The following is a 112,154-nucleotide window of genomic DNA, read 5'->3' as shown; positions in this document are numbered from 1 at the left end:
AACGAAAAGCCTGTACTGGGGAATCAAGAGATTGCAGAAATGCTGGATATGAATGTAAGCACGGTCCATCATTTAGTGAAGACACTCTGTGCAGAAGGCTTACTCATACAAGATGCAAAAAAGAAATATCGTCTTGGATGGAAACTTCTGGAGTGGAGTAACCACGTGATGTACCAACAAGATATTTACAATGAAGCGATCCCGCTTGTAGAAGGGTTGATCAACAAGTTTAATGGTACCGTTCATATTGGCATGTTCGATGCTGGTGAGGTCAGGTTTGTTTTGAAAGTGGCAGCGAAAGATTCTGTTCAAGTCCCTACATTTGTGGGTGCAAAAAAGCCTGCATATTGTACAAGTACAGGGAAGATTCTTTTATCCTATAACCCGTCTTACATTCAACCAACGATATCAAAAGGTCTTACCCAACGGGCAGCTAATACCATCACGTGTGTCAAGGAGTTTAAAGAGGAGCTCAAAGAGATACGAAAGCAAGGATACTCCATCAGTAACAACGAAAATGAGTTGGGGTTATACGGAATTGCAGCCCCTATTCAATCATATACCGGTCAAACAGTTGCTGCTTTGAACATGGTAGGACCGATCAGTTACATGGAAGGTCGACATCGTAATGACATTATTCAGAGCGTTAAAGGCACAGCTCAATCGATTTCGAAAGAGCTTGGTTATATTAGCTCAATATGAAAGCGATTACAAAATACGTTTAAAGGTGATTTGACAAAAGCTTATTGTTTGTCAGTCGTCTAAAAAATAGGAGGGTTTTACAATGGATTTAAAATCTAGAGCGTTCAACCTAATGCAAATGGTAGAGGAAAACAAGCACTTACTTAAACCACCTGTAAACAACAAGGTTCTGTGGGAAGACTCAGAATTTATTGCCATGCTTCTCGGTGGTCCGAATCGTAGAAGAGACTTTCATGTTGATCCTTCCGACGAGTTTTTCTATCAAATGAAGGGTGACTGCTATGTGGAGTGCATTAACGATAAGGGGGAGCGAGAAGTCATTACTGTAAAAGAAGGAGAAGTCTTTATGCTTCCTTCAAATGTTCCTCACTCTCCTCATCGTGTAGCGGACACATATGGAATCGTTCTAGAAAGAAAGAGAGCTGAAGGAGAGCTTGAAGACTTCGTTTGGTTCTGTGACAGCTGTAATCATCAAATGCATAAAGCGACTGTTCAACTAACCAACATTGAAACGCAAGTAAAAGGGGCAATCGAAGAATTCAATGGAAGTGAAGAACTTCGCACGTGTGATAAATGTGGCTATGTCATGCCTGAAGAAGTGGATGTGTGGAAATGCGAATAGATGCTCATACCCACGTGATGCCTCCGGACTTACCTGATTTTCAAGAGAAATACGGTCAAGACAGATGGCCGGTTGTGATGAAAACAAGTGATACTGAAGCAGATATTATGGTGTCAGGAAAGCTGTTCAGAAAAGTAACTGATCAAGTTTGGTCACCAGAAAAGATTGTACAAGACATGGATCAAGAAGGCATTGACATGCAAGTGGTTTCGCCGATCCCGGTGACATTCTCTTACTGGGCACCGCTTGATCAAGCGCTCGAAATGATTCAACTTCAAAACAATTTTATTGGGCAGATGGTGAACGATCGGCCGGACCGATTCATCGGTCTGGGAAGTGTTCCCCTTCAAGATGTGGATGCCGCAATAGAAGAGATGGATAGATGTGTACACGAGCTGGGCCTTTCAGGAATTGAAATCGGAACGAATGTAAACGGTCAAAACCTGGACACACCAGAGTTCCTTCCATTTTTTAAAAAAGCAGAAGAATGGGACGTCCTTGTATTCATTCACCCTTGGGAAACGATGGCCAAGGATCGAACACCTCGTCATAATTTCATGTACACAGTTGGCATGCCAAGTGAAACGGCATTGGCTGCAGCCAGTTTAATTTGGGGAGGTGTGATTGAAGAGTGTCCAAATCTTCGTGTTTGGTTTGCACATGGAGCAGGATCGTTCCCATACATCTTGCCTCGCCTGGACCAAGGTTGGCATGTTTGGCCAGATCTTCGGGTTACAGAGCATCCACCGAGCCATTATGTGAAGAACTTCTACTTCGATGCTCTCACGTATGATGAGCAAAACACGGAATATTTAATTGAGAAGTTTGGTGTAGACAAGCTTGTTATGGGGTCTGACTACCCGTTTTTGTTGAAAGAGTCGCCGCCTGGAAAAACCATTAATCAAATGACGAGTCTCTCACCAGACGATCGCGCCAAACTGATGGGGGAGACAGCAGCGAAGCTCTTAAAAGTGAAAGAGAGGCTACATGAAAATGGTTAATCAAACACTTAGCCCGGAAGAAAAAATAAACAGCTTGGGTCTTTCGCTTAAATCTATGAGAAAGCCAGTAGGTAATTATGTACCCTACGTTAAGACCGGCAATTTGATCTACACTTCAGGACAAGGTGTAGACGAATACCATGGGAAATTAGGTAGAGACCTAGATATAGAAGAAGGCTACCTTGCATCAAGGCAATCCATGCTGAACCTCCTTAGTGTGATTAAGCATGAAATCGGTGAATTGAGCAAAGTGAAGAGAATTGTAAAAATGCTCGGTTTTGTGAACTGTACCGAATCCTTTACAGATCAACCCAAAGTCATGAATGGTGCCTCAGATCTGCTGGTCGAAGTCTTTGGTGAAAAAGGCATTCACGCGCGTTCTGCAGTAGGTATGGCTCAATTGCCGAATAATACAGCAATTGAAATCGAACTTGTCGTGGAAGTTGAGGAATAGAGTCAACCTGTGCCGGTTTTTATAACCGGCACATTCTAAAATGAATGAAATTAGATCGAAGGGGCGTATCGATATGCAATCAAAAACGATCGACCATGAAGCACTTAAACACTATAAGCCTATCGATTGCAAACATTTTATTGATGGGGTGTTTGTTGATTCAGATAGCGATCGCGTGATTCAAAATATGAACCCGGCTACGGAAGAAGTAATCGGGTCCATTGCCATTGGAGGAGAGTCTGAAGTCGATCGAGCCGTAAAGGCGGCAAAAAGGGCGTTGACGGGACCTTGGAAAGACCTTTCAGCTTTTGAACGATCGGGGATGCTTCGAAGAATCGGAGATGAAATCCTAAAAAGAAAAGAAGAGCTTGCTTTTATAGAAGCAACTGATACTGGAAAACCATATTCCCTTGCACTGGAGATGGACATAACTAGAGCAGCGCACAACTTTTATTTTTTTGCGGATTATCTTACATCCATGGGCACAGAAAGTTACCAACAAGACCAAAAGGCCCTTCATTATGCAATTCGAAGACCTGTTGGTGTAGTTGGAATGATTAACCCGTGGAATTTGCCTCTCCTCTTGCTCACGTGGAAGCTGGCTCCTTGTTTAGCTGCGGGAAGCACAGCAGTAATGAAGCCATCGGAGTGGACTCCAATGACAGCCACTTTGCTTGCTGAGATTTGTAAAGAAGCAGGTGTGCCGAATGGGGTTGTTAACCTTGTTCACGGCTTTGGGGCGGATTCGGCAGGAGAAGCTATTACGAAGCACCCTGAGGTAGATGCGGTTACCTTTACGGGGGATACAAAAACAGGGACGGCTATTATGAAAGCTGCAGCCCCATCTCTAAAGAAGGTTTCATTTGAACTGGGTGGTAAAAACCCTAACATTATCTTCGCAGACTCCGATCTGGATGAAGTGATTGATACGACCTTAAAATCGAGCTTTCTTAATCAAGGTCAGGTGTGTCTTGCGGGCTCAAGAATCTATGTCGAGAGTACTGTTTACGACACGTTCTTGGAAAAGTTTGTAGCACGAACAGAGGAGCTCAATGTTGGAAATCCTTTCGACCCTGACGCAGACATGGGTTCTCTTGTTAGCAGAGAACATTACGAACACGTCCTTGGGTATATCCACTTAGCAAAAGAGGAAGGTGGAACGATCGTTACTGGTGGGGCAGAACTCCCTTCTTCTGTAGAGAAAGGTTGTTATGTGAAGCCAACGATTATCACTGGTCTTAGTCAAACTGCCCGATGCGTGCAAGAAGAAATTTTTGGACCGGTTGTAACGGTGATCCCATTTGAGACAGAAGATGAAGTGATAGAATACGCCAACGATACGAAATATGGTCTTGGAACGACAATTTGGACTAACGATTTACGGAGAGCTCACCGGGTTGCTCACCAAATAGAGGCGGGCATTATATGGGTGAATACTTGGTACTTAAGAGATTTGCGGACGCCATTTGGCGGGATGAAAGGGAGCGGAGTTGGAAGAGAAGGAGGAGCTCATAGCTTCGATTTCTACAGTGAATTATCTAACGTCACAATCAAACTATGAATCAATGGAGTTGAATCATCTATGAGTTTAACCGTTCAGGATTATTCAAATTATTTGCTCGAAGCAGAAAAAAAGAGAGATGGGATGAAGCCCCTAACGGAATTGAATCCACACCTTACTATTGATGACGCGTACCAGGTACAAAAGGAGACGATTAAACGGAAGTTGGAAAAGGGTAAGAGGATTGTCGGTCATAAGATAGGGTTAACCTCTTTGGCTATGCAACAACTTCTAGGAGTCGATGAGCCCGATTATGGTCATCTCTTGGATGATATGAAGGTTGAAAATAAAGGGGTTGTCTCTTTTAATCAGGTAATGCAACCGAAAGCGGAAGCTGAAATTGCATTTGTTTTAAAAAAAGACCTGACTACTAAATCCATTACTATCGCCGATGTTCTCGAAGCTACAGATTATGTGGTACCAGCGATTGAAGTGGTAGATAGTAGAATTGCTGATTGGAAAATCAAGCTACCTGACACCATTGCAGATAATGCTTCATCTGGGTTGTTCGTTATAGGTGATCAGCGTTTTAAGGTGGAGGATATCGAGCTTGAATCAATCAAAATGAAAGCATATAAAAATGGTGATTTTGTTAATGAAGGTACGGGGAAGGATGTTCTCGGTCATCCAGCGGCATGTGTAGCCTGGCTTGGTGAAAAGCTTGCGGAAGTAGGCGGTTCTCTAAAGGCTGGAGATATTATTCTTTCCGGAGCTTTATCAGCAGCGGTCGATATGAAGCCTGGAGATACATTTCATGCAGACTTTGATCACCTAGGCACCGTCAAAATAACGTTTAGTGAATAGGAGAATTTACATTAAAGATTGGAGTGTACCTGCTTGGAAAAGGTAAAGGTGGGCATCATTGGATCAGGTAATATTGGAACAGATCTACTCATGAAATTAATGCGTTCAAAAACACTAGAGGTCACTACAATGATCGGCATAGACCGTCATTCAGATGGGTTAAAAAGAGCAAAAGCAAATGGGTTAAAAGTGATCGTAAATGGTATTGAAGGTTTCCTAGAGAGGCCGGAACTTGCTGATATTTTATTTGATGCCACATCAGCTAAAGCACACGTAAAACACGTAGAAGCTTTAAAAGGAACAGGGAAGCAACTTATTGATTTGACACCTGCAGCTATTGGACCATCGGTCGTTCCTCCAGTGAACATGACTGACTTAAGTAAAGAATCCGTTGTCAACATGATTACATGTGGTGGACAAGCTACTATACCGATCGTCCATGCGGTCAATCGCGTTAGTTCTGTAAATTATGCAGAAATTGTTGCCACAATTGCGAGTAAAAGTGCCGGTCCAGGAACAAGAGCGAATATTGATGAATTTACGATTACAACTAAAAGTGGGATTGAAACGATTGGTGGGGCAAAAGAAGGGAAAGCCATCATCATTTTGAATCCTGCAGAACCACCGATCATGATGCGAGATACGGTATATTGTGAAGTTGCTGATCGCGAGATGAACGAAGAAGAGGTCAAGCAATCGATTCTAGCCATGGTTAAAGACGTTCAATGCTATGTTCCTGGCTATCGACTAAGAGCTGAGCCTGTTTTTGATGAAAATAAAGTAACCGTATTTGTTGAAGTAGAAGGAGCCGGAGATTACTTGGAAACATACTCTGGCAACCTTGATATTATGACAGCTGCCGCGGTAAAAGTAGCTGAAGATATTGCTTTGGCACAGTACGAGACCGTAAAAGAGAAAGCAGGGAGGCAGTAGGAGTGAACAGAGACGTATACATTACAGAAGTTGCCCTTCGTGACGGAAGTCATGCTATGGCCCATCAATATTCTGTCGATCAGGTCATTCGTATCGCCAAAGGACTCAATGAGGCCAATGTTCCTTATATTGAAGTCGCACATGGTGATGGACTTGGAGGTTCATCATTACAGTACGGAAGATCAAAAACCAATGAACTTGAGCTCATAGAAGCTGCCGCATCAGTATGTGATCATGCGAAAATCGCTGTTCTTTTGTTACCTGGAATTGGTACGGTCCATGAGCTAAAAGAAGCTGCATCAGCCGGGGCGAAAATGGTGCGAGTAGCAACACATGTAACAGAAGCTGACGTTGCAAAGCAACACATTTATATGGGCAAAGACCTTGGGTTAGAAACGGTCGGATTTCTCATGATGGCACATATGGCGCCTGTAGAAGAGCTAGTAAAACAAGCGAGATTAATGGAAAGTTATGGAGCTGATATCGTTTACGTAGTTGACTCTGCAGGGACGTTACTTCCTCATCAAGTAACTGAGAGGATCGTCGCTCTTAAAAACGCTTTACGAATAAACATAGGGTTTCACGGCCATAACAATTTGTCACTTGCGATGGCCAACTCCTTAGCTGCGATGGAAGCAGGAGCAACATACTTGGACGGTAGTGTTCGATGTTTAGGGGCGGGGGCAGGCAACACACAGACTGAAGTGATGGTAGCTGTACTCGATAAGTTAGGTGTGAAAACCGGTGTTGATCCATACAAGATGATGGACCTTGCCGAAGATGTGGTTGCTCCAATCTTACCTAAACCTCAAGAGATCGAGAAAGGGAGCCTTATTCTCGGATACGCAGGTGTGTACTCGAGCTTCTTGCTACATTCCGAGAGGGCTGCCAGAAGATATAACTTAGACATTAGAGACATCTTGGTTGAGCTAGGCAATCGAAAGGTCGTAGGAGGACAAGAGGACATGATTGTCGATGTAGCTTACGAGTTAGCGAAGAAGAAAGAGGCTCATATTTAAGGAGGAGAACGTTATGGATCTTAGAGAGATTGCTAGACACATAGATGAACATCAACAGCAAGGAAAGGAAATGGACAAAGTAACCCTATCCAATCCTTCGTTGAACGTAGAAGACGCCTATCAAATACAAAGAATGTGTATTGAAGAAGCAGAGAACAGAGGCAATAAAGTGATTGGGTGGAAAATGGGACTTACAAGTGTGGCAAAACAAAAAATGGTCGGTGTAGATGAACCGATATACGGCCGTCTAACTTCAGAGATGGAAATGGATACTTCATCTTTGTCCATGGAAGGATTAATTCACCCAAAAGTAGAGCCTGAGCTTGCTTTTATTCTTAAAAAAGATTTAAAAGGTGATCACATCAAACCTCGTGATGTTTGGATGGCAACGGAGTGTGTGTTACCGGCTATTGAAGTCATTGATAGCCGATACCGGAATTTCTCCTTCACATTGGAAGATGTTGTGGCTGACAATGCATCATCAACCAAATTCCTGCTCGGCGATCAAGCTTACTCTCCTTACGAGAAATCATGGGACCAAATGGGTGTGACAATCATTAAAAATGGAGAAGTCCAACATGAAGGCGTAGGATCCGACGTCCTCGGTCACCCTGTTCGCTCAGTGGCTGAATTAGTCAATATGCTCCACAAAGAAGACATTGGTCTCAAAGCAGGAATGGTCGTACTCGCCGGGGGCTTTACTGAAGCTGTCAATGTTGAAGAAGGTGACGAGGTTGTTGTGCATTACGAGGGTCTCTGCAACCTTTCAATGAGCATTACCAAATAGGAGGGGCAACCATTGCCAATTGCGCACATTCATATTTTAGAAGGAAGAACAGTAGAGCAAAAGAGGAACTTAATTAAAGAAATATCAGTATCACTAAGCGAGAACTTGGAAGTTTCAAAAGATAGAGTAAAGGTTCTCCTTCATGAAATGCCTGATGAGAATTGGGGGTCAAATGGGATCTCAAAAGGAGAAGAAAAGGAAAGGGATCAGTTTACTCGGGGGTCTGCATAATGAAAATCTTTGGACAAGCACTTCGGGATAAAACAGGCTGTTTATTGGCGATCGGAGCTTTCGATGGTGTTCATAGAGGCCATCAAGAAATCATAAGGCAAACCGTGAGTAAAAGCCTTAACAAGGGTTTGCCTAGTGCCGTGCTGACATTCGATCCACCTCCTAAAGCATATTTTGGAGGGGCACGAGTATTGACTCCTATTGAAGAAAAGGTCAAGCGTATAAAAAGACTTGGAGTAGATATGGTTATTGTTGCTCGTTTTGATAGGGAGTACACACAACGCACCGCTTATGAATTTATGGAAGACTTAAAGCCCTATGCTCCAAAGGAAATCATTGTAGGGTCCGACTTTCGATTTGGAAAAGACAGAGTTGGAGACATCAAAACGTTGCAAGAGCATTACCATGTCAGCATATCAGAGACGATTCACTGTGATAGTGGCACAGTCATTTCATCAACACGAATTCGTCAGTTGATGGAGATCGGCAAAAGAAGAGAGGCGACCTCATTACTGGGGTGGCCTTGATCATAGGCAAAAGATCCAACTATTAAATTGGGGGAATGAATGTGAAACAAGTAAAACGTTCACTAATGGTTATGTTGATGGCTGTGATGGTAGTCTTTTTAGCTGCTTGTGGTGATGACGGTGATGCTGATGCAACAGCAGACGCAAACAACGACAACGATAATGGTGAAGCGACGGGTGAATCATCTGAAACGTATTCGTTCAAACTTGCTCACATTACACCAACTTCTCACATGTGGCATGAGGCTGCTGAAAAATTCGGAGAAGAGCTTGATGAACGTTCAGATGGACGCATGTCCCTGGAAATTTACCCAGCAAGTCAACTCGGAACTGAAGCGGATATGGTGCAACAAATTGAGGCGGGCTCCATTGACTTTGGCTTCATCACGGCTGCCTACCTAAGTTCGAGATCAGATGCATTTGCCGCGTGGTTTACACCTTATGCCTTCGACTCACTAGAAGAAGTACATGAAGCAAGAAAATCCGATATTGCCAAGAAAATTCTCGGAACTCTTGATGAACAAGGGCTGGTAGGTCTTGATTATTTATTCGCAGGACAACGGGTGATGTTATTTAAAGATACGGAAGTTCGGGCTCCGGAAGATATGGAGGGCATGACATTGCGTGTTACTCCTAGTCCCCCAATGCAAGATTTCTACCGTTTTACAGGAGCAGCCTCTGAAGGCCTGCCTCTTCCAGAAGTCTATGCAGCTGTTCAAACAGGGGTTATTGATGGGATGGACATGGACCTTGATGCAACGATTACAAACAACTATCACGAAGTAGTGGAGTATGGTGCCGTTACGAACCATATGGTTTGGCCGGCAGTAGCGCTGGCAAATCAAGATGTCTTTGAAGGAATGCCTGAAGCGGATCAACAAATTATTCGTGAAGCACTTGAAGCGGCGGCTGATCATGCGGTCACGAAACGAGCAAGCCAAGAGGAAGAGTTCAAGCAGGAATTGATGGATCAAGGTATGACAATCTATGAACTTAATGCCGATGTTTTCTCCGAGCAAATTGAACAGTTTGATGAAACTTATGGGCCAAGCAATGAATTAATTCAAGAATTTATCGACACATTCAGATAACAGAAAGAGAAAGGGGAGCTTCAATTGAATTTCCTTAGTGCTGGTCTTGCAAAATTTGAAAAAGGTCTCGCGATTGTCTTGATTTTTTGTATGGCAGTTTTCATGACAACATCGGTACTTTTTAGATACTTTTTGAATGCTCCTTTATCATGGGTTGGGGAAATATCAATCTTTTTATTAATTTGGATCACCTTCATCGGTGGAAGTCTGGGGCTGAAATATAAGTCCCAGGCATCCGTTACAATTTTGTTGGACAATGTGCCTTTTTTTGTAAGGAAAATTCTCCAAGTAGTGGGCCATGTGATCATGATTGTTTTTCTCTTGGTGATGCTCTATTACAGTCTCAAATGGATTACATCTTCTGGTGTAAGCTATCAACGAGCAAATTCAATTAATATTCCCATGTGGATTCCTTATACTGTTGTACCTTTGGGATTTGCTTGTGCGTTTGTACATATCACAGCTAACCTAACGACGATTATCAAAGAGGAGGAAGTGAAATGACAATCTTACTAATCTTTCTTTTCTTTGTGTTTCTATTAATAGGAATTCCCATTTCATTGGTTTTAGGAATAACCACGGTTTTGTATTTCATTATGGCTGGAAACCCTGTCTTGCTTGAATCGACACCAATGAGGTTATTCTCAGGGCTTGAGAACTTCGGCCTTCTGGCTATTCCATTGTTTATGTTAGCTGGGGAATTAATGAACGGTGGGGGTATTACGTCACGACTTGTCCGTTTTACTAGGGTGATAATCGGGCACGTAAGAGGAGGACTCGCTTATGTGACCGTTGTTTCGAACATGTTCCTTGCTTCCATTCTCGGATCGGCGAATGCTCAGGCTGCAATGATGAGTAAAGTCATGGTTCCACAAATGGAGAAAGAAGGATATCGAAAGGATTTTTCAGCAGCTTTAACGTTGTCCTCTTCCATCGTAGCGCCAATCATTCCACCGAGTATGATTTTTATCATATACGGTACACTTTCCGGGACATCCATTGGTGGATTATTTATGGCAGGAATTATTCCAGGGATTATGTACGGAGTGGGATTCATTTTTCTTATTGCCGTTCTCGGTTACAAATACAACTTTCCAAAGAGTGAACGTGCACCATTAAAAGAAATGGTTAGAAGTGCGATCAATGTTTTGCCGGCTCTTTTTGTTCCTTTTGTTATCGTATATGGAATTTTAAGTGGCGCGTTTACAGCAACGGAATCAGCTGCTGTTGCCTGCTTTATCGCTTATTTAATTGGTGCGTTTTGGTATAAAGAATTAAAGCTTCGAAAAGCACCATCCATACTATATAGCACAGTTGTAAGCACAGCAACGGTCACGTTTTTAATTGCGATGGCAAATATATTTGGATGGATGATAGCCTTTGAGCAAATTCCACAAATGATTGTAGACGGCATGTTGTCTCTTACAGATAACCCCATTGTCTTTCTATTGCTATTGAATCTGATGCTTCTTTTATTAGGTGCTATATTGGACGGCATTGCAGCTCTCGTTATACTCCTTCCTGTATTAATGCCACTTGTTCTAGCGTTTGGCATTGATCCAATTCACTTTGGTGTTATTATTTGTATTAATTTAACGATCGGGCTGTTGACTCCGCCGGTTGGTACGGGATTATTCATCGTTTCATCAATAGCCGAGGTTCGATTTGAAAGTTTGGTCAAATCCATTCTTCCATTCTTAGCTATGGGTATTTTCATCCTTATGATCATTACGTACTGGGAGGATGCTGTGTTGCTAATCCCTCGAATGATGGGTCACTAAAACAAAAACAGCCCCATTTTAATTGGAGGCTGTTTTTGTTTTAGGAATATAAATACATTTCTTCTTCGCGAACGTGAACGTAAAACTTAAGCAACTTCTTTACTTGTTGAGAGGTCCCGCCCACTCGTCCGATCAAAGATAAACCCGGCTATGAGCATCAATAGAAGCATGCCGCTAATCGAGTAATAAATTGCACCGTCCCCAATCCATTCGATGAAAAATCCGCCGGCTAGCGGTCCTGTCATGCTCCCAAGAGCAAATAGAACAGCCATCATCACGTTCCCTGTCGGAAGAAGGGAAGTAGGAAGCAAATCGGCCATATAGGCGATACCAAGGGAAAAGAGTGAACCAAGGAGCATTCCTGCAATGATAAAGCATACAAGAAGGGCCCACATGTTTTGTTCGACAACACTCATTGACAGAAAAGCAATGAGTCCGAAAAAGATAATCACTTTCAACACCTTGCTTCGGCCCACTCGATCACTAAGAGAGCCCAATGGAATTTGAGTGAACAAACTTCCGAACACGAAGCTGGATAAAAGAACGGCTGCCCATTCAATATCAATGCCGGCGCGAAGAGCGTATACAGGATAATTACCATGAAGAGACGCCTCCAAATAACCGAAACAAAAGCTTGGTAAGAACGCAAACCATGCAAGTTTGACCACTTGTTTATATCGACCCATGGTTCCCATTTGAGCAGCTGTTTCAATCTCATTGTCAGGCCATTCATTTTTTAAGAACAAGATAAAAATCCATGCAATAAAGCTACTTGATGAAGCAATGATAAACGGTAAAAATTCATTCACGCTTAAAAGACTTGTCATTAACGGTCCAAGCCCAAATCCCATTCCAAATGCAAGTCCGTATATGGCCAACTGGCGTCCTCGTTTTTCCTTGGAGCTTGTTGTACTGATCCAGACTTGAGTGGAAAAGTGGATGAGATTATCACCAACTCCAACGATGATCCTAAGAACAAACCAGAACCAAAATGCTTGCCAAAAAGGGAAGAGGATAAGTGAAATGGTTACTAAGATAAGTCCCGAAATGATGACCGGTTTATAACCAAACGTCCGAACAGGACGTTCAATAAACGGGGAAATAAGTAAGATTCCAATATAAAGTGCGGCAGCATTTAATCCGTTTGCAGAAGAGGCTATGCCCGCGTTTTCCAGCATGACAGCAAGAACCGGGAGAAGCATTCCTTGAGAGAAGCCCGCGATCAATACCATCCCTACAAGAACCCAATAACGAAACACGGGGTTGTTTTCTTGATGTGTCATCCTACTGCCTCCTTTCGAATAATCCTTTTCCATTGTAGTCTGTTTATTTCGGTTTGCAAATGATTTTTTGATAAGTGAAGGTAGAGAAGGTTGGACATTGGATTTTTATTCGAGGGAGGAAGTAGAACTTATCAGATATGTTAACATTTGAAAAAAACAAATCCCTCCAACGCAGTTCTTGTCTGCGGGAGGGATTTATCTTGTTTATCCGGCGGGATTATACAGTTTTATCTAAGGTGTCTCGGTTTCAAGATTCTCTTCTTTCCATTTCATAAAGCCACCACCGATATTTTTCACATCGTAACCTTTGTTTAGAAGAATGCTTGTGGCAATGGCCGATCGTTTTCCTGATGCGCAGTGAACGGCAATGGTTTGATCTTTTGGAATTTTGTTTTCTGCTTCCTCTGGCAGGTTACCGAGCATCACGTGAATGGCATCTGGTATCCGTTCTTCATTCCATTCATTTTCAAAACGGACGTCGACGATTTGAATGTTTCCTTCATCTTTCAGTTCCTTCACTTTTGAAGGTGGAATGGTATCGTAAGTTTGTTTTTCTTTTGCCTGATTAACCATTTGGGGCGGGAAGAACCCTTTCACGTTATCGATCCCAATACTGTAGAGAGCTGTAACGATCCCTTTTTGTTCATGTGGTTCAGCAATCAGATAAACATTTTTATTGTAATCCGTGAGCCATCCCATCCACTCAAGAAAGCCATCTGGAAATGGGATATTTATCGTTCCTTCTAAGTGTCCTTGGGCAAAAAGTGAAGAAGGTCGAGAATCAATAACGATGTTTTCTTCCTCACTGGCCAATTCTTTTATTTTTCCTTCGCTAAAAGCGAATTCGACTGGCTGTTCGATACTTGCGACGAGACCGGTGACGCCTTTATTCAATTCTTTCATTTCTTTAAAATAGGCTGGTGGTTCAGGTTGTCCGTCTAAAAGAAACTCAGTAAAAGGTTGTTCGTCATCGAACTGAAGTGCAGGATTGAATTGCTTTTCGTACCCTACAGTCGTTGTAGGAACGGCACCGAGGGCTTTCCCACAAGAGCTTCCTGCGCCGTGACCGGGCCAGACCTGTAAGTAATCATCGAGCTGTTTGAATGCCTTGAGAGATTGAAACATTTGCTTTGCGCCTTCATTGGCAGAGTCTTTTACGCCGACAGCTTTTTCTAGAAGGTCCGGTCGGCCGACGTCACCTACAAAGACAAAATCTCCGGTGAACACACCGATAGGCTTTTCTGGGTTCGCCCCATCTGTGAGCAAAAAGGAGATGTGCTCTGGTGTATGGCCGGGAGTATGAAGAACTTGAAAGACAGTTTTGCCAAGCTCAATAGTATCCTCATGATGGACTGGAGCTGTATTAACGGAAGCAGGAAAGGAATAGCCACCGTTACGGGCTCCTTCAGCTGAATGGTACACGGTGGCGCCTGTTCGATCGGAGAGCTCGATGCTTCCGGAAACAAAGTCGGCATGGATGTGTGTTTCAAGAGCTGCGGTGATGGTAAAGCCCTGCTTCTCCGCTGTTCGAATATAAGGACGAATGTCACGAGCCGGGTCCACAATGGCAGCCTCACCTGTTGCTTGGCAGCCGATCATATAAGAGGCTTGAGCCAGTGATTCATCGTAAAAGTATTTTAAGAACATAAATGATCCCTCCAGTTTATTAGAAAGTGTAAATGGTACAATGTTGACGTGAGTGACAGAGAATAATTGTACCAACATACCCATACCCGTTCAGGAATATCTTCATGCATCATTTAGACGTTTGTTAGATCTACACAGTAGTATTGTTTTAATTTTTGGATGAAAATATAAGTTTCTTCTTAAGTGAAACAGTGTGGATTGCATTAACAACCCCTCTTACGTGACGAAAACCATCTAAAAGGGGTAAAATAAAAAAAGACTTTTGAACAGATAGGATGGGATGAACCAATGAAATATTCAATGACAGAACACGCATTTGAAACCCAAACTGAATACGGGAAACTCACCGTTTCGGGAAACGAAGAGCATGGCTTTCGCCCGTTTCAGCTTATGGTAAGTGCTATTGCGGTATGCAGCGGTGGTGTCCTTCGAAAAGTCATGGAAAAGCAACGTATGACTGTAGAAGACATTCAAATTGAAGCAGATGTAGAAAGAGAGCCTGCTGAGGCAAACCGCCTTACAAAAATCGCCCTTCACTACACGATTAAAGGGGAAGGGTTGAAAGAAGCAAAGGTGGAAAAAGCGATCGAGCTTGCCCGTAAAAATTGTCCGATGGCCCAAACGGTTGAAGGCAAAGTGGAACTAGAAGAAACGTTCACATTGGCATAAAGGTACGATCATGGAAGGGGCGATCCCTTCCATGTTTTGTTCTAGTGTAGGTATTTACATTCTCTATTGCATACGGATACTTTTTTTGTGGATTTCTTTTTCATCTAGCTCAAGCGCCTTGGTCACGAGCTCGAGGTCATTTCATTCCATCAGCTGAAGCCAAAAAGCGGTTTCAGTCTGATGGCCTGAAATGCTTGTCGCTCGTGACCAAGGCGCTTGCACTTTTGTTCATTGGAGGTGAGCCCTTTTGCACGGAGCAAACAAGCAATATGATTTTACAGAAGGCAGCATTATGAAGAAAATGATTTTCTTTTCTGCGCCTATTTTTTTGACAAATATTTTGCAAACGTCCTATCAAATCATTGACAGTCTATGGGTAGGAAACCTTCTTGGAGCCAATGCCCTAGGAGCAATCGCCATTTCAGGGACAGTCGTTTTTACTATTCTTTCGTTCATTATCGGATTGAATACGGCGGCTCTTACGGTGTTATCTCAGCGTAAAGGGGCTGACGATAAGGAAGGCTTAAAGAAGTCGTTAAACGCTTTTGTCGTTGTACTCGGGTCCATGACGATTGTGATGGGCTTGGTAGGTTTCTTCTTGTCCGGTACCATTTTAAGGTGGATGGGTACCCCGGAAGGGATTTTACCGTTGGCGACCACGTATCTGCAAATCAATTTTATCGGAATAGTATTTTTATTTGGCTATAACTTTATTGCTACTGTCTTACGCGCTCTTGGAGATAGTAAGACCCCTGTACGCTTTGTCTTATTGGCGGTCATTTTGAATACCATTTTAACGCCTGTATTTATTTCCGTATTTGATATGGGGATTGCAGGTGCAGCGTATTCCACGATCGTATCTCAAGGAACGGCTTTTTTCTACGGCCTCATCTTTTCGATTGTCAAAGCAGGTGTCCCTTTTACGAAGCCATCCCTTCCTGAATTCAAGTATTTGAAAATGATCTTTAAGCTTGGTCTTCCATCAGGCCTTTCCATGATGGTTATTTCAGGAGGCGTGCTCGCGATTATGACGGTTGTGACCAACTTCGGTGAGGAAGTGGTGGCAGGATTCGGGGCTGCTCAGCGTCTTGATAGCCTGATTATGCTTCCTGCATTTACATTAGGCTCTGCCGTAAACAGTATGGCTGGGCAAAACATCGGAGCAAAGCTGTGGGAGAGAGTATCAGACATAACGAGAAGCGGAATGATGCTTATTTTGCTCGTCTCATTCTCGATTGGTGCCCTCGTCTTCTTTAGTGCAGAATTCCTTGTGGCCTTATTTGTGAACGACCCTGCTACGATCGAATTCGGTGCGACTTACGTCAAAACCGTGGCGTTTTTCTATCCATTTTTAGGAATTAACTTTGTGTTAAATGGGATTGTGCGGGCTTCAGGGGCCATGTTTCAGGTGTTTGTGTTAAACACCATTTCCTTTTGGATCTTGAGGTACCCAATGACGCTCCTTTTCTCTAACCTTTACGGCGAGTCAGGAATTGCGATCGGAATGGCAGTCAGCTTCGTCATCTCAAGTGTGATCGCCATTGGTTATTATAAATTTGGCAAGTGGCGGGAAGTAAACGTTCTTGAAGATAAAGAAGAAAATTAAGTCTGTTTCTATGGTGTTTGGATATTTTTTATTTTTCCAAGAAAAACTACAGGTACGTAGACATTAAAAGGAGGACACCATGAAACGACTACTCTTACTTACTCTAGCCACAATGATTTGCCTACTTAGTATTTCTTCTTACGCTTTTGCTGAAGGTGAGGGAGAAGAGCCGGCTAAGCAGAATGAAAATGCGGTTCCAGGTTCTGCCATGAACATTTCGAAAGAAAACACGTATCCAAACCCAACTCAAGATCTCCCAAGACTTCATCCGAGTGACTTGGCATCTGAACTTCTCAGCACAACAGATATTAAAATCGAAAATCCTGATTTGATTAAAATGTTCAACGAATCTACAATTAAAGGCTCAAAGCTTTCTCTTGGAATGAACGTCTCCATTTTCTTGGGTCAGTGGCCACTTGCGTATGATTCAGACGAGACTACCGTCAACTGGGAGTTTGAGAAAGTAAATACGAACTTCCAAGACAATCGCGGTGGTACAGCTGTCAAACCGATGCAATTTAATCAAGAACAACAAAAGAAAATCAAAGGCGGTTTAACGGCAGATATTCCAAATGCCGACATGGTTCAAAAAATGATGATGCTTGAAGCAGGGGAAAAAACAAAGCTTCCTCTGAGTTTTCATACTGTCATCGGTTATGGAACAAAAGTGGAAAGAACGTACAATATTCCTACACGAAACGTAGGTTACTTATATGCATATGTTCCGGCTGTGAGTGAAAAAGGAAAAGTAACATATGGAGAAGTGTACTTGAGAATGAAGGGTGACAAACGTTGGCTCGAAGTCAAAAACGTTACTCAGCAAGGTATTGGTGCCTGGATTCCGATCCAAGACTACTTGGATTTCAAATTCATAACAGCGAACCAACCGAAATAGTGAAAAAAAGCGGCCTTAGTGAAGGTCGCTTTTTTTCACAATATTATAGATAAGAAAAAGAGTGAACCCCGGAAATTTGCTTTCCGGGGTTCTGTTTATTCTTCTCGAGGCGTCATGTCTCGTTTAACCAGAAGCCAATCTTTAGCAAAATCTACACTGTTTCTTACGTGAAAAAGCTTCGCTGTGGCAGCGCCAACTTTTCCTGTTGTGACAGGTTGGTTTTTTTCAAAGGCAATGCCCAGTTCGATGTACCATTCTTCGTAGTGTTCCACATCTTCAAAAGACGTCCACTTACGTTTTCCGTCTATCATGACAGGAGCTGATGATACGTCCTCTACAGGCTTGTGTAGCATATACTCAGCTAAGTGAAAGGACGTGTTGTTTTCGAAACCGACCCCTAGAAGAAGGACTTTTGCTTCGTGGTCATATAACTTTTGGAGTGGGGAGGTAGGGCCGAGTCCAAAAGATAGGGAATGCTCCTTCATCCAATCCTGTTGTTTTCCCCACGCAGCAAAGGAATGCTGAGGATGATAGCTCCTAATGACGTCGGGGTGAGTGCGAAACACCTCCACAATGCGTCCCATGCTTCTAGTTGGTGTGAGGTGAGGATCAAATGGGGGCATTGTATCACGAATCGTTTGCCACCATTCCCTCGGCACAGCCGGTGCTCCCCAGTGCATCGGGTCGGATAAATCTCCTGATTGTGTAGGCATGACGAGTGTACCTTCGTCTCCAATGGTTTTTATGAGTGCTTCCACAACCGCTTGAGCACCACCGGAGACCCATCCAAGTGAACTTAGAGACGAATGGACAATTAAGATGTCTCCTTTTTTGATACCAAGTGATTGGAAACCATGGATCATTGATTCCACCGTGTTTGGTTCGTGTACCTTTAATATGGTTTGCTTCTCGGAACTCATTGGCGTTTCCTCGTTTCTTATTTACTAAAAGCGATACGTGATTCACGTTTGGTGTAATCTACGTCTTTATAGTAAGCATCTTTAACAAGAAGGTTTGGTCCAAGGCAATTAACAGCTGGACAGTGGCAGTCAATCGATTCTGATAACGAGCTTTCGCGCCACGTGTTATAAGCTTGTTGCAGTGTTGTATTTTGAATGTTGCCAAGAGGCGGGGCATCCGCAAAATCAGTCACATTGATCGTTCCGTCAAAAATATTCATGTTTACACGGGAACGGCCATCCGGATCGTTTCGGACAGTGACATTCTTTTCTTCGTACAAACGCTTTAATAGCGAGATGTCATCGTCACTCTCGTTACACGCGTAAAAGGGTAGCGTTCCAAAGAGCATCCACACATCTTCTTTTTTGTGATCTAAAAGGCGGTGGATGCCTTGTCTGATTTCAGGTAGGGTTGCCACTTCTAAATTTTGAGCAAACGAGCTAGGGTACATGGGGTGAACCTCGTGTCTTTGACAACCCATCTCTACAATCTGATCGTGAATGCTCTCCAAGTGAGGGAGTGTGCGTTTGTTGAGCATCGTTTCAGCCGAAACAATCACCCCGGCACTTGTTAGAGCTATACTGTTTTCAACCATTTGGTGAAAATACCGTTCTCTTTGTTCGCGAGTTGGCTTCTTATCCATCACCGCAAAACCGATATCCACAAAGTCGTCCACACTTCCATAGTTATGAGAAATATGTAGCACATCTAAGTAAGGGGTTATCAAATCATATCGCTTTAACGGAAGGGTCAAGTTGGAGTTAATCTGTGTTCGAACACCTCGCTCGTGAGCATAGCGAAGAAGAGGCACTACGTACTCTTTCACACTCTTCATGTTGAGCATCGGTTCGCCACCAGTAATGCTTAATGTTTTAAGGTGCTCCACTTCGTCCAATCGTTTCAAAAGCAAGTCGAGTGGGAGTGGATTCGGGTCTTTTGGCTGCAACGTATAGCCAACAGCACAGTGCTCACAGCGCATATTGCAGATCGTAGTTGTCGTAAGCTCCACGTTTGTGAGTCGCAACTCACCATATTCATGTATGTCTTGATACGCTTCCCACGGATCGTGAGAAGGGGTAATGGGTTTAAAAATAGTCATTGTTATACGCTCCTTCATTACATAGCATACAGGGTGGGAGCGTGATTGTCAGTAGGTTTGAGGGAGAATTTTGTGGAGGGTGTTTAGGTAGAGGTGGTGGAAGGAGATTTCTCTTTATTAGCGGCCTGTCACTTTGAGCGGTTTATCGATCACTTTTGAAATTTGTTCATCACTTTGTTCGGCTTATCGATCACTTTTGAGATTTGTTCATCACATTTCCTGGCTTATCAATCACTTTCAGAATTTATCAATCACTTTGCCCGATTTATCAATCATCTTAAAACACGCCAATCCAACACAGATTGGCGTGTTCCGACACTTTTTAACTTTTCAAAAACGAATTAGCAAATGATGTACTAGACTCAAAATTATAAAACCCTGTGATCATTTTCGATAGCCGTACAGGGTCACCAAAGAAGAACCGCTCATATAAAGTTTGCCGAGTACCGAATTGGCTCATGCACAAGTCAGAAGCGAGGTTGAATAATGCCAATTTGTCACGTCCGGTCAAATCGTGTCCCCTCATATACCTCTCCAACTCACAACCAATCGAACTATTCAGCTGTTCTTCGTGTGGCAAACAGACCATGCCACTTGCCCCAAGAAGTTCGATAATCTCGGTCATTCTCGGATACAATTCTTGAAATGACGTCACTGCTACATAAAGAGGGGTTCTTGCTGGAACGAGCACGCCTCGTTCATCCGCTTCGGCCTGCACTTCCGATTGTGTAAGGAGAGCCCTGGCACATTCCAACCCTTTGATCATTTCAGCAAGCTTTAATTGCACATGCTCATATTCTGAAATATTAATCGCGTCGACAATTAATTTTGCTACACCGAGAGCAAACTCTGTCTTTACTACTTGCCTTGACACAATTTGGTGCATAGTAAAAGGGGCGAAGTAGCTTTTTATGAAAAAATCATTAGCCACTTTATTGTTATTGTAATAAAATACTCGATCCCACGGGACAACCACATGGTCGAACATGACGACACTATCCATCTCATCAAATCGATTACTTAAAGGAGAATCAAATCGGTTTCCGTTACCAACAAAGGATCGTCGACAAGCAAACGTCAATCCTTTCGTATCGCTCGGAATAGAAAAAGCAAATGCTTGAGATTCATCAATCACACCTGGAGGGGAAAAGACGATGATTTCATCAGTCATGCCTCCCTGTGTAGCAAGAAGCTTTGCACCGTGCACAACCATTCCGTCATCGTTACAGTCAACCACTCGGGCATTTGGCGTTTCATCATCCATAAACACTAGCAAACTGCGATTATTTTGGGGGTTAATGAACGTATGTGTAAAAGAAAGGTCGTGTTTCACAGCCCGATTATAAAGGTTGATGATGTTTTCGGGAAAGCAATTTTCTTCCCCTTCCAAAAGGTGAACGGAAGCAGTGAAAGCGGCCAAGACTGTGTTCATGTAATCAGGACTTCTCCCCATAAGCCCCCCCGTATGCCGAGCCCACACTTGCACCATCTGCCGTCTTTTCTCCAAGTCTTCTTTTGTTTTTGGAATTAAATAAGAAGTACCGAATGTGCGTCCTGCTTCATCTGTATGAACTAAAACGTCACTGTGTTTCTGTTCCCCTTGAAGGTCATAAAGCTCTGCTTGACTTTGGATAGCTCCCTTAAACGCAGGATGCGAAGAAATAGAACCTTCAACCTTTTTTCCTTCAATCCATACGTTCTGTTGCAGCCCGTCGATCCGCTCCTTATACACATCTCCTGAAATAACAGCCACTACATGAACACCTCGATCCGAATTCAAATAATATACAGTTTATGATTGGGCGGGCCAGAGGTTACAGATCGATTGGGGGGGGGGGGGGGGGGGGGACGTTCGGTGCGCGTGGTACTCGTGTGCTTGTCGAATTCTCTTTAAATCGGTGAAAAGTCATTATAAATGAGCCTCATAAAACGTCAAACGTTCATCTCAAACAAGAAGAAAATTTGCATAAACTCCATGAAACGCTTCACAAAAGAAAAATCACAATTTATTCCAAAAAAACATACACACTTTTCCTTTACTATGATAATCTAATTTTATAGATCATCAATCTAAAAAAACAGATCAACAAAGGGTGAACAAGTATGAGTGAAAAGATCAAATCCATTTCCATCTCAACAGCACAAGCAAAACTCCTAGGCAGCGCTCTTCGCGTCAAGATTATAAGCCAGTTAATCGACAAACCAAAAACATCAAAGCAAGTGGCCACCGACATTGGTGAATCTCCTGGAAATGTTCACTATCACATGAAAAAGCTTCATGACGGGGGACTCGTTGAGCTAGTTGAGGAAAAGAAACTTGGAGGCGTAATCGAAAAGTATTACCGTTCCGTAGCCACACGATTTCACTCACCGGAAGATGCGACCGACCCTGTTTTAAGTGACGATTTCAACTCAAAAGAATCTTCTCTCACATCGATTCGTCTTCAACTATCACCTGAGCAAAAGACAGAATTCCACGAAGAAATGATGACCTTTTTAGAAAAGTGGGTAAAACGAACGGCTAACAGCGAGCGCTTAGAAAAAACCGAAGAGTTTAGTATTGGGGTGAAGATGGTCTCTACAATAGAGAAGGGAGAGAAAGGATGACGCTGCTTTTTAACCGGAACTTTGCATTCATGTTCTTTGGCCGCATCATTACGAATATCGGAGACAGCCTTTACGCAGTAGCTGCCATGTGGCTTGTTTACGACTTGGGCGGGTCGACGTTTTATACGGGATTGGCAGGGTTTTTGACGATTGTTCCCCGAATCATTCAACTGTTGGGAGGGCCGTTTATTGATCGGTTACCTGTACGCAAGCTGTTACTGACTACCCAGCTGTTACAGGCGGGGCTTTTACTCACGATTCCCATAGCCTCTTATTTTGGTTACTTAACAGTGGGGCTTGTGCTGGTGATTACGCCACTGCTTGCTACGCTTAACACATTTGTTTATCCAGCTCAGATGGCAGCACTGCCTTCGATTGTAAAAAAAGAAGAGCTCACCAAAGCCAATTCCTATTTTACGGTAGCTTATCAAGGCATTGATATTGCATGTAACGCCGTTGCTGGTGTGCTCATCGTTGTACTAGGGGCCGTGTCCATTTACTTATTGGATTCACTCATGTTTTTGATTGGAGCGATTCTGTTTTCCTTTCTCAGAATGCCTCGAGTGACTACCCAAGCCAACCAAAAAAAGAAAGATGTAAAGGAGCACATGAGAACTTATGGAAAAGAGTTAAGCGAAGGTGTAGCAGTGTTGTTTAACAAAACCATGTCCCGCCTTTTAATTGGCGTCATTGGCATTAACTTGGTTGGTGGAGCAACGTTTGTTGTGCTTCCTGCGTTTGCCGATCTTAAAGGCGGAGCGGAGATATACGGATTGTTGCTCATGGCTCAAGCGGCTGGTAGTTTAACAGGCGCGCTCCTTACACCATACTTGAAGCTTGAACGCTTCGGATTGGGGCGTATTTACGGCTTGGCGTTTCTATGCAGTGGACTCCTTTGGGCAAGTGCTTTGTTCAGTCCAATCACTTGGATGATGGTTTTGATTTACGGTTTAGCTTGGCTCCCAGGAGGTATCACCAACATCCTGATTATCACATGTCTTCAAAAGGGAATTCCAAAAGCCTATTTGGGTAGAGTCATGTCGGCTGTATATAGCATAAGTGGAATTGCCTTGCCAGTCGGATCTCTAGTAGGAGGGGCATTGGGAGTTTACATTGGAAGCACAGCCATTATCTTTTTCAGCGGCTTGAGTGTTACGCTTATCGGTCTATTTTGGCTCCTTGATCGTAACACACAGGCTCTACCTAAAATCGAGGACATTCATGAACATTCATTTGTAAAAAAACAAGAGTCAGTCGCATAAAACAGGACGAGTTTTATAAAATGGTATATAATGGGTTCGTTGTATCATTCTAATAAGAAAGCAGTGAACCCATTCATGCTAAAGCCTTTACACGAGTTGGAAAGCTTGTATTTATCGTTGGTTTGCTCATTTTTTTAGGTGGCACCTATATATTGATTGAAGGTTATTCGATATCTCCTTTATGGTTTTATGTCGTTGGTGCCTTCACGATCGCTTCCGCCAACTTCCTTAGAAAAAAGAAGGAGGAGCATGCAAGATGATTGAGATTCTTACGATAATGATTGTTACGATCCTTATTGCCGTTGCTCTTTTTCAGTTCCTCTTGGCTCTAGGGCTTCCCTTTGGAGAAGCGGCCATGGGCGGTTATTTTCGAGTGTTACCCTGGTATTTAAGAGTAGTTAGTACCGTAAACGGGCTGATTCTTCTTTTAATGGCAGTGGTCTTTTTGATGTATGGCGGATTTATTTCAGTTGAAGCGAATTTGCCCCTCCTTTGGTTTGTATGGGGAATTGCCATATTCATGGGACTAAACACAGTAGCCAACGCCTTCTCTAAAAGCAAAAAGGAAAAGATGATCATGACACCTGTCTCTGCAATTGCGTTTATATTGTGCTTGTCCGTTGCGCTCATGTAACGATAAAATAGGTACGTACCACATTTACTTCTTGCTTTTACATAATAAAAAAATGAGTATACCTTTTGGTCAGTAAATATTTTCATTTTATGTCAAGTTCCGTGCCCCTTTGTTATGCGTAGCTGAACGCTAGTAGCGACACCCCTGCGGCTGAGGGAGCCAGGAGAGACCCCGCAAGGGCTATGCCCGAGGAGGCTCACCGGCACCGCGGAAAGGGAGCGGATAGCGTGAAGCGGAGCCTTACACACTTACGCAAGGGTATACTAACTATAACAACGGAGGAGAAAGATGTTTTTCTTTTTAATCATTGCACTGATCACGACTGTTGCTTTTTTTAATAGTTGTGTAAAAATAGCCAAGCAAATCAGAAATGGCGAAGACGAAGGGGCGGAGCGTATACTTGCCTCCACTTTACTAGGAATTGCTTTCTTCTGTACCATTTTCTTGTTCAACGGATAGTTTGATAGGTCATGTTCTTACTTGGAGCCCTCTACCTTTGGGGCTCTTTTTGTATCGATAACGTGAGCCTCTTCCTTTTCGTGAGAATAACTCAAGAAAGGGAGGCGTAGAATCATGCCTGAACTGACGAAGAAAGAACAAATACAACTTTACGTGTTACGACCACTCTTCATGAGCGCCGTTGCTTTTGTGGCTATTGCTTTATTTGAAGTAGGCTGGCCTAATTGGTTTTCCTTTCTTGGAATAGCTACTGGCTTCTTTATAGGAAACGGATTGGCAGTTACATTTGGTTCTTCACCAAAGAAGCAGAGCCAAACCAAATCGACAAAAAAACAAAAGGTCGGAAAAGTCATCATTTACGTTTTATTAGTCGCCTTGTTTGGCGTGTTGGTTGTTCGCTTCTTTTTACTATTGGAATAGAGAGAGGGGGGGACGGTTCATTTTATAAAATGGACTAAAGGATGTTTTATAAAAGCTTACGGTTTCTCGTGATCTTTGTTTTCCTTGCAGTAGTTATTGTTGCTGCACAGCAATGGGTAGCCCCTGGCATGAGCATATTAGCAATATGTGTGTGGTTCATATTTATTTTAATGTACATTCGAATGATAAAGACTTAGTAATTGGCACAAAAAAAGAGGACGATCGCTCGTCCTCTTTAACACTAGTTTAGAATTGTTCCGATAGCTCTTCAGCACGGGCTAGTCCTTCTTCGATAATTTGATCGGCTTTGTCAGGGAACTGGTTGTGACCTTCCACAACCACTGTTGAAACGTCCGTTATTCCCCAGAAATTAAGCATGTTTTTCACGTAGTTTACAGCCATTTCGATGGATTGGGCCGGTCCTTCAGAGTATACACCACCGCGTGCGTTTAGAATGACCGCTTTTTTATCTTGAAGAAGGCCAACAGGACCATTTTCTGTATAACTGAACGTTTTACCCGCTTGCGCCAAGTAATCAAGATACGTGTGAAGGGCGGCTGGTACCGTGAAGTTCCAAAGTGGGAAAGCAAAGACAATCTTGTCAGCGTTTAAGAATTGATTCAAGTAATGGCTGACTGTTTCTGTTGCTTCTTTTTCAGAGTCCGTGAGTTCCATTCCTTGTGCGCGCTTAAACATGCCGTTAATTTTATCTAGATCATAGTACGGCAAGTTCTCTTCGAACAAGTCAAGCTCCGTAATGGCGTGATCAGGGTTCGCTTTTTTATAGTTCTCAAGGAACGTGTGGTATAGCTTTACACTTACAGATTCGTCTTGAGAGCGAGGGTTAGCTTTAATAAAAAGAACGTTTGTCATGATGAAATACCTCCATGTTTGTTTTTTTTATGAGTTTGGTTGTTATAGCAACTATTGGATAAAATGAAAAGCAACTCCAATTGGTTGCTGTAGCAACAATTAAGTTTAAAAGAAAGCAACGTCTCTCAGTTGCTATAGCAACTATACAACAAAACGATTTTATTGTCTAGCACAAAGCACATTGCTGTTCATTTTCGTGAGAAGACGCTCTAATTCAAGTAACTCTTCTTTGGAAATTCCTTTACACACGGTCTCGTTGAAGGCTTCTGCTACTGGAATAACTTTGTTTCCTAACTCTTTTCCTTCCTCGGTAAGAAACAGGCGTAACGATCGACGATCACCTTCAACAGGAGCACGTTTTATAAAACCCTTTTTCTCCAAGTTGGAAGCCATCCGAGCGATGTTTGTTTTGTCTTTGTTTAGGTGAATGGCAAGCTGATGCTGCTCAAGGCCATCTTTTTCCCACAGGAGCATCATAATCAAGTTTTGTTCAGGAGCAAGATTAAACTCTTTTAGCTGTTCTTTCACATAGCTTGTAAGGTTTAGGTCGGTTTTGTGTATCTTAATGCTAATATAATCGGTAAATGACAGCTTCAAGGAATCGCCTCCTGGTTCAAATTGCTTACAGTTTCTGAGTATAAAGAACGGAGAAGGCGGTTGTCAATGGGATGGAGCCAATTTGTTGCTATAGCAACTTTTATCTTGTACGATAAATGATAGAGGAGGGATCGTTTTGAAAAGACGTGTAAACGACCATTGGTACGTTTCATATGAAGAAGCTGCATTTCCCTTTATCCAAAAGGGGTGGATCTTGCCTGTAGATAGATGGAAAGAGTTCGATCCATTCATTCTCATGGCAGAGGACTGGTTTAAAAAGGGAGCGTTCTCCGACCATCCCCACCGAGGGTTTCAGACGCTCACGTATGTAGTGGACGGACGTTTGGAGCACACGGATAACGCAGGTGGACGTGGGATTTTGGAACCCGGAGACTTTCAATACATGAACGCCGGATGGACAGCGAGGCACGCAGAAGAAGGGGTGGACGATGACATTGCCCATACGCTTCAACTGTGGATCAATACGCCTGCCAAGCAAAAAAAGTCCGATACATTCTACCAGGATGTTTTGAGCGAACAAGCCCCTGTCGTTTATTTTGAAGGAGGATCAGCGAAAGTGTTTGCAGGTCATATCCATGGGGTTAATGGACCGATGAAAGCTGTGGTTCCTATGACGGTCACGGAAATCTCAATGGAAGAAGGAGCAACGTTCAAACATGAACTGCCCGCAAGCCACAATAGCTTCTTGTATGTACTAGGTGGAGAGATGACGTTTGGTGAAGACGAACCCTTAACATTGGCAAAACACGGAGTGGCAACCTTAACAAGAAAAGACGGAGAACAAGGGATGAGTGAGCTTAAAATAAAAGCGAAAAGCCGCCGCTCAAAAGTACTCGTATACTCCGGTGAACCGATTAAAGAAGACATTGTTCCTTATGGGCCTTTCGTGATGAACTCCATGGATGAAATTAAAGAAGCGTTCCGAGACTTTCATGCCGGAAAGTTCGGACGAGCGATTAAAGATTGAGGGCACTGAAAAAGGTAAAGAGCGAACTTTTTCAGTGCCTTTATCTGAATGGCAATGGCTCCACTCGGTTGCGCGCCTGTTACGAAAAACCCACTCGTATCAGGCTTTCAAAACAGGCAACCGTTACGCTCATTGCCTTAGGGCACTGAAAAAGTTAAAGAGCGAACTTTTTCAGTGCCTTTAAAGAATAGAAGGAGCCCCGAAGATTTTCACATCTTCGGGGCATTATTGTTACTTTTTAAAGCGATAAGAAAATACGATCCATCCAATCAGCAAGAGAGACTCCTCGGCCTCTGTCACGTGCCCAGGTTTCAAGTCGAGTGTCCGAACACCATTGTGCTGAGCAGACACCTGTCCAACGCATTGCTCACCTTTATAAATGCCTATGACTGATGAGGTGGTCTTTGCCCTGAATTCAAACGATTGATCACCGATGAAAAGGTGGTTCGTCTCAAGGCGTTTTACGGCATGTTTTGTTTTGGCAACGGTGACGATTTCTCCTACAACCGTGTTCCCTTCTAAAATGGGGTGACGAGCATCACCTCTCCACGATTCTTTACCTATTACTTTATAGGAACGGCCGTTTTGAAATTGAAAGTGCAGTTCCAAGTGCCAAAGACCAGATCCATTCATCAAATCAGCAGTAGCCATTTGAATGATGTTTTGGTATTCCCGTTTATATGTAGCCACTAATTGATGGTCGTGATAAAGCTTTTTTTCCCCCGTTAACCATCGTTCTTTGATAGATGTGGACCAAGCTCCTGTTGGTGGTTCGGGAATGTAAGAAGTATCTTTGTTCCGTTGAACCCGGTTTATTTGTAAAAAGATAGGGGACACAATGAGAAACGCTGAAGCCAATAATAGCTGATATAATTCAAATTCCCCGACGAATACCCACCTCAATATTATTCCAATTCCTGCTACCAAAAAGAAAGCAATCATCCTTGTCATAAGACCCCTCATTTTCTATGTATTCTCTAAATGTACGTGTGAGTGCTGAGTTGGTTTCAATTTTTTGTAGGTGAAGCGAGGGGAGTGTTGGTTAGTCTGTATCACATCTTCTAAGACCTAGTGCACGCCCACTTAAAGATAATCTAAAATAAGGTAGTGATAAAAGAACGTACGTTCGTATATAATAGGGGTGAGGGGGCGTGTAGCGTGAAGAAAGAAAGCAAGCTAAGGGATCGGGGAACAATCAAATGGACGAGTATGATGTTGCCGGAGCATGTGAGCATGTTGAACGACTGGTTTGAAGGGACAAAAAAGGTGCCACAGCCTGAGCTTGATGAACAGCAATGGGAAGAAATCGGTCGGACGGTTTGCGAAGGGATGGCGTACCATACTGCACTCATTTTCACTTACTGGGATCATGGTTTTTATCATGAGGTCACAGGGTATGCTGAGCACATCAACACTCACCAGCGCCTCATTTATATTCGTAATCACGAGGAGGAGCAACATGTTATTCCCTTGAAAAATATTGTTTATGTAAAGAGCAGCTGATTAACGAACGAAAAAATCCACCTCGAGACTGACGACACAGATCAAAAGTATGAGAAAATAAGTGTAGTAAATGGAGGAGAAGAGAGTATTCTTTCACTAGCACGTTTTTAACAGATGAAACCATGTAAGAGCGAATCTCAATTGGCTAGTGTGCCGTCCGTTCGACAAGTGGACGGCAGGCAACCTACATATTCAATTTCATTTCCATGAAACGAATCAAATAAGCAAAGGGTGAAGCACATGAATCACGAATTAGCGATTGAAACCAAAGGGCTAGTGAAAACGTTTGGCAAACACAGGGCTGTAGATGGCGTGGATCTTTCTATCCCCAAAGGAAAGGTGTACGGATTCCTAGGTCCGAACGGCGCAGGAAAAACAACAACGATCCGCATGCTGGCAACCCTTCTTCAACCAGACGGTGGGGAAGCACACATATTCGGGAAAAATATTGTAACCGAAGCGGCCGAAGTAAGAGAACGGATCAGTTTGACCGGCCAATATGCATCCATCGATGAGGACTTGACGGGCATCGAGAACCTCGTCATGATTTCCAGGCTGATGGGCTATAAGAAAAAAGAAGCGAAAGCTCGTGCAACTGAGCTTCTTGCAGCATTCGGTCTGGAAGAAGCGGCAAAAAAACAAGTGAAAAACTACTCCGGTGGGATGAGACGTCGCATCGACATTGCAGCGAGTATCGTCGTTACACCGGACCTTTTGTTTCTTGATGAACCTACAACTGGGCTTGATCCGAGAAGCCGAAATCAAGTTTGGGATATCGTACGCACCTTAGTGAGTGCGGGCACGACCGTTCTTTTAACCACCCAATACTTGGAGGAAGCCGACCAGTTGGCGGATCGAATTGCCGTCATCAATCAAGGAAAGATCATTGCAGAAGGCACAAGTAGCGAGTTAAAAGCCTCAGTGGGCGCAGGGACGTTGAATGTTCGTCTAGCCGACTCAACGGATCGTGAAAGAGCGATCACCATTTTAAGTGAAAAACTGCAAACGGACATCAAAACATCAGGAGATACAGCCTCTCTATCTGCCCAAGTGGGCGACGCTTCCCTCGTAGCAGAAGCATTAGGTGAACTTGTCCAACACCGCATAAACGTAAGCGACTTTTCACTCGGGCAACCGAGCCTCGATGAAGTGTTCCTTACTCTTACCGGTCAAAAAACAGAGTCAGAGGAGGAGGGCAAACAATGAGTAATCAACTAGATCAAACATCGATGAACGAAGAACGGCTAAGAGACGCAATCGCTTCTCGTACAAGACCGAAAAGGCCGAGTCCGATCAGTTCATCTCTTACCTTTTCATCGAGAGCATTACTTAGAATTAAGCACGTGCCGGAACAGCTTTTTGATGTGACGGTTTTTCCAGTTATCTTTCTACTTATGTTTACGTACCTATTCGGAGGAGCGATTGCTGGCTCCACAGCGGAGTACCTCCAGTTTCTCTTGCCAGGCATATTAGTTATGACTGTTGCGCAAATCACCATGTACACAGGCATTGATTTAAACAACGATATTCGAAAAGGGATTTTTGACCGATTCAGAACGCTACCTATTTGGCTACCATCAGCTCTTGTTGGTGCGTTATTAGTGGATATGGTCCGTTATTCCGGTGCATCGGCGATTATGATCACGCTCGGCTTCATCTTAGGTTTTAGGCCGGATGGAGGGATAATCGGAGTTCTTGGAGCGGTTGGGATGATTCTGATTTTTTGCTTCTGTCTTTCGTGGGTGTGGACGACACTCGGGTTGATTATGCGATCGGAAAAATCGCTCATGATGGTGAGCTTTATGGTTCTTTTTCCACTCACGTTCGTGAGTAACGTCTTCGTTGACCCGTCGACCTTACCAGGCTGGCTTGAGAGCTTTGTGGATGTGAATCCAATTTCTCTTCTTGTGGATGCCGTTCGTGGCTTTATGCACGGAAATGTCACAGGTGAAGCGATCATGTGGGTGTTCGTCGCATCAGGCATCTTCTTTGTGATCTTTGCCCCGCTTACGATGTACTTGTATCGGAATAAGAAGTAATGGTTTTTCTTAGGAAAAAAGCATGATCGAAAGGAAGAGGTTAGCATAGGATTGGAATGAGCTTATTGTGTTTTAAAAATTGAGGAAGGTAGGTTTCAATAAGCCTGTTCTCATTTTATTTACTTTTAAACCCGGCTGGTACTGTACAGCCGGGTTTAAGTATAATACTAGCGTAGAAGGGAATTTCTACGTTTTCACTAATTATTTTAAGCCTACACCTTCATCCCCCTTGCTCCGTTCCCCATGCATGCATCGCTTCAAGTACATGCTTTAACGTAAGCCCTTTTTCAGAAATAGAATATTCCACTTTTGGAGGCATTTCATTGTATTGTGTTCTGATAATCAGCCCGTCCTGTTCAAGTTCTTTCAGCTGTTGGCTGAGCATTTTATGAGTGATACCTGGAAGTAGCCTTCGCATTTCGTTATATCGCTTGGTTCCATCAACCATGACATGCCACAGAATGACCAGCTTCCATTTTCCACCGACTTTATTTAGGGTGTATTCAATCGAACATTTTAGTTTTCCATTTTCATCAACTTGAACCTTTTCGGTCACGAACGACTCCTCCAATACTACCTTTTTGGGTAGTATCTTCCCAAAAAGTGCGCTCTGTTTTCTAGAAGAATACCCCTTTATAATTGGAGTGTCAAACCATTGAAGGAGGTACTTTTCATGACAACATACCCAAGAAACTTTTCTCATATTGGACTTTCAGTAGCAGATCTAGATGAAGCAGTGAAATTTTACACAACAGTATTCGGCTGGTACACAATGATGAAGCCATCACCTGTTTATAACGATGATACACCTATTGGACAAATGTGCCGTGATGTCTTCGGGAACGACTGGAAGGAGTTCCGTATTGCTCACCTTTCAACAGGTGACAAGATCGGGATCGAACTATTCGAGTTCTTTCAAAATGAGCAGCCGGACAACAATTTCGAATATTGGAAAACAGGAATCTTTCACTTCTGTATCCAGGATCCGGACATTGAAGGTCTTGTGGAGAAAATCATTGCGCACGGTGGAAAACAGCGTATGCCCATTCGTGAATACTATCCGAATGATAAGCCTTATAAGATGGTGTATGTAGAAGATCCATTTGGAAACATCTTTGAGATTTATACCCACAGTTATGAGATGACTTATTCTCAAGGAGCTTACTGAAGCTCGGAGTGAACCAGTGACGTAGTTAAATGTTTCAAAGAAGCCAAGCATCCTCCGTGCCCGGTGCAGTATACGTCAGGTAAACATGTGATTCATTTAGACAACTTTTCAAAACGTAAAACACCACCCGGATTTATGGAGTTCCGGGTGGTGTTTTATTTGGTTTGTTTATGAGGGAGTGTAGTGATATGTCCATCACTTTTGGAATTTGTCGATCACATTGAGCGGTTTATCCATCACTTTAAGACATTTCCCCACACCACTACTGGAATTTGACACCAACTAAGGGAATCGTTACAGTAAACCTTTAATCATTCAACATAAAGGAGAAGCAAATATGAAAAAAAGACTCTGGATTATCGTGACCGCATTTATTTTGGCGAATGTCCTATTTGCTTTCATCGACTATAGTAGAGGCGCAAACGTGTCTTGGGGATATAATCTAGCTTTCTCCACATTTATCATAGGGGCTTTAAGCTTACGATATGTAAACCTATCAAAAAAACAAAGAGCCTCTTGATAACTAACAAATCTTCTATTCTACCAAAAACTGAATCTCATCGAACTTCCTACTAAACTTTACAGTCAAGTCTTTATCATCAAAGTACCAAAGGTCCTTTTGTTCAACGCCGTATGTAATGCCGTCTTTTTCAAACGTAGCTCCGGGATCGGTGAGTTTGTCTTTTGTAATTCCTAAAGAAAAGCCCGATTGAACGGAACCGCAGCCACCATACCTGGCGTGAAAACGAATTGTATCTCCTTCTTTTAGATCAAACTCATCTTGAAACCAGCGGAGAGCAGGCTGTGTAATTTTGATATTCATTATGTTCACTTCCTCATTAGCGATCTCGTTCTTTTATCGTACCAAAAAAGAGAAAAGAAAGTAACGGACGCGACTTGCGAACTGAGTAAAGGTCGTTATTGGATGGAGTAGAAGTAGAGGAGAAGGAAGATTTGAACCATTACACAAGGGCAGTAAAAAAAGACAGACGGTTAGCTCTGTCTTTTTTTAATATATTAATAAGGGGATACTAAAATCGTACATGGGATAACGGCTTGAGTAAACACGGCAATTGAACCATTCTATTTACTCGTAAAACAGGATGTTAGTATGGGATTGAAGTGGAAAGCGTTATAGAAGGATAGTACTTCTATGTAGAAAAAGGATCAATACTGTCGTTTGAGGACGAAACGTTGGATAAAGAAGCCGGTTAACTGGGACTATCCATGTACGACCTATACATAAAGAGTAAAACGAGCAGGAAGACCTGCTCGTAAATGGATTACGTTCTTTCTACAATTATTCTTTGGGCCGTAGGTAGGGCTTGTTCAACGGCGTTTAAGGTGTTTTGGGAATTTTGAAAAGCACCAACTTGGACACCGTCTACGAAGACTCGGAACACTTGTGAAACAGGCGTCAAATCAAAGATACGGGCAATTCCATCGGCATGCCCTTTTGCAACGGTTTGCAGCCAGTTGGGATCGCGTATGAGAGCGGCGTCCTGAGCATTGTCAATAAAGCCGTTCTCTGTTAGAATCGCAGGCATTCTTGTTTCACGCAATACGTGAAAGTTGGCTGACTTTTTTCCACGGTTAATCATGTTGTTTACTTTGATAATTTCTTCATGCATCACGTTACGCATTTGGGAGGTTCTGGAGCTAGGAGTTAACGAGTCATGAATGAAATCTTCATACCCTCTTGCGGTTCCGTTAAATGCATTAATATGAATGGATACGAAGTAGTCGGCACCCCATGCATTAGCTTCATTCGTACGTTGTGATAATGTTTTTGTCACATCAGTCGTTCGGCTCATTTTAACCTCAACACCTCGATAATCATTGAGGAGAATGTTTCGCAAACGAAGAGCAAGATCCAAGTTCACATTTTTTTCTTGAAGACCATTTCCAACAGCTCCCGGATCGGTACCACCGTGACCCGGATCAATATAAATCTTGACCATAATGATCACCTCCTACTCTATAAGTATGTTAATAGAAACGTTTTTGGGGAGGTCAGACAAACATTTAAATAGGTGAATGGAAAGAAAGGTACTAGAGTTAAGAGAGTAGAAGTTTCAATGATCATGAATGTGAAAGCAGGGGGAAGAATGTTCAAAGAATTGCCTTTAGGTGACTATCACAAGTGCAGAAATCTAGTATCCGATCATAAACAATTGGAAGCAATAGGTGTCATTGAAGGGATCAATACGGGTCGAGTGTTTGTAGATAACAAAGATGATCCACGTTGCGGTTTTGTATGGCTTGGAAATCATGATGGAATGATGTTTTTTGGTGATGAGCGTGCCTCGTCTGTAAACCAACTCCCGTCTTTTATAGACGACCAACTTTCGTTCTTGTTAAAAAAAGAAGGAATCTCTTATTTTGAAGGTGTTAGTCCAAGCCTAAGGTGGGATCGCACAATGGAGCAGCTGTTTCACGATCGTATTGAGGGGAGGTGGACACAGCGCATCTATCGCTTGGATTCATCTGATTTTAAACAGAAAAGTGAGCCGAAAATCGACGAGTCTTATCAGTTGGTAAACGTGGAAACCTGCCTACAAGAAAAGACAGGTTCTACTACGTCCTCGATCGAGAAAAAAATCTTGGAAACTTGGCATTCGACGGAAGAATTCTTACGATACGGCCATGGATATGGCATCCTGATTAATGGTCAAATCGTTAGTTTATGCTATACGGGGTTTATGGCACACGGTCTTCGTGCCATTCATGTTGAAACGCACCAGGACCATCGAGGAAAGCAACTAGCTCAAGCAGTGGTACACCGGTTTATCACTCATTGTTTAGAAGAGAATGAAGAGCCTTACTGGGATTGTACAGAAACCAATGCCCCCTCCATAAAAGTGGCTGAGCGCTTGGGATTCCATCAGAGCAGCACGTACCAGGTTTACGGGTTCTCACTATAATAAAAGCTCATTAAAAAAACAAAAAAGGTTCCAAGTGATCATGAATCACTTGGAACCTTTGTAATATCAACTTTCTTTTTTGGCATGAATTTGTGCAACAACTTCCTTGTATTCGTCTTCCGTGAATTTATAGAAGTACATAATGATCAAGCGAATAAGAGAACCGAGGGCCGGTAGTAAGGCGATGACAAAGAACAAGCCTTGCAATGTGACCGGACTCTGCGCCTGATTAGGCACATAATTAATGACTGTCAAGATGACACCTGTAGCACCACCTGCAATGGCAACAGAGAGTTTTCCTGTGAATGTCTGACCGGAAAACGTAACCGCTTCAGAGCGTTGCCCCGTTCTTAGCTCGGTAAATTCAATCGTTTCAGCAAGCATCGTAGAGATGAGAGGACCCGTAGCCGTATAGAGAACCATTGTAACCGTCAAGAATCCCAGAACGACCATTGTGTTCGAGTAGCCTGACATGAAGAAGCCAATTCGGACTACGATGTCGATAACCAAAATGGTCATGAGAATATGCTTTTTATAAAAATGCTTCGTTAACATTGGAATAAAGAAGAATCCTACACAACTGACCAAACTAATAATCCCGAACACAGCCATGAGTGAAGCGTTTTCAAGATTGTATGTGAAAAAGTAAATGTTCAATGCTAGTGTGATGTTCACGAAAATGTTACAGAAAAACGTTGCTAGAATCATAAACATCGGCTTATTGCCTTTGATAACTTTAATGGCATCGCGAATGCGCACTTTCACTTTCGGAGGTTCGACTCTTTCTTTTGTTTTACGGAAGCCATTGATCATAAACGGCAAACCTAACAAGGAGAGAATCACAACAGCATAAAAGAATCCATCATCCATATTTCCGCCACCTAAAAACTCAGCAAGCGGTGTAAAAAGAAGGGTAGGAATCCCGATTCCAACGAAAACCCCAAGATTGGCAAAGGTAACAAGCTTCGTGCGCTGTTGCGGATCTTGACTCATCACCGCTGACATGGACCAAAACGGGACGTCCGAAACGGTGTAAATCATTCCCCATAAAATGTAGGTGGTACCTGCAAAAAGAATACTGGCAGTTGGCCCCAAGTCAAGAGGAGCAAAGGCAAGTATCGTAATCAACGTAATGAGTAACGGTGAGTACAATAAATATTGCCTGAATTTGCCGTGCTTTGAGCGTAACGTATCCATGATCGACGCCATGAACGGATCGTTCACAGCATCGAAGGTACGTGCAACCAGGAAAATGGTACTGGCAGCGAGTGCAGAAATCCCTAGAATATCGGTGTAAAAATAGAGAATGAATGTCCCTACCAGACCAAAGCTGATGCATTGCCCCATCCCGTATCCGAAGTAAGAAAAGACTTCTTTGTTACTGATTTGCTCTTTTGGTGGTAGTGTTTGTTTGGTATGATTCGTTGCTTCACTCATCGTCGTTCCCCCTTATTCAAATGTAAATCCGCCCGTTTGAAGTGAGTCTAGGATACGTTTAATCTCATTAGGATCGAATTTATAATTGTGGTTGTGATCTAAAAGTCCATTTACTTCTTGCTCCACGTCTGACACTTGCGTATAGCAAAATCCGCAAAACACATCATTTTTCATCACAGCGTGAACCAATTCTTCAAATCGCTTAAGCGCTTCTTCCTTTGATTTTGGACGGTCGCCATAGCCCCAACTTTCAGCCAATTCTTCTTTCTCCGTATAAGCAATGCCGCCGAATTCACTCATCATGATCGGTTGACCTTGATAGGAATATCCTTCTGCGAAATTATATTTTCTGCTTGTCACAGAGGGAGCACCGTTCCATGTTTCTTCATCGTGTTTATACTTTTCAGTGATGTTTTGGTCGGACTGGGAATAATCGTGAATAGTTAAGACATCTGTAAGCGTGTGTTCCCATCCGTCATTTCCAATCACGAGTCTTGTCTGATCGAGAGATTTCGTTAAATAGTATAAGGAATTCACAAAGCTTTGCTGTTGCTTGTTGGAATGAATTTCATTGACTCCCCATGATTCGTTCATTGGGGTATAGGCAATCACACTCGGGTGGTTGTAATGTTTTTTAATGATTTTTCGGTATTCGTAGGTCGTATTTTCAATCGCTTCATCCCCAAACTCAAATGAACTTGGCATTTCAGCCCACATCACAAGGCCCAGTTTGTCGCACAAGTACATGTAGCGGTTATCAGCAACGGTTTGGTGTCTTCTTACACCGTTAAAGCCCATGCGCTTGATCTTTAAAAGGTCACTTTCAATCGTTTCAATTGAATCGGGTGTCATGAGACCGCTACCATAATAGCCTTGATCGAGGATCAGCTTTTGGTAACAACGCTCGTTGTTTAAGAGAATATCTTGATCTCTTATGCTCACTTTTCTCATTCCGAAGTAGCTGTCAACTTTATCTACGATTTTTTCACCATCTCTAAGTGAAAAGGTAACGTCATACAGATTCGGTTCATCCGGTGTCCAATAGGCGAGTCTGAAATCAGGAGACGTAGAGCTTACATTTAAGCGCATCGTTACTTTGTTGTATGTCACCATGGCAGAGGCTCGTTGAATCGTTTTGCCAAACAACGAAATGTTCACGTCGAGTAGGGCATTTTCTCCTGCATCCTCCGTAAAGCCTTCAATAAACACTTCAGCAGTATCGATATCCGGTGTCATCTTAACTTCTTTCAAAAAGGAATCGCTTACATATTCAAGCCAAACGGACTGCCAAATCCCTGTTGTTTTGGTGTACCAGCATAAAAAATTGTCTTCTTTCCATGATTGCTTTCCGATCGGCTGGCTACAACTGGTTTTGTCTTCCACTCGGAGTGTAATCGTGAAGTGGTCTTCTACCATCTCACTTGGGAGTGTAAAGGAGAAGGGAACATGTCCACCTTTATGGTCACCTACAAATTCTCCATTTACCCATACCATCGTATAGTAATCAACAGCTTCAAAATGAAGGATGACCTTTCCATCTTTCGTTGGTTGTTCAACATGCTTCACTTGTTTTTTGTACCAAACGACTTCTGACGGTAGGCTGTTCTCTTCAACACCTGAGAGAGTACTTTGGTAGCAAAAAGGGACTTGGATTGAATCAGTAAATGCCTTGTCTTTATACCACTTTTCTTTTAATCCTTTGTTGTCATAGTCAAAGTTAAATTCCCATGTTCCATTTAAGTCCATCCATTTGTTTCGCTTAAATTGCGGACGAGGGTAGGACAAATCTAATGCCGTGCGGAGGGTTTCTTCTTGTTGTAACACGATTAGCACAACCTTCCTTAAATTACTGATTTATTTGTTTTGTTACTACTTTATTAGTTGCAATAGGTAAAAAAAATAAATGTCTATGAGGTTATGGAATTATTGTAAGCGCTTTTATAGTAATAATCAACCTTTTTTCGTAATAAAAAGAATAGTAGATCGTGAGGTTTTTAGACACTCCCTCGTCTATGGACCGACTGGGAAAATGAGGAACGGGTAGGATTCGCTTATAACAGAGCCTCAGCTCAGCCGCGTTTAACGAAAAAAAGACTGCAGATATAGCAGCCTTTACATGGTTTAATCTAGCGCAATTGTCATTTGAATGCCTTGGTCATAATTACCGAATTTGCTGCCGAACAGGTTGAACCCACCTTTATTTACAGCATCTTCTTTTATTCCTATTTTTAAAGAAATAAAAGGATAATCTTTGATGCCAAGACTGTCGACGGTCACGTGTTTGTTCAGTGGAGTCCCATCTAAATAACAGCCATTCTCCGTGGCTTTAAATCGCTTTAACATCCCATATTGAGTATAATTCGTGAGCCACCATTGCGGCGTTAAAAATCCACGCTTCCCGCCAAAGTCGCTAGGGGAGGTCCATGTTCCAACTTCAATGTTGTTAATCCAAACAGTAATGTCAGAAGGCCAATCCATCTTATGGTTGGGTGCTTCTGAACAAAGCTCTGCAGAAACTTCAATTTCTTTTACATTCGTTCCATAAGGCACTTTATTTTGGAATCGGTACTCAACGTACCCGTCTCTCATAAAGAGAAGTTGGGCGTGTTTTCTAGAAGGTTCATAAAAAGAGCGGGGGTCGTCTTGAAGACCAATATAATCATCTTGGCCAACTAATCCGCAGTTTGGCTGCACGAAGCAATCAAAGTACTCTCCAATGGGCATATCCATCGTTATTCGTTGATCACTTTCTTCATGATGCTCGTGTTCGAAAAGATCAATGATAATGCGATCGAGGTTTTTCGCATTTACTTTTTGAGTCCCTCTGCCAGGTACAAGCTCTGTAGAGATAAGATTCACTTCTTCAAGCTTCTTAACGTTAGTGGCTGTCGTTGAAAAAGGTAAATTTAATTTTTCGGCCAATTCGTTCACATTGTGGGGCTGTACACTTAAAATCCGTAATATTTCAAGTCTATGTTTATTGGCAATGGCTTTATAAACGGCTAATGACGATTCGTCAAAACCTAAATGTAAGGACTTCAAACTCATCACCTCAGAAGTTATTAACGTTTTTATCGTAACAAAACAAGTATAAGTGAAAGGTGGAATTTTTTCCAATATGGAAGATGAAGAGGCGGGCAAAGATGTCGAAATTCCTCACAAAGTATTGAGTTTACATATAAGGCTTTGTTACAATTAGGTACTGTTAGGACAACGGTTTTTATTTGAAAGGAGATCCGTAATTTATGGGCGGAGCAATTAACGATAGACAAGAACAAATGAAATATCTACATCAGCGTATCGAACTTCTGATGACCATGCTTGATGGCATTGACCCAGAAGAGGCGGGCGTTGAAGATATCGACCGCATTATCGAAATGCTTGATGAACTTGAAAACAAAGCAAAACAATATCGTAAGAGCTGGGATGGACAATGATTCTTTACCTCGTTCGGCACGGACAATCCGAAGCCAATTTAAAGGGCATCATTCAAGGCCACGCAGAATTTCCCTTATCTGATCTTGGAAAAGAACAGGCGAAACTCGTAGGTGAAGCTTTTCAAGAGGAACACCTCGATGCCATTTTCACAAGTGATCTAGGACGTGCAAGAAAAACGGCCGATGCCATTGCGAAGCATCATCCTTTGGATGTTCACACGTGGGATAAAGTACGAGAGGTTGGACTTGGCCCATTGGAAGGAAAAACCCGTGACGAAATGAAAGCGGCATTTCCTGGTCTTGAAACGAAGTCCCTGTTAACTTCAGGTATTGAAGGATCTGAAACAGTTGAAGATATTACAGCCCGTTGCGAGTATGTTGTAGAACAACTTCGCGCAGGATACGATAACAAAAAAGTCGCGGTTGTGTCTCATGGCGGTCTTATCAGTATTTTTCTGATGTACTTAATTGCCGGACCAAAATGGCAAGAGTTGACCCGTCCGTTCATGATTGGAAATACGGGAATTACAAAAATTGAATGGCGCTCAGGTGAACAGGTGAAGTTTCATTATGTAAACAAAACGGATCACTTAGAGAGAAATAAAGATTTAAAAAGTACAACTGTTCTTTACTAAAAACGGACCTTTTATATGGTCCGTTTTTTTGTTTTCTCATCAATGGATATATAATTAATTATTTTCACAAAAAATTTACATTACCCAGTAGGCTTGTTACTAACGCCAAAAATTCAGTTAAAACAAACATATCTACAGATTAACCAATTATAAAATCACAAAATGATAAGCTAGGGTGATTAAATTAAAGTATTAATTGGATTTCTTTAATGAAACCAGAGAAAACGATCATATTTGATCAAATATGAATCTTTACAAACCTTATTCCGAGGAGTAATCTATGCTCAATCAATTGAATAAACCAATCGCTTAATTTCCGTTAATCACGGAAAGCGGGGGACCCACTTAAGATGGAGACTTGTCTCCTTGGGGTGAATCGGTAGACAATGCCGTAGGGCGACTCTTGCGCCCGAATCCGACAGCTAACTCCGTAAGCGTTGAAGAGACAGGATTTATTTCCAATGCCTGCTGCTCGTTTTAAATAAATGAGAGGCAGTGCTTATTTACTTGTGGAAAAAACCGGACGAAGTCTCTTTCGTTCGGTTTTTTTCGTCAAATGGGCCGATTTGATGAAGCATGATATTTATGAATAATGATGGGGAAATTACCCTTAGCGTACATTACTGAGAGGATGAAAGCAGATGTCAAAAAAGAAGAAGCAATTCGCCGTAATCGGACTTGGACGGTTCGGCGGCAGTGTATGTAAAGAACTATATGAAATGGGTCATGAAGTATTAGCCATCGATATGCTAGAGGAGAAAGTAAATGAATATGCAAAATATGCGACACATGCCGTTCAGCTTGATAGTACAGACGAAAAAGCATTACAGAGCGTAGGCATTGGGAACTTTGAACATGTGGTGGTTGCTATAGGTGACAACATTCAATCAAGTATTTTAACAACGCTTGTTTTAAAGGAAATGGGTGTTTTGAAAGTATGGGTAAAAGCTCAAAACCACTACCATCAAAAAGTTCTCGATAAAATCGGAGCTGATCTTGTTGTTCACCCTGAATATGATATGGGCAAGCGAATTGCACATAATATATCATCCGAAAAAATCATTGATTTTATTGACCTTTCTGATGATTACAGTATTGTGGAGCTCCTGGCTACGAAGAAAGTAGATGGAAAATCGTTAGTTGATTTGAATGTGCGTGCGAGGTATGGGGTGACCATTTTGGCGTTTAAAAGAGGGGAAGCCCTTAATATTTCCCCTTTACCTGACGACGAAATCCACGAAAATGACATCTTGATTGTGATGGGGCATAAAAATGATTTGGATCGTTTTGAAGATGAGGGGTTATAGATGAAGCATCTTCGAACAAAAGTTGCCGATTTAACACCACCTCAATTTCTTGCATGCGGATTTTTAGGGGCGATCCTAGTCGGAACACTCCTGTTATTGTTGCCTATATCTACAATCACAGGAATTAGTTTTATTGATGCCCTGTTTACCGCAACGTCAGCAACAACCGTAACAGGATTAGTTGTGTTGGATACAGGTTCTGACTTTACGGTTTTCGGTCAGACTGTCATTATGGTTTTAATTAAAATCGGTGGTCTTGGGTTGATGACATTTGCGATTCTTATCGTACTCGCTTTAGGAAAAAAGATTGGTCTAAGAGAGAGGATTTTAATATCAGAATCTTTTAACCAACCTACATTTGGCGGAATGATCAAACTTGTTAAAATGCTTTTAATCTTTGCTTTTTCAATGGAGTTAATCGCAACCGTGCTCCTAGCGATACGTTGGGTTCCTGAATATGGCTGGTCTTTTGGATTGTTTACAAGTTTGTTTCACTCCATTTCAGCCTTTAATAACGCGGGATTCTCCCTTTGGTCTGATAGCTTGTCTCAGTATGTTGGGGATCCTTCTGTTAATTTGATTATCACTCTATTGTTTATAACGGGAGGAATTGGATTTACCGTTGTATACGATATGATCGTCACGAAAAGATTTCGCGAGTTGTCTCTTCATTCGAAAATCATGATCGTGGGTACATTGGTAGTCAATATGATCGCTATGCTTGTCATTTTTGCTTTGGAGTATGCAAACCCTGATACTCTTGGCCAACTCTTATGGTATGAAAGAATTTGGGCATCCTATTTCCAAGCCGTAACACCAAGAACGGCAGGGTTCAACACCATTGAGATCGGCGATATGCAAGCAAGTACCATTACGTTTATCTTGCTGCTTATGTTTATTGGAGCGGGGAGTGCATCAACAGGAAGTGGAATTAAGCTTACGACGTTCTTGGTTATCGTACTTGCCGTTTTTTCTTATCTTAAGGGTCAAAAAGAAAGCGTCGTTTTTGAAAGAACCATTCAAAGTCATATTGTCATGCGAGCCCTAGCCATTGTGGTTATAAGCTTACTGGCCGTTTTCACAAGTATATTCATTTTATCCATAACGGAAAGTGCTCCTTATATTTTAATTGTATTCGAAGCTTTTTCGGCTTTTGGGACTGTGGGCTTATCAATGGGATTAACAGGAGAGCTATCGCCAATTGGTAAACAAGTCATTATTGTACTTATGATCATAGGCCGAATTGGACCTATTACACTGGCATTTGCGCTTGCTAGATCGAAACCAAGTAATGTTAGATACCCAAAAGGAGATATTTTTACAGGGTGATTTTTGACCGCTTTCCAATGGAAGGCGGTCTTTTTAGGAAGGGAATATTAGGTTTGACCTCTAGCGCTGATATGTAAGATTCACCAGCACCTCTTTTGCTTGTTCCGTGTAGATTCGGATATCGTAGGATGACTCTTCCCCGACAAATTCAATGAAGCCTTCTGAAGCACCGATGATGTCTTCTTCCCACACAATCTCATCGGCCCTTTCAACGACTAGCGTGAAGCTTCCATCCCCAACTGAAGCTTGGTAAGGGATCACCACAGCCCCTTCTTGAATAATGCTTGGATCGTCCACAAGATATTCCCCTTTAAGAGAACCGATAGATACCTCAAGATTACCTTGGTAAACCGTTTTGCTCACATTTACTGCCAGATTTTCAGCAAATAAAAAGGTTGCTCCGATGACCCCGAAGGTGAACACGACAAAAGCACCTGTTATCATAACTATGCCCTTTTTTGTCATTCGTTTTAAAATCACCGTCTTAAAGTAATACACCACTCTGAAAAGAAGCGGAGCTGTGATCGCGAAAATCACTACGGGAATCCAGTAACCAGACAACATCCCAATCACTAAGGCAAAGGAGAGGAAAAGAAAATAGAATGAGACAAAAAACCAATAGCCAATAAACAGAAACTTATTTTCACGGACAGGACTTCCAAATACCATTTCAATGACTCTTTTCAGCTTCTTCACCCCCGATTGCTGACTCCAACACTAGATCAATGACGGAAACAGACTGTAAATGATATTATTTTCTTCTAATATATCCCTTTTATTTTTCCTTCTGAAACGTGGTTTTAAAGAAGGCACTGAAAAAGTTCGATCCTTAACTTTTTCAGTGCCTTCGAAGCAATGAGCGAAACGGTTGCCTGTTTTGAAAGCCTGATACGAGTGGGTTTCTCGTATCAGGCGCGCAACCGAGTGGAGCCATTGCCATTCAAATAAAGGCAGTGAAAAAGTTGGGCTGTACTTTTTCAGTGGCTTCGGTTTTAAAAGGGGGGTATACCTTTTTTACAATCAGTCAAAGACGTCCATCACTTGTCCATATTTTACACGTGTCAATTATGGTAAAATGAAGGAAAATAAGATGCTGATTATAGGTGTGATGATGATGAAGAAGATTGCAATCATTGGTGGAGGCATAACAGGCTTGACTGCCATGCACTATTTAAACAAGTTTCAAACGGATGTTGAGCTGGTGTTGATTGAAGCAAACGATCACCTTGGGGGCAAAATACATACGATTAAACGAGATGGATTCATTATGGAGACCGGAGCTGATTCAATTGTAGCCCGTCATGAGAGCGTGATGCCCTTAATTGAAGATCTCGGATTGAAAGATGACGTCGTTTACAACTCGTCAGGTGTGTCTTTTATTTATACAAATAATACGTTGTATCCGATTCCGGTGGATACAATCTTTGGTATTCCTACAAGCATGGACTCTCTTTTTGAGAGCACCCTCGTGTCGGAAGAAGGAAAGAAGGCAGCGTTAAAGGACTTGGAAACATCAAATGACCAGTTCACGAAAGAAAGTTCGGTGGGAGAATTCCTCACGTATTTTTTAGGCGAAGAATTGGTTGAAAAGCAGGTTGCTCCTGTTTTATCAGGTGTATTCTCAGGGACCCTCGATAAGCTTACTGTTGGGGCTACGCTTCCATTTTTGATTGATTATAAAGAGAAGTATGGTTCCATCATTAAAGGGCTCGAAGCACATAAAGAGACGTTTAAAGCTGGCTCGAGTAAAAAATTCCTTTCTTTTAAAGGGGGACTATCGACGATCATTGATCGAATGGAAGAGAAGCTGACCCATCATTCAATCCTAAAAGGCGTACACGTGAATAAAATCGAGAAACAACAAGACGAATACCTTCTCGAATTGGCAAATGGAGAGAAGCTTGTTGTGGACGGAATGGTCCTTAGCACTCCTCATGACGTGACGCAGCGATTGCTTGGAAATTCTGAAGTTGATCTGGATTTTGATCGTCTTAAAAATTCATCTATCAAAACCGTCTACCTCGGCTTTGACATTTCTGTAGACAGGCTTCCCGCTGATGGGACGGGATTTATCGTTTCAGGAGAAAATGACATTCAGTGTGATGCATGCACGTGGACGAGTAAAAAATGGGCACACACCTCAAAAGAGGGGAAACTATTAGTAAGGTTGTTTTATAAAAGCACCAACCGTGTTTACCCTGAACTTATGGAGATGGATAATGAAGCGTTTATTCGTTTTGCTTTAAACGATATTAAAAAGAGTTTGGGGATTAATGAGGACCCAACAGTTGTAGAAGTGACCGATTGGGATCAAAAAATGCCAAATTATCATACTGCCCACACAGAGTCAGTGACGGCTTTGGAAGAAAAAATGGCTACGCTGTTTCCAAACATCACCCTCGCTGGTTGTTCCTACTACGGTGTAGGAATCGGAGCGTGTATTAAAAACGGGAAAGAGACAGCAGAAGCCATTGTCAAGGCAATGGAATAAGCAAACACCCCTTGGGCTGATGAGAAAGGTCCAAGGGGTGTTTGTTTAATTTTAAGAATCGTTATCGTCGTTCGCTCCTTTATAATGAAAGATTTGGTGGATATAATGAAAATCTACTTGTTTATAATGAATTTTCTAGATATATAATGAATTTTCGCGCATAAATAATGAATTCTCACCGTTTATAATGAATCTCTTCAATCTACCAAACAAAAGTAAACCTAACGAACCACGTCCCCGTTCCACGCAAGCATACCGCCTTTCACATTGATCAAGTTTTCATACCCCTCTGCCTCCAACTTTCGAATCGCTTGCATACTTCGATTACCAGAACGACAAATAATCACAGCCGTTTGATTCTTTGGAATTTGATCCATATTTCCATTAAGTGTACTTAAAGGAACGTTTGGTACTCCGTCGATATGCCCTTCGTTATACTCATGGGTTTCCCTTACGTCCACCACATAGTATTGGTCATCATTCAGAAGGATTTCAAACTCGTCAGTGTCAACTTGGCTTACTCCCAAGTTTGCGAAAAATTGATTATATAAAAGATACCCGACAATGAGGGCTATAACGGAATAAAAAATAATATTTGTATTCATCATCGTCCTCCTTAGTGAAATCTACATTTATTATATACCCGTATGGGTATGTGGTCAATGGATACAAAACGATAGAATAAAAGGAGACGATAAAGAATGGAGAGATAACATGGACGATTTAAAAAGAGAAATCATGCTTTTATGTGAGAGCTTGACCGGAGATGTGTCTTTACATATACGCATAGGAGATGAAGAGATCGGTTATCAGTCTAACGTTCCTCTTATTGCGGCCAGTTTGATTAAAGTCCCTTGTGCCTACGCTTTGTTAATGCTCAGTCAAGAAGGAGATGTGGACCTTGATGAATTGATAGTGGTAACGGACCGCGAAAAAATCGGAGGAACAGGCGTCCTTGTTCATATGCCGGGCGATGTTCACCTTACGTATCGACAACTCGTTTCCCTTATGATTACAGTGTCTGATAATACAGCAACAAATGTAATCATTGATCAAGTAGGCATTCCTTATATACAAGAGGTGGTTGATCGATCGGGCTGCGAAGGGACGAAGATTCAACGGAAGATCATGCATACAAATCCGAACGAACAACCTTTAAAAAACGTCATGTCTGCCAAAGATATGAATCGGTTTTTGATGTTGATCGACCAAGGAACAGAATTGGAAGAGGGGAACAAAGCCTTTCTCCTTTCATGTTTAACAGGTCAGCAGTTGATTCATAAACTTCCGTATTTGTTCTCAGACGGACTTCCCCCAACGGCGTTTGTTGCTCATAAAACAGGAGATGACATAAAAATGGAGCACAATGGCGGCATAATCAAGATAAATAATAAAACGGCTTACGTGACTGTGATGACAGACCAGCTCGAGCGAAACATCGATGGACAGGCATTGATTCAACAAGTGGGTAAGCAAGTATATGATTACTTAAACGCTCCTTAATTATGTTAAACTTTTACCAGAATATTCCTTAAGTCAAGAACAAAGAGCCCCTTATATGACCGAAAAAGGTTGGATCTTCATTAGTTACTTTTGTCTCTTCATTGGCATTATATCTTGGGTACCAACCGTAGTATTTCAAGAGAGTAGTGGTTTTTGGTTACTCACGTTTATTGTGAATCCACTAGGCCTACTCTTTGGCTACTTAGGAAAAACAAAAATTGGGATGATCGGGAATGCCTTGTTAACAGCAAGTTTTTATATTCTTATGGTGTTAGGGTATATCATTGCAACGTTGTTTGGTGGAAAACCCTAAGTCTATTGAAGGGAGAGGTGTGTGTATGAGAATGGTTGTAGGTGTGATCGCTACAGTCGCATTCATCGGCGCCCATTACTTTTGGGGAAAAACGATCAGAAAGGATTCATGAGATGCCAATTAGATTAAACAGAGAAGAATACAAACAAATAGACGAAACCCTTGATCCGAAGAAAGTCAATATTCAGGTTTTGATTTGGAGTATTTTTCTCCTTTTCGGTTTGTTCCTGGCTTATGGATTTGTGTGGGGAATAGGAAGTATAACCGGAACTCTATATCTAATACTCCTACCTACTTTTCTCGTCTTGATTACGATCCACGAACTCATTCACGCCCTCGGCTACGTTTATGTAGGAAAAGCTAGGTGGACGGATGTAAAGTTCGGTATATTGTGGAAACAACTCATGCCTTACGCTCACTGTAAAGTTCCGATGCGAATCGAGCACTACCGAATTGCGGTACTCGCGCCCATTGTTTTAGGCGTTGCTCCTTTAGGGTATGCGTTTCTATTTGGGAATTACTTATTCTTCATGGTTGGAACCATTATGACCCTCACTTCGTTGGGAGACGTACTCATTATTCGATCCCTCAGAACGTACCAAAAAGGTGTCTATGTACAAGATCATGAAAGTCAAATCGGGTGTATGATCTACGTGAGGAAGGTGCAACGATGAAAACTTTAAACAAGATCATCTTACTGAGCGTGGTCGTATCGATTTGTGTGTATGCCCTTCTCCTGAGCGCATACCTTTTGGAGTGGATAAACGGGTTTGTGCTAATCGGGAGCTTCCTAGTGCTGATGATTTTAGCAGCTGGCTCTGTCGTTATATTCAGAAGGGAGCGTCGAAAGAAGTCCTTTTTTGTGGCGACTTTGATCTTATTATCTCTTTTCATGCTTTTTGAGATCCGACTGTTAAACTATGAAAGTCATACATATGAAATAAGTGGATACCTTGAACCTGAAGATCTGCTTGGGAATTCTAACATCTATCTTTTATCTGTCAACCTTCATCACGTCCAATATATCCAAGACGAAGAGATGCTAGAGTGGTATATAGAAGGACAGGATCAGAAGGTTTATGACGTTTACCCAATCACAAATCGCATGCGATACAGAGGGAAATCAAGTGAACTAGTAGGATGGATCGGTTTAGTAACCACCGATTTCGAGCGATTTCGGAATAATGCCGAAGCCTACTTGGGGGAGGACGTTGCCTTTGCCTACAATTATTTCAATCGCGATGACCTAGTAGGTAACAGCGCAGGATTAGCGATTGGATTGAAAGCTCTTATCAACGCTGGTCACTTGGAAAACAGCATCCCGATCGGTGTTACAGGAACGATGGAGGCAGACGGTCATGTGAGAGAGGTTGGCATGATTCGGGAGAAATTGCTTATTTCCGAGGAAAACCAATTTCCATACATGATCGTTCCAAACAGCAACTTGAAAGAGGCCGAGGAGATTATAAAAGAAGAAAAACTGAGTATGACTGTTATTGGTGTTGCTTCAGTTGAAGAGGCGAAAAAGGCGGTAGAAAACATAAATGATCGTTAATGTTGGAGAGGATATGTTTTACAGGCTTTAAAGTCGACCTTATATTTAGCAGAAAAGAAAAGAGGAAAACAGATGATTTTATCCATACTACTAGGCGTTATCATTTATATTTCCATTGGGATGCTCTACTATTCCCCCCTGCTTTTTGGAAACAAGTGGGTAGAAGTTTTGAACATAAAAGAAGCAAACCCACCAAACTATGGCCTTGTGAGTTTAGTAACGCTAGTGATTACTGTTGTATTGTACTTGCTTTTACAAGTAGCCGGAGCACAAACAATCATAGATGGGTTTCTAGTAGGACTATTAACTGGTGTTATTGTTACACTAGCCTATGGAAAAGACTTTCTTTTTGGGCTAGGAGCACATACGAAAAATGAACAACTCACTTTTGTACTGGCAGCGGGTTATCACCTGCTCGCTTTAACAATCATTGGTGCAGTGATGGTAGTCGTATAAGATCGTTCACAAAAAACAGGTGGCTTGCTGCCTGTTTTTTTATTTTGTGAAACCTGGATTTCTACTAAAGGTCTATTAAAGTGTAAAAAAATACATATTTTCCACAACTCACCTCCTTATGAAAGAAAAAACAGAATAGTTCAAAAGTATAATTCTCCCAAAACTAAAACAGAATTTCAGAAAATTGTTTTATATTATTAAATATAGTTTTAATAATATTGGGGGGTTAGGGAAATGAGAGTTAAATCAATCATGAACATGTTTATCATTTTTCTTCTTGTAAGCGCTATCTTTTTGCCGGGCACAGTAAGTCATGCCGAAACACAGGGAGAGCCAGACGTTCGAATCGGGGTTGTTCCAACGGCTGAAACGATCACTATTGGTAGTGAAGGAGATTTCACCATCGAAACAAAAGAGTCGGGAGAAACGATTTATGAAGGATCAAACGAAGATGCAACCGTTACTCTTGAAAGCACGGCTGATATTGAGACATTATTTAGATTGCAGGCAGGATCCACAACAAGCCAAGCGGCGATTGACGAGTGGGTTGCGTTAGCAGAAGCAGAAGGGTATCCTACTTACCTGGAACCTTATTTGGAATTCACACGGTTGTTGATTGGAGAATTCTCTCTTGATGCCACTTGGGGTGAAAGAGAAGTGTTTAGACAAGAAGTCATCTCCAAGGGTCTTGCAGGGGGAGATTCTTTTTGGAGACAAATTACGACCGTTGACGGGGAAACGACAATCAAAGTAAGCGGGGCTAATGGAGAAGTGATCTCTGAAGAGGCAGTCGTGATTACCTCGTCTACTAATCTTGTAAAGATGAACGGAAGTAATTATCGAGGCATCGGAGAAGTTGGATTTAACAGCAGTGGTACGTTAGCTGGGATTAACGAAGTGAACATCGATGATTATGTGCAAGGAGTTGTTCCTCACGAGCTACCACCTGAGCCATTTGGTGGACTAGATGCAGTAGAAGCTCAAAAGGCACAAGCAATTGCCGCACGTACCTACGCGTTGAACAACCTAGGGAAGCGCAGTTCGGATGGTTACGACCTTCTACCAACGACAGCCGATCAAGTTTATGGTGGATACGATAACGAGCACCCGATTTCAACAGGAGCTGTTCAAGATACAAAAGCTGTGGTTGCCACGTATGATGGGGAATTGATCACAACCGTTTACCACTCCACAAGCGGCGGGTTCACGGCGAATAACGAAGACATATGGAACTCGCCAGCAGTTCCTTATCTACGAGGAGTGCCTGTTTCAGAAAGAGGCAGAGCTCTTGAAAATGTACCAACGTTGGAAATGTTTAAAAATCATGCAAATTCCCGGTCCCTCCGAGCGAAAAAAGAGAGCTTTGAAGCGGACTGGTCACGATATTACAGATGGAATTTTGAGTGGACACCAGAAGAAATTAGCCTCGTTTTGAGTGAGAGGTTTAACACAGACGTAGGAGAAGTGTTAGAGATTAATGTCCTTGAACGATCCGATTCCGGTCGTGTGTATGAAATTGAATTTGTAACGGAAAACGGTACGTTTTATGAGCAGAAAGATCAAATTCGTTGGGCACTTCAATACATTAATGCTAGCGGAAATCCGAGCCCCCTTCTTAGCACGTTATTTTTTATTGAACCAATGAAAGAAGGAAACGACGTAACTGGATTTAAAGTGTACGGTGGAGGCTGGGGCCATGGGATTGGCATGTCTCAAGTAGGTGCGGTTGGTATGGCTGTAAAAGGATGGTCATACGAAGAGATCTTGAAACATTTCTACCAAGGCATTGAACTAGAGTTGTATTATTAAAGGGAAGGTTACACGGAGCGGCTCACGAGTCACTCCGTGTTTTTTATAGCATAAAAAGGAGAACAATTCCGGTGACGAAGCTAAGGAGAGCCGGCGGACCATAAATAAACATCACTCTATATACACCATCAACAAGACCTTCAACTGCCTTTCCACCAATATATAGCGTAACAATGAAAAAGAAAGCGGGAACAAGGAAGACGTCAGGTAATAGCGCGATATCGGTGATCATGACCAAAAGAAACAGAGCAAACAGAACATAAGAAAGATAGTCGAGAATCCGAAAAACCATGTGGCGATCTTTTTCCTTTTTTGCCCCCAAGAACTTGGCATAAGCATTCATTGGTCTCACTCCTTCTCTATATTCTCCTCTTCCCATAAGGATGAAAATGCAAAACGGAAATCCCCGTTTTCCCTTACATAGATTGGAATAGATTGCCAGAATAGACAGGGAAACGGAGGAGGCGTTAGCATGAAACGAATAGCGATGTTGTTTGTATTTAGTGCCATTCCATACGGTATAGGCACTTACTTCGTTTATGGTGCTCTATTACCTACTGTAATTGGCTCAGTTATTTTCGCTACAATCATGACCATTACATTAGGATTGTTGCATTACTTAGGTACAAAAGAAGAAGGGTCTTTTAACAGTCCTATTAAACAAGAGGCCAAAGTTGCCATAACCTTCTCACGCGAAGATGCAGTTAAACGATGTGAAAATGCAATCAATTCTTTAGGTGGGGCATCAGTGAAAGACGTTGAAATGGAGAAAGGAATTGTTCGTGGGAGAACGGGAATGTCTTTTCGCTCATGGGGCGAAAAGCTGTCCTGTATTGTAGAAGAAACGGACGCTGAAAAAACCGTAGTGACGATTGAAAGTAGACCGATTATTCCGATTACGTTAGTAGACTATGGTGTGAATAAGAAGAATGTAAATAAGATGAAAGAGTATATTGAAATGTGATGTCCGTTCCGTTAAGGTCTCACACATTTACTCACGTTTAAAAGCTTTAAATGGTAAAAGGAGAGAACGAAGATGAATAACCGAAGAATACCACAAGCGTTATTTACAGGCGGTTTTGTTGGAGGTGCGGTATTCGTGGTTGAACTGACCATACCGGAAAGCCCCATGCTACTCATCGTCATGATTGCAGTCATCGCAGCCATTTTAGGCAGTGTAGTAGGCAGAATCGTACTTGGTAAAGTGTTAAAAGAGGAGTCTTAATGAAACATTGGTTATTGCAAGGGATGACTGTTTTAGTTATTGGTCTTCTCTTATTTGCTTTAGAATACATAGGAAGTCAACGAACAGTGGAGTCTGTAGCAAGCGAGTGTAGTGTCATTCACTCCGGAACGATGACTTTTATGATTGTAAGTGTCATTGTAGTCGGTTTTTATGTGCTTTTTACCCTTGAAGGGAAGAAATCGAACAATCTACTGAATCGCTCGTTTTGGACCCAAATGCCTTTTGTATCAGGTTTGGTCGGAATCGTATCTGCTGTTTTGTTTTTAGCTGGTGGCGTGTTTGGTCCTTTGATGGAGTGGACAACTGTGTGGCCTACTCTTTTTATATGTTTCTCGTCTATTCTTTGTTTATCGTTTACTTGTTTATTTTCTCAGTTGAACAGTGTAGAAAAAAAGAGGAGAACAATCATCCGCAGACGGCCCAAGTCTCTTTCATTTGGACCGTAGCATTATTTTCTCTAATTTTTATCAAGACGGTTACGATCATCATGAAAAAGCCCAAGATTGCCGCCCAACGAATCCCTTTCATTCTATGGGACACCATGGTATCAATGAATTTCGTCTCTTCTTTTGCTTGATCAATCTTTTCTCGATTGTATTCCATTGTTTTTCCTCCTTAATGAATTGGGGTTAGGTGTGTATACGAGCGAAACAAGAAGAAGTTCCCAATAACCCAATAACCTGTAAAGAGAGGTACGAAACCGATGCGACCAGAACAAGACATGTTTGATCTGATTATAGGTGTAGCAAAGAAAGATTCACGAATTCGTGCTGTTTATATGAACGGTTCACGAACGAACCCTCAAGTACCAAAAGATCTCTTTCAAGACTACGATATTGTTTATGTGGTGGAGGAAACAGCGTCTTTTCTTACAGAGGAGGGCTGGATTGGCGTGTTCGGGAATCTCCTTATGATGCAAGAGCCAGATAGAAATGATGCTCTTCTTGGTAGACAGGTAGATGTGTTTCGTTCTTATGCCTATTTAATGCTTTTTGATGACGGTAATCGGATCGATTTACGCATACAAACGATTGAGGCAATGAAAGAAGAATACGGTCAAGATTCATTGACTGTCCCTCTTCTGGATAAAGACGGGCTTTTTCCTTCTATCCCTAAAACGAATGACTCGGATTATCATATTAAAAAGCCAAGCAAGGCTGAATTTGAGGGTAGCTGCAATGAGTTTTGGTGGTGCATGCAAAATGTAGCAAAAGGATTGTGGCGAGAAGAGCTCCCATACGCAAAGGGGATGTTTGATCAGATTGTAAGAAAGCCATTGGATGAGATGGTCTCTTGGTGGATTGCCATGAAGCACGACTTTAAAATGTCACCGGGAAAAATGGGGAAGTATTTTAGTACTTACTTGCCAGAAGCACATTGGGAGATGTACGAGAGAACGTATGCAGGAGCCGATGTGGAGGAGAACTGGAGAGCGGTGTTCACAGCTAGTGAGCTATTCCGTACATTGGGGAAAGAGGTAGCGGAAGAGCTATCATATCATTATCCGGATATTGATGATCAGAATATGACGAAGTATCTTGAGCGTGTCAGGGGATTGCCACGGGATGCGAAAGGAATGTTTAGAGGGTGACGTTTGGGTCAGGAACAGGAGAATTTTGGCTAACTCCGCTAAGGTGAGAATAAGTGGGTTAATTACATATGTATCTCCGCCAATTGAAAAATAAGTGGATCATACGGGTGTCGAAACACCTCTACCCCTCCGTCCCTTAACCTGAGCCCAGCGTTCAGGTTCTTTTTTTGATCAAAACGACTCTTTTTTCCAAAAACATAAAACCATTTCCAAGGGAAGTTCGTTACTATTAGTAGAGGTGGTGAAAAGGGTGCCGGCCTGAAAGTCGCAAAACCTATGAAAAGCCGTGGACCGAATTGAATGATACCAACAGACGAAGAGTTGATTTCAGAAATAAAAAGTGGAAGTCAGGCCGCGATGGAAGTGCTCGTCAAGAAGCATTACAAAACAGTGTTTGCCTACATATATCGAAAAATCGGAGACTACCATCTCGCATACGACCTTACACAGGACGTATTTGTCAAAGTGATTAAAGGTCTTGATCAGTATAAAAACGACGGAAAGTTTGCTCATTGGCTCCTACGAATTGCAGTGAATCATTGTAGGGACTACTTCAGGAGCGGGGCTTTTAAACAATCAAACATGCAAGATGAGCTTCATCCAACGATACCTGACCAAAACGAAAACGTGTGGGACATGCTCAGTAAAAAAGAGGATAGTGAAAACATTAAGGAGGCAATCAAAACGCTTCCGCTTATTCAGCGAGAAGCCATTGTTCTTAAGTATTATCATGAGCTGAAAATTAAGGAAATAGCAGAGGTAACGGAAGCGAAAGAGGCGACTGTTAAATCGAGACTCAAGCAAGGAGTCGACAAGCTAAAAGCGATGCTGAAAGGAGGGAACAAGGATGAAAAAAGACGTGAAGGGTAACGAATTTGGGGAACAGTGGAACGAAGACAATGGTGAGATTGAAGCTGAGCTTGAGCGCTTTTTGGTGAAGTATCCTGACGAAAGAGAGATTGAGGCTACGATACATACACTCCGTCAATATGTACCGGAAAAGGAGAAAGGAAATGCTCAACAAACGCCGTACTCACAACGTCTTGTGACCATTCTTAAACGCGCAACGAAAGAAGTCTCGATGATCAGTCCCTCTTATTGGGTGATTAGCATGCTGCTCTTTGCCTTTGGATATGTAATCACCAGCTCGTTTACAGAGAATCCGTTCATGATGTTCGTTGTTCTTGGGACACTGCCTTTTATTCTCGGAGTAACTGAAGTTGTAAAGGGCAGAGACCAAGGGATGATGGAACTGGAGATGAGTTGCAAGCACTCAGCGCAGGAAGTCATGCTATCCCGTCTCGTAGTGATCGGAAGTTACAATGTTTTGTTAAATAGCATTCTCATGATTGGGTTTGTTCCTATTGACTCACGTGTGACTCAGTGGGAGATGATTCTTGTATCTTTGACCGCACTTACGATTTTTGCATCGGTGTCGTTAGCAATTGTGATGAGAATGAGAGGAATTACAGGGACGTTGACCGTCATTTCGGCATGGGTTGTGACACTTGTGGTCTTGGGAAGCAATTACCCATGGATAGAGAAGTTCGTCCACGGTAGCTTTCTAATTCAGCTGGCTGTTCTTATTACAGCACTTTGCTTGCTTTTACTTCAAGTCAAACATATGATGGATCGTTTTTCTACAGTTAAGGGGGAAGAATACAATGAATTTGACCGTTGATCAGGTTTCAAAGACATATAGAGATAAAACAGCCGTGGATCGCTTTTCCGTAGAACTAAATGAAGGCGTGTATGCGTTACTTGGTCCAAATGGTTCAGGAAAGTCCACGCTTATGCGGATGCTTGCTTCCGTTTTAAAGCCGAGTTCTGGGAGGATTCTCCTTAATAATCGAGACATTGATACACTCGGTGAGGAATATCGTGACGTGCTCGGCTATATGCCTCAAGAGTTCGGTGTATATAACAGCTTTACGGCAGAGCGGTTCCTTCGTTATTTTGCCAGCTTGAAAGGGTTAGGTAAAAAAGAGGCAGAGGAGAAGGTCGATAAATTGCTAACGTTAGTGAATCTTCAAGAAGATAGAAAGCGAAAGGCAGGGAAATTCTCAGGTGGGATGAAACGAAGGCTAGGCATTGCCCAAGCCCTACTGAACGATCCGAAAATCTTAATTGTTGATGAGCCTACGGCGGGCCTAGATCCGAAAGAGCGTATACGCTTTAGAAACCTCTTGTCTGATATTTCGAAGGACCGGATTGTCCTGCTCTCTACTCATATTGTGTCGGATATCGAATTGGTTGCAAAAGAAGTATTACTTATGAAAGACGGGTTCCTTGTGAAGAAGAGTTCGGTTGATGAACTACTCAATGAGATGAAAGGGATGGTATGGCGAGTGTTCGTTGATGATGGAGAAGCCAAGAGCTTAACAGGTCGGCATCAAGTGAGCAATGTTCAACGAACTGGGGCAGGGACGACCCTAAGGGTGATTAGTGAAGAAAAGCCTCACACCCATGCGGAAAATGTGGATCCGATTTTGGAGGACGTGTATGTTCATTTCTTCGATGAGGGAGTAGAAGCGGATGTATAAACACGAATGTTTTAAGATCTTTTCCAAACCGAGTATTTATATTGTGTTTGCGCTTGTGGTTGGGTTTCTGGTGTGGGGAGAGCAAAATATGCGGCAGGAAGTGGTTTTCGACGATTCATACAACGACATGATGGAAGAGTGGGGAGGCTTCGTAACGGAAGAAAAACACGACCTTGCCCGGGAAAAAATGAGGCTTTCCGATGGGGGAGAAACAGTTGACTCTCTTCATCCCCTTGAAGGCAACGCTCACTTTTCCATTGCCGCAGCTTGGGGAAACAAAGTCGCTATGAAGGATCGCATTGCCACTCTTGAGGAAAAAAGAGAAGGACTTTCTCCTTCCAGCTATGAGTACCGATCGGCAGCAAAAGAAGAGAGTATGTTAGAGAAAGTTGGGGAAGTTCACGGTTTGTTTGTTGTCGACGGATGGAGAGGGATGTTTGACTTTCTTGAGCCGTTCTTCAGTGTGGTGCTTCTCACGATTTTTATTCTTGTCGGGCTTTCACCCGTGTTTGCCGATGAATATAGCAAAAGGACGACCGGACTGATCTTTGCAACAAAGCATGGAAGAAAAAAGCTTGTTACTGCGAAGCTATTGGCTGGTGCTACCTACATCTTAGCCATCTTTGTTTTATTGCATGGCATCAATACGTTTATTCATGTTGTGAACCTTGGCGGCCTTCAAGGGTGGAATGTGCCGATGCAGAGCCTGTGGAGTACTTTTGCTGACTGGTACAGTCCCTATGGTCAGTCGCCATTTTCGTGGAATGTACTAGAGTTTTGGTCAGCAACATTGACGGTGCAGTTCTTTGGAAGTCTTGTGTTTGGCGTGTTGGTACTTGTGATGTCTCAGCTAACGCGAAACGGGATGGTCGCCTTTTTTGTAAGTGGAACGGTTCTGGCTATTCCTTTTGTGATCAGACAACTTAACTTAGAGCGTGGTGTGATGGAATACGTGACAACATTCAGCTACATGGAACTGATCCGAACCGAACGCCTTTTTCAGACATTTGAAGCCTTTAACGTGTTCGGTTTTCCGGTTTTATATCATACCGCTCTAATCGTAGTCTTCTGCGTTATAACCGTCGTCATTTTAGTCCTTCTATATTGGAGTCATAGGCGCACGCAGGTAGCCGGATAAAAAGCTAAAGAAACCTCCCGGCGTATGTCGAAGGCAGTGAAAAAGTTAAAGATCAAACTTTTTCACTGCCTTCTATGTTCGGGAGGTTTTCGCTGTGGATATGAAGAATAGATAGTTGTGAAGAATTGGATGTCACACTTTACTATATTCAGCTAGCTTTGCTTTTTCGTAGGGTTATAGTTGCTCGATTCCTTCATTTCATTTCGAAGTTCCGAATCATGCATAATTCGAAGTACTGGGCGGCTAGCGAGCAGCAAACTTCCGCATAGGTAAAGAATCATTCCGACGATTTCCACCGAAGAGAAAAAGTTTAATATACTTCCGGTGACAAAGAAAAAACCAATCAACAAATCGTTGACCGTTGTAATGAGTTGATACCTTTTTCTAAAATACAACCTGAACCGGCCTGCTTTAATATCAAGATAGTCTTTTTTATCGGAAATATCAGGCATTGGTTACTCTCCTCTCCATAAGCATTCCTATTTTTTATCTTCCACAACGTTATAGGAAAGAAACGTCCTTTCCACAAAAAAAATCGAGATGAGGCGGGAATCAGATTGAAACGTTTCGGAGTCATGCTCGTGATGGTGAGTTTGTTAGGAACGGCGTGTAGTAAAGAAGCCCTATTAAGTGAACATGTGATAACGGCACGACATCACCTAGAAGAGATGGGGTTTGATGTTGAATCCATTTACGAAGAAGGCACTTACCAGGTTACGAAAGAGGATTGGGAATCCATTCATAGAGCTGTGCCACACGAAGAGATTTGGTCCGTGCAAGAAGGTGATGTAGACGATTACATGGGTAAAGTGCTTGCAACGGTGTCTGTAAGAGTGAAGAACCATCCCCTTGATGATGCCTACAACATAGGGCATACACGGGTAACGGTTTTATTGGATGAAGGACAGGTGATTGGGGGCTGGACCGTGCCTGTTTCTAAAGATCGTGATGTGATCGGAGGGGTATTTTCACTGAGTGGAAAATAAGTGATCTTGTAAAAGGGGACTTCCTTAGTCATGTAAGGAAATCCTCTTTTTGACTTTACCAATTGTGTTAAAATATAGAAAAACAGAAAAGGACCTCATCAATGTTTGACTCACAGATTGCATTTTTCGGATTTTGCGGCTTGATCATCTTTATTATTTTTGACTTGATTAAAAACAAGAAGCATAACGTTATTAGAAGAGTGATTATGTATAGTTTCATTGTTTACGTGTTAAAGGTGTTAGATGTGACGATTGGAATGATCTCCATACCTCCTCACGATTACGTCGGACACTATGGGTATTACCTGCAGCTCGTCCCTTTTTACTTTGTTGCAGATATCCTCGCGTATGAAACGGGAAGCTTTTTATTTTGGAATACGATAAGGCTGTCTTTTTTCAACTTTTTGTTATTAATTCCTCTAGGGGTGTACTTAGCTGTACTTTTTCGTGTCAACGGTCTAAAGCAAGCTACGACCATTGTCTTTATGAGCACATTATCGATTGAAATGGTGCAATTTTTCTTTTCCATCACCGGAATCAGCACGTATGGAAGAACATTTAATGTGGATGACTTGATTCTCAATACGATTGGGGGCGTTGTTGGATTTGTAGTTGCACGTTCACTAATCACCTTGTGGATGAGGAGGAACGCATGATGAACATATCTCGAGTTGGAACGGGACTTGTTGCTGGTGTGATCATTCTCTTAGCGGGGTTATTTCTAAACGCCGTACTTTTAACAGACATGGTACTGGTACTCTTTTTGACGAGTATTTTAGCAGTATTCGTAGCTAATAAGCTAGGTAAAAACGCCTTTATAGGTATTCTTGCGTACTTGATTTTCTATGTTGCTGTCGTCACCTATACTCGAAGCTTCGGAGACCCAGAAGAGCTACTGAAAATTGTAGAATTGTTGATTTATCAAGGGCTTGCAACCATTTTGACAACGTTTGTCCTTGCCATACTCATCAAGTAGGGAGGAAAAAGTGTGCGTTGGTATTGGTCTTTGGTTTCACTTGGCATCTTTTGTTTGACCTTTCTTCTCCTTTGGCTTGTACCGATGAGAGGAGATGTAGGTACCGGTTTTTTGGCCGTAGGTTTATCCTTGTCTTTTATTTTAGCTCTAGCTAGTGAGCGAGGACCGTTAAAGCTCCTAGCGCTCACGGTGGTGTTGAGTGTAGCGATGATTTACGGTGTGGTAGCTTTTTCTTTCATGTTTGGCTTGATCTAAACGATCGATGGGTGCAGGCAGCCTATCGATCTTTTTTTGGAAAGTGGACGCATCCGATCGAACTCGTGTGCGTCTATACGTATGAAGAGAAGGCACCGAACTTTTCAGTGCCTTCTGAAAAAAGGAGGTGGCTTAATGACGGACCAAGACTTGATAAACAACATCCTATCAGGGGATGAAGAAGCTATTGAAATTCTTCATGAACGATATGTGGATCGTATTTATACATACATAAAAGCACAAACGAACAACCACCATGATGCGGAAGAATTACTCCAGGATGTGTTCTTTAAAGTGGCAAAGCAGCTCGATCGATTTGAAGGCCGTGCTTCTTTTAAAACATGGTTACTTACCATTACGCGAAAAGCGGAGCCTTGCACTCTCCTGACGAAAGGATATACTCATTGTTTATCTACATTATTTAAAGTGGTACGAAAAGGTGTAGATGTTTTGAACATTCGACCATACGAAACTAAAGACGAAACGGGTTGGCTTAGATGCAGAGTGCTATCCTTTTTAGACAATGCATGCTTTGGCAATGTCCTAACAAACAAACGTCCCGGACAATTCCGTCCAGGGCGTGCTTTTATCTTAACGAGAGGTGTCTAAATCGGATCGATTCTGCCAGTGTGGGCTTGATTGAAACATGTCCAAAAGACAATCCAAGTTTTACTGTGGCTTGGGCAATTTCCGGGCGCAAACCAGAGAGTGTAGTCGTTACACCGACCAGCTTTAAAGCATCGATCAAGTCCATTAACTCACTTGCAACGACTTCATCAATGGTGACAACACCTGATAAATCCATTAACAGATGGTTGACTCCTTGACTTGCGCACTGCTGGAGGGTTTTCTCCATAATGATTTTTGAGCGGGAAGAGTCGATATCCCCTACAAGAGGCAACAAGGCAACTTCTTCATTCAGTGTAATTACAGGAGAACTTAACTCACTTATGACCTTCTTTTGACTCTCGATTTGTTCTTGCTCGTATTTCGTATGCTCGGCAACGAACCAAACCGTGATTTTACTGAACATTCGATCCAAGACTCTGAACCATTTTACAACTTCTTGAATTGTATATTCTTCGTTCGTCTCGCTTACGAATTCCTCAATCAGTCGGCTGTATTGTTCTTGTGTTCGATTGAACTCTCCGAGAATCAAGTGAATCGGAGTTCTCAAATGTTCTTCATCTTGAGCGATTTCAAGGATCCAATCTTCTAAACTATTAAGGAAGCTCTGTTCATCCTGCTTAAAAACCTCGAAAAAACGCTTATGAAAGTCATTGTTTTGCCTTTTTATTGTATTCACAACATCCGGATTGTTGGATGCGTATACTCCATCCGTACTGTTTTTGTGGGCTATTTCAAACCATTCGTCAGTAAGGCGCTGTACATTGCTTAGTAAAAAGTCGTATAATTCACTGTCTTTATGCATAATGGCCTCCTTCTATAAAACCCTTTCCATCTATAGACAATTTTACTTCACTAAAGAGGGTTTGTCGATTTTTAAATTACTTTCATTTCTTTGCCCATGTTGGGGACTGATAAAACATTGACTACGTTTACTATTGTGAGCATTTGGATAAATAAACCAATTTGTTAGGTCCTTTTATCATGAGTGAATGTTTCAAGTTCCCACAATTGTACAATGGTTCATTTTATCTAGTACAATAGATATACAAGAAGTATGAAGAAATGTGGAGTGTGAACATGACCAAACGTAAAAATACGATCATGCTAGGATTTTCACTGTTTGTAGCTGTTTTGTCGTTGATTGTCCATTATTTACATCGAGAAGTAGGGTTGGTGGATTCATACGTATTTATGTTGAATGGTGGAGCCGTGCAGACTCAATCCCTTTTAGCATTAAACCTCTTATTCTTTTTACCCATCGTCCTATTACTTGCATTGTTTATTGTTTTTCAAATAAATCGAACACACCAAGCCATTCCCTACTTGGTTATGCTTGTGCTCACGTATTCAAGTATTTCCATTATTGCGGGAGGACAAGGATTGGTTGAATATCACTTCTCGATCTTTATGGTGTTGGCTAGTCTTGCTTACTATGAAAATATCAAAATTATACTCATTAGTACAATGATCTTCGCTTTTCAACATATCGTTGGATATCTGGCCTTTCCGGAACTTCTCTGTGGCACAAGCAGTTATCCTTTTGCATTATTTATGGTCCATGTGGTGTTTTTGCTCGCAACAAGCGGTGTCATCTTGGTACAAATTGTTGCTCGTACAAAAACGAATCGTGAATTCCAACAAGCTTCAGCTAAGCAAATGGCCTTACTTGACCAAATAACGGCACGTGTCTCCGAGAGTTCGTCTTATGTGCTCACAAATATTACGGAACTTGCTCATGGGGCAAAAGAATCTACAGCTGCGACGGAACACATTGCCTCATCTGTACAAGAACTAGTTGGCGGTGCAGAAAGTCAGCTTGCTGAATCGAGAAGAGGTAACCAATTAATTGATCATGTTTCAGATGCGGTCGCTAAAATCATTGATCAATCCAAAGCAGTCACACAAGCCTCGAAGGAAACCGTCGATTATGTAAAAGAAGGAACCGATCGAATGAATGAGACGGAAAGGCAGATGGCCGTCATTGCCACTGAGTTCGATACTATGAAAAAAGGTACAGCGGACATGCTGAAGCAAACGGATGCCATTCAAGAGACGGTTTCCCTTATTACTTCGATCTCGGATCAAACCAATTTACTCGCACTTAACGCAGCCATTGAAGCAGCTAGAGCAGGAGAAGCAGGTCGTGGGTTTGCCGTTGTGGCAAACGAAGTACGAAAGCTTGCCGATCAATCGAAGACATATGCAGAAACCATTAGGAATGTGCTGTCGGATTTAACGACCCATACAAAGAACATATCCCATATGATGGAAAACGGGAACGCTCAAGTTTCAAAAGGAATCTCCTTTGTAAGTGAAACAAAATACGTCTTCAAAGACATTTCAACGGAAATTTCAAGCGTGAACGGACGAGCGATAGAGACGTTCTCCTCAGCAAAAGGGATAGGAGAGAAAATGGAGGAAATCAATCGATCTCTCACCTCAATGATTGCGATTACCGAGGCAAATAAAGAAAATACGAACGCCATGTCTCAAACATCCGAAGAACAACTGGCGATGATGTCTCAGTTCAGTTACATTGCTGAATCAGTAAAAGACATGACCGATGAGTTGAACGTCCAAATCGAATCCCTCTCAACAAGCAGGAAATAAACCAACGGAAGGCGAAGCAATCCTCAAATAAACACAGGAATAGGAAATTCTTTGTATAGGAGAGCCTATTCAGAAAAATATATAACAACTATCACTGTTTATTGGGGGAGTGCAGATGCAAGTCAGGTTGGAAATTAGCTATAAAACACCAAAAGGAATTGAAACGACGTTTAGTTCAGCTAATCTTCGTGTAGAAGAGGCTCTTTTACTGGCGGGTGATCTGGAGAGAATAGGAAGAGTGAAATCCATGAGCTTCATTGATCACCGTGAGCAAACGTGGACATTGAAACAGCTGAAAAAGTTGGTCGAAGAAATTGAAACAGAGCCCCATCATATCACGGTTTATTTTGATGGTGGTTTTGATGTTCAAACAAAGTCAAGCGGACTCGGGTGTGCTATTTATTTCGAGAAAAACAAAAAGGCCTTTCGACTAAGAAAAAACAAAGCCGTCACTTCCCTTGAATCTAACAACGAAGCAGAGTATGCAGCGCTTTTTTTAGCAGTCGAGGAGCTTGAAGATCTCGGTGTTCATCATTTACCTGTCACGTTCGTAGGTGATTCTCAAGTTGTCATCAATCAGCTGAGTGGAGAATGGCCGTGTATGGAAAAGGCCCTTAACACGTGGGCGGATCGTATTGAAGAAAAAATGAAGGAGTTAGGCATTGATCCTCACTACGAAGTGGTATCTCGAAAAAAGAATCAAGAGGCCGACCACCTCGCATCGCAGGCACTAAAAGGAGTCGATGTGAGGAGTATGATTGAGTTGGATAAAATATGAAAATCAGAAGAAAAAGTAAAATGAGAAGAGGCTGGGACAGAAGTGTTAACGATGAATGAAAATCCGAACAATGGTGTGCGGTGCTAATACACCGCTACTGAAATATACTTCGCTTTCCGCGGGAAGCGGCTGAGCCTCCTCGGGCTTTGCCCTCCGGGGTCTCATCTTCGCTTTTCATCCCGCAGGAGTCTACGTATATTTCATCCGCTCTACTAGCAAATTCTTCGGATTAAACTCTAAACACTTTCTATATTTCCCAGTCTTTTTTATACGCTGTTTTCGGAAGTATTGTTGCTTTTATATAAGAAAAATTGAAGCAGAAGGGCTCGAGACTCCTGTGGCAGTGCAAGACCCCACAGGGCGCAGCCCGAGGAGGCTTGCTAGCACCGCCACGGAAAGCGAAGGGTCCGTATGCTTCATCAACACTAAGTGATGAAGAAAATAATAAAAAAGCAACAATCTATACGAAAACAGCCTTTTTATAGTAAGTCCTGTGGTCCTGTTAATTCTTCTCTAAATGTCCTTTATCACCTGAATCTTTCGCTCATATTTCCTGTATCGCTTAAAAAAGTGAGGCTTTCCCTTCTTTTCAAAATCCCGATTCCACTTAAACATGCTACGAAAGAGAGCAAACGTTGGTTTATAGTGAGATGTTTCCAAACCGAGTTTTTGTCTCATGTATCGCTTGACGATCCGATACGTCCGAACACGATATGGTGGATCGAGAAAAAGAATCACATCAGCCCGCTCGAAGCTTTCATCTACCCACCGTTGGTAATGCACTCCCTCTACGATCCACAGTTCCCCTTGTACAATTTCCCCTAGACGTTTGACTCGTTCCCCTTCTGAGCGTCTTCGGTCTCCCGATGGATGCCTCTCCCAAACCACATTATCAAGCTCAAAATAGGGAATTCCAGTCTCCTTTGCGAGCCTTCTTGCAAGTGTTGTTTTGCCGCTTCCAACGGAACCGATTATATGGATTTTTTTGTGTCCGGTCTTGATTTGGGCCTTCTTTTCTCTTTTCATGTTCACGGCTCCTTTGAAAGAGTATATCCCATAATATACCACTAACATGTCGATCTTTCTGATTTTTCTCCACAAAATCCGCCAATTGAAAAGGGTTTCATAGTATAATCATGGGTGTATAACAATCGGAATTTTTACAAGTGGACGAGGAGTGTTGACTGTGAAGGAATTCAAAGAGAGCATGTACAACCTGATAGTTGAAACATCAACAAATTTACCACACGATGTGAGACGAGCCATTGACCAGGCAATACAAAAGGAGAATGCCGGGACGAGAGCCGCTCTTTCTTTAGCAACAATCACACAAAATATTGGCATGGCCGATGATCACGTATTGCCAATTTGTCAAGACACGGGGATGCTGACGTTTGAGGTAAAAGTCCCTGTTGGTGCCAACCAAATTGAAATGAAAAAGCATATTCATGAAGCTGTAAAGCAAGCAACGACTGACGGGAAACTCCGTCCGAACTCTGTTGATTCTCTTACAGGTGAAAATAGCGGGGACAACATTGGAGAAGGTACGCCAATCATTCATTTTACTCAATGGGAAAAAGACGAAATTGACGTTCGCCTCATTATGAAAGGTGGCGGATGTGAAAATAAAAACATTCAATACAGTCTTCCGGCGGAAATCGAAGGACTTGGACGCGCCGGTCGTGATCTTGATGGCATCCGAAAATGTATTCTTCATTCTGTCTATCAAGCACAAGGACAAGGGTGTAGCGCGGGCTTTATCGGAGTAGGTATTGGTGGAGACCGTATCTCAAGCTATGCATTGGCAAAAGAACAGTTGTTCAGAAAGGTCGATGACGTAAATCCGAACGAAGACTTGGCGAACCTTGAAGATTATGTGCTTGAAAAAGCGAACACGCTCGGGATCGGCACAATGGGCTTTGGTGGAGAAGCGACGTTGCTTGGCTGTAAAATCGGAGCAGGTAACCGTCTCCCAGCAAGCTTCTTCGTCTCTGTGGCATACAACTGTTGGGCATTCCGTCGTTTAGGTGTGACTCTGGACGCTGAAAATGGTGCCATTCAGAGCTGGTTATACAAAGACGGAGATAAAGTCACGTTTGCAGAAGAGGAAGTGGCGGCCACTTCTGAAGAGACAATCGATGAGGCTCCTCGTGAAGTGGTCCTTGAAGCACCAATAACGGAAGAACAAATTCGCGAGCTTAAAGTAGGGGATGTGGCTGTGATCAACGGTATCATGCATACCGGTCGTGATGCCATTCACCACCACTTGATGGAAAACGACGCTCCGATCGATCTAAATGGACAAGTGATTTATCACTGTGGACCGGTTATGTTAAAAGACGGAGACGGAAATTGGCATGTAAAAGCCGCAGGACCAACGACCAGTATTCGTGAAGAGCCTTACCAAGGAGATATTATGAAAAAGTTTGGCATCCGCGCTGTAATCGGTAAAGGCGGAATGGGGCCAAAAACATTGAATGCGTTAGGAGAACACGGTGGCGTTTACTTAAATGCGATCGGTGGCGCAGCCCAATATTACGCCGATTGTATTAAAGGTGTGGAAGGCGTCGACCTGATGGAATTCGGTATTCCTGAGGCGATGTGGCACCTTCGTGTGGAAGGATTCCGCGCTATTGTTACGATGGATTCTCATGGAAACAGCTTGCACAAAGATGTGGAGAAGACATCGCTTGAGCGTTTGAGCCAGTATAAAGAAAGAGTGTACTAAAAAGAGGTCGGTCGTGTGCCCCAGATAGGGTGGACGGCCGTTTTTTTGTTTTAAACAGGTTAGCGCAGCGCACACTCGCCCCTCCAAACCCCACTTCCACACGAAACACTTACTCATACATAAAACCCTGCCTCCCAACGAAAACTACCGAAAAACAAGTCACAAAAAGGAGGCGGCTACCCATGAACCTGAAAAAGATTCTCATAACCGTCACAACGGCCATTCTCATGATCACTGTTATGGCTACATCCGTGCATGCCTATAGTACCCAGGTCCATCATTGGAATTTCAAGCCTAAAGAAAACAACGAACCGCCATCCACAGAGCCCCATTATGAAGCGCTTCTTGAAAAGTATGGTGGATTTTATATCGGGGATACATCAAAAAAAGAGATTTATCTCACATTTGATAACGGATATGAAAATGGCTACACGAGAAAAGTGCTCGACGTCCTAAAAGAAAAAGAGGTGCCAGCAACCTTTTTCGTAACCGGTCACTACCTAGATACGGAACGTGAGCTCATCAAGCGTATGGTGAACGAAGGCCATATCGTCGGTAACCACTCCTATCATCATCCGAGCTTACCGGAAGTGGACGACGCACGTGTGAAACGAGAGCTGGATAACCTCAAAACACTTTACACTGAGGTAACAGGAGACAGCCGTATGCAATACTTAAGACCACCAAGAGGGACATTTAGCGAGCGATCCCTCGCTCTCTCCCAACAGTTGGGCTACACAAATGTCTTTTGGTCATTCGCCTATGTAGACTGGGAAGTAAACAAGCAAAAAGGATGGAAATACGCGTATGATTCAATCATGAGGCGCATCCATCCAGGTGCAATCATGCTTCTCCACTCCGTATCCAGTGACAATGCCGAAGCTTTGCCAAAAGTGATTGACGACCTTCGCGCTCAAGGGTACGAATTCAAAAGCCTTGACGACTACGCTGGAAAAGCCCAAGTTACACCGTTTAAAGCGGACTAAGATGTCCAAAATACTAGCCTTGAGTATCGCAAGGACAAATGAAGACAACACGAAAAAAACCTGCTGTGGTCCCTCCACAACAGGTTTTTCATATTCTGTTTAGTTTGAAAATCCGACCTCCGCTAAGCCGGTAGCGATCTCTTCAAGAGTGGAGACGTCCGTTACATCAAAGCAAATCGCCTCTTTGCTTCGCACAATCAAGACCCCAAGAATGTTTTCGTTCGCATCTTTTATAGGGAACTTCAATTCCGCATTGGACTCCCAACTCAAATCGCGACCTTCTTCCGACGCCGCCATCAAACGGGCATCTTCTTCGCCTTCTACGCAATAAACGCCGGCCCAGTCAATGTACGACACGTTTTCTACTAGCGTATCCACTGTTTTTTTCAGGATCGCATCCAGGCTTTTCTTTTTGTAAATATCAGCCATAATTTCTAATGAAGCTACATCTGTTGCAATAGACACTTGTAATCTCTCCCTCTTTTTTATCTACCTCCCGAGTGTATCAAATTATCTCGGCTTTTCGGGGTGGGAAGTTAAGGAAGAGAACGGGTTATGATATGATGAAGAGAACGATGAAAGGCGGTGGATCAATGGATACAACCGTTCAGATTGAAGGCCCTTACAATTTCGACCAAGCATTGAAACGATTGGCATTCGACCCGCTCATTCAAACGGATCGTGAAAAAAGAACGTTAAAATTGCCTATACTAGTTAACGACCAACCTGTTGTTGTCACGCTACAAGCCACAGGGTCAACAGAAAACCCAAGTTTTCACCTTACAACCCACCAAAACGAAGACAAAGATGCTATACTAACGAAGGTTTATGAAATTATGCACTTTCACGTGCCCTTAAAGCAAGTCACAGATCACTACCAGGACACCGATCTTTACCCACTCATGAAAGAGCACGAAGGCACCCCCTTCATCACAGACTTCCAACCATACGGCTGCCTCATGAAAACGATCATCCACCAGCAACTGAACATGAAGTTTGCCACCACACTAACCGAACGCTTCGTCAAAACGTTCGGCTATGAAAAAGAAGGAGCTTGGTTCTATCCAAGTCCCCAAACCGTGAGCAAACTCCACGTGGACGAGCTAAGGCAACTTCAATTTAGCCTAAGAAAAGCGGAGTATGTGATTCAGACATCAGAGAAAATCGCAGCGGGCAACCTCGACCTAGAGCAAATTCGCCTCAAAAGGGAAGACCAAATCGTCGAAGAGCTGATCACCCTTCGTGGCATAGGCCGCTGGACAGCAGAAAACTTCATGATGTTCGGGCTCGGAAGAATGGATTTGTTCCCGGCACAAGATATTGGCGTTCAAAACGCCCTGAAGCAGTTTTATAATCTAGACCAAAAACCTTCCCTTGAATGGATGGGAAAAAAATCATCAGACTGGTCTCCATACCGAAGCTACGCCACCCTTTACTTGTGGAATAGCCTTGAGAACGGGATCATCGTCTAAACGGAGGACTTTGTAGATGCAAAAGCAATACAACAAAAAACAAACAGAATTAAACATGAAAGTGGGACAGCGTTTTCCACTCACAATAAAAAGGCTCGGTATTGACGGCGAGGGTGTTGGCTATTTTAAGCGCCAAGTCGTCTTTGTTCGCGGCGCATTGCCCGGGGAAGAAATTGTGTGCGAAGTCACAAAAGTGCACCGTAAATTCGCGGAAGGACAAATTCGCAAAATCCGAAAACCATCCGAGGATCGAACGAAAGCACCATGTGTCTACTACGACCGCTGCGGTGGCTGTCAGCTTCAGCACCTTACGTACGAAGGACAGCTAAAAGAAAAGAAAGACATCGTTCGTCAAGCGTTTGAACGATATACAAAACTGAATCTCGACAAGCTTTCATTCGGTGACACGGTCGGCATGGAAGACCCTTGGCGTTACCGAAACAAAAGCCAAATGCAAGTGGGAAATGCCGATGCCAGTCTCATCACCGGCCTTTTCCAAACAGACAGTCATCACTTAATCGATATCGAAAAATGTATCGTTCAACATCCCAAAACCGATGAAGTGACTCGTACAGTGAAGACGATTTTAGAAGAACTGAACATTCCTGCTTACAACGAGCGAAAACGAAAGGGCGTTGTACGTACCATCGTCACTCGTGTCGGCTTTGAAACAGGAGAAGTCCAGTTGGTGCTCGTTACAGCAACAAGAGACTTACCAAAAGCGGATTTAATAGTCGAGCGAGTAAATCAGAGGTTACCGTTTATCAAGTCGATCGTCCAAAACGTCAACTCCCGTAAAACGTCCGTCATCTTTGGAGATGAAACGCGCGTTCTTGACGGCAAAGAGAAGATCCGCGAAACGTTAGGTGAACTGAACTTTAACCTGTCTGCACAAGCGTTCTTCCAACTCAATCCCGTTCAAACACGAAAGCTGTACGATTTAGCAAAAGCAGCAGCAGAGCTTACTGGAACTGAGCGCGTCGTCGATGCTTATTGCGGAGTAGGTACGATCGGTCTATGGATGGCCGACAAAGCCAAAGAACTTCGAGGCATGGACATTACCCAAGCGTCCATCGATGATGCAAGGATAAATGCTGAACAACTCGGATACGACAATGCCGAATTTGAAACAGGTAAAGCAGAAGACGTCTTGCCTCGCTGGGCGAAAGAAGGCTGGAAACCAGATGTCCTCCTTGTAGACCCACCAAGAAGCGGTCTAGATGAGAGCCTTTTAAACACGATCGGTCGCGTGAAACCGAAGCGTCTCGTTTACGTCTCTTGTAACCCATCGACATTAGCTAAAAATACGAACGAACTTGTTAATTCCGGTTACAAATTAGAATCCCTTCAACCCGTTGATATGTTCCCTCAAACCGCACAAGTGGAATGTGTAGCGAGGTTTACTTTAAAATAAACGGCACTAGTGACCCAAAAGGCACATGAAAGGCACTGAAAGAAGTTTTGATTGTAACTTTTTCCGTGACTTCCAACTTCCTTTTGGGTCAGGTTATTTTTACTTAAGTTCCACGTGTCTTAAAAGACCAACTAGGGTAAAATGGAAGAAGAAGCTTGTTTTGTACGGAGGAAGATCGAATGTTTGATTTTAAAAAACGAATGATCATCTTTACTGCTGTCGTCTTACTTATTATTGGATGCAGTGACGATCCTGTAACGGAAGAAACAGAAGCACAGTCAGGTGAGCGAATCAACGTACGAATGCTTTATGACGATGAGGTTCGACCAAATGAAGAAACCACTCTTCGTGTGCAAGTGCAGCAAGCGGGCGAACAAGTAGATGATGCAGAAGAAGTCATTTTTGAAATCTGGCCTCACGGTAGGAGCTATGAGAGTGTTGAGCTAGAAGCCGAGCATGCGGGAGAAGGCATCTATGAGAGTGAACACACGTTTGATGAAGAAAACTTATTCTACGTCCAACCACGAGTATCGGCTAGAAACCGTCAATCCATGACCTTAAGCGAGCTCATCGTTGGAGACTTCTTGATTCGGTCAGAAAACATGGAATTAGAGGAAGGCGAAGGCGAAGGTGAACTGCCTGAAGATTTTATAGCCTTTTTCGGTGTAGATAGGGACCTCGTAGCAGGAGAGCCGTCCATATTAACCGTTCAAGCCAACTATGAAAAAGAACCGTGGACAGACGGGGAAGTCCTTATTGATATCAAAAAAGATGATGGATCACCGGAAACGTTTGAAACCGTCGAAAGTGAGCCAGGGGTCTACCAATTGGAACATATCTTTAACGATGGTGGAGCTTACGACATTGTGATCCACTTTCACGACGATGACCAAGAGCTAGATGCGCAAATAAAAGACAAGCTCGAGGTCTATGAAGACGAAGACGACTAAAAGGCACCTCCAAAAGCGGAGGTGCCTTCTTTTTACATGTCAGCTATTGAGCTCACAACTGAGCAAAGGGTCAGACCCCACGTTTAGTGCTTCACAAAAAAGGGGTGTTGGTAGGGTTGATCTTCTTGTATATACAAGTTATACTTTTACGGAGAATCCTCATAAAAAGCGGCGTTTGAATGCGGTTTCAAATGAGCGTGATTTGGGGAACATGTAAGAGACCGACTTGATGGAGGAGTGCATTGATTATGCCTAAAAATGAATGGTGGAGAAAGTCCGTCGTTTATCAGATTTATCCGAAGAGCTTCAACGATACAATGGGTAACGGTGTTGGCGACTTGGAAGGAATCATTGAAAAACTCGATTACTTAAAAGACCTTGGGGTAGACGTGATTTGGCTCACGCCGATCTACAAGTCACCTCAAAAAGATAACGGTTATGACATTGCCGATTATTTCAGCATCCACGAAGAGTACGGCACAATGGAAGACTTTGACCGCCTCTTAGCTGAAGCACATAAACGAGACCTGAAAATCATTATGGACATCGTGGTGAATCACACGTCTACAGAGCATGAGTGGTTCAAAGAGTCCGCAGAATCAAAGGACAACCAGTACCGCGACTTCTACATCTGGAAAGATCCAGTTGACGGCGGGGAGCCAACGAACTGGCAATCCAAGTTTGGAGGAAACGCTTGGAAATACGACGAAAAAACAGGGCAATACTACTTGCACTTATTTGACGTAACCCAAGCTGACTTGAATTGGGAGAACGAAGAAGTTCGTAAAAAAGTGTACGACATGATGTGTTATTGGTTTGACAAAGGCGTTGATGGGTTCCGTCTTGACGTTATTAATCTCATCTCAAAAGACCAGTCGTTTCCGAACGACGATGGCTCAGTAGCACCAGGAGACGGCCGCAAATTTTACACAGATGGCCCTCGCGTACATGAATACATGCAGGAAATGAACAAAGAAGTATTTTCTAAGTACGATGTTCTCACAGTAGGGGAGATGAGCTCCACAACGATCGACAACTGTATTAAATACACTCGTCCCGATCGCAACGAGCTATCCATGACATTCAACTTTCACCACTTGAAAGTGGATTATCCAAACGGAGAGAAGTGGACGGCGGCTGACTTCGATTTTATCCAGCTAAAGGAGATTCTTAGCGAGTGGCAAGAAGCTATGCACGAAGGTGGAGGATGGAACGCCTTGTTCTGGTGCAACCACGACCAGCCGCGTGTGGTCAGTCGATTCGGTGACGACGGGGAATACCACAATGAATCAGCGAAAATGCTTGCGACGACCGTTCACATGATGCAAGGAACGCCTTATATTTATCAAGGCGAGGAGTTTGGTATGACCAATCCGAAGTTTGACGACATCAACGAGTACCGTGATGTTGAGACCTTGAACATCTATGATATCAAGCGTCAAGAAGGAATGAGTGAGGATGAGCTCATGGCAGCAATCAAGCAAAAATCCCGTGACAATTCCCGTACACCGGTACAGTGGAACGACTCTGAAAACGCAGGCTTTACAACAGGTACACCATGGATCGCTGTCCCTGAAAACTACAAGCAAATCAACGCAGAAGTCGCGGTTGCTAATCCAAATAGCGTTTACCATCACTACCGCAAGCTGATCGAACTTCGCAAAACACATGACATTATCACTCACGGAAGCTACAAGCTCCTTCTTGAAAATGATGAGCAAATCTTTGCATATGTTCGTGAATACGAAGATGAGCTTCTACTTGTGGTGAACAACTTTTATGAAAAAGAAGCGACGTTTAACTCTCCGGTTGATACGGAAGGATACACATCCAACGTGCTTATTTCCAACTACGACGATGCAGAAAGAAATCCTGCCTCTGTCACACTCAGACCATACGAGTCTGTCGTTTATCATTTGAAAAAAGCATGATACACTTAAGGTAACTCCCAAAAAGTTCCGGTGCAGCAGCGTCTTCACCGGACTTTTTGCTAACTTGTTAAAGCGGTGATAACGATGCAAAACAAATTCATTAAAATCTATCATGATATTGCGGATAAAATCCGAGACGGACACTACGCCCCTCAAGACAAACTTCCTTCTGAACATGATCTGATGAGTCAGTTTGATACTTCACGAGAAACGATCCGTAAAGCCTTGAACATGCTTGCTCAAAACGGCTTCATTCAAAAGGTTCAAGGAAAAGGCTCTATCGTCCTTGATGCTCGCAAGTTTGACTTTCCGATCAGTGGTCTTGTGAGTTTCAAAGAGTTGGCAAAAAAAATGGGCGACAACCATCATACGTATGTAAAAAAAATAGACTTGATCAAGCCGGGCTCATTTATTCAAGAGCAACTTAAAGTAAGAGAGGATGCGAAGGTTTGGGAAGTGCATCGCGTTCGTGAAATTGACGGCGAGTGCGTCATACTCGACAAGGACTTCTTCAATAGAACCTACGTGGATTTTCTCACTGAAGAGATATGCCAAAATTCTATTTACGAATATATTGAAAGCGATCTCAAAATGACGATTAGCTTTGCCAAAAAAGAGATCACTGTCGTAGAACCAACCGAAGAAGACCGAAAGCTCCTCGATCTTGACGGCTTCTCCAACATCGTAGTTGTAAAAAACTACGTCTACTTCGACGACGCTAGCCTGTTTCAATACACCGAATCCCGTCACCGACCGGACAAGTTTCGGTTCGTGGACTTCGCAAGACGAACACACGGGTAACAGGGGAACGCTTCCTTTTCGTGGGGAGCGTTTTTCACTTTGCATAGTGGGTGAAGTAGTCATGGGAGGGCTAACTCCGCCAATTTGAAAATAAGTCAGCCAATTCATAAATAACTCCGCCAATTCATAAATAACTCCGCCAATTCATAAATAACTCCGCCAATTCGAAAATAAGTCAGCCAATCCCACAATTAACTCCGCTAAATCCGAAATAAGAGCTTCTTCCGAAAACCGAAACATCCGCCCACCACGCCCACTACCACCCATCCTCCGCTCGCAACCAACGACCTCCCTTCCCATAAAACAAAAAAACAGCCGACTACTCGGCTGCTTGAATCCTAAACCATTATCCTATTTTCTTACTTTTCAACGCTGCAACAATCGAGTGGCGGATGTCTTTGTCGTGTACTGTTTTGTTCAGCCAAGCTTTCGGAGTGGCTGAAGAATCTTGTTTTACTCGCTTGAATAAGATGCTCAGGACCATTTTAAGCACATTGGAGTAGTGAATATGATCAATCTTTTGTGCCAAGTGCAAGATATCTTCGATTAAAGCCGAGTCGTCAAGAGGCACACGCTCACATGTGTTTACGAGGAGTTGCCTGACGATTTTGGTTTCATTGTATTCGAGATAGTAATCAGCAATCTGAGCGAGAAGGTTAGGGTATTTTTCCATAATGAACCCTAGTTGAGGTACATACTGATCGTAGCGGTGGGAAACAAGAAACGGAAACGACTTGTTTGCGTTTGCTTGGTTAAGCGCCTCTACCAGTGCTTCGTTAATAAGTGAGTTTTCGGACTTTCCATCGGTCTTCTGTAAGGTGAGTAACCTTGAAGGCCATTGGTGTTTGATGTCTTCCAAATGCTCATCAACGAGGTATTTCATAATGTTTTCGTTTTTCATCTTCGCTTCGGACTTCGGTTTTAGGGCGTCACGAAGGTCGTCTTGGGTAACACGGTGTTGTTTTTTACGCTGTACAATCTCTTGGTAGGTTTCAACGGCGGTTGTGGATGCCTCGTTGGACTTTTTAGAGAGGTAAAAGGAGTCGAGAAACGCGCCATCATCAGATAAAACAGCGAAAATTACTGGAGTGTCTTGATCGAAGAGGAGTACGCTGGTTTTTTTCTTGCCAACATGCTCTTCGTAACGGACGACGTAATACTTTCCGTCTGGACCGTCCATAAATACTTTCTTTCCTAAATAACTCGGTGGCAGGTTTTTCATAAAGGCTCACCTTCCCTTTCTTTTTATCCGGACAGATGCCGGGGAGTAGCGGTGTAAAGGTGTTCCTGAACGCTGCGTTTTCAATTAATCTCTACGTATAATCAAGTATACAATCAATCCTGCAATCGGAAAGAAGAGTGTAGCAAGTAATACGAGCAAGCTGTATTCTTTGCTTTTTCCGTTCCTTATAGCGTCACGGTATGCCCAAATACTCGTCATGATGTTTAAAATGAAGAGGATGAGCAATCCGAGGATGGGAAGTAATAAAAAAGAGAAATCTCCTGTTTGAGACATGATAAAACAGCCTCCTATAAACGGCGTCTACCTCTATTGTACATCTAATTTGACTTAAAGGATAGGGAGGCATAAAAAAGAAGATGACTCGTGATGAATCATCTCCTTGTTTATTAAGACCAGTTATATAGTACAAAACACTTTTCACTTTGCCTTTTCATTGGTGACATGGCTCCACTTCGCTCAATTTAGAGCCTGTTACTCCCATATAATGGCAAGCATTTCGCTCAAGGCCTTTGTTCACTATTTATTCTTGGATTCGTTTCTTTGATCCGCTTGAGCTGCTCGTTCCATGGCTTCTTTATCCTCAGCATCAGCAAGCTCTTCAGAATACTCCACGATTTCATTGTCTTGGGATTGCCTTGCCATTTCTTCCATTTCTGCTTGTTGTTGCTTGTTTTTACGTTGATCTTGTTCCATGTTGTGTAGGCCTCCTGAATATTTTGGGTTATTTTGCGTTACGGTCACGGAGCGCTGCGCGATCAGCTGCTTTAAATTCACTTGTAAAAGACATTCGCTGTGCTTTGCTCATCGTACTGCGCTCTTCTTTTGCCTGGCGCTTTTTACTATCCATATGCAATCACCTCACGTTCACTTTTCGTTCCTAGTGTGAACGAGGGAAACCCAAAATATACACGTTTAAGATTAATTTTCCAGCTCTATTTGAGGAGGTCTTCCAGTGCAGGCTTTAGCTCTTTATATTCAAACGAATACTCATGGCGTTCGAGTTTTTCAGGAAGTACTTTTTGTCCTTCAAGAACCAACACACTCATATCCCCAAGTAACGTTTTTAAAGCGATACTCGGTGCAGGAAGCCAATACGGCCGGTTCAATACGTCAGCGAGGGTCTTACCGAAATCTTTCATTTGAACTGGAGTAGGGGCTGTCACATTAACAGGACCAGACACTTCTCTATTCTCAATGGCGAACACAATCGAGCCAACAACATCATCAATGTGTACCCAGCTCATCCACTGTTTTCCGGTTCCAAGTGGGCCTCCTGCAAACAGTTTGAAAGGCGTGAGCATCTTTTGCAATGCCCCTTCTTCCTCATCGAGTACAACACCAAAACGCATGTAAGCGACGCGGACGCTTTCCTTTTGGGCATGGCTTGCTTCTTCTTCCCAGCGCTTAACGACTTCGGCTAAAAAGTCATCGCCGCTTTCAATATGTTTTTCTGTAAAGGTTTCTGTAAATGACGTCCCGTAGTACCCGACTGCCGACGCATTAACAAGAACCTCAGGCTTTTGGTCAACTTTTTTAATCACATCCATAACGGAACGTGTCGCTTCGATTCGGCTGTCCATGATTTGCTTCTTTTTTTCATCGGTCCAACGACCGCTGTTCAAATTCTCACCAGCAAGATTGACAAACGCATCGGTGCCATCGAGCTCTTGTTCAGGATGAGTGCCGTCCTTTAACCATTCTACAAACGTCACACCGTTCTTTTCAGGCTTGTTGCTTTTATCTCTAGTCAAAATAAACACGGAATGGCCCTCACTCACAAGCCTGTCCGTAAGTGCTGTTCCGATAAACCCTGACCCACCTGCAATCGCTATTTTCATGGCTACGCATCCTCTCTGTAACATGTATAGTGTTATCATAATTCCTTCATTGATAGGTGTCTAAACATTTGTGTGGTACGATTAAGAGAAGGCACTGATTAGAACGTATATCCTTATTCAGTGGCCTCTACTAAAGAGGTGAGATCGTTGGCAGTTGTATCGAAAATCACATTACATAAAAAACGGAAAGACCGCTACCATATTTATCTTCAGCAAGATGGCAAAGAACAATACGCCTTCACCGTAAACGAAGACGTCCTCGTTAAGCACGGGATTCAAAAGGGACTCGAACTAACCGACGAGCAAATTGCCGCTGTTAAAAAAGACGAAGAAAAGAGTAAAGCATACAACCGCGCACTCTATTACTTGTCTTTTCGCATGCGTACGGTCAAAGAAATGAACGATTACTTGGCTGAACAAGAAATCACCGACGAAGAAAAAGACGAGATACTAGTCAAACTGATCGGCATGAACCTTCTAGACGACCAAAGCTTTGCCGAAGCTTACGTACGGACGAAAAAAAACACACAGAAAAAGGGGCCGATGAAAATTAAAATGGAGCTAAAAGAAAAGGGCGTCGCCGACACGCACATCGACAAAGCGCTAACCCAATACACCTATGCTGAGCAATACGACCAAGCTTACGAGCTGGCGGAAAAAAAGCAGCGAACGTACAAATCTGATTCGATCCAAAAGATCAAACAAAAACTCACTCAATTTTTGATTCAAAAAGGCTTCTCAGCAAGTCTTGCCTCCGAAGTATTAAAAGAAATAACCTTCACAGACGAACACGAAGAGGTCGAGCGGGAAGCGCTTCAAAAGCACGCTGAAAAAGCGGCACGAAAATACGCCAAATACGATGGCTGGGAACAAGAACGGCGCATTAAACAATACCTTTATGGTAAAGGGTTCCCATTTGAAAAAATCGGTCTATGGCTAGAAGAATGGAAGGCGAGGGAGGAAGACTAACCCTCGCTTTTTTTTTGCTTGGAGGGAAAGGGGAGACAGGAGAGAGATTCGTTAAAAAATAAGGATTTATTATAAGAGGGGAAAATTCATTACAAAAGGAAGAGGATCCATTAGAAGTACAAAAAATTTATTATAAGTTTATGCATGGTGAAGGATCTCCTTCTTAAAATAGCGAATCTTCTAATTAATACAGCTCATAGGCTGTTGAAAATGGTGTTTTGCGAGTAGTTTACCGGGTTAGTGGAGCGAATTCGCGGCTTGATCTTTAAGATTCAACGGTAGGAGAGGTGCATTAACGGCTTTGCTCATTCCATTAACGGGTGACCGAACGTAATTAACGGGTTAGCCCCTCAAACCGGGTTTCACCGTGAAGCAAACGTGAGCCATTAACCAATCCAATCTACAGAGTAGATATTTAACAAAACACCATTACATAAACCTTCACAAAACTTTCCAACTTTCGACAAAATATATTGTGAAATACTGAGCAAGCAAATGGTATAATGAATCTATACTACGTCATATCCCTTGAGGGAGAGGGTTACACATGTTGCAAACAATTGTTGCGTTAACACCTGTTTTAAGCGTTATGATTCTTTTGGTTGTTTTGAAAGTTTCAGCTGTAAAAGCGATGACGATCAGCCTTTTGGCTACGGCCTTTCTTGCATTTTTTTATTGGCAAGTCCCGATCAGAGTCATCGCTGCTTCAACTCTTGAAGGACTAATGATTGGATTATCCATCCTGTATATTGTGTTTGGTGCGATCCTTCTTTTGAATACGTTAAAAATGACCGGGGCCATTGATACGATTCGTAGAAGCTTTATGAAAATCAGTAAAGACAGACGTGTTCAATTGATCATTATTGCGTGGTTGTTCGGCGCCTTCATTGAAGGGGCGGCTGGATTCGGTACACCGGCTGCCATCGGAGCGCCACTCCTAGTCGTCCTTGGGTTCCCACCACTAGCAGCTGTAGCATTGGCCCTCATTGCGGACAGTAGTCCTGTTTCCTTTGGAGCTGTGGGGACACCAGTGGTAGTCGGAGTGGAACAAGGTCTATATGAAGGAGGCCAACTTGCTCCAGTAGTGGCCCCTTACGTTGAACAAGCGGGGGGAATGGATGCGTTTATTCAGCAAGTGTCCTCCTACGTGATGCAAGTGGATATTTTTACAGGGACCTTGATGCCACTTATTTTAGTTATGCTTATGACGCGCTTTTTTGGTGAAAATCGTTCGTGGAAAGAAGGGCTAAAAGCCTGGAAGTTCGCTCTCTTTGCAGGGCTTAGCTTTACCGTTCCCGCTCTTATCGTGGCAACCTTTCTGGGACCGGAGTTTCCGTCGATTTTCGGTGGACTTATCGGCCTTGCGATTGTTGTGCCGGCAGCGAAGAAAGGGTTTCTTGTGCCAAAAGAGACATGGGATTTTCCGGATCGTAAAGCGTGGCTTCCACACTGGGTGGGCACACTTCTTGCAGAAGGCGAGACTCGTAGAAAGCGCCCAAGCTTAATCAAAGCCTGGATTCCTTATCTTCTGGTTGGGGGCCTTCTCGTTCTTACTCGCCTGGATGCCCTGCCGTTTAAAGCATGGCTTCAAGACGTGACGATTACGTATTCAGATATATTAGGAACCGGGATTTCTGAGAGTTTACAGCCTTTTTATTTACCGGGGTTTGTGTTTATCGTAGTGGTTCTGGCTACGTACTTTTTGTACAACATGAAAATAAGCGAGCTTCAATCAGCAGCATCTCAGTCGGGCAGAGCCCTCATTGGAACAGCGATCACCCTGTTTACAGCTGTGCCGATGGTTCGGATTTTTATCAATTCGGGGACAAATGGTGCGGGGCTTGATAGTATGCCGATGGAGTTAGCGGCCACCGCATCGAGTGCGATCGGTGGAGAATGGCCATTGGTGGCACCGTTTATAGGAGCACTCGGGTCGTTTATTTCAGGCAGCGCCACGTTTAGTAATATGATGTTTTCCCTTTTTCAATTTAGTGTGGCTGATCAAATTCAATTGGACCCAGCCCGTATTGTTGCCCTGCAAATTTTAGGCTCAAACGCAGGAAATATGATTTGCGTATTAAATGTTGTAGCAGCTGCATCCGTAGCCGGTTTGGTTGGAAAAGAAGGGACCATTATTCGCATGACACTACTACCGATGCTTTATTATGCAGGGTTTGCGGGTATTATAGGGTATATCATTTTACTGATCGTCTGATTTGTTCTACTTTTGTATCTATTTGTATAAGAGGTGCACAAGTCTTTTCTTTTATACGTTAATCCCATATAATGATACGTAAACCGCTAGTAAAGGACGTTGTAAACATTGGAACGAAGATATAGTCAAATGACTGAAGTAGAATTGCGTAACGAAATTGCAATGTTGAAAGAAAAAGCACAAAAGGCGGAGCAAATGGGGATGGTGAATGAATACGCTGTTCATGAAAGAAAGATGGCAATGGCGAAAGCCTACCTCATGAACCCCGACGATTTCAAGCCTGGCGAAACCTATGCGTTTGTTAACGAAGCGAGCACGTTCAAGATCACGTATATGAACGGTGTGTTTGCTTGGGGTCACCGAGACGGTGGCAAAGAAGAAGAAGCCGTACCCATTTCGTTATTAGAGCAAAAGAACAAGTAAGCGTGTAACGTTACCTGTTGTATTGTCGACTCATGATCTGGAAAAAAAGAAGAGAAAGGCGAAAAGCCTCTCTCTTTCTGGTCCATTCATGAATGAGCCTAGCTCCGTTTTCTCGTTTGTACTTCGAGAATTTGGTTGTGTTGGCTTTGCTGTGACTCACCATTTACTTGATGAAAAGCGTGTTTAGGATTTGCACGAGGAGATTGAAACGGATCGCTGTACTTTAATCCAAACAATGGTCTCGTTGTTCCTTTGGCCACTACGGGCACCTCCCAATGAATGCTTAATTACTGTTGGTTGTTTGATGAATTCATACGAGCGTTAGGATGATCATTGATCTCACCGTTGGCTCGCTTTGATTGGTGTTCATCGTCAGTTCGGCGTTCTTTGGAAAACCGCATGCGGTTTGGGAAACCTTTTGCTTTATTTCTCAAGGAATGAACCTCCTTTTTTTGACGGGGCAAGGTTAGTTTATGGAGCAGCATTATCATTCATCCTTTGGAAAAAATGTAAAAGGAGGAATCGGATATTATGAACGATTATTTTGACCGTTTAACAAACCGATTATTGGAAAAAAATGATCAAATGACATCTGTTGAAGCACGCAGATGGGTTGAACTTTTGTGGGAAGACTTCGAATCGACGTACGCTAAAGCAGGTAGAAAATACAGAGGAAAAGAAATGACCGAAATGATCCTTCTTCAATGGATCAATCAATACGGTAGCCGCCTGCATGAAGTGATGCTTCAAAACCCTAAATTCAAGCAGCACTTTGAAGATCATGGGAATAGCACTGATTATCAAATCTTTCACTAAGAAGATGGCCTTTAACAGGTCATCTTTTTTTGGTTGGATGGGTGCGTGTAGGAGAGAGGGGGCGGTTTAAACAGGTTCGTGTCGACTTTAAACAGGTTAGCCCGCCTTTTAAACAGGTTACGCTGCGATTTAAACAGGTTAGCCTCATTCCCAGATTGCCCGCTACCCCGCGCCACTCCACCAACCAAAAAAACCGGCTCATCCCCTGAGCCGGCTTCGTCCTACGTTTGGGCTGCAACTTCAAGCTTTCGTTGCAGTGTATTGGTGTTATAAATCCAACCTGTATAGCTTGAGAGGATCGTGTGATCTTCGTCCATCTTTACAATGGCGATAAAAGGATAGTAGCCTTTTGAACGGTAGCGAAGATCGATAAATTTAACCGTATAGCCCCGCTTCTCCCGGTGGATTTCCCAACGATATGTGGGAGAGAAGGAGAGAAAAGCAGCGAGGTTTTTATCTTCCCTGGCCGCATTAATTATCGGATGATCTGGGATTGGCTCAAATGGATACGTCTCAAAATAATTAACGGTCCCATTTTTCATTTGGGCCACATACAGCTTTTTGGCTGTCCGAACAACGATGTGCCACTGACTCCATCGAAAGGTAGGAGATGTGAAGATGTGCGTCGCATCAGGGTGAAGAGACTTCAATTGTTGTCGTACTTTTTGCTGTTCCCTTACTCTCCATACATAATAAAGGGCAATGACGGCAAACATCGTTAAAAAGGTGAAACCAGGATCAAACCCGTAACGCCAAAACAAAAAGGCGACGATGTGAGCAGAAAAGATAAATGGATCGAAAATATTAATAATGCCAAGGGCTAGCCATTTCGGCTTGAATGGCGATAGTGCTTTTGTTCCGTAGGCATTAAATATGTCCACAAACACGTGTAAAAACACGGCTAGAAACGTCCACAGCCAAAGGTTGACAAGAGACACACCGGGGATCATTAGAGCAAGGGCAAAGGTAATGAGCGTTGGCCAGATGAACCAAAAAGGCACGGAATGGGTGACGCCCCGGTGGTGCCGGATATAGGAAGCATTGTTTTTGAATTTGAGCACGGTATCAAAATCGGGAGCTTGTGAGCCAACGATGGCCCCGACCATTACCGCCTGCATCATAGCGGGATTTTGTGAAACGACAGGGTCTAACGTAGCGAGCCCTCCTAATGCAATTCCCATAACGACGTGAGTTCCCGTATCCATTCGTGCACCTCCTTGATGAATCATTTACATTTTGCTGTTACACTAAACTATATAGAAAAGACCGTATGGGTAACGGTATTTTACGCATTTTTAATAAAATGAACACACACTTTTAATAGTCATACCCGAAAATGAAGCATTTAAAAAGGAGAATGGGTAATGAGTGAAAAGTTACAGATTTTTATGGAATATAAAGTGAAAGAAGACATGGTTACTGAGTACGAACAAGTCATGAAAGACATCTTGCCTGCTCTGTCCGAATATGGAGCAGAGGAGGTTGACTGGTACGAGGCAGCTGACCAAAAACACCTTTACGTAGAAATGTTCACGTTACCTACGATGAGCCACTATCATGCAATGAAAAAACGCCGCTGTACAAATGAACATCCTCTTTTTTCAAAGCTAGATTCCCTCGTTGAAGGCGGAGTTAAGAAAGTCCATTGCTGGGCTTTTGTGCAAAAGAAACAAGATTAGATACAAGGATAAAGGAGTCATCTTAGATGGACAACCAATTAGAAACATTTGATATACAAGGGTTTTGTAATGACCTGACACAATGGTACCAAGAAAATAAAAGGGACCTTCCTTGGCGAGAAGACCAAGATCCTTATAAAATTTGGGTCAGTGAGATTATGCTTCAACAAACCCGGGTTGATACGGTTATTCCGTATTTTAACCGATTCATTTCTCTTTTTCCAACCCCTAAAGCCCTAGCGGATGCAAAAGAAGAAACGGTGCTGAAAGCGTGGGAAGGTCTCGGCTATTATTCGAGGGCGAGGAACCTGCAAGCTGCGGTAAAAGAAGTGTCCGAATCTTATGGCGGGATTGTTCCAAATACGAAACAAGAAGTATTGAAGCTTAAAGGTGTTGGTCCATACACAGCTGGAGCGATTACAAGTATCGCCTACAATCGCCCGGAAGCGGCCGTGGATGGAAACGTCATGAGGGTCGTGTCGAGGCTCATGACGATTTACGATGACATTAGTAAAGTGACAACCCGTAAACGGTTTGAAAACATCATTGAAGACATGGTCATACATACAGAGCCATCTGATTTTAATCAAGGGTTGATGGAGCTAGGAGCGTTAATTTGTACGCCGAAATCTCCCTCGTGCTTGATTTGTCCCGTTCAGCAACACTGCAGTGCACGGGAAGAGGGCGTTCAAGATCTTCTACCGGTAAAAGCAAAAAAGAAGCCTCCTAAAACAAAAGCGATGAAAGCTGTTGTTTTACAAAACAGCTCAGGCCAGGTATTAATTGAGCGTCGTCCTGATACCGGGTTACTTGCCAAGCTGTGGCAGTTTCCAAACTGCGAAGACGATTCACCAAAGGGGGAAGAGCTTCAACGTTATTTAGCCGAACGAGAAGTAAGCGCTCCTAAAGCACTTGAGAATGTGCAACACGTAAGGCACGTCTTCTCCCATATCGTATGGGAAATTGATGTGTTTACAGGAGTGGTACCTGAAGAAGGGAAGCTTCCAGAAACGCTAAAGTGGGTAAACAAAGAAGAAGTGGACAAGTATCCGTTCCCAGTGTCCCATCAAAAAATCATCGACTATGTGATCAAGGGGGAAGTATAAATGGACTTAGGTTTAAACGGTAAAAACGTACTTGTAACAGGCGGTTCAAAAGGAATCGGGAAAGGGATTGCAGAGGCATTTGTAAACGAAGGGGCAAAGGTAGGGATTGTTGCCCGCTCTAAAGAGGATTTGGCTAATACCAAAGAGGGGCTCGGTGAAGGGGTAAGAACGTACTCTGCCGATTTAACTGATCAAGATGCCCGTGGCCGTGTTTTCCACCAATTTGTTGAAGATTTCGGGAGTGTGGATGTACTTGTGAACAATGTTGGTGGAAGTAGCGGTGGTAAAACGATGGAAACATCTCTCGATCAGTTCCGCGAAGCATTTGAATTGAACTACATGTCAGCGGTTCACTTCAGCCAACTGGCAGTAACGAACATGCGTGAAAATAAAGCAGGCGCGATCGTGAATATTTCTTCAATTTTCGGACGTGAATCAGGAGGAAAGCCTACCTACAACAGTGCCAAATCAGCGATGATCAGCTTTACAAAATCGTTAGCTGACGAAGTGATTAAAGATGGCATTCGCGTGAACGGTGTGGCTCCAGGGTCCATTTTGCATCCAACAGGCAACTGGCAAAAACGACTTGAAGCAGATCCTGAAAAAATCAATCAATTCGTTGAACAAGAAATCCCTGCTGGACGTTTTGGCCGGGTGGAGGAAGTGGCGGATGTGGCTATCTTTCTAGCTTCAGAACGTGCAAGCTGGGTTGTCGGGGCGACACTCAATGTAGACGGAGGCCAAAGCCGCTCGAACTTTTAACAAAAACGCCACAGAAGTGATGGACTTCTGTGGCGTCTTAACTATCCTAAGTCAGTGGGTTCGAACGTTTTACAGTCTGTTTCTTCTTGTTTGGAAGCATTTTTACCTCTGTGGCTAACCACAAAGATTTCAGAAGCACCGCAACGTTGCCCTTCCATATTGTGTACGCAGTTGTTCACTTCACATAAGATATTTTGTGCCATCTCTGTCACCCCCTCATTGTATAGGGTGGCTAAAAAAGAAAAAGCAATACTGGTGCATCTTTGGAATCGAAGAGGTTTAAATTTATTCGATACACGAAATATGATACGATGGACAAAAAGAGTTTGAGAGGAGTCATTATGATGATTGAATTTGATAGTCAGCATTATCCTTATCCCTCGCAACGAATGGTTACATACGCACAAAATGGAATGGTGGCAACGTCACAGCCCCTGGCAGCTCAAGCAGGTCTTGATATTATGAAAAAAGGAGGTAATGCCATTGATGCCGCCATTGCAACAGCAGCTTGCCTTACGGTTGTGGAACCGACCTCTAACGGAATTGGCGGAGATGCATTTGCCCTTGTTTGGACAAAAGGGGAACTTCACGGGTTGAATGCAAGTGGTCCCGCACCCGCTTCGATCTCCATTGACGAAGTAACGAAAAAAGGTCACAAAGAAATGCCCGCTTTCGGCTTAACACCGGTTACTGTTCCTGGGGCACCAGCATCCTGGGCTGAATTATCGGAAAAGTTCGGCAAATTACCTCTCATGGACGTCCTCGCCCCGGCAGTAAAATATGCACGTGAAGGATTCCCATTAAGCCCAACCCTTGCTTTTTACTGGGAAAAAGCAGAGCAAGCGTTCAGAGAAAAGCTTGACGGTGATGAGTACGCTCATTGGTTTACCACATTTGCCCCAGATGGACGTGCGCCTAGGGCTGGGGAGGTCTGGAAATCGGAAGAACACGCCCGAACGTTGGAATTGATCGGTGAAACGAACGCTGAAGCTTTTTATAAAGGTGAATTGGCTGATAAAATGGATCAATTCTCAAAAGCTCATGGAGGCTATTTACGAAAAGAAGATTTAGCGTCTTATCAGCCTGAATGGGTCAAACCAATCTCCGTTCATTACAAAGGGTATGACGTGTGGGAAATTCCACCGAATGGGCAAGGCATTATCGCATTGATGGCATTAAATATGCTAAAAGATGACGAGTTCTCAGGAAGAGACGACGAACACACCCTTCATCGCCAAATCGAAGCGATGAAACTGGCGTTTATGGATGGAAACAAATATGTGACGGAAGAGAGTCACATGAGTGTGGATACGAGTACCTTGCTTAGTGAGGAGTATGGACGTGCCCGTCGTGAAGTGATTGGTGAGCATGCCATGTATCCTTCAGCAGGTGAACCTCCAAAAGGAGGGACAGTCTATTTGGCTACAGCGGATGGGGAAGGGAACATGGTTTCCTTTATCCAAAGTAACTACATGGGCTTTGGATCAGGCGTTGTGGTCCCTGAAACAGGAATCGCCTTGCAAAATCGCGGGCATAACTTCAGCCTCGATCCTGAACATGAGAACGCCTTGAAGCCTAACAAACGAACCTTCCATACGATCATTCCTGGCTTTTTAACGAAAGGAAATGAAGCGGTTGGTCCGTTTGGAGTGATGGGCGGTTTTATGCAGCCACAAGGTCACATGCAAGTCATTATGAACACGGTCGACTTCTGTCTCAATCCTCAAGCGGCACTCGACGCGCCGAGGTGGCAGTGGATGAAAGACAAAACGGTCATGTTTGAACAAAGTTTCGGAGCACCAGTTGCTCGGGAATTGACAAAACGAGGACATGACATTCAAGTGGCCCATATGAGTGGCGGCTTTGGACGTGGACAAATTATTTGGCGCGATCCGAAAACAGGCGTCCTCGCAGGTGGAACGGAATCGAGAACAGACGGTGCGATTAGCGCCTACTAAAGTGAGGGAACAAGGTTGACGCAACGAGATTTATTTTTAGCCTTTTTTAGAGTGGGGATGCTTGGCTACGGAGGTGGCCCCGCATCCATTCCTCTCATTCATAAAGAAGTGGTAGACAAGTATAAATGGATGAATAGTGACGAGTTTGCCGATGTTCTGGCGATTGGTAACACGTTGCCGGGACCGATTGCTACAAAGATGGCTGGCTATATCGGATACCGAGTAGCCGGTTTAGGTGGGATGATGAATGCTCTCTTGGCATCAATTGTACCGACAATCGTATTGATGATCGTTTTGTTGGTTTCACTGGCTTCCTTTAGGGAGTATCCGTGGGTTCAAGGGATGACAAATGGCGTCATACCCGTTGTGGGCGTCATGCTAGCTGTGTTGACGTGGCAGTTTTTTACGAAATCAAAAGAAGGTCTTGGAACGTGGTATAGTCTCGCTTTAGTGGTGTTAAGTGTGCTGCTGATCAGCTTGCTCGGTCTTCACCCAGCCTTTATCATTGCAGGTCTTTTGTTGTTTGTGTTCCTTAAGAGAGGGGGCAAACAAGCATGATTTATTGGGAGATTTTCTTAGCTTTCTTCATTCCGGGTATTGTTGGTTATGGTGGTGGTCCGGCTACGATTCCCCTGATTGAGTACGAGGTCGTTCATCGGTATAACTGGATGGGCGTGGAAGAATTCGGTGAAGTGTTGGCACTAGGTAATGCTTTGCCCGGACCCATTGCCACAAAGATGGCCGGTTACATCGGGTTTGTTGAAGGGGGCATTCTTGGGGCCGCAGTAGGTGTGTTTGCAACTGTTGCTCCGTCGTTGATCTTGATGATCGCCCTTTTAGGTATCCTTTATAAATTTAAGGACTCACCGAAAGTGAAGCTCCTATCAATGATCGTGAGGCCAACCATCGCCGTACTCCTTGGGATCATGGCGTACCGCTTTTTTGCCACATCGTATTTTGATAATGGAATTGTTCAGACAGGCTTGTTGATTGTAGTGAGCTTTTTGTTGTTGGAAAAATGGAAGGTTCATCCGGCCTATGTGATTTTAGGTTCCCTTGTTTATGGAGCAGTGTTTTTGGCTCCTTAGTGAGTAGGGTGAATGGGGTGGGGAGTGCTAACTGGAGCAAATCCTGGATAAGTGGCTCAAAGATGTAATAAGTGGCTCAAAAATATAATAAGTGGGGCAAACACAAGATAAGTGCCTCAAACCTAAAATAAGTAGATCTTTCAGGATTCGAAAGAAAATTTGATGTTGTAACTACGTAAAACAAAATCGTTAGAGTCTCTTCTTGATGCACAAAAAAGGCGGCCCGCTGAGGCCGCTTTTTGTTATGGAACCAATACGATATTTCCGTCGTGAATTCTGTCTTCAAGGGCTTGGTGAGCTGTTTTAGCTTGATCGAATGTGTACGTTTTTGCCAAATGAGGTTTCACCGTTTTTTTCTCAAGTAAAGAAGCAATGTCTCTTCCGGCTTTAATTAACTCGATTGGCGGTGCGGTAAAAAGAAGAACGCCCATTAATGATGCGTGCTTTTGATTAAGCTCTCGCCATGGAAGTTCAGGCGTGTTGTTTTCAGGAGAACCGATTGTAACGATTCTTCCTCCTACTTTAATCATGGCTAAGTCGTTTTTGATGTTTTCACTGAGACTCATATCCAAGATCACATCAATGCCTTTGTCTCCAGTCAAGTCTTCAATCTTTGAAACAATGTCTTCTTCTGTATAAATGATTACATCGTCCGCTCCTGCTTCACGGCAAATGTCCGCTTTTTCGTTGGAGCTTGCGGTAGCATAGACGGTTGCGCCTTTTTGCTTGGCCAGTTGGATGGCAGCGTGACCGACAGCTCCTGCACCTCCATAAACAAGGACCGTTTCGTGGGGGCGAAGATTGGCGCGGTAGTAAAGAGATAAGTGGGCGGTCATAAACGCCATCGCTACAGCTGCACCTTCTGCTTCAGTAAGGTGCTCCGGAAGTTTGAAGGCTTTATCGGCAGGAACGGAGGCATATTCTTTCGCCGTACCTCCCATGACACTAGTAGCCCAAACACGATCGCCAGGATAAAGATGATTAACACCTGCCCCAACTTCAACAATTGTCCCGGCTAGATCAAAGTGAGGGACAGCGGGAAAAGCGGGTACCTCTCGGACGCCTTTTCTAAAGTATGTATCGACCGGATTGAGTCCGCTAGCTCCGACTTTTACGAGAACATCATTTTCCCCAATCTCCGGTTGATCCATCTCGATCACCGTTAGTACATCAGGTGCTCCATATTCGTGATATGCGACTGCTTTCATGCTCTCACTCTCCTTTAAACATAACGTTACTTTCATTTTATCTAAGCTTTGTACAATCGTCACGTCCTACGTGAGTGGTTCCCCTTTTTTTATATAAAAAAACCGGGGAACGACGATTCCCGGTTTGATGGTATTCAGATTCCATTTTAAATGTGGACCCAATAACTTCAACTGGGGGTCTTACATATGACCTTAATCATAATGAACACGGCTGCCGCTCGTCCAATCGGCTTCTTTTTCCATGCCTCCACGACTCATGATTTCTTTAACGATTTCACGGTGAATGGTAACCCCTTCAGCGTTTAGGTAAGGTGCGATCTGTTGAAGGTTGTGATGAAAAAACGCTAATTCTTTGTCTGTCCAATCCGTCTTTCCCATCATGGATAACTCTGTCATATCGCGGCCTACATACATACTAAAAAAGCCCCCTTATTTTAATCTTGTATTGCTTTTGCCCCCATATCTTAGTGTTTCTAGTCCCTGACGTCCATATGCGATATAATGAAGTGTAAATTTGGACAAAAGCTCTTTGTAAGTCAATAGGAGGAAATAATCAATGAATCAAAAAAAAGTCGCCCTCATTACCGGTAGTAGCCGTGGAATCGGCAAACGCATTGCCATTAAATTAGCAAATCAGGGATACAACATTGTAATCAATTACGCTAGAAGTCGAAAAAAAGCAGAGGAAACGGCAGATGAGCTCCGAGAGCTTGGCGCTGATGTGTTAACAGTAAGAGCAAACATTGCTAAACAAGATAAAGTAGTGGAAATGTTTGAAGCGATCGATGAATACTTTGGTCGACTGGATATATTGGTCAATAACGCAGCGTCCGGCGTGTTGCGTCCTGTAATGGAACTGGAAGAATCCCACTGGGACTGGACAATGAACATCAATAACAAAGGAATGCTATTTTGCTCACAAGAAGCCGCTCGTCGTATGGAAAAGCAAGGCGGAGGAGCAATTGTGAGCTTAAGCTCTCTCGGCGCAGAAAGGTATTTGAAGAACTATACGACTGTCGGAGTATCAAAAGCAGCCGTGGAAGCTTTGACTCGCTATTTGGCTGTAGAGCTCGCTCCTAAGGGGATTCGAGTGAACGCCGTGTCCGGGGGAGCCGTCGATACAGATGCTCTTACGCACTTTCCAAATCGTGACGAGCTTTTAGAAGATGCAAAAAACAGAACACCGGCCGGTCGCATTGTTGAACCGGACGATCTCGCAGATGCTGCCGTCTTTTTACTTGGTGACCAAGCAAAAATGATTTGTGGACAAACAATCATCGTCGACGGAGGCATTTCATTACTCACATAAACAGCTTTTATTCATGTAAAAACATCTAAAGATTTTTTATCAAAAGGGCTTTTTTTTTGAGGATAAAAACAACCCCACGGGACAAGATAATGTACGTGGAGGTGATACTCATGCGTAAGCAAAACCAACAACAGCAGCAAGCACAACAGCAAGCTGCAAAAACGAACGCTCAAAAAGTACAACAGCAAAACGCTCAGAACCAACACAACCAAGAGTTCGCGAGCGAAACTGATGCTCAACACGTACGCCAGCAGAACCAAGCTTCTGCTCAGCGTAAAGGTCAAGCATCTGCACAACAACAGCAACAACAGCAACAAGGACGTCAGCAACAGTAACCCTGTTTGCTAACACATCCTGGCGCGCTGTTTCCTCTTTTAGGAAACAGCGCGTTTTTTTGTGAATAACCAAGGTGCGTACCAAAGCAAAGAGAACCAGCGTGCGAGTTCACTCGCATAAGCTGGTTCTCTTTGCTTTGGTAGTTACGCGCAAGCGGGGGCTTGCTTGCCGTAGAGCGGTGGAGGAGTGTCATTCTCGGAAATGTAGAAAAAATAACTTTTTGTGTAGAATTAATTCCAAAAGGTGGAGAAAAAATAACCCTTTCCGTAGAAAAAATCCACGCCTCCATCGAATGATCTCCATTCACTGTAGATATCCGAAAAAAACCCTAATAAAAAACTTCCACTTCCAATCCTCCTACACCATCCCGACAAACCTTTTGTTTTAAATTAACTGAATGAATAGTATAATAAGAAAAATAGAGGAAAGATAAGGCAAATTGTGAGACCAACCCAGTGAGGAGGAGTCTTATGTGGTTCAAAAGGAAAAAAGGTGGCAACAATCGTAAAGAGAAGCAAAACGTGACCGTGCGCACCATCACCATTGACGAACTACAAAGCGCCATTAACGCATATGCAAACGAAAATCCAGACATTTCATTGCGTACCCTCGTAAAGGACAACCATGAAGTGGACACAGATCTTCTTGTATCCCAACTAAATGGTAGACCTGATCGTCCTTTTTATATGTCAAAAGAAACCTTCGAACTTTTTGAAGACCCTGACTATCCGAAGTGGATTGACCGATGCCAATTAGCATGTGATCAGTACGTATTGGAAACAGACGAAGAACCGATCACACCGGGAGATTCCACAAGAAAAGTCAACTACTTGAAAGTTCAACACTACTTGAAGGAAAAGCCACCTTTTCAGCTCTATTTACATCCTCAAGATCGGATGGTCACTCACAAAGCGCCCGAAAAATAAGGAATTGTGCTTGAATATTAAGAGAAGAGAGTTTGTCCTGTTTTAATGTTCACCACTGAAGAAAGGAGTAGAACATTGAGTTTTCCCATGACCGGCAGCAACATCGAGGTCCACAGCTATAAACATAATGGGCATATTCATCGAATCTGGGAAGAGACCATTGTTCTAAAAGGGACATCCCACGAAATTATCGGCGGTAACGATCGAATTATGGTAAAAGAATCGGACGGACGTCAATGGCGTACACGAGAACCGGCTATATGTTATTTCACCGCACATCATTGGTTTAATTGCATAGGAATGATTCGCAACGACGGGATCTATTATTACTGTAATTTAGGGACCCCTTTTACGTATGATGAAGAAGCATTAAAGTATATCGATTACGATTTGGATATTAAAGTGTATCCGGATATGACCTACAAACTGTTGGACGAAGATGAATACGCGTTGCACAGCCAACGCATGAATTACCCAAAAGAAGTAGATGCCATATTACGCAGAAGCGTGGATGAGTTGGTCCAATGGATCAGCCAACGAAAAGGACCGTTCGAGCCAGGGTTTATCGAATATTGGTACGAGCGTTTCCTGCAGCATCGCTAACCAAATAAAAACAAAGATGCCGGCTCATGTTTAGCCGGTGTTTCTTTTTCTGATTGAATATACCAATAATCAGTAAATTTTATTTTTGTGAAGTGCTGTGTCATTCTGTTATGCGTAGCTGAACACTAGTAGCGACACTCCTGCGGCAGATGGAGCCTGGAGAGACCCCGCAAGGGCTTTCGAAGGCATTGAAAAAGTTAAAAATCGAACTTTTTCAGTGCCTTCAGGGCTTTGCCCGAGGAGGCTCGCCGGCACCGCCGCGGAAAGGGAGCGGATGGTGTGAAGCGGAGCCTTCTGCAATACTCATTTTTTCTGAGTGTCGATCACGGAAAAAAATCCCCTTATTACGGAAAAATGGCGTCCTTTACCAAAGAGTGAATGACCTTACTTAAACAAACAATAAACATAAACACTCACCACAGACCGGACAGGAAGTGAGAGATCTTGGATAGCATTAAACGGTACATGCAATTTGTAAAACCGTACTGGAAACAAATCATCATCACCGTTTTAATCGGTATGCTCAAGTTCGGAATTCCATTAATTATTCCGCTACTTATGAAAATCGTGATCGATGATATCGTTGGGGCGACGGACCTTACGATGAATGAACAATTATCACAACTGTATTGGCTAATGGGAATTGTACTCTTTATTTTTATTTTCCTAAGACCCCCTGTGGAATATTATCGCCAGTATTTTGCTCAATGGACAGGAAGCCGAATTCTATATGATATACGAAATCAGCTATTTACCCACTTGCAAAAATTAAGTCTGCGTTTTTATTCAAACAATAAATCGGGAGAAGTCATTTCCCGTGTGATTCACGACGTTGAACAAACGAAGAATTTTATTATAACGGGGATGATGAACATATGGCTTGATATGTTTACGATTATTGTAGCGATCATCATTATGCTTACAATGGATCCGTTACTCACTCTCGTAGCTGTACTTTTACTTCCTTTTTACGGGTTGTCGATCAAATATTTTTACACCCGGTTGCGAACCCTCACAAGGGATCGTTCACAGGCTCTTGCGGAAGTACAAGGACATTTGCACGAACGTCTTCAAGGGATGAACGTGATTCGAAGCTTTGCCTTGGAGCGTCATGAGGAGAAGCAGTTTGATACGAGAAACGAGAACTTTTTGGAAAAAGCCCTCAATCATACACGGTGGAATGCGAAGACGTTTGCAGTGATTAATACGCTCACGGATGTAGCGCCGATCCTCGTCATCGCCGCAGCGGGAACCCTTGTTATTCAAGGGTCTGTAACAGTCGGTACGATGGTTGCATTTGTGGCTTATATGGACCGTTTGTACAATCCTCTTCGTCGTCTTGTGAATTCGTCAACAACCCTTACTCAATCGATTGCGTCGATGGATCGGATGTTTGAGCTTGCTGATGAATCGTATGATATTGAAGACAAGAAAAATGCGGTTCCCATGAAAAATCCAAGTGGGGATGTGACATTTGATCATGTGTTTTTTGGATACGATAACGAAGAGTTTGTATTGAAAGACCTTCATTTTCACGTGAAGAGCGGAGAGACCATAGCCATTGTAGGGATGAGTGGTGGCGGAAAAAGTACGATCATGAGCTTGATCCCACGGTTTTATGACGTCTCGGACGGTCGCATTTTAATCGACGGAAAAGACGTGAGAGACTACAAAGTCCGCTCGCTCAGAGACCGGATCGGAATGGTGTTGCAAGATAACATCATTTTTAGTGAATCGGTTAAATTCAATATCTTGATGGGACGCCCGGATGCCACAGATGAAGAAGTGTACGCGGCCGCCAAAGCAGCAAATGCTCATGAATTCATTGAAGGTCTACCCGAGGGTTATGACACGAACATTGGGGAAAGAGGAGTGAAACTCTCAGGAGGTCAAAAGCAGCGTGTAGCGATCGCGAGAGTGTTCTTAAAGAGTCCTGAGATCCTCGTGTTTGACGAAGCGACATCGGCCCTTGACCTTGAAAGTGAACAGCTTATCCAACAGTCGTTGTTTGAGCTTGCGAAAAACAGAACGACCTTCATCGTTGCTCACAGGCTGTCCACCATCACCCATGCGGACCGTATTTTTCTCATTGAAAACGGTCGATTGATAGAAGAAGGAAGTCACGCCGAACTAATGGCCAAAGAAGGCTCTTACCACAAGCTGTTCCAAGTACAGCACTTGGACTAAATTCAAAAGCAGTCCTCCTGAAAAAAGGAGGACTGCTTTTTCTTAAATTAGACGTGAAAAAGCCGGTTGAGCAACCAACTCAACCGGTATTTTTTTTATTGAATGTCTAACGTGATCTCTGCCACTCGTCGCTTTCTTGGTATAATTTACCATAAACCAAAGAAAAAATACCGAACCGCAAAAGAGGGTTCGGTATCATCATTAGTCTCTACGTTCCAACACGTTCACTTCATTATCGTCTTTGTGAAACTTGAAGAAGCTATCAACAAGACGGTCCAAGTGTTCAAGTTCTTCACTGTATTCTACAACTAAGGCGACCACGGGGAAGAAGTGGATCCATTCGCTTCGTTCGATATTTTTATCTTCATGTAGATTAAAAAAGGCATCCGTGAGTTGTCGTTTTCCGATATCAACCTCTTCATAGAGGTCCTCCGTTGTGTGAGGCCTTACTTTACCCATGTATTTTAGCATAATACGTTCGTGATAATTGGTCAGGTAGTCCAGTTGGGCGCGCAATAAATCTTGAAGTTCGTCAGGCATCTGTTGCATGCTATTCTCGTGTTTACTTAGACTGCGCAAAATATCGAGACACTTTTTCGTCGAGTAGAGCATCTGCCTAAACAGAACGACTTTTCGCATGCGAGGATATTCATTTTTCTTAAAATACGTTCGCTCATCCTTGTATAAAAGAAAAATGTTGTCCATCTTAATCATCGTGTCTTTTAGCTTTTTCAAGTCTTGCTTAAGAGTGTTGTATTCCGCTTCATGACGAGTCATGAGACGAATCCACTGAATGATTTGTTCGTTCGCAGCGGTTATTTTATGGAACAAATGATTTTCGTGTTTTGGAGGTAAAAAAATCAAGTTCACAATAAAAGAAGATGCGACACCGATCATGATTAAAAGGAAGCGTGATGATGCGAATGAAATAAAGTCCTCTGATGGAGCTTCCATAATAATGATGGCGGTAACGACGGCTAAAGGAATGATCGATTCCTTGCCGAGCTTTAAATTGATGGCAATTATTAATACAACAACCACACCGACCACGAAAGGATCGTGTCCAAAAGACAAAACGAATACAACGGCGAGTACGGCGCTGATCACGTTTGCCTGGAGCTGATCAAGAATGGTCATGAAACTTCGATAAACCGATGGCTGAACGGCAAATACTGCAGCGAGTGCTGCGTATACGGGTGTATCAAACCCAAGCCATGTGGCGATATACAACGCCATAACGACTGCCAAGCCGGTTTTTAAAATACGGGCTCCTAGCCTCATAATGTAACATGTTCCTTTCTTTGTTTACTTCATAATAAAAGGGTATCGAACGTACTATACACCCGATTTTACAAACGATCAAGTCACTTTTTACCTGTAGTGTTCCACGTGAGCTTCAATGTAAACGCCAACACCCTTTAACTGTAATGGATCAATGGTATTTGTGTTTTATTTAATATGTAAGGAATGAAACTGATACGTCATGAGAAAGACATCAATAAGTGATGAGTGCTGACGCTTCTTGTTATTAAGTCCTAGGGGGAGTATGATACCCTGTAATATAATTTAGTTAATAGTTAATAAAGGATGATGAAAGTGTCCAGAACCAAATATGATGTCATCGTAGTTGGTGCCGGGTTGGCTGGGCTGTCGGCTGCGAATGTACTTCAAGAAAAAGGACTCAAATATAAAATCATTGAAGCGTCGGATCGGGCTGGTGGGAAAGTACAGTCTGTTGTTCGCCCGGATGGGTCCCGGTCATTTGAGCTAGGTGCGCAGTTTATTAATAGAGATATGGAGGAAATGGTAAACCTTGCACGAGAGGCAGGGTTTGAGTTGTCCGAAAAAAACAGCGGTGACGGAGCTGTTGAAATCAGTTTTCCCAGCTATGAACGGATATCAGATGCCGTTCATCAACATGAGGAGCAGCTTGAGGACATTCAAGAGAAACTAAATGGGAAAGATGAGAGACTATCCGATTTGTTTGAGCGAATGGTTCTCAATGAGACGGAGATGAAGGTCGTAAAGAGTATTTACGCAGAATTGATGAATATTGCCCCTCATAAGCTAAGTGCCAAGGCTGTACTTGATCTCACGTTCCGGTTTCCCTCGGATCAAGATGACTTAACCCATCAATTGAATGCCCCATTAGCCGGTCTGGTTACGTTTATGGAACGAGGTGTTGCTGAACATCTCATTTATAACGAACCGATTGAACGAATAAATTCTACGTCGAACGGATATGAATTGGTCTCTGCAAAGAAGACATACAAGGCGGATTCCGTGATCGTCGCTGTACCACCTGCAGTTTCAAGCAAATTAACCTTAAGTCCAACATTAGAAAAGCACTATCGCCAGGCGCTAGATAGTTATGTAGACGGCTCGATTATTAAAACCACATGGGTATACGATTCTCCGTTTTGGCATGACTATGAAGTTAAAGGTCAAGGGAAAGGCGTACACGACGTGGTGTTTACAGAACCTCAAGGAGTGACGGTCGTCGACTCTTCCAAAGAAGGAGGAGAGTACTGTCTTACCATGTTTATTGGTGCAAACACGGCGATTGACCTTGCGCAAAAGAAGAGAGAGGAGCGTCTTGAAACGGCGACTTCCTGGCTAGAGAATGTGTTTGGCAAAGGTGCGCGATCATATAAGGACGTTGAGCAGAGTGTTTGGGTAGAGGATCACTATTGCGGTGGTGGTTACGGAGCAGGTATCCGTTATGGGGCGATTCCAAATGCCGCTGAGGTTTTACGGACGCCAAAAGGTAGGATGGTTTTTGCAAGCAGCGAACTGGCGGAGGAGTTTCCATATTATATGGAAGGAGCCGTTCGGGCTGGTAAAGTAGCTGTGAATAACCTGTTTAAAAGCTGATAACAAAAAACGCCTCAAATGCATGAGATACATGCGTTTGAGGCGTTTCGTCTTCCTATAAAGATACCTTGTTATTCTTTAAGTTCCAAAGCTAGTCTTTTGAAAAGTTAGAACTTATCGTTACAATTGTGCAAATGCCTTTTCAACTGCAACAAGTGTTTGTTCCACATCTTCTTTCGTATGCTCGGTCGTAAGGAACCACGCTTCGTATTTTGAAGGAGCGAGGTTTACCCCCTGGTTGAGCATGAGTTTAAAGAAGCGGGCGAACATCTCGCCGTCACTGCTTTCTGCCTCATCATAATTGGCAACCCCGTCTACACCGAAGTAGATTGTAAGAGCCCCTTTTAAACGGTTTAGTGTAATTGATATATTGTGAGTGATGGCGTGCTTACGAATGCCCTCTTCAAGCATGGCACCAAGCTCGTCCATTTTTTCATATACGCCCGGCTCCTTTAACACTTCAAGACACGCAATCCCGGCACGGATTGATGCTGGGTTACCAGCCATCGTTCCTGCTTGGTAGGCAGGTCCTAATGGAGCGACTTTTTCCATAATGTCTATTCGTCCGCCGTAAGCACCAATGGGAAGACCTCCACCGATAATTTTACCCAATGCGGTCATGTCTGGCTCGACGCCACAATAGTTTTGAGCGCCTCCGTACATGAAGCGAAAGGCCGTGATGACTTCATCGTAGATCACAAGAGCGCCGGCTTTGTGCGTAAGTTCGTTCACTGCTTCTAAAAAGCCAGGTGCTGGTTCGACGATCCCGAAGTTCCCTACAATCGGTTCCACAAGAACAGCGGCTACTTCATCGCCCCAAGCGTCGAGTGCTTGTTTGTAGCTTTCGATGTGGTTAAATGGAACGGTAATCACTTCTTTGGCAATGGCTTTTGTAACCCCTGCGCTGTCCGGGTTTCCAAGAGTGGCAGGACCTGATCCGGCTGCGACGAGTACCAAATCCGAGTGGCCGTGGTAGCACCCAGCGAACTTGATGATTTTGTCACGACCAGTGTAGGCTCGGGCCACACGAATGGTTGTCATAACCGCTTCGGTTCCGGAGTTGACAAACCGTACTCTTTCCATACTAGGCATCGCTTCTTTTAACATAGCTGCGAATTGGTTTTCGTATCGTGTTGGCGTTCCGTAAAGGACACCATCTTCCGCCGCACTCTTGATCGCTTCTGTTACGTGAGGGTGGGCGTGCCCGGTAATGATCGGTCCATAGGCAGCCAAATAATCGATGTATTTGTTTCCGTCAACGTCCCAAAAGTAAGCTCCTTTGGCACGATCCATGAATACGGGTGAACCGCCGCCAACTGCCTTAAACGAACGGGATGGACTATTTACGCCCCCAAGAATGTGCTCTTGGGCCACGGTGTTATGTTGTTCTGATTGTGTAAATTTCATTGTAATCCTCCTTCAAACATGCATCCGTTTCATTGTAGCACAGTGAAATTACATCGTTTATTAAAATAGGAAAATCTATATCATTCCGCTTCAGGCGGACGCTTTCCGCGGGCATCACCTCAGTCTCCTCGGCAAAAGCGGCCTGCGGGGTCTTCGGCAGATGCTTCTTCCTCTTCAAGTAATGCTCCGAAGCGGTATGTGTCAAAGTAGACCGTAGCAGGCTCATTTAGTAATGCTTTTGCTATTCCCGCAGGAGTCGTCGCCTTTCGCTTCATTTACAGAGCTGTAGTTTTATTTGAATGAAGAGTATGCGAGCCAAATTGAGATTGTTAAAAAGAGGTTAGAGGCTGAAGTTACAACCAAATGCTACCTTTATTTAATTTAAGCAACTATCTTGCTGGACCACGATCCTTTCGTTAAAATAGTAAGGTTGCTACGAGAGGAGGAAGCCTCATGAACGTCATTGAAGTTCACGGGTTGAAAAAACAATTTAAATCTTATTCAAGTCGAAAAGGTCTAGGAGGCGCTTTTCGGGATTTACTTACGAGAAACTATACCATCTTAAATGCGGTGGACGATATAACGCTAAATGTAAAGCAAGGAGAAATGGTCGCTTACATTGGAGAAAACGGTGCCGGTAAATCGACCACAATTAAAATGCTTACGGGCATTTTAACCCCAACAGCAGGTGAGGTTCGCGTCAACGGAATGGACCCTCACAAGCAAAGGGAAGCTTTCGTGCGAACGATCGGCGTCGTGTTCGGTCAGCGCTCGCAACTTTGGTGGGACATCGCCGTTCAAGAATCATTTCGTTTGTTGAAAAAAGTCTATCGTCTATCAGACGAGCATTACGATACGCATATGAAAGAAGTAATCGACACCTTGGAGATCGAACCGCTTTTAGACAAGCCGGTTCGAAAGCTCAGTCTCGGTCAGCGTATGCGTTGTGAATTAGCGGCGGCACTCATTCATAATCCGCCCCTTCTGTTTTTGGACGAGCCGACGATTGGTCTCGACGTCCTTGTAAAAATGAAGATTCGCGAATTTTTAAAAGAAATCAATCGAAAGTACAAAACAACGATCCTGTTGACCACCCACGACTTAAGTGACATCGAAGCTCTTTGTGAACGGGTCGTATTGTTGGATGAAGGTAAGATCATTTACGACGGGGCACTAGACAAGCTTCAGCAAAACTGGGTTGAAGGAAAACAGGTTCATTTTGAATTCCAAAAGCCGGTTGAAAAGAACGCTTTGATCGAACTTACTGCCGACTTTCCTGTAAAGTGGCGAGCCGGTGACAAGATGCGAGGATGGCAAGCGACGGTGGATGGAGACGACGATACGGTCTCAAAGCTTATGGCCAAGGTCATGAGTCACTACTCGATTAGTGATGTGAAGCTGAACCAAGTGTCTACCGAAGAAATCATTCGAAACATTTACGAAGAAGGTATGCGACATGGTTAGCCGAATGAGCATGTATCTTGAAATGCTCCGGATCCGCTTTTTGATGATGCTTGCGTACCGTACGAATTACTATAGCGGTATTTTAATCTACAGCATTAACATTGGGGCGTACTACTTTTTGTGGCAAGCGATCTATGGTGGGCAGGAGTCAATTCAAGACTTGAGTATCGTGCAAATGACCACGTATGTGGCGATCGCTTGGATGGCACGGGCATTTTATTTCAATAATATTGACCGGGAAATAGCCCAAGAGATTCAAGAGGGAAAAGTCGCGGTGGAAATGATCCGTCCTTACAACTATTTAGGCATGAAGACGATGCAAGGTCTTGGAGAAGGGTTGTTCCGCCTCCTCTTTTTCTCCGTACCAGGGATGGTCATTGTCTGGCTTGTCTTTCCGATCAGCTTTTCAAATGATCTATCCATTTGGGGTCTGTTCTTTATATCACTCATGTTCAGCTTTATCGTGAACACACAAATCAACTTGATTACCGGAATCTTAACGTTCTTTTTACTATATAATACGGGACTTATCCGAGCGAAGCGGGTTGTGATTGATCTGTTTTCGGGATTATTGCTGCCCATTTCATTTTATCCAATGTGGGCACAAGACATCATGACGTTCTTGCCCTTCCAGGCGATTAGCTATATTCCGTCGATGATCTTTACTGAAGGATTCACCGGGGGAGAAGTCTATTCGGCACTGTTGCTTCAGCTCATGTGGTCCGTCATTTTGTTTGTTCCGATTACATTACTATGGATGTCGGCGAGGCGTCGACTCATCGTACAAGGAGGGTAAAGAGCCATGTTTTACGTATCTATCTTTTTTCAATACGCATCGCAATATATGAAAACGCGGCTCCAGTACCGTTCTGACCTTGTGGTTGAGTTGTTCTCCGACTTTCTCTTTCAGGCGGTCAACTTGATTTTTATTCTCGTTGTGTTCGGTCATACGACGCTTCTTAGTGGTTGGAGCCAGGAAGAAATCATCTTTATATACGGGTTCTTTCTTGTACCTTATGCGATTTTCAGTTCATTTTTTAACATTTGGGACTTTAATGACCGCTACATCGTCAAAGGGGAGATGGATCGGGTACTCACGAGACCGATACATAGCCTGTTTCAAATCATTATTGAACGGATGGAACTCGAGTCCATGTTTGGGGTGATTACGGGAATTGCCATCATGTTTTATGCCGGGTCTCAGCTTGGACTTACGATCAGCTGGTACGATCCGTTTATGTTTCTTCTCATGGTAGCTGGCGGATCGCTTATCTATGCAGGGATTTTCATCATTTTGGCGAGCATCAGCTTTTGGTCGGATTCCAGAACAGACATTATGCCGATGATGTACAACATCGGAAACTACGGCCGATATCCGGTTGATATCTACAATCAAGTGATTCGTTATGTATTGACGTGGATTTTGCCGTTCGCTTTTGTTGGTGTCTATCCGGCAGCGTTTTTCCTCGGTCGTGACGAATGGTATATGTATGCGTTCTTGACGCCGGTGATGGGGCTGATTTTTATCTCTATTAGCGTGTTTGCTTGGAATGAAGGCGTGAAACGGTATCGGGGAGCGGGAAATTAAATCAATTAACGTTATTCTCGTGTAAACATCCGTCTGAAGCAAAACTTTTGTTTAGTAAAATTTAAAAGACGAACGTTCAACCAAAATGGTTCCTTGTCCTACTTCACTCTCTTGACTCATATATAAGTAAGAGAGGTGAAGGTGGATGGGAACCTTTTTGCTTTGGTGTGTGACAATTACGTCGATCTTAGGTATCGCTATGAGTCTTTTATTGCTCATTCGCAATCAACCGCCTCAAGGGAGGCGCGTGTCATTACGGAATTTTTTGGTGCTCCTTCTCGTTTATGCAACGGTAATCACTGGCTTTGGCTGTTTGTATTTAAGTCTCCACTTTAAAGGATACCCGGTGTTGTTGGAGGGATCGGGGAGGATGTCCGGTTCACTCGTTCATTTGATTGAAGATGTGATGTATTTTAGCGCCGTGACGATTCTGACTGTCGGCTACGGGGACATTATACCTCAGGGAATCGGTCGCTGGATCGCCATGATTGAAGCGTTGATAGGTTATTTACTTCCGGCAGCTTTTGTTGTGACCACTGTTATTTACAACGAAAACAAGCCAAATCGTTTGTAGCTTGGGCAATTCTTGGTTATGCTTAAAGGGACAAGATTACACACGAGAAGGAGTGTTTTCACATGACAGTAGAAGTTGGTCAAAAAGCACCTGAATTTACACTTAAGGCAAACAACGGAGAAGACGTGAGTTTATCAAATTATAAAGGTAAAAACGTCGTTCTTTATTTTTACCCAAAAGACATGACACCAGGCTGTACCACGCAAGCATGTGACTTCCGTGATAACAAAGAAAACTTTGAAGAATTAGACGCAGTGATTCTAGGCGTAAGCCCGGATCCGATTGAGCGTCACGAAAAGTTCATCGATAAGCACGGTTTACCGTTCTTGCTTTTAGCTGACGAAGACCACAAAGTCGCTGAAGATTATGGTGTTTGGAAGCTGAAGAAGAACTTCGGTAAGGAGTATATGGGTATCGAGCGCTCCACGTTCATTATCGATAAAGAAGGAAACATCGACAAAGAGTGGCGCAAAGTCCGCGTGAAAGGTCACGTGGAAGAGGCCCTGGAATATTTAAAAGAAAAGCAGTAAGAAAAAAGCGCCGATGACAATCTAACTTGTCATCGGCGCTTTATTGTTCCGTCCCGTTATCATCTTCTATCATCTGATTGAAGTGTTCATCATATTCAAAACCTAGGTCATCCTCCAAGTAAGCAATCACCTCATCCATTTCCCCTGTCTCGAACACAAGACCGTCTTCATCGATGACATAGTGCATTGGGAATTGGTCAATAAAGTGATCATACAGGCCTACTTCATCGTTATAATGCTGGCTATGAGCAATGAATTGACCCTCGGTTTGATAAGGCGTAAGAGGGCTTGTGTCAAACATTTTCTTGTACGAATAGACCTCGTCCCAAAAGGACAGAACCATCAGCACTTTGTGAGAATCGTCTACTTGGTAATCAGAAGGGCTGTGCCTCTTTATAATGTCGTCGAGCTCGCGTTTTTTGAAAACAATCTCATCTGCATGGTAAATGGGGAGAAATGACGAGTCTTGAAAGACGGATTTTTCTCGACCGATCGAGACTTCTTTTTCAAAACCCTCTCTTACGTTGACCGCAATCCGATCGGTGTAGGAGGTGAAAAAATGGAGTGGCGAATATGGCATTTGACTAATATCGGCAGCGAGCTCTTCCCCAGTTTCTTCATAAATCAGCTTCGTCTCCCGGTCGACTACTACCCGGTAAGCCTCCACTTCATAGGATTTTACATCCGACGTAGTATCAGGATAGACAAATCCAGTTCCATTCACATTGTCTTCTACAAACAATACCATCACTCCGGAACCTTCACTGCTTACTAATGCTCCCTCAATATCTACCGCGGTTTCCTCTTCACTGGAAGCACACGCCGAAAGGACAATAAGCAATGTAAGTATTTTTATAACTTTCATTTTCGTTCCACTCCCACACCATGTCTTTCCTTAATCGTAACATGAATATTGTTAATTTTGGAAAAATACATACAATTTACAATTCTTTTTGGTACACTTAATCTAAGACGTTTGTTCGAATGGAGGAAGATTCTATGAAACAAGCGATGCCATTTATTATTATTGCGGCCCTTGTAGGCGGGGCACTGTTGTTTTTTCAGGACCCGGCAGAAGAGGTTGTGTTCGATCCTTATCACTCTCAACACATCTCTCTTCATGATACGACCGATTGGGAAGTGGAGCTTTTTGCAGACCATGGAGAGGGGAATGTACCGGACGTGGGAGTAAAGCTTACCTACATGGGTGACCCTTCTGATATACGCGCATACGAATTTTTTTACAGTAGTATGAACGGTCTGGGAGGATATTACGACCAGCAGTTGGATGTGGATCAGTTCGACGGAGAAATCATTTATCGAACGGAATGCAACTTTTGTCAAAGGGATGGTGAAGATCCTGATACCGATATGGATTCCGAAATATACAGGCATCACCAAGAAGGGGACTTTGTGATCTATTGGGAAACTGAAGAAGAAATCCACGTAGCGAGAGAGTACTTTTCTTATTCGGACTACATGCTTGATGCGATTATGGAAGACATGGAAGAAGAGGCTGCCGACTAGACGGGCAGCCTCTTTTTATTTTATTCTAATTCAGAGCTCTGAATAAATGAGACCGTCTCGTCCTCGCTTTTCCCTTCAAAAACCACCCCATCTCTGTTAAACACAAGGAAGGTCGGAAATGAGTCGATGGCTTGGTCAAACAAGAGTTGGTTTTCTTTTGTGCTCGCTCTCGTATAAAAAACAGAGCGGTTAAAATTGCCTAGCTCCCAAAATGCTTCTCCTGCCATGTAGTGGCTTTCAATAGTAAAGGGGTCATCGGAAAATTCAATCACAGTAAGGAAATCCATATCTCCATCGTAAATTACTTGTGATATCAGCTCTTCTTTGGTTGGTTGAGTAACAATAATCTCTTCGGCTGTGTAGACGGGAATCAAGTTCCAACTATAAGCGGAAGGAGTCATCTGCTTTCCTTTTCCTGTCGACTCGAAGGGTTCTTTCACTGTTACATCAACGTCGAACTTGAAATTGGAAAACTGAAAGCTGATGCGCCCCAACACATCTTCCTCTTCTGCGAAAGGAACCAACTCCTCTCCTCGCCTAGCCATCATTCTTGTTTGATCAGTAACATAAATCAAGTATGCCTCCACGTGATAATCGTCCTCATCAAGCTCGTACTCTCCATATGTGCCGATAGTAAGTGGATCGTATGTGTCGCCGTTTTTAGAATCTTCTTTAAATAGAATAAACATAAACGGATTGTCCGTTTGACCGATCGTAGTTCCACTGATCGTATCCGATTCGGTAGAACAACCGATTAGAAAACAAGCAAGAATCAAGAATATGTATGTGGACTTCATGAAAATCTCCTTTAGTCGGGCTTAAAAAAGTGTTCTTCTTCCATTTATCGTATCACGAAATGACTTTTGGAAAAATAAGAAAAATCCATCAAAAAGAAGTAAACTTTTGATACGATAGGTACGAGTGGAAGAAAAGGAGAATCAATCGATGAAACAATACATCCCTTTACTCGTGATCGCTGCGATCATCGGTGGAGCATTACTTGTTTTTCAAGAACCTAAAGAAGAACCTGAACCTGACTGGTCGTCGACAACTGATTACTTTGATATCCCATGGGCTTTTACGATGTTTGCGAATTACGAAGAAGAGGAACTGGAACTAGGTTTCACAGCGGAATATACAGAAGACAATGCTAACGAAATTGAAGCATTTGAAACGTTTGTTACAGTGTATGGGCCGTTGGGCAGTTTTTATTATCAAGACTTGGACATGGATGATTTTGACGGTGTGATTACCTACAAAGAAGTGTGCGACTTTTGTGTAGAAGAAGATTACGCTATGATGAGTGATCTTGTTCACGCTTCGGTTAAACTAGCCTGGAAGATCAATGGTGAAATTGGTGATCACAACTTTCATTTTCAGCTTCCCAATGAACTATTTGACAGCCAACAAGAAGGAGAGATCGAACATGAATGACCCGAGAATTGGACAGTTAGCTGACGTATTATTGGACCATTCCATTCGTATAAAGGAAGGAGAGCGAGTACTAATCACAGGGCACCATACAACCAAACCCCTTATGGCTGAACTGATTGACCGTTCATACGACAGACAAGCCTACCCATATATCGAGCTCATAGACGACGAACTAGGCAGACACTTAAATATGGGTTGCGAAAAAGAACAGTTGGAAACACAAGCGAAATGGGCACTCCAAAGGTATAAAGATATTGATGCAGTGATTGCAATCATCGCAGAAGAAAACGATGCGGAAATGGCTGAAGTTCCGAGTGAGAAATTCCGTCTTCGAGGTGAAGTGTTCAAACCTGTACAAGAGTTTTACATAAACAACCGTCGTTGGGTTTTATTGAATTACCCGACACCAGGCCTTGCCCAAAAAGCGGGCATGAGTACAAAAGCGTTCACCGATTTCTTACTCGACGTGTGTACCGCTGATTATAAGAAGATGGAAAAAGCGTTCGCTCCGTTAAAGTCCCTAATGGAAAAAACGGACCGTGTTCGTATTACCGGACCGGACACAGACTTATCTTTTTCGATTAAAGATATCCCCGTCGTTCCGTGCGCGGGTGAAGCGAACATTCCCGACGGTGAGATATACACGGCCCCGGTTAAAGACAGTGTAAATGGCACGATTACGTTCAACACGCCGTGTCCGTATCGCGGGGTAACGTACAATAACGTAAGCCTCACGTTCAAAGATGGCCAGATCGTTTCGGTTGAGGCTGATCAAAAAGAAAAGCTTGAAGATATCTTGAACACGGACGAAGGAGCTCGTTATGCAGGCGAATTTGCTATTGGGGTAAACCCATACATTCTCGATCCCATGGGCGATATTTTATTTGATGAAAAAATCGGAGGCAGTCTCCATTTCACACCAGGAGAAGCGTATGAAGATGCGGATAACGGCAACCGCTCGTCCGTTCATTGGGATATGGTCCTCATCCAACGACCGGAATATGGTGGAGGAGAGATCTACTTCGATGATGTGCTCGTACGTAAAGACGGGGAATTTGTTCTTGAAGAACTAAAAGGGCTAAACCCGGATAAATTAAAATAAGCCCTTAAGGGCACTTGACCAGACCACATTTAAATTACCGCATAGTATTTAAGTATAGGTGATCCCAATCCCTCTTCAATAATATAAATTGCAAGCGAGACTCTAGAGTCTCGCTCTTTTTTTAGTCGATTAGGTAGGCAAGGGCGTTCTTCCCTCTGCCTACCTAATCGACGATGCATTGAGCGGAGCCGCTGCTGTGTCTTGAAGGGTGTTTGGGGCACTTGCAAACACCCGCGCAGCGAGCAGAGCCAATGCCCCCAATAAAGGGGTGATCTTTCCCTTCTTATTCGACGTTGAATTGAGCGTAGCCCCTGCCATCATTCTGATGGGCCCAACGTTTCAAGGAAAGGGAAGGACAATCCGGATACACCCGAACTGACTTCTCACACACTACGACCAAATGGTATCTAATATGAAAGAATAGTTTTTAAAGAGAGAGTATAAGAGTTCAATTGAGGCAGTATTTCAATGTGTGATAACATTTATAGAAACGAAAGAAGGAGCCAAGCCTTATGAAAATTGTGACCACAGCGAAAATAAGAAGAGACCTTCGGGAAGACCTTGTAGCTTCATTCCCGAACGTAACGTTTTCCTTTAACACATCTATAGAAGAAGCGGAACAAGAGCTCTCCACAGCGGATGCGATCATCACTTATGGAGAAGATCTAACCGATAAACATATCAAACAAGCCAAGCAGTTAAAATGGATCATGGTCATTTCAGCAGGTATGGAAAAGATGCCGTTTAACGCCATTGAGGAAAAAGACATCCTTGTAACAAATGCGAGAGGGATTCATGCCACTCCAATGGCCGAGTATACCTTAGCCATGATGCTTCAAGTATCAAGACAAACAAAAGGAATCATCAAACAGGAACAAGACGAAGTGTGGTCTCGTAAACTAACGATGACTGAACTAAATGGAAAAACAGTAGGGATCTTAGGGGCCGGCGCAATTGGAAGTGAGGTTGCTAGGCTCTCGAAAGCCTTCGGGATGACCACAATCGGTTTAAACCGCAGTGGCGAGAGTCGATCTTATTTTGATACAATTGTCACATACGATGAATGCAATAAGCTTTTATCACAATCAGATTATGTTGTTTCTGTTCTTCCTCATACAAAAGAAACAGACGGCCTCTTAACAGGGGAATCGTTTAAAACGATGAAAAAAGACGCAGTCTTTATCAATATCGGCAGAGGAACAGTCACGAGAGAAGAGATATTAATCGACGCTCTTAACAATAACGAGATTGCTCACGCCGTTCTAGATGTGTTTGAGACAGAACCGCTTCCGAAAGGTCATCCGTTTTGGAAACGAGAAGACGTAACGGTAACACCTCATCTTTCCGGCATATCACCAGAGTATCAGCCGAGGGCAATCGGCATTTTTAAGACTAATTTAAAGGTATATCTTAATAAAGGAACGAATTATCAAAATAAAGTTGACCCCGCTCGCGGGTATTAAAGTACTATGAAGATAGGGGAGAACGAAGATGAAGCTAGTGGTATGTATTGTCCATAACCGCTATAGTGATGCAATGGAAAAAGGACTTAAAGATAAAGGCTACCGCATGACTGAACTGGCAAGTAGCGGAGGATTTTTGAAAAAGGGAAATACCACGTTTCTTCTCGGCGTAGATGATGGTGATGTAGAGGCGCTTCGTGAAAGTATGAAAACCATTTGTACGGATCACGAAAAGAAAAAAGGAAAGGCGAAGGATGTAGATAGCCGGTTTACGTCATTTGTCGTAGAAGCCAAAGATAGTCTGCCGCTCCTCGCTGCCTTTCAAAATAAACCAAAGTAACCCTATTCATTGACAAACTTTGTTAGCATTCGTTATACTAATTGTAAATATTATAAAGTAAGAATGCTTTTTGGAAGAGGTGTTGAAGATGGAAAACCAACGACTGCAAGAAGCCTTGCAATCTTTAAAAAGTACGAAAGTACGTATGACACCTCAACGCCATGCTATTCTTGAATTTCTTTTCGATGCCAAATCCCATCCCACTGCGGATGATATCTACAAAGCGCTAGAAGGGAAATTCCCTAACATGAGCGTGGCCACGGTCTACAATAACCTTCGTGTTTTTAAAGATGCAGGTCTGGTGCGTGAATTGACTTATGGTGACTCTTCCAGCAGATTCGATAGCAACACAACAGATCACTATCACGTTATCTGCGAAGATTGCGGTAAGATCGTCGATTTTCACTATCCAGGACTAAACGAAGTGGAAACACTAGCAGAGCACGTAACGCATTTCAAAGTGAAGCATCACCGCATGGAGATTTACGGTACATGTCCGGATTGTCAAAAGCACAAACATTAGGAAGCTGCAGGACTTAGGTCCCAGCTTCTTTTCTTTATATATTTTTTGGTTGCTTTATAGAAGATTGAGCGAAGGTGGTATGCTCGTATTTACTGTGGAGATATTGTTAAAAGGATGAGAAGCGAATAGCTTAGCGTACAGCAGTGATAATCATTAGTATGAAGGAATCATGCACAAAAAAACACTGGGCGACTCTTTTTGAGTCACCCAGTGTTGTGGGTTGTTACTTCTTTTTATGGTTGTATGCTTCGTCAAACTCTTTACCTTCAAGACTCTTATCCATTGTTAAGGGCTCGTCGCAGTACATACATGCATCAACTCGGCCCAGTACTTTTGTGGTACGCTCACAATTCGGGCACATGACTTGTACCGTCTTTGTAGAGAGCATCCCAATCCAAAAGTATGTAACCGTACTTCCGATAATTGCGAGAAAACCGAGAAGCATAAACAATGTCATAAGTAATGGACTTGATTGAAAGAATAGACCTAGATACATAATAATGATCCCAGCAAACACGAGGATCAGTGCAAACGAACGTATCTTATTTATCTTACTCGAATATTTAGCTGCCATAGAGTTCGATCCCTCCTAAAGATTGAGTATAGCACACCTTATTTCTATAGGACTATAAGAAAGAGAAGTTCATTGATTTGTCAGAATTTATTGGATACGAAAACAGAGAAGGGATTTTACTATCATCGTCGAACTTACTTAAAGCAACAGGTTCATATTTAGAGGCAGGAGGCATTACAATGGATGATTTTTTACGGCAGTTATATCAGGATCGGACAAGCGACTTACATACATTAGGTGTCATGATGGTGGAAAGTAAGGATCACAATGATGCGATAACGGACTATTTTGATGTGGTCTTACTCGTCATCGTATCAGAGAACAAACCGATGTGGGAAACAAAGCATTACACCTACAACGGAGACAAAGTGGCGATGCACCTCGTTCATACGGAGCAGCTAAACAGCTGGCTGATTAACAGTAGCAACCGCAGAGTCTTTGATTGGGTGATGAATGGAAAGGTACTATTTGACCGTAACGAGTTCGTTAAAGACTTTCGTGAGCAAATGTTCGACTTTCCATTAGAAGAAAGAAAACTGCGTATCGGAGTGGAGTTTGCAAAACTTATTCGCCGCTTCACTGATGGGAAAGCTCTTTTTAACACAGGCCATGAACTGGATGCATACAATCAGATTCTACATGCCCTTCATCACTTGGCGAGACTATCCGTCATTGAACATGGTTTCTATCCGGAAGTGACGGTTTGGCAACAGGTCAAACAAATCGAGCCCGAGATTCACAAGCTATATTCAGAACTTGTAACTGGGGAGGAGCCGATTGGAAAGAAACTCGAACTCCTTCTTATTGCAAACGAATTTGAACTTACATCAAAAACCCGTCTCGGAAGTTCTCACCTTCTAGACCTTATGGCGAGTAAAAGTGAGCCTTGGTCGATAGAGGAGTTAAAAACGAGTTTGGAAGTCAGTGAATACTCGTTAGATTTAACGATCCTTTTAGAGTTTCTAGTAAGGAAAGGATACATTGACGTTGTGAGAGTTCAAACAAAAGGAAACGGGATTTATCACCGTTATTATGAGGTAGGAAAAACTTTTTCTTAAAAAAAGAAAAATATTATTGACGTATAATAGTTTATCGTGGTACATTTTATATCGTCGCAAATGAGCGATGCGATTTTGAAGTGTGCCACGGAAACTTCCGAAAAAAACAATTTAAAAAAGTTGTTGACACGGAAAACGCACGATGGTATATTATAAAAGTCGCCGCAAAACGAAGCGACAAAATAAAACGAATTCCTACGAAAGATTTTGATTGTTCAGGAATTTCGATTTGACCTTTGAAAACTAAACAAAAAGCCAAGCGAAACGTGGGATAATGACACATTATCCCGTCAATAAAGCAAGACATGATGTCAGAGACATCAAACTTTCTATGGAGAGTTTGATCCTGGCTCAGGACGAACGCTGGCGGCGTGCCTAATACATGCAAGTCGAGCGGACTGATGGGGAGCTTGCTCCCCTGACGTCAGCGGCGGACGGGTGAGTAACACGTGGGCAACCTGCCTCACAGATTGGGATAACTCCGGGAAACCGGGGCTAATACCGAATAATCAAAGGAACCGCATGGTTCCCTTGTAAAAGTTGGGTTTTACCTAACACTGTGAGATGGGCCCGCGGC

At 43.0% G+C, this 112,154-nt stretch carries 129 protein-coding genes, 1 rRNA gene and 1 riboswitch (1 of these 131 running past the window's edge); of the genes, 91 read left to right on the top strand and 39 right to left on the bottom strand.

The features are described 5' to 3' along the window. The 14 genes from G476_RS0115785 to G476_RS0115720 all read left to right on the top strand — a co-directional run. On the top strand, positions 1 to 702 hold the 3' portion of the coding sequence (locus G476_RS0115785) for an IclR family transcriptional regulator (protein WP_026690950.1). Its footprint begins 48 nt before the window's first position; the window shows 702 of its 750 coding nt (coding positions 49-750); the start codon falls outside the window, past its left edge; the stop codon is at positions 700 to 702. An 82-nt stretch (positions 703 to 784) separates the two neighbouring features. Then, complete coding sequence (locus tag G476_RS0115780) at positions 785 to 1,324, top strand: 3-hydroxyanthranilate 3,4-dioxygenase (protein ID WP_026690949.1); 540 nt, start codon at positions 785 to 787, stop codon at positions 1,322 to 1,324. Beyond that, a complete protein-coding gene (locus G476_RS0115775) occupies positions 1,309 to 2,325 on the top strand; it encodes an amidohydrolase family protein (RefSeq protein WP_026690948.1) in 1,017 nt (338 codons plus the stop codon). The genes G476_RS0115780 and G476_RS0115775 overlap by 16 nt, the downstream gene beginning before the upstream one ends. After that, positions 2,318 to 2,779: a RidA family protein gene (locus G476_RS0115770; protein WP_026690947.1), complete on the top strand. Its 462-nt coding sequence runs from the start codon at positions 2,318 to 2,320 to the stop codon at positions 2,777 to 2,779. The genes G476_RS0115775 and G476_RS0115770 overlap by 8 nt, the downstream gene beginning before the upstream one ends. A 73-nt stretch (positions 2,780 to 2,852) precedes the next feature. Then, the gene (locus tag G476_RS0115765) at positions 2,853 to 4,340 is read left to right on the top strand and encodes an aldehyde dehydrogenase (protein ID WP_026690946.1); all 1,488 of its coding nucleotides are present in this window, start codon (positions 2,853 to 2,855) and stop codon (positions 4,338 to 4,340) included. 21 nt (positions 4,341 to 4,361) lie between these two features. Next, positions 4,362 to 5,144 carry a 2-keto-4-pentenoate hydratase gene (locus G476_RS0115760; protein WP_026690945.1) on the top strand — a complete coding sequence of 261 codons (783 nt, stop codon included), beginning with the start codon at positions 4,362 to 4,364 and terminating at the stop codon, positions 5,142 to 5,144. A gap of 33 nt (positions 5,145 to 5,177) precedes the next feature. Then, a complete protein-coding gene (locus G476_RS0115755; RefSeq protein ID WP_026690944.1) occupies positions 5,178 to 6,077 on the top strand; it encodes an acetaldehyde dehydrogenase (acetylating) in 900 nt (299 codons plus the stop codon). A 2-nt stretch (positions 6,078 to 6,079) separates the two neighbouring features. Then, complete coding sequence (gene dmpG, locus G476_RS0115750) at positions 6,080 to 7,096, top strand: 4-hydroxy-2-oxovalerate aldolase (RefSeq protein WP_026690943.1); 1,017 nt, start codon at positions 6,080 to 6,082, stop codon at positions 7,094 to 7,096. 13 nt (positions 7,097 to 7,109) lie between these two features. Next, complete coding sequence (locus G476_RS0115745) at positions 7,110 to 7,883, top strand: 2-keto-4-pentenoate hydratase (protein ID WP_026690942.1); 774 nt, start codon at positions 7,110 to 7,112, stop codon at positions 7,881 to 7,883. A gap of 12 nt (positions 7,884 to 7,895) precedes the next feature. Next, the gene (locus tag G476_RS0115740; protein WP_026690941.1) at positions 7,896 to 8,114 is read left to right on the top strand and encodes a tautomerase family protein; all 219 of its coding nucleotides are present in this window, start codon (positions 7,896 to 7,898) and stop codon (positions 8,112 to 8,114) included. After that, the gene (locus tag G476_RS0115735; RefSeq protein ID WP_026690940.1) at positions 8,114 to 8,641 is read left to right on the top strand and encodes an FAD synthetase family protein; all 528 of its coding nucleotides are present in this window, start codon (positions 8,114 to 8,116) and stop codon (positions 8,639 to 8,641) included. Before G476_RS0115740 ends, G476_RS0115735 begins: the two co-directional genes overlap by 1 nt. A 35-nt stretch (positions 8,642 to 8,676) precedes the next feature. Further along, positions 8,677 to 9,732, top strand: coding sequence for a TRAP transporter substrate-binding protein (locus G476_RS0115730; protein WP_245579685.1), 1,056 nt, complete (start codon positions 8,677 to 8,679; stop codon positions 9,730 to 9,732). A 24-nt stretch (positions 9,733 to 9,756) separates the two neighbouring features. Continuing rightward, entirely contained in the window at positions 9,757 to 10,236 is a 480-nt protein-coding gene (locus G476_RS0115725; RefSeq protein ID WP_026690938.1) for a TRAP transporter small permease, read from the top strand. Beyond that, entirely contained in the window at positions 10,233 to 11,513 is a 1,281-nt protein-coding gene (locus G476_RS0115720; RefSeq protein WP_026690937.1) for a TRAP transporter large permease, read from the top strand. Before G476_RS0115725 ends, G476_RS0115720 begins: the two co-directional genes overlap by 4 nt. 86 nt (positions 11,514 to 11,599) lie before the next feature. Here the strand turns inward: G476_RS0115720 and G476_RS0115715 are convergent, their stop codons facing one another. Further along, the gene (locus G476_RS0115715) at positions 11,600 to 12,796 is read right to left on the bottom strand and encodes an MFS transporter (protein ID WP_026690936.1); all 1,197 of its coding nucleotides are present in this window, start codon (positions 12,794 to 12,796) and stop codon (positions 11,600 to 11,602) included. Positions 12,797 to 13,027: 231 nt separating this feature from the next. Then, positions 13,028 to 14,443, bottom strand: a complete 1,416-nt coding sequence (locus G476_RS0115710) for an MBL fold metallo-hydrolase (protein ID WP_026690935.1) — start codon at positions 14,441 to 14,443, stop codon at positions 13,028 to 13,030. 288 nt (positions 14,444 to 14,731) lie between these two features. Between G476_RS0115710 and G476_RS0115705 the strand changes: the two genes are divergently transcribed. The 3 genes from G476_RS0115705 (at position 14,732) to G476_RS0115695 (ending at position 17,613) form a co-directional block, all read left to right on the top strand. Then, positions 14,732 to 15,112 carry an OsmC family protein gene (locus G476_RS0115705; protein WP_026690934.1) on the top strand — a complete coding sequence of 127 codons (381 nt, stop codon included), beginning with the start codon at positions 14,732 to 14,734 and terminating at the stop codon, positions 15,110 to 15,112. Positions 15,113 to 15,404: 292 nt separating this feature from the next. Beyond that, positions 15,405 to 16,718 (top strand): MATE family efflux transporter, encoded by a 1,314-nt coding sequence (locus G476_RS0115700; protein WP_051314930.1) that lies wholly within the window; start codon positions 15,405 to 15,407, stop codon positions 16,716 to 16,718. Between the two features lie 79 nt (positions 16,719 to 16,797). After that, entirely contained in the window at positions 16,798 to 17,613 is an 816-nt protein-coding gene (locus tag G476_RS0115695; RefSeq protein WP_026690932.1) for a YfkD famly protein, read from the top strand. Positions 17,614 to 17,708: 95 nt separating this feature from the next. Here the strand turns inward: G476_RS0115695 and G476_RS0115690 are convergent, their stop codons facing one another. The 3 genes from G476_RS0115690 to G476_RS22205 form a co-directional block, all read right to left on the bottom strand. Continuing rightward, positions 17,709 to 18,533 carry an AAC(3) family N-acetyltransferase gene (locus G476_RS0115690; protein WP_035187189.1) on the bottom strand — a complete coding sequence of 275 codons (825 nt, stop codon included), beginning with the start codon at positions 18,531 to 18,533 and terminating at the stop codon, positions 17,709 to 17,711. A 17-nt stretch (positions 18,534 to 18,550) separates the two neighbouring features. Then, a complete protein-coding gene (yfkAB, locus tag G476_RS0115685) occupies positions 18,551 to 19,672 on the bottom strand; it encodes a radical SAM/CxCxxxxC motif protein YfkAB (protein ID WP_026690930.1) in 1,122 nt (373 codons plus the stop codon). A gap of 322 nt (positions 19,673 to 19,994) precedes the next feature. Further along, positions 19,995 to 21,425 (bottom strand): 4-hydroxyphenylacetate 3-hydroxylase family protein, encoded by a 1,431-nt coding sequence (locus G476_RS22205; protein WP_035187187.1) that lies wholly within the window; start codon positions 21,423 to 21,425, stop codon positions 19,995 to 19,997. Positions 21,426 to 21,775: 350 nt separating this feature from the next. On the opposite strand from G476_RS22205, the gene G476_RS0115675 reads away from it, so the two are divergent. The 5 genes from G476_RS0115675 to G476_RS0115650 all read left to right on the top strand — a co-directional run bounded on the left by G476_RS0115675 (position 21,776) and on the right by G476_RS0115650 (position 25,054). Continuing rightward, the gene (locus G476_RS0115675) at positions 21,776 to 22,279 is read left to right on the top strand and encodes an ArsR/SmtB family transcription factor (RefSeq protein WP_026690929.1); all 504 of its coding nucleotides are present in this window, start codon (positions 21,776 to 21,778) and stop codon (positions 22,277 to 22,279) included. Beyond that, positions 22,276 to 23,541 carry an MFS transporter gene (locus G476_RS0115670; RefSeq protein ID WP_026690928.1) on the top strand — a complete coding sequence of 422 codons (1,266 nt, stop codon included), beginning with the start codon at positions 22,276 to 22,278 and terminating at the stop codon, positions 23,539 to 23,541. The genes G476_RS0115675 and G476_RS0115670 overlap by 4 nt, the downstream gene beginning before the upstream one ends. Before the next feature lie 256 nt (positions 23,542 to 23,797). Next, complete coding sequence (locus G476_RS0115660) at positions 23,798 to 24,175, top strand: hypothetical protein (RefSeq protein ID WP_035187184.1); 378 nt, start codon at positions 23,798 to 23,800, stop codon at positions 24,173 to 24,175. Between the two features lie 288 nt (positions 24,176 to 24,463). Then, on the top strand, positions 24,464 to 24,634 hold the full coding sequence (locus G476_RS23650) for a hypothetical protein (protein ID WP_156906610.1): 171 nt from the start codon (positions 24,464 to 24,466) through the stop codon (positions 24,632 to 24,634). A gap of 114 nt (positions 24,635 to 24,748) precedes the next feature. Further along, positions 24,749 to 25,054 carry a hypothetical protein gene (locus G476_RS0115650; RefSeq protein WP_026690926.1) on the top strand — a complete coding sequence of 102 codons (306 nt, stop codon included), beginning with the start codon at positions 24,749 to 24,751 and terminating at the stop codon, positions 25,052 to 25,054. 246 nt (positions 25,055 to 25,300) lie between these two features. On the opposite strand, the gene G476_RS0115640 is transcribed toward G476_RS0115650, so the two are convergent. Together G476_RS0115640 and G476_RS0115635 are read right to left on the bottom strand one after the other, a co-directional pair. After that, the gene (locus tag G476_RS0115640) at positions 25,301 to 25,927 is read right to left on the bottom strand and encodes an FMN-dependent NADH-azoreductase (RefSeq protein WP_026690925.1); all 627 of its coding nucleotides are present in this window, start codon (positions 25,925 to 25,927) and stop codon (positions 25,301 to 25,303) included. Positions 25,928 to 26,086: 159 nt separating this feature from the next. Continuing rightward, the gene (locus tag G476_RS0115635; RefSeq protein WP_026690924.1) at positions 26,087 to 26,524 is read right to left on the bottom strand and encodes a MarR family winged helix-turn-helix transcriptional regulator; all 438 of its coding nucleotides are present in this window, start codon (positions 26,522 to 26,524) and stop codon (positions 26,087 to 26,089) included. A 136-nt stretch (positions 26,525 to 26,660) separates the two neighbouring features. Here G476_RS0115635 and G476_RS0115630 point away from each other — a divergent pair, with 136 nt between their 5' ends. After that, complete coding sequence (locus tag G476_RS0115630; protein ID WP_425387232.1) at positions 26,661 to 27,512, top strand: pirin family protein; 852 nt, start codon at positions 26,661 to 26,663, stop codon at positions 27,510 to 27,512. Between the two features lie 231 nt (positions 27,513 to 27,743). Here the strand turns inward: G476_RS0115630 and G476_RS0115625 are convergent, their stop codons facing one another. Then, positions 27,744 to 28,463 carry a hypothetical protein gene (locus tag G476_RS0115625; RefSeq protein WP_026690922.1) on the bottom strand — a complete coding sequence of 240 codons (720 nt, stop codon included), beginning with the start codon at positions 28,461 to 28,463 and terminating at the stop codon, positions 27,744 to 27,746. Positions 28,464 to 28,670: 207 nt separating this feature from the next. On the opposite strand from G476_RS0115625, the gene G476_RS0115620 reads away from it, so the two are divergent. The 3 genes from G476_RS0115620 to G476_RS0115610 all read left to right on the top strand — a co-directional run bounded on the left by G476_RS0115620 (position 28,671) and on the right by G476_RS0115610 (position 31,054). Further along, positions 28,671 to 29,015, top strand: a complete 345-nt coding sequence (locus G476_RS0115620; RefSeq protein WP_026690921.1) for a YolD-like family protein — start codon at positions 28,671 to 28,673, stop codon at positions 29,013 to 29,015. Between the two features lie 240 nt (positions 29,016 to 29,255). Beyond that, positions 29,256 to 30,221 (top strand): ATP-binding cassette domain-containing protein, encoded by a 966-nt coding sequence (locus tag G476_RS0115615; RefSeq protein WP_035187181.1) that lies wholly within the window; start codon positions 29,256 to 29,258, stop codon positions 30,219 to 30,221. Further along, positions 30,218 to 31,054: an ABC transporter permease gene (locus G476_RS0115610; RefSeq protein ID WP_026690919.1), complete on the top strand. Its 837-nt coding sequence runs from the start codon at positions 30,218 to 30,220 to the stop codon at positions 31,052 to 31,054. The genes G476_RS0115615 and G476_RS0115610 overlap by 4 nt, the downstream gene beginning before the upstream one ends. 220 nt (positions 31,055 to 31,274) lie before the next feature. Here G476_RS0115610 and G476_RS0115605 read toward each other — a convergent pair whose 3' ends face one another. Further along, positions 31,275 to 31,610: a winged helix-turn-helix transcriptional regulator gene (locus G476_RS0115605; protein ID WP_026690918.1), complete on the bottom strand. Its 336-nt coding sequence runs from the start codon at positions 31,608 to 31,610 to the stop codon at positions 31,275 to 31,277. A gap of 117 nt (positions 31,611 to 31,727) precedes the next feature. On the opposite strand from G476_RS0115605, the gene G476_RS0115600 reads away from it, so the two are divergent. Together G476_RS0115600 and G476_RS0115595 are read left to right on the top strand one after the other, a co-directional pair. After that, the gene (locus G476_RS0115600) at positions 31,728 to 32,222 is read left to right on the top strand and encodes a lactoylglutathione lyase family protein (protein WP_026690917.1); all 495 of its coding nucleotides are present in this window, start codon (positions 31,728 to 31,730) and stop codon (positions 32,220 to 32,222) included. A 337-nt stretch (positions 32,223 to 32,559) separates the two neighbouring features. Next, complete coding sequence (locus tag G476_RS0115595; protein ID WP_026690916.1) at positions 32,560 to 32,742, top strand: hypothetical protein; 183 nt, start codon at positions 32,560 to 32,562, stop codon at positions 32,740 to 32,742. Positions 32,743 to 32,757: 15 nt separating this feature from the next. Here the strand turns inward: G476_RS0115595 and G476_RS0115590 are convergent, their stop codons facing one another. After that, positions 32,758 to 33,045, bottom strand: a complete 288-nt coding sequence (locus tag G476_RS0115590; RefSeq protein ID WP_026690915.1) for a HesB/YadR/YfhF family protein — start codon at positions 33,043 to 33,045, stop codon at positions 32,758 to 32,760. A gap of 460 nt (positions 33,046 to 33,505) precedes the next feature. Then, positions 33,506 to 34,183, bottom strand: coding sequence for an N-acetylmuramoyl-L-alanine amidase family protein (locus G476_RS0115585; protein WP_026690914.1), 678 nt, complete (start codon positions 34,181 to 34,183; stop codon positions 33,506 to 33,508). A gap of 147 nt (positions 34,184 to 34,330) precedes the next feature. Between G476_RS0115585 and G476_RS0115580 the strand changes: the two genes are divergently transcribed. Beyond that, a complete protein-coding gene (locus G476_RS0115580; RefSeq protein WP_026690913.1) occupies positions 34,331 to 35,146 on the top strand; it encodes a GNAT family N-acetyltransferase in 816 nt (271 codons plus the stop codon). A gap of 66 nt (positions 35,147 to 35,212) precedes the next feature. Here the strand turns inward: G476_RS0115580 and G476_RS0115575 are convergent, their stop codons facing one another. From G476_RS0115575 to G476_RS0115565, 3 genes are all read right to left on the bottom strand, one after another. Then, entirely contained in the window at positions 35,213 to 36,583 is a 1,371-nt protein-coding gene (locus G476_RS0115575; protein ID WP_051314872.1) for an MFS transporter, read from the bottom strand. 12 nt (positions 36,584 to 36,595) lie between these two features. After that, positions 36,596 to 38,407, bottom strand: coding sequence for a glycoside hydrolase family 2 (locus tag G476_RS0115570; RefSeq protein WP_026690911.1), 1,812 nt, complete (start codon positions 38,405 to 38,407; stop codon positions 36,596 to 36,598). 297 nt (positions 38,408 to 38,704) lie between these two features. Further along, on the bottom strand, positions 38,705 to 39,625 hold the full coding sequence (locus tag G476_RS0115565) for an ArsR/SmtB family transcription factor (RefSeq protein WP_051314871.1): 921 nt from the start codon (positions 39,623 to 39,625) through the stop codon (positions 38,705 to 38,707). A 203-nt stretch (positions 39,626 to 39,828) separates the two neighbouring features. On the opposite strand from G476_RS0115565, the gene G476_RS0115560 reads away from it, so the two are divergent. The 4 genes from G476_RS0115560 (at position 39,829) to G476_RS0115545 (ending at position 43,291) form a co-directional block, all read left to right on the top strand. Further along, positions 39,829 to 40,020, top strand: a complete 192-nt coding sequence (locus tag G476_RS0115560) for an SE1561 family protein (protein ID WP_026690909.1) — start codon at positions 39,829 to 39,831, stop codon at positions 40,018 to 40,020. Continuing rightward, positions 40,017 to 40,655 (top strand): histidine phosphatase family protein, encoded by a 639-nt coding sequence (locus tag G476_RS0115555; RefSeq protein ID WP_026690908.1) that lies wholly within the window; start codon positions 40,017 to 40,019, stop codon positions 40,653 to 40,655. Before G476_RS0115560 ends, G476_RS0115555 begins: the two co-directional genes overlap by 4 nt. A 296-nt stretch (positions 40,656 to 40,951) precedes the next feature. Then, a riboswitch (cyclic di-AMP (ydaO/yuaA leader) is annotated at positions 40,952 to 41,107 on the top strand. Positions 41,108 to 41,296: 189 nt separating this feature from the next. Beyond that, entirely contained in the window at positions 41,297 to 41,962 is a 666-nt protein-coding gene (locus G476_RS0115550; protein WP_026690907.1) for a potassium channel family protein, read from the top strand. Next, positions 41,963 to 43,291: a TrkH family potassium uptake protein gene (locus tag G476_RS0115545; protein WP_026690906.1), complete on the top strand. Its 1,329-nt coding sequence runs from the start codon at positions 41,963 to 41,965 to the stop codon at positions 43,289 to 43,291. Positions 43,292 to 43,351: 60 nt separating this feature from the next. Here the strand turns inward: G476_RS0115545 and G476_RS0115540 are convergent, their stop codons facing one another. Further along, positions 43,352 to 43,960 carry a hypothetical protein gene (locus G476_RS0115540; RefSeq protein WP_026690905.1) on the bottom strand — a complete coding sequence of 203 codons (609 nt, stop codon included), beginning with the start codon at positions 43,958 to 43,960 and terminating at the stop codon, positions 43,352 to 43,354. 445 nt (positions 43,961 to 44,405) lie between these two features. Here G476_RS0115540 and hemG point away from each other — a divergent pair, with 445 nt between their 5' ends. Further along, the gene (gene hemG / locus G476_RS0115535; protein ID WP_026690904.1) at positions 44,406 to 45,782 is read left to right on the top strand and encodes a protoporphyrinogen oxidase; all 1,377 of its coding nucleotides are present in this window, start codon (positions 44,406 to 44,408) and stop codon (positions 45,780 to 45,782) included. 221 nt (positions 45,783 to 46,003) lie between these two features. Here hemG and G476_RS0115530 read toward each other — a convergent pair whose 3' ends face one another. Beyond that, positions 46,004 to 46,390 carry a rhodanese-like domain-containing protein gene (locus tag G476_RS0115530; protein ID WP_245579684.1) on the bottom strand — a complete coding sequence of 129 codons (387 nt, stop codon included), beginning with the start codon at positions 46,388 to 46,390 and terminating at the stop codon, positions 46,004 to 46,006. Positions 46,391 to 46,496: 106 nt separating this feature from the next. Between G476_RS0115530 and G476_RS0115525 the strand changes: the two genes are divergently transcribed. The 6 genes from G476_RS0115525 (at position 46,497) to G476_RS0115495 (ending at position 51,418) form a co-directional block, all read left to right on the top strand. Then, positions 46,497 to 47,285: a serine hydrolase gene (locus G476_RS0115525; RefSeq protein ID WP_026690902.1), complete on the top strand. Its 789-nt coding sequence runs from the start codon at positions 46,497 to 46,499 to the stop codon at positions 47,283 to 47,285. Between the two features lie 55 nt (positions 47,286 to 47,340). After that, positions 47,341 to 47,598, top strand: coding sequence for a hypothetical protein (locus tag G476_RS0115520; protein ID WP_026690901.1), 258 nt, complete (start codon positions 47,341 to 47,343; stop codon positions 47,596 to 47,598). Positions 47,599 to 47,711: 113 nt separating this feature from the next. Beyond that, the gene (locus G476_RS22960; RefSeq protein ID WP_026690900.1) at positions 47,712 to 48,272 is read left to right on the top strand and encodes a DUF3267 domain-containing protein; all 561 of its coding nucleotides are present in this window, start codon (positions 47,712 to 47,714) and stop codon (positions 48,270 to 48,272) included. After that, positions 48,269 to 49,153: a S16 family serine protease gene (locus G476_RS0115505; RefSeq protein WP_026690899.1), complete on the top strand. Its 885-nt coding sequence runs from the start codon at positions 48,269 to 48,271 to the stop codon at positions 49,151 to 49,153. Before G476_RS22960 ends, G476_RS0115505 begins: the two co-directional genes overlap by 4 nt. A gap of 72 nt (positions 49,154 to 49,225) precedes the next feature. Beyond that, complete coding sequence (locus tag G476_RS0115500; RefSeq protein ID WP_026690898.1) at positions 49,226 to 49,609, top strand: DUF1761 domain-containing protein; 384 nt, start codon at positions 49,226 to 49,228, stop codon at positions 49,607 to 49,609. Between the two features lie 234 nt (positions 49,610 to 49,843). Beyond that, positions 49,844 to 51,418, top strand: a complete 1,575-nt coding sequence (locus G476_RS0115495) for a SpoIID/LytB domain-containing protein (protein WP_026690897.1) — start codon at positions 49,844 to 49,846, stop codon at positions 51,416 to 51,418. 43 nt (positions 51,419 to 51,461) lie between these two features. Here G476_RS0115495 and G476_RS0115490 read toward each other — a convergent pair whose 3' ends face one another. Next, complete coding sequence (locus G476_RS0115490) at positions 51,462 to 51,761, bottom strand: hypothetical protein (protein ID WP_026690896.1); 300 nt, start codon at positions 51,759 to 51,761, stop codon at positions 51,462 to 51,464. A 129-nt stretch (positions 51,762 to 51,890) separates the two neighbouring features. Here G476_RS0115490 and G476_RS0115485 point away from each other — a divergent pair, with 129 nt between their 5' ends. The 3 genes from G476_RS0115485 to G476_RS23645 all read left to right on the top strand — a co-directional run bounded on the left by G476_RS0115485 (position 51,891) and on the right by G476_RS23645 (position 53,110). Then, the gene (locus G476_RS0115485) at positions 51,891 to 52,382 is read left to right on the top strand and encodes a hypothetical protein (RefSeq protein WP_026690895.1); all 492 of its coding nucleotides are present in this window, start codon (positions 51,891 to 51,893) and stop codon (positions 52,380 to 52,382) included. Positions 52,383 to 52,454: 72 nt separating this feature from the next. Continuing rightward, entirely contained in the window at positions 52,455 to 52,643 is a 189-nt protein-coding gene (locus G476_RS0115480) for a hypothetical protein (protein ID WP_026690894.1), read from the top strand. Beyond that, a complete protein-coding gene (locus tag G476_RS23645; protein ID WP_156906606.1) occupies positions 52,643 to 53,110 on the top strand; it encodes a hypothetical protein in 468 nt (155 codons plus the stop codon). Before G476_RS0115480 ends, G476_RS23645 begins: the two co-directional genes overlap by 1 nt. On the opposite strand, the gene G476_RS0115475 is transcribed toward G476_RS23645, so the two are convergent. Continuing rightward, positions 53,070 to 53,267, bottom strand: coding sequence for a hypothetical protein (locus G476_RS0115475; protein ID WP_026690893.1), 198 nt, complete (start codon positions 53,265 to 53,267; stop codon positions 53,070 to 53,072). The genes G476_RS23645 and G476_RS0115475 overlap by 41 nt on opposite strands. Positions 53,268 to 53,367: 100 nt before the next feature. Here G476_RS0115475 and G476_RS0115470 point away from each other — a divergent pair, with 100 nt between their 5' ends. From G476_RS0115470 to G476_RS0115450, 5 genes are all read left to right on the top strand, one after another. Then, on the top strand, positions 53,368 to 54,255 hold the full coding sequence (locus G476_RS0115470; protein WP_026690892.1) for an aminoglycoside 6-adenylyltransferase: 888 nt from the start codon (positions 53,368 to 53,370) through the stop codon (positions 54,253 to 54,255). A 300-nt stretch (positions 54,256 to 54,555) separates the two neighbouring features. Next, the gene (locus G476_RS0115465; RefSeq protein ID WP_026690891.1) at positions 54,556 to 55,125 is read left to right on the top strand and encodes a sigma-70 family RNA polymerase sigma factor; all 570 of its coding nucleotides are present in this window, start codon (positions 54,556 to 54,558) and stop codon (positions 55,123 to 55,125) included. Further along, a complete protein-coding gene (locus G476_RS0115460; RefSeq protein ID WP_026690890.1) occupies positions 55,103 to 55,936 on the top strand; it encodes a hypothetical protein in 834 nt (277 codons plus the stop codon). Before G476_RS0115465 ends, G476_RS0115460 begins: the two co-directional genes overlap by 23 nt. Beyond that, positions 55,920 to 56,798, top strand: coding sequence for an ABC transporter ATP-binding protein (locus tag G476_RS0115455; RefSeq protein ID WP_026690889.1), 879 nt, complete (start codon positions 55,920 to 55,922; stop codon positions 56,796 to 56,798). Before G476_RS0115460 ends, G476_RS0115455 begins: the two co-directional genes overlap by 17 nt. After that, positions 56,791 to 57,936, top strand: coding sequence for an ABC transporter permease subunit (locus G476_RS0115450; RefSeq protein ID WP_026690888.1), 1,146 nt, complete (start codon positions 56,791 to 56,793; stop codon positions 57,934 to 57,936). The genes G476_RS0115455 and G476_RS0115450 overlap by 8 nt, the downstream gene beginning before the upstream one ends. 152 nt (positions 57,937 to 58,088) lie before the next feature. Here G476_RS0115450 and G476_RS22195 read toward each other — a convergent pair whose 3' ends face one another. Further along, a complete protein-coding gene (locus G476_RS22195; RefSeq protein ID WP_035187175.1) occupies positions 58,089 to 58,388 on the bottom strand; it encodes a YrhK family protein in 300 nt (99 codons plus the stop codon). Positions 58,389 to 58,493: 105 nt separating this feature from the next. Between G476_RS22195 and G476_RS0115440 the strand changes: the two genes are divergently transcribed. The 5 genes from G476_RS0115440 (at position 58,494) to G476_RS23870 (ending at position 60,762) form a co-directional block, all read left to right on the top strand. Continuing rightward, on the top strand, positions 58,494 to 58,922 hold the full coding sequence (locus G476_RS0115440) for a hypothetical protein (RefSeq protein WP_026690887.1): 429 nt from the start codon (positions 58,494 to 58,496) through the stop codon (positions 58,920 to 58,922). 101 nt (positions 58,923 to 59,023) lie between these two features. Then, positions 59,024 to 59,578, top strand: a complete 555-nt coding sequence (locus G476_RS23340; protein ID WP_084405797.1) for a VanZ family protein — start codon at positions 59,024 to 59,026, stop codon at positions 59,576 to 59,578. Further along, on the top strand, positions 59,575 to 59,898 hold the full coding sequence (locus G476_RS0115430; RefSeq protein WP_156906605.1) for a hypothetical protein: 324 nt from the start codon (positions 59,575 to 59,577) through the stop codon (positions 59,896 to 59,898). Before G476_RS23340 ends, G476_RS0115430 begins: the two co-directional genes overlap by 4 nt. Positions 59,899 to 59,910: 12 nt before the next feature. Next, entirely contained in the window at positions 59,911 to 60,153 is a 243-nt protein-coding gene (locus tag G476_RS0115425; RefSeq protein WP_026690885.1) for a hypothetical protein, read from the top strand. Positions 60,154 to 60,288: 135 nt separating this feature from the next. Next, entirely contained in the window at positions 60,289 to 60,762 is a 474-nt protein-coding gene (locus tag G476_RS23870) for an RNA polymerase sigma factor (RefSeq protein WP_051314870.1), read from the top strand. Here G476_RS23870 and G476_RS0115415 read toward each other — a convergent pair. Continuing rightward, complete coding sequence (locus G476_RS0115415) at positions 60,740 to 61,585, bottom strand: STAS domain-containing protein (protein ID WP_026690884.1); 846 nt, start codon at positions 61,583 to 61,585, stop codon at positions 60,740 to 60,742. The genes G476_RS23870 and G476_RS0115415 overlap by 23 nt on opposite strands. Positions 61,586 to 61,860: 275 nt before the next feature. Here G476_RS0115415 and G476_RS0115410 point away from each other — a divergent pair, with 275 nt between their 5' ends. Both G476_RS0115410 and G476_RS0115405 read left to right on the top strand, forming a co-directional pair. Continuing rightward, the gene (locus G476_RS0115410; RefSeq protein ID WP_026690883.1) at positions 61,861 to 63,393 is read left to right on the top strand and encodes a methyl-accepting chemotaxis protein; all 1,533 of its coding nucleotides are present in this window, start codon (positions 61,861 to 61,863) and stop codon (positions 63,391 to 63,393) included. Between the two features lie 115 nt (positions 63,394 to 63,508). Then, positions 63,509 to 64,171, top strand: coding sequence for a ribonuclease H family protein (locus G476_RS0115405; RefSeq protein WP_026690882.1), 663 nt, complete (start codon positions 63,509 to 63,511; stop codon positions 64,169 to 64,171). A 513-nt stretch (positions 64,172 to 64,684) separates the two neighbouring features. Here the strand turns inward: G476_RS0115405 and G476_RS0115395 are convergent. Next, entirely contained in the window at positions 64,685 to 65,197 is a 513-nt protein-coding gene (locus G476_RS0115395; RefSeq protein ID WP_051314869.1) for an AAA family ATPase, read from the bottom strand. A gap of 181 nt (positions 65,198 to 65,378) precedes the next feature. Between G476_RS0115395 and G476_RS0115390 the strand changes: the two genes are divergently transcribed. Further along, entirely contained in the window at positions 65,379 to 66,899 is a 1,521-nt protein-coding gene (locus tag G476_RS0115390; RefSeq protein ID WP_425387237.1) for a fumarate hydratase, read from the top strand. A 188-nt stretch (positions 66,900 to 67,087) separates the two neighbouring features. Beyond that, entirely contained in the window at positions 67,088 to 67,885 is a 798-nt protein-coding gene (pdaA, locus tag G476_RS0115385; RefSeq protein ID WP_026690879.1) for a delta-lactam-biosynthetic de-N-acetylase, read from the top strand. Positions 67,886 to 67,984: 99 nt separating this feature from the next. Here pdaA and G476_RS0115380 read toward each other — a convergent pair whose 3' ends face one another. Further along, positions 67,985 to 68,350 (bottom strand): hypothetical protein, encoded by a 366-nt coding sequence (locus G476_RS0115380; protein WP_026690878.1) that lies wholly within the window; start codon positions 68,348 to 68,350, stop codon positions 67,985 to 67,987. A 95-nt stretch (positions 68,351 to 68,445) separates the two neighbouring features. On the opposite strand from G476_RS0115380, the gene G476_RS0115375 reads away from it, so the two are divergent. From G476_RS0115375 to treR, 5 genes are all read left to right on the top strand, one after another. Further along, positions 68,446 to 69,357, top strand: coding sequence for a DNA-3-methyladenine glycosylase family protein (locus G476_RS0115375; RefSeq protein ID WP_245579683.1), 912 nt, complete (start codon positions 68,446 to 68,448; stop codon positions 69,355 to 69,357). Positions 69,358 to 69,373: 16 nt separating this feature from the next. Then, entirely contained in the window at positions 69,374 to 70,771 is a 1,398-nt protein-coding gene (rlmD, locus tag G476_RS0115370; RefSeq protein WP_026690876.1) for a 23S rRNA (uracil(1939)-C(5))-methyltransferase RlmD, read from the top strand. Between the two features lie 179 nt (positions 70,772 to 70,950). Then, positions 70,951 to 71,721: a FixH family protein gene (locus G476_RS0115365; protein ID WP_026690875.1), complete on the top strand. Its 771-nt coding sequence runs from the start codon at positions 70,951 to 70,953 to the stop codon at positions 71,719 to 71,721. Between the two features lie 248 nt (positions 71,722 to 71,969). Further along, on the top strand, positions 71,970 to 73,652 hold the full coding sequence (treC, locus tag G476_RS0115360; RefSeq protein WP_026690874.1) for an alpha,alpha-phosphotrehalase: 1,683 nt from the start codon (positions 71,970 to 71,972) through the stop codon (positions 73,650 to 73,652). Positions 73,653 to 73,736: 84 nt separating this feature from the next. Beyond that, the gene (gene treR, locus G476_RS0115355) at positions 73,737 to 74,453 is read left to right on the top strand and encodes a trehalose operon repressor (protein WP_026690873.1); all 717 of its coding nucleotides are present in this window, start codon (positions 73,737 to 73,739) and stop codon (positions 74,451 to 74,453) included. Between the two features lie 346 nt (positions 74,454 to 74,799). Here treR and G476_RS0115350 read toward each other — a convergent pair whose 3' ends face one another. From G476_RS0115350 to G476_RS0115330, 5 genes are all read right to left on the bottom strand, one after another. Beyond that, positions 74,800 to 75,675 carry a hypothetical protein gene (locus G476_RS0115350; protein ID WP_026690872.1) on the bottom strand — a complete coding sequence of 292 codons (876 nt, stop codon included), beginning with the start codon at positions 75,673 to 75,675 and terminating at the stop codon, positions 74,800 to 74,802. Between the two features lie 84 nt (positions 75,676 to 75,759). Beyond that, the gene (locus G476_RS0115345) at positions 75,760 to 75,969 is read right to left on the bottom strand and encodes a PLD nuclease N-terminal domain-containing protein (protein ID WP_026690871.1); all 210 of its coding nucleotides are present in this window, start codon (positions 75,967 to 75,969) and stop codon (positions 75,760 to 75,762) included. Between the two features lie 243 nt (positions 75,970 to 76,212). After that, entirely contained in the window at positions 76,213 to 76,389 is a 177-nt protein-coding gene (locus G476_RS23335; RefSeq protein WP_084405795.1) for a YfhD family protein, read from the bottom strand. Positions 76,390 to 76,417: 28 nt separating this feature from the next. Next, complete coding sequence (locus G476_RS23640) at positions 76,418 to 76,543, bottom strand: YfhE family protein (RefSeq protein WP_156906604.1); 126 nt, start codon at positions 76,541 to 76,543, stop codon at positions 76,418 to 76,420. Positions 76,544 to 76,628: 85 nt separating this feature from the next. After that, a complete protein-coding gene (locus G476_RS0115330) occupies positions 76,629 to 77,534 on the bottom strand; it encodes a TIGR01777 family oxidoreductase (protein WP_026690870.1) in 906 nt (301 codons plus the stop codon). A 147-nt stretch (positions 77,535 to 77,681) separates the two neighbouring features. On the opposite strand from G476_RS0115330, the gene recX reads away from it, so the two are divergent. The 3 genes from recX (at position 77,682) to G476_RS0115315 (ending at position 81,141) form a co-directional block, all read left to right on the top strand. Then, a complete protein-coding gene (gene recX / locus G476_RS0115325; RefSeq protein ID WP_026690869.1) occupies positions 77,682 to 78,503 on the top strand; it encodes a recombination regulator RecX in 822 nt (273 codons plus the stop codon). A 547-nt stretch (positions 78,504 to 79,050) separates the two neighbouring features. Beyond that, the gene (locus tag G476_RS22180; RefSeq protein ID WP_084405793.1) at positions 79,051 to 80,718 is read left to right on the top strand and encodes an L-lactate permease; all 1,668 of its coding nucleotides are present in this window, start codon (positions 79,051 to 79,053) and stop codon (positions 80,716 to 80,718) included. A gap of 108 nt (positions 80,719 to 80,826) precedes the next feature. Beyond that, positions 80,827 to 81,141: a YfhH family protein gene (locus G476_RS0115315; protein WP_026690868.1), complete on the top strand. Its 315-nt coding sequence runs from the start codon at positions 80,827 to 80,829 to the stop codon at positions 81,139 to 81,141. Positions 81,142 to 81,239: 98 nt separating this feature from the next. Here the strand turns inward: G476_RS0115315 and G476_RS23330 are convergent, their stop codons facing one another. Both G476_RS23330 and sspK read right to left on the bottom strand, forming a co-directional pair. Then, on the bottom strand, positions 81,240 to 81,401 hold the full coding sequence (locus G476_RS23330; RefSeq protein ID WP_084405792.1) for a YpzG family protein: 162 nt from the start codon (positions 81,399 to 81,401) through the stop codon (positions 81,240 to 81,242). A gap of 27 nt (positions 81,402 to 81,428) precedes the next feature. Then, positions 81,429 to 81,575, bottom strand: coding sequence for a small acid-soluble spore protein K (gene sspK, locus G476_RS23950; RefSeq protein ID WP_156906603.1), 147 nt, complete (start codon positions 81,573 to 81,575; stop codon positions 81,429 to 81,431). Positions 81,576 to 81,672: 97 nt separating this feature from the next. Here sspK and G476_RS0115300 point away from each other — a divergent pair, with 97 nt between their 5' ends. Beyond that, positions 81,673 to 81,957: a YfhJ family protein gene (locus G476_RS0115300; RefSeq protein ID WP_026690867.1), complete on the top strand. Its 285-nt coding sequence runs from the start codon at positions 81,673 to 81,675 to the stop codon at positions 81,955 to 81,957. 221 nt (positions 81,958 to 82,178) lie between these two features. Here the strand turns inward: G476_RS0115300 and G476_RS0115295 are convergent, their stop codons facing one another. Further along, the gene (locus G476_RS0115295) at positions 82,179 to 83,162 is read right to left on the bottom strand and encodes a metal-dependent hydrolase (RefSeq protein WP_026690866.1); all 984 of its coding nucleotides are present in this window, start codon (positions 83,160 to 83,162) and stop codon (positions 82,179 to 82,181) included. A gap of 159 nt (positions 83,163 to 83,321) precedes the next feature. On the opposite strand from G476_RS0115295, the gene G476_RS0115290 reads away from it, so the two are divergent. Genes G476_RS0115290 through G476_RS0115280 form a run of 3 tightly spaced genes read left to right on the top strand, consistent with a single transcriptional unit; the run spans position 83,322 to position 85,504 of the window. Continuing rightward, positions 83,322 to 83,636: an MFS transporter gene (locus G476_RS0115290; RefSeq protein WP_026690865.1), complete on the top strand. Its 315-nt coding sequence runs from the start codon at positions 83,322 to 83,324 to the stop codon at positions 83,634 to 83,636. A gap of 26 nt (positions 83,637 to 83,662) precedes the next feature. Beyond that, positions 83,663 to 84,742, top strand: coding sequence for an A/G-specific adenine glycosylase (mutY, locus tag G476_RS0115285; RefSeq protein WP_026690864.1), 1,080 nt, complete (start codon positions 83,663 to 83,665; stop codon positions 84,740 to 84,742). After that, the gene (locus G476_RS0115280) at positions 84,743 to 85,504 is read left to right on the top strand and encodes an SDR family NAD(P)-dependent oxidoreductase (RefSeq protein WP_026690863.1); all 762 of its coding nucleotides are present in this window, start codon (positions 84,743 to 84,745) and stop codon (positions 85,502 to 85,504) included. It begins immediately after the preceding gene. A 41-nt stretch (positions 85,505 to 85,545) separates the two neighbouring features. Here G476_RS0115280 and G476_RS23320 read toward each other — a convergent pair whose 3' ends face one another. Beyond that, entirely contained in the window at positions 85,546 to 85,707 is a 162-nt protein-coding gene (locus G476_RS23320; protein WP_084405790.1) for a DUF1540 domain-containing protein, read from the bottom strand. Between the two features lie 141 nt (positions 85,708 to 85,848). Here G476_RS23320 and G476_RS0115270 point away from each other — a divergent pair, with 141 nt between their 5' ends. The 3 genes from G476_RS0115270 to G476_RS0115260 are packed head-to-tail and all read left to right on the top strand — an operon-like array spanning position 85,849 to position 88,550. Further along, on the top strand, positions 85,849 to 87,462 hold the full coding sequence (locus G476_RS0115270) for a gamma-glutamyltransferase family protein (RefSeq protein WP_026690862.1): 1,614 nt from the start codon (positions 85,849 to 85,851) through the stop codon (positions 87,460 to 87,462). 15 nt (positions 87,463 to 87,477) lie between these two features. After that, a complete protein-coding gene (locus tag G476_RS0115265) occupies positions 87,478 to 88,020 on the top strand; it encodes a chromate transporter (protein ID WP_026690861.1) in 543 nt (180 codons plus the stop codon). Further along, positions 88,017 to 88,550 carry a chromate transporter gene (locus G476_RS0115260; RefSeq protein WP_026690860.1) on the top strand — a complete coding sequence of 178 codons (534 nt, stop codon included), beginning with the start codon at positions 88,017 to 88,019 and terminating at the stop codon, positions 88,548 to 88,550. The genes G476_RS0115265 and G476_RS0115260 overlap by 4 nt, the downstream gene beginning before the upstream one ends. A gap of 242 nt (positions 88,551 to 88,792) precedes the next feature. On the opposite strand, the gene G476_RS0115255 is transcribed toward G476_RS0115260, so the two are convergent. Next, entirely contained in the window at positions 88,793 to 89,758 is a 966-nt protein-coding gene (locus G476_RS0115255) for an NADPH:quinone reductase (protein ID WP_026690859.1), read from the bottom strand. 192 nt (positions 89,759 to 89,950) lie between these two features. Beyond that, positions 89,951 to 90,172 (bottom strand): hypothetical protein, encoded by a 222-nt coding sequence (locus tag G476_RS0115250; protein WP_026690858.1) that lies wholly within the window; start codon positions 90,170 to 90,172, stop codon positions 89,951 to 89,953. Between the two features lie 142 nt (positions 90,173 to 90,314). Between G476_RS0115250 and fabL the strand changes: the two genes are divergently transcribed. From fabL to G476_RS0115215, 5 genes are all read left to right on the top strand, one after another. After that, positions 90,315 to 91,067, top strand: coding sequence for an enoyl-[acyl-carrier-protein] reductase FabL (fabL, locus tag G476_RS0115245; RefSeq protein WP_026690857.1), 753 nt, complete (start codon positions 90,315 to 90,317; stop codon positions 91,065 to 91,067). A gap of 89 nt (positions 91,068 to 91,156) precedes the next feature. Next, complete coding sequence (locus tag G476_RS0115240) at positions 91,157 to 91,402, top strand: gamma-type small acid-soluble spore protein (protein WP_026690856.1); 246 nt, start codon at positions 91,157 to 91,159, stop codon at positions 91,400 to 91,402. 471 nt (positions 91,403 to 91,873) lie between these two features. Beyond that, positions 91,874 to 92,329, top strand: coding sequence for a DUF3939 domain-containing protein (locus G476_RS0115230; protein WP_026690854.1), 456 nt, complete (start codon positions 91,874 to 91,876; stop codon positions 92,327 to 92,329). Positions 92,330 to 92,404: 75 nt separating this feature from the next. Continuing rightward, positions 92,405 to 92,932: a nucleoside tri-diphosphate phosphatase gene (gene ntdP / locus G476_RS0115225; protein WP_026690853.1), complete on the top strand. Its 528-nt coding sequence runs from the start codon at positions 92,405 to 92,407 to the stop codon at positions 92,930 to 92,932. 444 nt (positions 92,933 to 93,376) lie between these two features. Beyond that, entirely contained in the window at positions 93,377 to 95,119 is a 1,743-nt protein-coding gene (locus G476_RS0115215) for an ABC transporter ATP-binding protein (RefSeq protein ID WP_026690852.1), read from the top strand. A 201-nt stretch (positions 95,120 to 95,320) separates the two neighbouring features. Here the strand turns inward: G476_RS0115215 and G476_RS0115210 are convergent, their stop codons facing one another. After that, positions 95,321 to 96,400 (bottom strand): FUSC family protein, encoded by a 1,080-nt coding sequence (locus G476_RS0115210; RefSeq protein ID WP_026690851.1) that lies wholly within the window; start codon positions 96,398 to 96,400, stop codon positions 95,321 to 95,323. Positions 96,401 to 96,715: 315 nt separating this feature from the next. Here G476_RS0115210 and G476_RS0115205 point away from each other — a divergent pair, with 315 nt between their 5' ends. After that, the gene (locus G476_RS0115205; RefSeq protein WP_026690850.1) at positions 96,716 to 97,993 is read left to right on the top strand and encodes a flavin monoamine oxidase family protein; all 1,278 of its coding nucleotides are present in this window, start codon (positions 96,716 to 96,718) and stop codon (positions 97,991 to 97,993) included. A gap of 120 nt (positions 97,994 to 98,113) precedes the next feature. Here the strand turns inward: G476_RS0115205 and G476_RS0115200 are convergent, their stop codons facing one another. Together G476_RS0115200 and G476_RS23635 are read right to left on the bottom strand one after the other, a co-directional pair. Continuing rightward, on the bottom strand, positions 98,114 to 99,400 hold the full coding sequence (locus G476_RS0115200) for a glutamate-1-semialdehyde 2,1-aminomutase (RefSeq protein ID WP_026690849.1): 1,287 nt from the start codon (positions 99,398 to 99,400) through the stop codon (positions 98,114 to 98,116). Positions 99,401 to 99,519: 119 nt separating this feature from the next. Further along, positions 99,520 to 99,675 carry a hypothetical protein gene (locus G476_RS23635; protein ID WP_156906602.1) on the bottom strand — a complete coding sequence of 52 codons (156 nt, stop codon included), beginning with the start codon at positions 99,673 to 99,675 and terminating at the stop codon, positions 99,520 to 99,522. A 178-nt stretch (positions 99,676 to 99,853) separates the two neighbouring features. Here G476_RS23635 and G476_RS0115190 point away from each other — a divergent pair, with 178 nt between their 5' ends. The 5 genes from G476_RS0115190 (at position 99,854) to bcp (ending at position 103,556) form a co-directional block, all read left to right on the top strand. Next, complete coding sequence (locus G476_RS0115190; protein WP_026690848.1) at positions 99,854 to 100,864, top strand: ABC transporter ATP-binding protein; 1,011 nt, start codon at positions 99,854 to 99,856, stop codon at positions 100,862 to 100,864. Between the two features lie 4 nt (positions 100,865 to 100,868). Continuing rightward, positions 100,869 to 101,660 carry an ABC transporter permease gene (locus G476_RS0115185; RefSeq protein WP_026690847.1) on the top strand — a complete coding sequence of 264 codons (792 nt, stop codon included), beginning with the start codon at positions 100,869 to 100,871 and terminating at the stop codon, positions 101,658 to 101,660. Positions 101,661 to 101,666: 6 nt separating this feature from the next. Next, complete coding sequence (locus G476_RS0115180) at positions 101,667 to 102,452, top strand: ABC transporter permease (protein WP_026690846.1); 786 nt, start codon at positions 101,667 to 101,669, stop codon at positions 102,450 to 102,452. A 145-nt stretch (positions 102,453 to 102,597) separates the two neighbouring features. Beyond that, positions 102,598 to 103,026: a potassium channel family protein gene (locus tag G476_RS0115175; protein WP_026690845.1), complete on the top strand. Its 429-nt coding sequence runs from the start codon at positions 102,598 to 102,600 to the stop codon at positions 103,024 to 103,026. Positions 103,027 to 103,088: 62 nt separating this feature from the next. Beyond that, positions 103,089 to 103,556 carry a thioredoxin-dependent thiol peroxidase gene (gene bcp / locus G476_RS0115170; RefSeq protein WP_026690844.1) on the top strand — a complete coding sequence of 156 codons (468 nt, stop codon included), beginning with the start codon at positions 103,089 to 103,091 and terminating at the stop codon, positions 103,554 to 103,556. Between the two features lie 40 nt (positions 103,557 to 103,596). Here bcp and G476_RS0115165 read toward each other — a convergent pair whose 3' ends face one another. Beyond that, on the bottom strand, positions 103,597 to 104,421 hold the full coding sequence (locus G476_RS0115165) for a hypothetical protein (protein ID WP_026690843.1): 825 nt from the start codon (positions 104,419 to 104,421) through the stop codon (positions 103,597 to 103,599). A 134-nt stretch (positions 104,422 to 104,555) separates the two neighbouring features. Here G476_RS0115165 and G476_RS0115160 point away from each other — a divergent pair, with 134 nt between their 5' ends. Then, positions 104,556 to 105,083 (top strand): hypothetical protein, encoded by a 528-nt coding sequence (locus G476_RS0115160; RefSeq protein WP_026690842.1) that lies wholly within the window; start codon positions 104,556 to 104,558, stop codon positions 105,081 to 105,083. A gap of 20 nt (positions 105,084 to 105,103) precedes the next feature. Here G476_RS0115160 and G476_RS0115155 read toward each other — a convergent pair whose 3' ends face one another. After that, a complete protein-coding gene (locus tag G476_RS0115155) occupies positions 105,104 to 105,880 on the bottom strand; it encodes a hypothetical protein (protein WP_026690841.1) in 777 nt (258 codons plus the stop codon). A gap of 148 nt (positions 105,881 to 106,028) precedes the next feature. On the opposite strand from G476_RS0115155, the gene G476_RS0115150 reads away from it, so the two are divergent. From G476_RS0115150 to perR, 5 genes are all read left to right on the top strand, one after another. Next, positions 106,029 to 106,517 carry a hypothetical protein gene (locus G476_RS0115150; protein WP_026690840.1) on the top strand — a complete coding sequence of 163 codons (489 nt, stop codon included), beginning with the start codon at positions 106,029 to 106,031 and terminating at the stop codon, positions 106,515 to 106,517. After that, on the top strand, positions 106,510 to 107,619 hold the full coding sequence (locus tag G476_RS0115145) for an aminopeptidase (RefSeq protein ID WP_026690839.1): 1,110 nt from the start codon (positions 106,510 to 106,512) through the stop codon (positions 107,617 to 107,619). The genes G476_RS0115150 and G476_RS0115145 overlap by 8 nt, the downstream gene beginning before the upstream one ends. Positions 107,620 to 108,131: 512 nt before the next feature. Continuing rightward, positions 108,132 to 109,082, top strand: coding sequence for a D-2-hydroxyacid dehydrogenase (locus tag G476_RS0115140; RefSeq protein WP_026690838.1), 951 nt, complete (start codon positions 108,132 to 108,134; stop codon positions 109,080 to 109,082). A gap of 28 nt (positions 109,083 to 109,110) precedes the next feature. Continuing rightward, positions 109,111 to 109,422, top strand: coding sequence for a cyclic-di-AMP receptor (locus G476_RS0115135; protein WP_026690837.1), 312 nt, complete (start codon positions 109,111 to 109,113; stop codon positions 109,420 to 109,422). A gap of 88 nt (positions 109,423 to 109,510) precedes the next feature. After that, positions 109,511 to 109,945 (top strand): peroxide-responsive transcriptional repressor PerR, encoded by a 435-nt coding sequence (perR, locus tag G476_RS0115130; protein WP_026690836.1) that lies wholly within the window; start codon positions 109,511 to 109,513, stop codon positions 109,943 to 109,945. A 223-nt stretch (positions 109,946 to 110,168) separates the two neighbouring features. Here perR and G476_RS0115125 read toward each other — a convergent pair whose 3' ends face one another. Further along, positions 110,169 to 110,519 carry a YgzB family protein gene (locus tag G476_RS0115125; RefSeq protein ID WP_026690835.1) on the bottom strand — a complete coding sequence of 117 codons (351 nt, stop codon included), beginning with the start codon at positions 110,517 to 110,519 and terminating at the stop codon, positions 110,169 to 110,171. 77 nt (positions 110,520 to 110,596) lie between these two features. On the opposite strand from G476_RS0115125, the gene G476_RS0115120 reads away from it, so the two are divergent. Both G476_RS0115120 and G476_RS0115115 read left to right on the top strand, forming a co-directional pair. Further along, complete coding sequence (locus tag G476_RS0115120) at positions 110,597 to 111,577, top strand: nucleotidyltransferase-like protein (RefSeq protein ID WP_342664065.1); 981 nt, start codon at positions 110,597 to 110,599, stop codon at positions 111,575 to 111,577. 328 nt (positions 111,578 to 111,905) lie between these two features. Next, a 16S ribosomal RNA gene (locus tag G476_RS0115115) occupies positions 111,906 to 112,154 on the top strand; the annotation flags it as partial.

The sequence above is a fragment of the Alteribacter aurantiacus DSM 18675 genome, from assembly GCF_000429705.1.
GTDB lineage: Bacteria > Bacillota > Bacilli > Bacillales > Salisediminibacteriaceae > Alteribacter > Alteribacter aurantiacus.
The sequence above is the reverse complement of the archived record's forward strand: the minus strand, read 5'-3'. Positions and strand labels throughout refer to the sequence as shown.

Bases quoted from the DNA above. Each gene is read 5' to 3' on its own strand.
- G476_RS0115375 (WP_245579683.1), top strand. From the start codon at position 68,446: ATGATGAAGAGAACGATGAAAGGCGGTGGATCAATGGATACAACCGTT.
- hemG (WP_026690904.1), top strand. From the start codon at position 44,406: ATGAAGAAGATTGCAATCATTGGTGGAGGCATAACAGGCTTGACTGCC.
- G476_RS0115345 (WP_026690871.1), bottom strand. From the start codon at position 75,969: ATGTCTCAAACAGGAGATTTCTCTTTTTTATTACTTCCCATCCTCGGA.
- G476_RS0115455 (WP_026690889.1), top strand. From the start codon at position 55,920: ATGAATTTGACCGTTGATCAGGTTTCAAAGACATATAGAGATAAAACA.
- G476_RS0115490 (WP_026690896.1), bottom strand. From the start codon at position 51,761: ATGAATGCTTATGCCAAGTTCTTGGGGGCAAAAAAGGAAAAAGATCGC.
- G476_RS0115505 (WP_026690899.1), top strand. From the start codon at position 48,269: ATGAAAACTTTAAACAAGATCATCTTACTGAGCGTGGTCGTATCGATT.
- G476_RS0115700 (WP_051314930.1), top strand. From the start codon at position 15,405: ATGAAGAAAATGATTTTCTTTTCTGCGCCTATTTTTTTGACAAATATT.
- G476_RS0115330 (WP_026690870.1), bottom strand. From the start codon at position 77,534: ATGAAAATAGCGATTGCAGGTGGGTCAGGGTTTATCGGAACAGCACTT.
- G476_RS0115405 (WP_026690882.1), top strand. From the start codon at position 63,509: ATGCAAGTCAGGTTGGAAATTAGCTATAAAACACCAAAAGGAATTGAA.
- G476_RS22195 (WP_035187175.1), bottom strand. From the start codon at position 58,388: ATGCCTGATATTTCCGATAAAAAAGACTATCTTGATATTAAAGCAGGC.
- G476_RS0115765 (WP_026690946.1), top strand. From the start codon at position 2,853: ATGCAATCAAAAACGATCGACCATGAAGCACTTAAACACTATAAGCCT.
- G476_RS0115365 (WP_026690875.1), top strand. From the start codon at position 70,951: ATGTTTGATTTTAAAAAACGAATGATCATCTTTACTGCTGTCGTCTTA.
- G476_RS0115300 (WP_026690867.1), top strand. From the start codon at position 81,673: ATGAACGATTATTTTGACCGTTTAACAAACCGATTATTGGAAAAAAAT.
- G476_RS0115470 (WP_026690892.1), top strand. From the start codon at position 53,368: ATGCGACCAGAACAAGACATGTTTGATCTGATTATAGGTGTAGCAAAG.
- G476_RS0115745 (WP_026690942.1), top strand. From the start codon at position 7,110: ATGGATCTTAGAGAGATTGCTAGACACATAGATGAACATCAACAGCAA.
- mutY (WP_026690864.1), top strand. From the start codon at position 83,663: ATGGACAACCAATTAGAAACATTTGATATACAAGGGTTTTGTAATGAC.
- G476_RS0115555 (WP_026690908.1), top strand. From the start codon at position 40,017: ATGATTCTTTACCTCGTTCGGCACGGACAATCCGAAGCCAATTTAAAG.
- treC (WP_026690874.1), top strand. From the start codon at position 71,970: ATGCCTAAAAATGAATGGTGGAGAAAGTCCGTCGTTTATCAGATTTAT.
- G476_RS0115720 (WP_026690937.1), top strand. From the start codon at position 10,233: ATGACAATCTTACTAATCTTTCTTTTCTTTGTGTTTCTATTAATAGGA.
- G476_RS0115145 (WP_026690839.1), top strand. From the start codon at position 106,510: ATGAATGACCCGAGAATTGGACAGTTAGCTGACGTATTATTGGACCAT.
- fabL (WP_026690857.1), top strand. From the start codon at position 90,315: ATGAATCAAAAAAAAGTCGCCCTCATTACCGGTAGTAGCCGTGGAATC.
- G476_RS0115545 (WP_026690906.1), top strand. From the start codon at position 41,963: ATGAAGCATCTTCGAACAAAAGTTGCCGATTTAACACCACCTCAATTT.
- G476_RS0115155 (WP_026690841.1), bottom strand. From the start codon at position 105,880: ATGAAGTCCACATACATATTCTTGATTCTTGCTTGTTTTCTAATCGGT.
- G476_RS0115295 (WP_026690866.1), bottom strand. From the start codon at position 83,162: ATGGATACGGGAACTCACGTCGTTATGGGAATTGCATTAGGAGGGCTC.
- G476_RS0115730 (WP_245579685.1), top strand. From the start codon at position 8,677: ATGAATGTGAAACAAGTAAAACGTTCACTAATGGTTATGTTGATGGCT.
- G476_RS0115690 (WP_035187189.1), bottom strand. From the start codon at position 18,533: ATGAGTTCCGAGAAGCAAACCATATTAAAGGTACACGAACCAAACACG.
- G476_RS0115595 (WP_026690916.1), top strand. From the start codon at position 32,560: ATGAAAAAAAGACTCTGGATTATCGTGACCGCATTTATTTTGGCGAAT.
- G476_RS0115495 (WP_026690897.1), top strand. From the start codon at position 49,844: ATGAGAGTTAAATCAATCATGAACATGTTTATCATTTTTCTTCTTGTA.
- G476_RS0115610 (WP_026690919.1), top strand. From the start codon at position 30,218: ATGAGTAATCAACTAGATCAAACATCGATGAACGAAGAACGGCTAAGA.
- G476_RS22180 (WP_084405793.1), top strand. From the start codon at position 79,051: ATGTTGCAAACAATTGTTGCGTTAACACCTGTTTTAAGCGTTATGATT.
- G476_RS0115715 (WP_026690936.1), bottom strand. From the start codon at position 12,796: ATGACACATCAAGAAAACAACCCCGTGTTTCGTTATTGGGTTCTTGTA.
- G476_RS0115240 (WP_026690856.1), top strand. From the start codon at position 91,157: ATGTACGTGGAGGTGATACTCATGCGTAAGCAAAACCAACAACAGCAG.
- yfkAB (WP_026690930.1), bottom strand. From the start codon at position 19,672: ATGACTATTTTTAAACCCATTACCCCTTCTCACGATCCGTGGGAAGCG.
- G476_RS0115190 (WP_026690848.1), top strand. From the start codon at position 99,854: ATGAACGTCATTGAAGTTCACGGGTTGAAAAAACAATTTAAATCTTAT.
- G476_RS0115200 (WP_026690849.1), bottom strand. From the start codon at position 99,400: ATGAAATTTACACAATCAGAACAACATAACACCGTGGCCCAAGAGCAC.
- G476_RS23335 (WP_084405795.1), bottom strand. From the start codon at position 76,389: ATGGAACAAGATCAACGTAAAAACAAGCAACAACAAGCAGAAATGGAA.
- G476_RS0115600 (WP_026690917.1), top strand. From the start codon at position 31,728: ATGACAACATACCCAAGAAACTTTTCTCATATTGGACTTTCAGTAGCA.
- G476_RS0115125 (WP_026690835.1), bottom strand. From the start codon at position 110,519: ATGGCAGCTAAATATTCGAGTAAGATAAATAAGATACGTTCGTTTGCA.
- G476_RS0115290 (WP_026690865.1), top strand. From the start codon at position 83,322: ATGAGTGAAAAGTTACAGATTTTTATGGAATATAAAGTGAAAGAAGAC.
- G476_RS0115350 (WP_026690872.1), bottom strand. From the start codon at position 75,675: ATGAAAAACCTGCCACCGAGTTATTTAGGAAAGAAAGTATTTATGGAC.
- G476_RS0115550 (WP_026690907.1), top strand. From the start codon at position 41,297: ATGTCAAAAAAGAAGAAGCAATTCGCCGTAATCGGACTTGGACGGTTC.
- G476_RS0115575 (WP_051314872.1), bottom strand. From the start codon at position 36,583: ATGAGTGAAGCAACGAATCATACCAAACAAACACTACCACCAAAAGAG.
- G476_RS0115230 (WP_026690854.1), top strand. From the start codon at position 91,874: ATGTGGTTCAAAAGGAAAAAAGGTGGCAACAATCGTAAAGAGAAGCAA.
- G476_RS23645 (WP_156906606.1), top strand. From the start codon at position 52,643: ATGAAACATTGGTTATTGCAAGGGATGACTGTTTTAGTTATTGGTCTT.
- G476_RS0115415 (WP_026690884.1), bottom strand. From the start codon at position 61,585: ATGCATAAAGACAGTGAATTATACGACTTTTTACTAAGCAATGTACAG.
- G476_RS0115480 (WP_026690894.1), top strand. From the start codon at position 52,455: ATGAATAACCGAAGAATACCACAAGCGTTATTTACAGGCGGTTTTGTT.
- G476_RS0115160 (WP_026690842.1), top strand. From the start codon at position 104,556: ATGAAACAAGCGATGCCATTTATTATTATTGCGGCCCTTGTAGGCGGG.
- G476_RS0115255 (WP_026690859.1), bottom strand. From the start codon at position 89,758: ATGAAAGCAGTCGCATATCACGAATATGGAGCACCTGATGTACTAACG.
- G476_RS0115180 (WP_026690846.1), top strand. From the start codon at position 101,667: ATGTTTTACGTATCTATCTTTTTTCAATACGCATCGCAATATATGAAA.
- G476_RS0115280 (WP_026690863.1), top strand. From the start codon at position 84,743: ATGGACTTAGGTTTAAACGGTAAAAACGTACTTGTAACAGGCGGTTCA.
- G476_RS0115465 (WP_026690891.1), top strand. From the start codon at position 54,556: ATGATACCAACAGACGAAGAGTTGATTTCAGAAATAAAAAGTGGAAGT.
- G476_RS0115780 (WP_026690949.1), top strand. From the start codon at position 785: ATGGATTTAAAATCTAGAGCGTTCAACCTAATGCAAATGGTAGAGGAA.
- G476_RS23320 (WP_084405790.1), bottom strand. From the start codon at position 85,707: ATGGCACAAAATATCTTATGTGAAGTGAACAACTGCGTACACAATATG.
- G476_RS0115165 (WP_026690843.1), bottom strand. From the start codon at position 104,421: ATGAAAGTTATAAAAATACTTACATTGCTTATTGTCCTTTCGGCGTGT.
- G476_RS0115640 (WP_026690925.1), bottom strand. From the start codon at position 25,927: ATGACAAACGTTCTTTTTATTAAAGCTAACCCTCGCTCTCAAGACGAA.
- G476_RS0115395 (WP_051314869.1), bottom strand. From the start codon at position 65,197: ATGAAAAGAGAAAAGAAGGCCCAAATCAAGACCGGACACAAAAAAATC.
- G476_RS0115475 (WP_026690893.1), bottom strand. From the start codon at position 53,267: ATGGAATACAATCGAGAAAAGATTGATCAAGCAAAAGAAGAGACGAAA.
- G476_RS23870 (WP_051314870.1), top strand. From the start codon at position 60,289: ATGACGGACCAAGACTTGATAAACAACATCCTATCAGGGGATGAAGAA.
- G476_RS0115150 (WP_026690840.1), top strand. From the start codon at position 106,029: ATGAAACAATACATCCCTTTACTCGTGATCGCTGCGATCATCGGTGGA.
- G476_RS0115520 (WP_026690901.1), top strand. From the start codon at position 47,341: ATGACCGAAAAAGGTTGGATCTTCATTAGTTACTTTTGTCTCTTCATT.
- G476_RS0115530 (WP_245579684.1), bottom strand. From the start codon at position 46,390: ATGATGAATACAAATATTATTTTTTATTCCGTTATAGCCCTCATTGTC.
- G476_RS0115175 (WP_026690845.1), top strand. From the start codon at position 102,598: ATGGGAACCTTTTTGCTTTGGTGTGTGACAATTACGTCGATCTTAGGT.
- G476_RS0115675 (WP_026690929.1), top strand. From the start codon at position 21,776: ATGAGTGAAAAGATCAAATCCATTTCCATCTCAACAGCACAAGCAAAA.
- G476_RS0115185 (WP_026690847.1), top strand. From the start codon at position 100,869: ATGAGCATGTATCTTGAAATGCTCCGGATCCGCTTTTTGATGATGCTT.
- G476_RS0115580 (WP_026690913.1), top strand. From the start codon at position 34,331: ATGTTCAAAGAATTGCCTTTAGGTGACTATCACAAGTGCAGAAATCTA.
- G476_RS0115710 (WP_026690935.1), bottom strand. From the start codon at position 14,443: ATGTTCTTAAAATACTTTTACGATGAATCACTGGCTCAAGCCTCTTAT.
- G476_RS0115410 (WP_026690883.1), top strand. From the start codon at position 61,861: ATGACCAAACGTAAAAATACGATCATGCTAGGATTTTCACTGTTTGTA.
- G476_RS23640 (WP_156906604.1), bottom strand. From the start codon at position 76,543: ATGGATAGTAAAAAGCGCCAGGCAAAAGAAGAGCGCAGTACGATGAGC.
- G476_RS0115450 (WP_026690888.1), top strand. From the start codon at position 56,791: ATGTATAAACACGAATGTTTTAAGATCTTTTCCAAACCGAGTATTTAT.
- G476_RS0115140 (WP_026690838.1), top strand. From the start codon at position 108,132: ATGAAAATTGTGACCACAGCGAAAATAAGAAGAGACCTTCGGGAAGAC.
- rlmD (WP_026690876.1), top strand. From the start codon at position 69,374: ATGCAAAAGCAATACAACAAAAAACAAACAGAATTAAACATGAAAGTG.
- G476_RS0115615 (WP_035187181.1), top strand. From the start codon at position 29,256: ATGAATCACGAATTAGCGATTGAAACCAAAGGGCTAGTGAAAACGTTT.
- G476_RS0115670 (WP_026690928.1), top strand. From the start codon at position 22,276: ATGACGCTGCTTTTTAACCGGAACTTTGCATTCATGTTCTTTGGCCGC.
- G476_RS0115260 (WP_026690860.1), top strand. From the start codon at position 88,017: ATGATTTATTGGGAGATTTTCTTAGCTTTCTTCATTCCGGGTATTGTT.
- G476_RS0115770 (WP_026690947.1), top strand. From the start codon at position 2,318: ATGGTTAATCAAACACTTAGCCCGGAAGAAAAAATAAACAGCTTGGGT.
- G476_RS0115135 (WP_026690837.1), top strand. From the start codon at position 109,111: ATGAAGCTAGTGGTATGTATTGTCCATAACCGCTATAGTGATGCAATG.
- G476_RS0115650 (WP_026690926.1), top strand. From the start codon at position 24,749: ATGCCTGAACTGACGAAGAAAGAACAAATACAACTTTACGTGTTACGA.
- G476_RS23635 (WP_156906602.1), bottom strand. From the start codon at position 99,675: ATGAAGCGAAAGGCGACGACTCCTGCGGGAATAGCAAAAGCATTACTA.
- G476_RS0115210 (WP_026690851.1), bottom strand. From the start codon at position 96,400: ATGAGGCTAGGAGCCCGTATTTTAAAAACCGGCTTGGCAGTCGTTATG.
- G476_RS0115560 (WP_026690909.1), top strand. From the start codon at position 39,829: ATGGGCGGAGCAATTAACGATAGACAAGAACAAATGAAATATCTACAT.
- G476_RS23650 (WP_156906610.1), top strand. From the start codon at position 24,464: ATGTTTTTCTTTTTAATCATTGCACTGATCACGACTGTTGCTTTTTTT.
- G476_RS0115660 (WP_035187184.1), top strand. From the start codon at position 23,798: ATGATTGAGATTCTTACGATAATGATTGTTACGATCCTTATTGCCGTT.
- G476_RS0115735 (WP_026690940.1), top strand. From the start codon at position 8,114: ATGAAAATCTTTGGACAAGCACTTCGGGATAAAACAGGCTGTTTATTG.
- treR (WP_026690873.1), top strand. From the start codon at position 73,737: ATGCAAAACAAATTCATTAAAATCTATCATGATATTGCGGATAAAATC.
- G476_RS0115525 (WP_026690902.1), top strand. From the start codon at position 46,497: ATGGACGATTTAAAAAGAGAAATCATGCTTTTATGTGAGAGCTTGACC.
- G476_RS0115585 (WP_026690914.1), bottom strand. From the start codon at position 34,183: ATGGTCAAGATTTATATTGATCCGGGTCACGGTGGTACCGATCCGGGA.
- G476_RS0115625 (WP_026690922.1), bottom strand. From the start codon at position 28,463: ATGACAAGGATGATTGCTTTCTTTTTGGTAGCAGGAATTGGAATAATA.
- G476_RS22960 (WP_026690900.1), top strand. From the start codon at position 47,712: ATGCCAATTAGATTAAACAGAGAAGAATACAAACAAATAGACGAAACC.
- G476_RS0115390 (WP_425387237.1), top strand. From the start codon at position 65,379: ATGTACAACCTGATAGTTGAAACATCAACAAATTTACCACACGATGTG.
- G476_RS0115485 (WP_026690895.1), top strand. From the start codon at position 51,891: ATGAAACGAATAGCGATGTTGTTTGTATTTAGTGCCATTCCATACGGT.
- perR (WP_026690836.1), top strand. From the start codon at position 109,511: ATGGAAAACCAACGACTGCAAGAAGCCTTGCAATCTTTAAAAAGTACG.
- G476_RS0115430 (WP_156906605.1), top strand. From the start codon at position 59,575: ATGATGAACATATCTCGAGTTGGAACGGGACTTGTTGCTGGTGTGATC.
- G476_RS0115460 (WP_026690890.1), top strand. From the start codon at position 55,103: ATGAAAAAAGACGTGAAGGGTAACGAATTTGGGGAACAGTGGAACGAA.
- bcp (WP_026690844.1), top strand. From the start codon at position 103,089: ATGACAGTAGAAGTTGGTCAAAAAGCACCTGAATTTACACTTAAGGCA.
- G476_RS0115250 (WP_026690858.1), bottom strand. From the start codon at position 90,172: ATGTATGTAGGCCGCGATATGACAGAGTTATCCATGATGGGAAAGACG.
- G476_RS0115270 (WP_026690862.1), top strand. From the start codon at position 85,849: ATGATTGAATTTGATAGTCAGCATTATCCTTATCCCTCGCAACGAATG.
- G476_RS0115500 (WP_026690898.1), top strand. From the start codon at position 49,226: ATGATTTTATCCATACTACTAGGCGTTATCATTTATATTTCCATTGGG.
- G476_RS0115760 (WP_026690945.1), top strand. From the start codon at position 4,362: ATGAGTTTAACCGTTCAGGATTATTCAAATTATTTGCTCGAAGCAGAA.
- G476_RS23340 (WP_084405797.1), top strand. From the start codon at position 59,024: ATGTTTGACTCACAGATTGCATTTTTCGGATTTTGCGGCTTGATCATC.
- G476_RS0115540 (WP_026690905.1), bottom strand. From the start codon at position 43,960: ATGGTATTTGGAAGTCCTGTCCGTGAAAATAAGTTTCTGTTTATTGGC.
- G476_RS0115705 (WP_026690934.1), top strand. From the start codon at position 14,732: ATGAAATATTCAATGACAGAACACGCATTTGAAACCCAAACTGAATAC.
- G476_RS0115590 (WP_026690915.1), bottom strand. From the start codon at position 33,045: ATGAATATCAAAATTACACAGCCTGCTCTCCGCTGGTTTCAAGATGAG.
- G476_RS0115695 (WP_026690932.1), top strand. From the start codon at position 16,798: ATGAAACGACTACTCTTACTTACTCTAGCCACAATGATTTGCCTACTT.